Raw genomic sequence first — 115,343 nt, forward strand, 5'->3', positions numbered from 1 at the left:
ATACATGATCGGCGTTCGCTCCAGATCAACACCTCGTAAGTCAAGTACACCATTCACAGCGTGATGCTCATCCAACGCAGGGAAGAACTGCGACCAGACCCAACGCATGCCAACCAATGCCACTAACATAATCGACAGGATCAGAACATATTTGAAACGGCTTGCGGACTTTGGTTGTCGTAACCTCATTGGATACGCTGTCCTGACTTGATCAGTCCCAGCTTCCAGTCCCTGTACCATTCGCGGACCTCTTCACTAATCGGTATCTCCAAATCTTGCTCCATTCTGGTAGTTAAGAGACGATACTGCTCCTCCACACCGAGATCGTTGTGCATTTCATCATATAACTTCATTAGAATAAAATAACTTTCTTCTTCATCCGGAAGCATATGCTGGATGCGTCGTGTACTCTCAATCACTTTATCCGCCAGTCCATGCTGCTGGTAATACAGACTTAGTTGTCTCATATGATACAGCCACAGATAGCGTAATCTTTCCCGCTCAGGTTCAGCCCACATGTATTCATAATTACCAAGATAGGTACCCTTATATAGATGAAGCGCTTGCTCATAGGCATGAACGGTACTTGCGTCTACGGCCTTCCATTGCCTGATTTCCCGTTCCCACTGCTCACTATCCAACTGAGCCTCACCCAATTCAAGTCGATAACCTGCCTCCAGGTGTCCACTTTGAATCTTAATCATATCCATATTGCAAGTTTTCAGGGTTTGGCGGACATGATACATCGTAGTGTAGAGTTGGCGTGCCGTCTTCTCCTCTTCCATTCCCGGCCACAGAAGCTCCAGCAGAACACTGCGATGAATAACCTGGTTCCGATGGTGAAGCAGGTATGCAAACAGCTCCTGCGCCTTGCTTGTGCGCCATTTGGCAACCTGAATATCCTTGCCCGGAAGCTTAAACTGAATCTGATTAAAACAGCAAATCAAAGGTACGTTTGTATCCTTTGAACGTTGCTCGCGTTTTACACTCAGTTTCTCTCTTACACGACTCACCGTCTGCTTCAATCGATCTTTTTGGATAGGCTTCATGACATAGTCCAAGGCCTGAAGTTCGAAAGCATGTACCGCATATTGATCGTAACTGGTTACAAATATAATCTCGGTGCCGGATGATACCGCCTGAATCTGTCTTCCCAGATCCATCCCATCCATCTCTGGCATATGGATATCCAGAAATACAACATCAGGTCTGTGCTGCTCCACAATGCCTGCGATAGCCTCTGTTGGATTCATATATGTAGCAATAATTTCGATGTCGCTTACTTCTTTTTCTAGTGATTTTTGAAGGCCTATCAACGCTAGACGTTCGTCGTCAACCAATATCACTTTCACAGGAGCTTCCTCCTCGACCCTGAGGTCTTGAGATTTATTTTCACTATTATATCATAGGCATTTTAAGTATTATGGTTATCATTTCCCAATTTCAATTTCTAGCAATTTAATTGTATAATATTAAATAGAAGACAAGTTAACAATCCGGTCTGGAAGAAAGGAAGGTTTCATATGTCAGATGCGAATCAAAGCTTCGGGCAAGCCCTTGTTAAATCATTAGTGGGGGAACGCGGTCATATCCGCATCGCCCATGCTCTACCCGATATCGATGTCACACTTGCTGCTCGTACGCACGAGGCCATGCCTTATACGATCTATCAGTTGGTGAAACATATGCATTATTGGCAGCAATTCATGCTCGAACACTTGGAAGGACGCAAGCCACAGCCCCCTGCTAACGCGAGTGAGAGCTGGCCTGAGGGGAAAGGCCCTCAGGACGAAGCAACCTGGAAGGCAGATATTCAGGCATTCCTGGCTGGGGTTGATCAAGCGGTAACCATTGCAGAAACAGCACAATTAGATGAGCCACTACTTTATTTCCCGGGGGAAACCAAAGCAGGACTTCTGCGCAATATCGCCTCCCATAACTCGTACCATCTAGGGGAGATTGTTCTGCTACGTCGCTTCTACGGTGCGTGGCCGCCTCCAGGTGGCGGATATCCGGCGTAAACCATATTTACATCATATCTAGTGAACGAATATACAGACACATCTAAGCTGTGAAAGGATCGATTGTTCCTTTTACAGCTTCTTGTCGTTAGAGGCAAGTTACAAGTAACACCCATTGAACGTACAGGTTATAACGCTCGTATCCTGCTCCAGGCTCATATATTACTTCAAAGTACGTATATGACTTTGAGGTGCGTACTTCTCATCCTTCTTTTTCTGGCCCACAATATGAACAGAAGAAGAGAGGAGCATGTCCATTGCAAACCGAACCATCTGTTATCCGCTACACTGCCCTTGTTATCGGTGCTGGAGGCGTCATTGGAAGAAACCTTATTGATTATCTGATGACACTTCCCGAGTGGAATGTCATTGGTGTATCTCGCCGCGGAGGGGAAGATGCCCCCAGATTACGTTATATATCAGCTGATTTACTGAATGAAGCAGACACACAAGACAAACTAAGTCATTTAACGACCGTTACGCATATTTTCTACGCCGCGTATCAGGATCGCCCAACCTGGGCCGAATTGGTACAGCCCAACTTGGCCATGCTCGTTAATGTGGTGAATACGATTGAACCGATCGCTCCAAATCTCCAACATATTAGCCTAATGCAAGGTTATAAAGTATACGGTGCGCATCTGGGCCCATTCAAAACACCTGCCAAAGAAACGGATGCACATCATATGCCCCCCGAATTCAACGTCAATCAGCAGCAGTTTCTCGAGGAACGGCAACCCGGAAACAGCTGGACCTGGTCAGCCCTTCGCCCGTCTGTGGTGTGTGGATTTGCCCTGGGTAATCCAATGAATCTTGCCATGGTTATTGGCGTATATGCGGCTATCTCCAAGGAACTTGGCTTACCACTTCGATTCCCTGGAAAACCAGGAGCGTATCATTCGCTGCTTGAAATGACGGATGCCACATTGCTCGCTCATGCAACCGTATGGGCAGCAACCGATCCGCGATGTGCCAATCAGGCATTTAATATCACCAATGGCGATCTGTTTCGCTGGAATGAGCTTTGGCCCCGAATCGCTGCTTTTTTTGAAATGGAAACCGCACCTCCACTCACCCTCTCACTTGCAACTGTGATGGCAGATAAAGAAGATCTATGGAAGTCCATGATTGAAAAGTATGGTTTGGTGAACACCCTTTATGATGATGTCTCTTCCTGGGCATTTGGTGACTTTGTCTTCTCGTGGGATTACGATTTCTTCGCAGATGGTTCCAAGGCTCGCCGCTTCGGATTTCATGATTTCATTGACACTGAGGCTATGTTTATGGATATTTTTAGAAATCTACGTGATCGCAATATCCTTCCGTAACGTAAATAAAATGCAAAATAAGCCGATTCCTGAATTCCAGAATCGGCTCATAGCAGTCCCTCAACGGTCCGTAGTCGTTGGTGGCTTAAACAGAATTTTTCCTCGATCACCATAAACATTCTCCACGTGTATATCGCCCCACCTACACATCAGATGAAGAATCTCTTTAAGAGTCCACCCATATGCTGTTAACTCATACTCCACTTTAGGCGGGACCTGGTGATGGGAAATTCGGACAATGATCCCCGCCTCCGTTAGTTCACCAAGTTGTTGAGTCAACACTTTCTGGGTGATCGAAGGGATCAGTTTCATCAGTTCACCATTACGTTTCTTGCCAAAGGTAAGATGGAATAGAATAACGGGCTTCCACTTTCCCCCGATCACTTCAAGAAAAGCTTCAACTGCGGTGTTATATACTTTGAGCGGTTCCTCCATATCACCTTCGGTCTCCCTTCGAGTCTATTGCTTAATCTTCCCGATTCATCTTCTCAAAAATACGGACTAGTTGCGCTCGATCCTCTTCGTTTAATTTCTGGAATAAATTCTTACGCAGCTGCTGGCCCTCCAAGATTGCTCTTCCGAGGACTTCGGTCCCTTTATCCGTAATGTTCAAATAAATAATGCGACGGTCCGCTTCATCAACCATTCTAACGACTAGTTCCTTGGCTACCATCTTGTCCGATAAATAACTGAGTGTAGGCGGCGTGAATCCTAATTTTTTTGCAATATCCGAAGGTCGGCTTTTTCCATTCTGTTGGAGATGGCTGAGTACAAGCACATGAGAGACACCGAGGTCTTCATTGAATGCTTTGTTCCATTGTATGATCAACTTGTTGGTGAAATTATCCATGTTGTGTATAAGCTCGAAAATGTTCTGTTCTTCCATTAGATCCTCCTTGAAAAATAAAACAACAGCCCTCATTTAACTTAAGGGCTGTCATCATTTTACACGCTATTGGGCTGAGTAGCCACCATCGATCACCAGTTCAGATCCGGTAATGTACGAAGAATCATCCGACGCCAGGAACAACGCTGCTTTGGCTATATCTATTGCCTGGCCCAGACGCTGCAAAGGCGTTGCCTGAATTAACCGTTCAAGCAGTTCTTTCGATGTGTTCAAGGATTGGGTCATTGGTGTTTCGATGATCCCAGGAAAAAGTGCATTCACCCGAATGCCTTGACGACCAAAGGTGGTCGCAGCGGCTTTGGATAATGCACGTACCGCGCCTTTGGATGCCGAGTAATGGTTAAAGCCTTGTCCAATCATAGCCGTGTATGATGAGATATTGACGATGGAACCTTTTTTCTGGGCTGCCATATAGGGAGTGACATGTTTCATGCCAGCGAATGGGCCGTAACCGTTAATGGAGAGCATTTTCTCCCAATCCTGTGCATTGATTTCCTCAAATGGCTTCTCTGAAGAAATGCCTGCATTGTTGACCAGAATGTCAATTTTCCCAAATCGTTCATTCACTACTTTCGCCAGTGCCTGCCAATCTTCATCCGAAGATACATTCAACTTCATTCCGTACACATTCTCTTTTTGGCTTACTCTCTCCAGTGCTTCCTCATTAATATCTGCTGCAATGACGATGGCGCCTTCCTGCGCAAAAAGATCTACCATGCCCTCTCCGATTCCCGAGGCACCGCCAGTAATAATAGCTACTTTATGATCTAATTTTCCCATGTGGATCACTCCTAACGTATTGTCATTCATGCTTACGATGATGCTTAAGCTCCTTACGTGAAGAAACCAAGCTATTTAGACTTATTATATTTAGACATCTAAATATTGCATGTCTAAATATTATCAGAGTCACTTCCTTTATGCAACGAGCATACCCATATATCCTTATTTTGGATTTGTATAACAGATCTCATTCATCTATTCTCATTCTTTGACATATGCATAGCTCGGCAACATGGCCGTGTACACCAATAACCGGACAGCAAAAAGACTGCTCCCTTCGCTAGGGTGCAGCCTTTTCAATTTCAACGATTTGTATAAAGAGGAACTCCAGCTCTTCCTTACAGTACACCTTGAAGGTTTGCAGGTTGATTTTCTTCATTCACCAGACCTTGAATAAAGGTCTCAAAATTGGGCGCAAGCCAAGTGATCTTGTAGTTTTCATTTTTATCCACATGAACAACCTCGGGCTCACCAGCATTGCCGGATTCACGATAATCCAGCATCACGATCTCCGAATCGGAAGGGCACTCACATAACACAACACCAATCTCGGGGTACCCTCCCTGCTCGATGATGTACCGACTACCCGATTGACCACCTAACGAATGTGCTTTCTCACGTCCAATACCCAGTATTCCCTTGACCTCAACGCGGATTTTCTTGGCAGCTTCTGCTTGGCTAACAGGATAATACCGATAGTGGGGAACACCACCATTATGTAATTTCATCATGTTTATATAGGATGTTGGCAGCTTGAACACCAACTGCTCCTCCATTGACTCGATCTGTCCATCGGTAGGTGGGGCCAACACATATTGATCCACGGCTTCAGCACTGTCATTCCAAAAACCTGTTGGTTCCAGATGGCTAACACTAACAGGTTCATATGAGATTTCAGTAACAGATGGGACGGTATCCACCGATTCATCTACGGATTCCTCTAAGAGTTCCTCTGAGGGCTCCTCATCCATTTTACTTCGAATCCATTCCAGGAACTCCAGCGTATCTTCATCCTCAGGCTCCAATTCATCCGCTCTTTCGAACGCTTGCTGTGCATGCGCATACTGCTCCAGATAGTAATAAGCCAGTCCAATCCGATAATGCCAGAGTGGGTCACCTGTACCCTCTTCAGCAACCGTCAGGAATTGTTCAACCGCTTCATCGTACCGTTCCAGGTTATTCAGCGCTCGTCCCAGATGGTTAACCAGCTCATAATCCCTTTCTTCCACAGGAATCGCTTGAATTGCATCTACAATTTCCTGAAATTCATCTTCTTCATGCCACTCCTGCAATTGAACCAACAGATCGTCTCTCATTTCTTTTTCCTCCCCGTTCATTCACTCATGATTACGTATTGAAAATTATACCACTATCTAGATCACCTTCTCCAGCCAAGCCAGATCCTTGAGCCTGTCACGAATCAATATCTACTCATTCGCAATGCAAAGAATAAAAAGGTAACCTGGACCCAGTTAAGAAAACCAGGCAGGCTACCTCCTTCATTTCTTCCACGATATCGAATTCTTCATTCAATTCAGTAACTCCACACAATCGTAGACCCATCCTGCACTTAACCAATTCCCTAGATCACTGGAACCACTGATCGGTGTAATGGTGATCGTATTGGAACCATTCACGAAGTAAGATGCTGGGACATTCCAGCTAAACGTTGTGTTGTTGCCACGGTAGGTACCAATCGTGAAGCTACGAGAATTGGGCTGTGAAGACGCGGCAGGGTTGGTTAATGCATGTCCATTAACCGTTACGCTAGGTCTGCCATTATTGTAGGCTGCGGTAATCCCGATATTGAGCATATGGGAAGATGCCGCTTGAGATGCATTCAAGTTAAACGTTATTGTGGTTGGTGAATTCTGACCACGGAATTGGATGGCCGGGAATCGATTGGTCGCGCTGCCCGTAGCATAGGTGACAGGCCCCCAGCTTGGATTACGACTATCGGACGGGTGACGGATCGGAATGGTCTGTCCATTCAAGAACTCCCGTGGTGTACCATCCCAGTTACCGATTCGCCAGATGCTGGAGGCTTGACTCGGATCATTGTTGATCGTACGGGTATTCAGCGTCGTCGTTTGGCCTGCCGTGACATTAACCGTTTCTGTATATACCGCCAGTTCTCCCTTATAGGCTGTCATGGTGTATGTCCCTGGAATCATGCTATATTTGGCGGCTGCCCCACTTGAAGAGGTACCCACCCAATACTGAGCATTGCTATTGGCGAACCCAATCGTGTACGCGTACCCTGTATCCATCCCGGAGAGACCATTAAGCACCACGTTCCCCCGACTGGATACCCAGCCCTGCAGATTCAAACCAGACATCCAACTGAAATCAGGTACACTTGGCGTCCCCCCTGTGGTGAAGATCAGAGCGTATGGTCCGTGCAGACCCAGGCGCCAATTTTCCGTTTGTGCATGGCCCGAGTTCATATAATTATAGACTTCCGTCTCCGTTCCACTTTGGAACTGGATGTCACGGAAGAATGGGCCGCCAGAGCTTTTTTCCCGATTGCCGTAGGCCATAAATACACCAACGCCATTACCCGTCACTCCACGAACGGATAAGTCTTTGGCCTGATCATTACCATAATATTTGGAGGCAGACTGTCCATTGGCAAACCCGAACACATCCTGACTTTCAATCGCTCCAGTATTACCCCGGTTGTTAGAATTCGCCGGAACACCTGTCAACACACTACCATTACCGCGGAAAATGTACCGTAACTCTCCAATCGAAGGTTGAGCCGTGATATGCGTTGCCATGTATATGATGTTCTCGCCACCACGCGAAGCATAATAGTGAGTCAATGTGTTGGTGGAAACGGTAATTAACACCGTTGAACCCGAAGGTGACTTATTCCACGTTACATTTGCAGATGATCCCAACCCTGAGCCAATATGTGATCCCCTATTGCTGTTCAGCTCCGTGCCATTCATTTTGGCTGATATAATATCACCATTCGTTTTGTTCACTACATAGACTAATCCCGAACCGGTGTTCACTTCAATTCTGGAGCCGTTGTCTGTGACTTGGATGGTGGCTGCATGGCTTGTGGAGGCAGGGAAAACCAAAATCGTGGAAAACATGACGATGAGTAAAAACATACCTATTCCCTTTTTAACGAAACGTTGAGTCACGCAAATACTCCTCCTGTCAGATTAATTTGTGAAGCGCTTACAATATGATGTATAACAACTTAATTCCGTCTCATATCTATATGTCTGCATATGTGGGCATGTCCACAATCCATGGAATGTTATATCCGATTACGTATAGGTCACCACTTCATTTCAATTTATGCTCGCCCCCTTCTTAAAACACATTGCTGAATAAAAGAAATCTTACAATTTCAATAAAATAATACCATTATATTACATATAATCGCAATAAAAACGACGAATTGATCCGTTAGTAATTCTGAAAACGAAAAACGCAGCTTCAAAAGCTGCGTTCGCGGATACCCATCTAGAGAAGATATCATCTCTTCCGAACAGGTATCCAAATCTCGCTTTTATATTGCTCAACAGTAACATCCTTGTGCTCATTCCATAACATTTCAGGACCCTCACTCAGCTCATAGTCCGATGAAGGAAACCACTCTGCGTAGATCCGGCCCCAGACCTCCTGAAGCGTGTCAGGGAAAGGACCCACGACCGTAAATACGGCCCACGTCGAAGCAGGAACCTCAAGCTGTGTCAGACCTTCAGGCGTTTCTTTGGTCGTAGCTGCGCCAATGTAATGATCCAGTTCTCCCTGTTCCGTCATACGCCCCTCACTGAAATGGGCAGAAGCACTAATTAAGCCCAGAGGCTGGACGTTCGATGCCCCCTTAATTGTATCAATTAAATCCGGTGTAAGCTGCTGGTACATCGCAGCGATCTCCGGATTCACCCCATTGAATACGATCGGCACCCTTTTACGAATACCCACGATTCGAAAAGCCTCTTTGTCTTCAATACGGTAGTTCATTTCGTTTCCTCCTTGAATGGTCAGTTGAAATGTCATCCGCGGGAAGGCTTTAAGAGATGGGCCATGGTTCCGCGCTTCGGAGGGCGTAGTGCCATGCAAGCTTTGAAATGCCCTAGTGAAAGAATCGGGCGATGTATACCCGTATTTCAGCGCAATATCAATAATTTTGCTGTCACTTTGACTTAGCTCCATGGCCGCTAGCGTCAAGCGGCGACGTCGAATATATTCCGAGAGCGTTACACCACTTAGAAAAGAGAACATACGTGTAAAATGATACTCCGAGCAGCAGGCAATTCGGGAAATCTCCTTCATATTCAGGGCGTCCGTCAGATGTTCTTCCATGTAATTCAAGGCTTCATTTAACCGCCTCAGCGTATCCATATCATCCCTCCCACGTTAATTCAAGCTTAACAAAGTCTTTCTCTTTGCATCCGACATTACCTGCACCTTTCTGTAGGCTCTGTGCACACATACCAGAAAAAAAGAGCAGCATAAGCTACTCTTTTTTAATGTTGATACACACATATCGCGGTTTCAAGTCAAACAGGTCAGGCAAGATACTCCGCCATAATCTGCTCAATATCATACGGCGTCACGCCCTCATCGACCGCATAGATGGTATCGGCCTGATCCTTCGTGTCCACCAGTTCCCCTCTCGCTTTGGCGTGCAGCATGAACAAGTCATACAGGTCGGGTTTGCGTAATGTGGTCAGCGCCTTACCCATCAGCACGATACCTTTCTGATTCCCCTCTACGTTATTGTTGTAGTCCGGATATCTGGTCAGCGCCAGATCCGTCCAGATGATTGTTCGCTCAACCAGATCGAGAATTACAGGAATGGCTAGCTGGGTGTCCGCTGTGATATCGATTTTATTCTGGACAGTAGTTGGTTCATAGATCTCACCCGAGCCCGGCTTCTTGCGCATCATCCAGCCTGCAAAACATTCCGGCAAATTACAGTACGGATGGCTCGTGAAGGAGTGCAATGTCGTCACCACATAGCGTCCGCCATAATTCACGATTGAGGGGATATGCAGATCAATGAATTCACTTGCACCATGTGGTGCAGTCACAATATCCCCACTATGAGCCGCTTTGTATTTGACGGATCGCAGATTGGTGTAGGAGATATGTTCAACGTAATTCCAATTCTCGTCATACATGACCGCCGACAAGTCAATATCCACACGCCCCGTAGGTGTGCCGTCCACCTCGCCCTCTTTCCACCAGCTGAAGAAACGTATCGTGTCACCTTCACCCATCGGGATACGGCTTCCACGCACAATGGTTCGCAGAGCTTTGCTCGCGGATCGTTGTGAAAAAGGAACCAGATAATGCTGGAGACGTTCATCAATATACGTCTTTCCGAGTGCTGGGAAGTCAGCGAACCGTGTAATCAAGGCCTGCTCGCACAATTCCACGACTTCCTGACAGACCGCCTCGTCAAGCTCCGGCAGCTCATTCGGGATGCCAAAAGCCTTTGCTACATTGCCTTTCGGAAAAAAGACCCGCAAATCCGAGGCTTCATTCCGCTGTGCGAAATGCTGTCTCACCTGCAATAACACGGGTGTGGATACCTGTGCAGCCACTTCACCAAAGGCCAACAGTACATACGCTTCATCTTCAGTTATCCGCAGCATGTGATCCAGTTTTCTCGCAAATTCACCTGGACGCTGCGACAACAGATCGATTAGACTCCATACATTCCGATATTGGAAGGCAAGCTCCACACTTCCGTTGAAGGTCGAATAAGGCTTATTATTACGCAAAATATCAAAGGCTTCATCGCATCGTGGATACCGAAGCTTATATTCCGAAGGATGCAGAATTTCGCCAAGGCGAATCCAGCGATCCTTATAACGCAGCATATCCTCCGTGATGGAGCCACATTGCTCCAATAATCCGAGCAAAAGGCGTCTCTCACGGCGTTTGAATTTTCGGAAGGGAGAAGCCGCAGCGAGACTGACATCACCATTCGACCAAGCAACAGCCAGACGCAGGACATCACTTGCCGTTTTGAAATACATGCCGATTCGGTCGATGTTCGCCTTTTCATGCTTCAACAGCGAGGAGACCACGAAGCCTACATTTTCTTTGAACGGAATCTCGGCGGGCAGAATCGCATCCACTTCACTTGGATCTGCATGCTCCAACACGGTATCGATATCTTTCTTGTCTGTTTCCGAGATGGAACCTTTCGCTTCAATGATCTGACGAATGAGTGTCTGGAAGGCTTGTTTGTTTCCCAAACCAATGACTTTCAAGTCCGTCTTCTCCAGCAAAGGCATTCTCTCCACAGATGGTTGATCCGGGTAGACCACAGTCAGATTGGTCAGATAATGAATAATCGCATTGAGATATAACTCCGCTTCATCCGCTTGCATCACCTGCATCGGGAATCCTGCATACATCGGTGTGTACTTCACATGTGCGCCGACCATGACTCTCAGATCAGCCACAAGTTGAATATATACGGTTTCAAATTGTTCCTTGGACAGCTGCCGCATCGCCTGCATTAACTCATCCGAGAAGGTGTATCCGAGCGTTTCAATATTCTTGAGGGCAGTCGCCAGGTGTGTCTTCGGCAACTGTTGCTTCCCTTCGTTGGGTTCAATGATGAGTTTGTTCGCTCTGCGCAAATAGATCGTATTGTTCATGATAAAAGAGTCCAGGAAAGCCACATCCCTATATAACATGATAGGTTAGGGTTAGAAGGAAGGAATGTGATAGCCTGGACGCCTCCTCTCTGATAATGAGATCTTCAGGAGAGCTGCGACCCTATGATCTCCAATGATTGTAGAAGGAAGGATCGCAATAGCCTGAAGGCCAGCGATTCGAAGTTCGTCACCCGAATCTCTGGTGAACCCATCATCTCAGATTCCACGATATGCCAACAGGGTGAAAGTATTACGACACACCATTGAAATTCTTTTTTATATCCACCAAAAGATATATGTGGTTTATGATCTTTCCCAAATCCAGGGGGAGTGCTCAAAATTGTGTCGAATATAACAAAGAAGAACCCTAGAGAATGATGCAGAAACGAGGTTAGGACGATGGAACTTCAAAAATTATATTCTGATTATATACGGCTCAAATTCAATTGTGGAGTTAAGCCTGAGCCTTCGTGCACAGATTATATGGAGTATGGTTTGTATGAGGATAATAGTGCCGAACTGTTTATGGTATCCCACCCAGATGAGACATTTACAAACTGGATGTCGAGACTGCGTCCGAAAGATCCCTATTATGGATCAAGGCCAGACTGGAAGCCGACTCTCTCAGAACCATTTGAACAGCTCGATGTTTATGACGAAATGATTATGTATTATCTGTTATTTACCATCAACACCACGCTGTCGATCAACACGTATAACACCTACAGTGCCATGAATGAATTTATGAAAAGCTATAGCTTCTTCCAATTGTCTCAGCTAAGCGAAATTCCCCAATTCAGCGAGGAACAAAAGCATCTGTTACGTGACTTTTTCTTCTTTTTTTACCTCTATGCACACCCGGTTAATGAAGATACATTATATGCCTGCTCATTCAGCGAACAACACCTTGTACATACGAAGACCGACATTTCATTGGAGGATTATTTTTCGGCATACCATGATCACTACACCTTACTTCGAAATGAATACAGGGAACAAATCGTAATCACTGCTGAAGAGATCCAAGCCTGCAAACGCCTGACGCTGGAACTGCTATATACCATTGAAGGCCGATCTCCCAAGTTAAACATGCCTTCAGAGGAAGGTTTGGAACCAATCATCATGTTAATTAACAACGTGAGTCAGATGTTACAGTTGTATACAGAGGAACCGGAGGCATTATTCCAGATCATGCGGGATTTCCTTATTCAAGCTGAAGGTCACTCCAGTACATACGCTAACCACTGTTTCAAGACACTGCTTCAGAACTATGCTTCATATATCCTGTTTTTCCGATTTGATGAGGTTCAATTGCTGGTAGATGCTTTCAGGCATACCCCGGCTTGGTGCGAAATAATTGTTAGTAAACTGTTCAACGACTCCATCTTCCTTGAAAAGATCATGAGACTACAGCAGGTCAATCTTGACGCTTATCCAGACGTCACTATGTTCTTTAATGAAGAGGCACGAAAGATGATTTTGTAGCAACGATCTGGCCCTACAAAAAAATGCCTAAAAAAGCCTTTGCCGACCCCCAATGTCAGCAAAGGCTTTTCATTTTAAATTTTTTATTGATCAATCAAGTTGGTTACTTTCAACATTCTTGCAATCAATGCAGTGACCTCAGCACGGGTCATCGTAGTCTTCGGACTCAGAACCTCTGGTCCGTTCCCTTGGATGATTCCCGCTGCAATCAACTGGGCTACATCTTCTTTCGCCCAATTCGATACATCCGCTGCATCACTGTAACGTTCCAGTTCAGAGTTCATCTGATTCGGGCTGATTGCCGCATCCGGTTCAATCAGACGATAAGCACGAGCCACCATGGCAAATCCCTGCTCACGTGTGATTTCCTGATTACCGTAGAAGTTTCCATTATCGTAACCGCGAACGATACCGAATTCATTCGCAAGGGCTACCGCATTGCGGAACCATGCCGAATTGTTAACGTCAGGGAATAGATTCTGTGGTGCATCCTGACGCATTAAGCCCAGTCCAAGTACTACAATCTCGGCAAACTCAGAACGAGTAACCTGACGGTTCGGGGAGAACGTGTTATCTCCGTTACCTTTCAGATCTAATCTCGCAGCGATGTTGTTCACATCAATTTTGCCCCAATGGGATCTGGCATCTTCAAAATCCTGCGGATTCCAGATGACCGAGTAACTTCCGCTGCTGCGCAAGTCATTAATAAGCGCGTAGTAACGGCTATCGACTTTAGTAACAACCGTTGGTACATGGAAGATGCTACCGTCCGGGTTGATGATCACGCCTGTTGTAATCCGGTTCGGATCGATCCCTTCCGGCAGTGCAATATACTTCGGCGCATAGCCGTTCAGTTGCCCGGAACGAACCGTTTGTCCATCTTTTGAGAAGGTGAGATCCAGATCAACCGGTGTGACAAGTAGCTCGTATCCTTGGGATGCGGCTCTCGTTTCGGCGCTGTCAATCAACGTATCCGATGAACGTGTGATATCGATATGGACATCAATATCATTCAATGCTGCATTACCAAGCTGTCCAGATACACCATTCAAGTCCATTTTACCGCCAGGTACCGGATAGATTGCCAGCGGATTGCTGATGTTTAGTTTGGAACCTTGATCTACTAATTGTTTCAGTGTTTCAAGGGTTAATCCGTCCACCTTCATATCCCCATCATTCGGCGAATGAATGGCGAATTGCTGACCTGTGCCTTGTGACATGGCATCTTTCAGCTTGGCTGGATCAACTTGAACCAATGTTTCTTTGTTGTCAGATGGTTTGGATGTAGCAAATGGTTGATGACTGCCATCCCGGGTTGTTTCCAGATTATCCTTCACGGGTGCCGGAGTTGGCGTTGGTACTGGCGCAGGTGTAGGTGCTGGCGTACTTCCACTGTTGCCGCCCGTATTACCACCACCGCCATTATTGCCTCCACCGTTGTTACCATTGTCACTGGATGCTCTGTTTACGTTGATTTTGTACTCCGTAACATGGCCAAGTGAATCTGTGACTTTAACAACAATGGTATTTCCGCCAACTTGAAGCGATAAATTCTCACTGGCACTACCACTTGTAACCTCGTTCCATTCTCCATCTCCAACCGCTATTTCAATCTTCGCAAGTGGATCAAGTGCCGTTGGCGTTAACTGGAATTGATATACGCTATTCGGCACAGAGATGGTGTACGTGTCTTTAGCCGGATCAAAAGCCGGTGACAAGCTTCCTGTGGATGGGATCAACGTTTGCAGCGTTGATGTGTCATTACCAATCACTTTGGTCAGACCCGTTCTCGCATCAGTTAGATCTTGAAGCGCCTGATCTATCTGTGCTTGGGTTGCCGTTGGATCATTCAACACTCGCTCTGCTTCGTTCATCGCATTATCGAGTGCTACCCAGCTGCCTGGCGTATAGGCTGACTCTTCCAGGTTTTCATCTGTAATTTCAATTACTTTCGCTTGCAAAGCTGATTTATCTACAACGGGTACAGATGTTGTAGGGATTAGGCCGTTTCTTGCATCAGTCAAGTCTTGAAGCGCCTGATCTACCTGCGTTTGGGTCGCTGTCGGATCATTCAATACTCGCTCTGCTTCGTTCATCGCATCATCGAGTGCTACCCAACTCTCTTCCGTATAGGCTGACTCTTCTAGGGTCTCACCGATAACATCATTATATTTGCTGTGTAAAACTGACTTATTCACCACAACGATGTCCCTTGCTACTGGTCCGACAGAGACGCCATTTTTAGTCGCCGTAACTTTCAATGTATAGTCTCCGCCAATCACTTGAGAAGAAGGTTTAAATTCCCAACTTCCATCCTCGTGAACAATTGCTTCGCCCACAATGGAATTAGTCGGATCCAGGTGGTTGACAAGTGTTACAACTACTGTTGCACCCACTGTAACTGTACCGCTTAATGTTGGCTGAGCACCTACAATATCCCCTTCATTAGGTTCACTAATGTCCAAGTTAACCGGCATTCGGTAAGTCAAGACAACCTTATTGGCCACATCATCATATGCAACCGCTGCCGTCGTATTGATATCAGATACAAAGAATGTGTAATCTTCTGCCACTGCTTGATACGGGGCCCGACCTATCGCAATGTCGACCACCGGATTCGTACTTTCATCAGGCATGATCTTGGCATACACGCCAACCTTCGATCCCAATTGCATAGGACCAACCAAGGTCAGATAAGCACTACCGGTAGCTGTCGTATTCTTCAGGTACACATTACGTTGGTTCCCATCGGTATTAAAATTATCGTAGACGTAGGCTGTTCCTCCGAAATCAAAACGAGCATCGGCGGCACTTCCCCGCATATACACAGCAACATTCCCTATTGTTTCACCTTCGCTTAATTCGGTTCCCAACAGCTTGTTGCCCGTTATCTTGCCTCCGGTCATCCTAAAGTTAGGACTTTGATATAGTCCTACCCCAATAATGACTCCATTTCCATCTGAAATTTCATTATCCGTAATCAGGCCATCCTCAATGACCAGAGAGCCTCCTGAACCAGCACTTAGTACCGAAGGAGGGTTCTCTTTTACATTTCCCGATACCTTGTTGTCATGAATGATGGTGCCCTCTTGGATGACAACCATCGAACTCCCCCCGCTAGTGGATATAACGGTTGCAGGCTGACTAGCGCTCGCTTTCACGATGTGATTTTTAATCTCAGCCTCTCTAAAATTCACTGTTCCGCCCGCACTACTGATTCCATATATCTGGCCGTTGGTGCTTACGTGATTGCCATCTATAATGATTTTCTCAAAAGTTACACTATTCGCTCTATTCCCACCACTGATCTGAATCAAGTTTCCATTAACAAAACTCTCACCACGTATAATGGAGTAAGTATGGCCCTCAGCAGAGGTTATTGTCATATTCTTCCCGGCAGAAGAGATCGCCAATGTGGACTCCTGAATGATGTTAGTTTGCAGGATTATCGTTCCTGTAGCATCGACCTTCTCAAGTGCCTTTTCTATTGTTGCCACCGGCGCTTCTTCCGTGCCCGTGCCATCGATATCGCTTCCTGTCGACGATACGTAGATATTTCCATCAGCTGCGCTTGCTACCGGAGCAAACAGCGACGATATGGTTGACAATAGGACCACAAAAGCCAAAAATGATATTTTTATAGCCTTAAATACTTTCAAGTTCACTTAACCTCCTATGTGATTCGAATATTTTGGTCATCTACTGGGCAAACATTAACGCAATTCTGCTTCTTCTACGTCCCAGCTGTTATCTGACACATATCGTTTTCATTCTACACATAGCCTCTTACCAAACTCTTACCAAACCTTTCTCTAACAAACACAACCAAAAAACAGCCCTGCACATGAAGCTGCAAGGCTGTTGATATTCAATTACATATTTGATTGTTTCCATTGCTGGTACCACAACTCCACTTCCAACCCAGGACGGAGGCCCGCCTCTTGTTCTAATGCAGTAACCAACTGATTGTATTGTGCGATCACGGGATCTTTATTACCTAATTGATCATAAGTCTTCATTAACGCCAGTCCAACTTGTTCCAATGATGGCTCGAATTGCTGTACCCGATGATATAACGTGAGTGCTTCCGTGTGCTGTCCCATCTCAATATAGTATTGTGCAAGCTGCATGGCGTGGTTACGCCAAAGTGCATGCAGCCGCTGACGCTCCAGCTCGGCCCATACGTAATCGTCCTCGCCATAATATTTGCCTTCATACTGATCTGAGGTCTGCCGATGTTCGACTACTGTGGAAGAAGATAATAAAGGCATTAGGTGCAGCCGATTCTCCCATTCTTCCGCATCAATTCTGAATTCTCCTGTCTCCAGAAGATAACCGAACTGCTGATAGCGAATAAAAATTTTGTCTTCTCCCATGAATTCGTTCATCATGCTGCGTAAGCGATGGATGCCACTATGCAGATTGGATATGCCTCTCCGCTCATCCAACTCGGGCCACAATAGCTCAAGTAGCGTATCCCGTTTAATCGGTTTGTTCCGATGGTGGAGCAAATAGGCAAATAACTCTCTGATCTTGGTTGTTCTGAACTTCATAAGTTTGGGCGGCTCGTTCGGGTGCAGTTGGACCTGAAGCATTCCCAGACAGCGGATGACCATGGATGGCCCTTCTGCTGTATTCAGAGTTGCGGGCACCATTCGGCGTTGATACATCTTCATCGTTTTTTCCAAACGGTCACGCGTTACAGGCTTCATGATATAGTCCAGCACTTCAAGCCCGTAGGCCGTCAATGCATGTTCGTTATAAGCTGTTGTAAAAATAACCTCTGTTCCAGGAGAAACCTCATGAATCCGTTCGGTCGCCTCAATCCCGTTCATCCCCGGCATCTGTACGTCCATGAAGACGATTTCCGGCAGATGAATTCCGATCTGATCGATAGCTTCTTGTGCCGTCAGAAAAGAGCCGATCACTTCGCAATCCTCTCTCTCTTTCAACAGTTTGTTCAACCTGCTCAGAGCGAGATATTCATCATCTACCAAAATCACTCTCATATGCACAACTCCTCTGGCTCACTGATCATCCTTTAATCTATAATTTTACCATAAATCCTGATGTGGTACCGCTATCATTTGAATATAGAATCTATGTTCTGTATTCAAAAAAAATGTTCTTCAATACCAAAGGGCATGCAGGATTTTGAAGTAAACTGTCGAAAACTAAAGTCTGCCATGAAACTTATAACCTATAAAAAGATACCCCGATATGTATTGCTGTCGATTCTATTTCTCACTATTTTGCTTGGCTTTCGCTGGATATGGTCCGAGTCTTTCGCTATACCCGAACATCCTGAACCCACCAAAGGCGTATTGGACCTCCGAGGCTGGGACATCGCCAACGCTTCACCCATATCCCTCGATGGAGAATGGGAATTTTACCCCCATGCGTTAATCTCTAATCGTGATATTAAAGTAGCAGACTACTCATCCGTACCCATACAAGTTCCCGGTGACTGGCGGAATGTGTTACCCCAATCCTCATCATCATTTGGATATGGAACATACCGTCTTCGCATACTTGTAGATCCATCCGTGAAGGAAGTCTCTCTCTGGGCTCAGAAAATCCAGACTTCATCCATTATCGAGATGAACGGGACCGTTGTTGCCGAATTTGGTCAACCTGCCACCCATGCTGAAGCCTACCGACCAGAAAGGACTGCATTTGCGACTTCCTATGCGCTTGACGGTTCTTCCGAAATCAATCTCCTGGTGCAGACAGCTAACTTTGATGACCCATATAGCGGAGGGATCACGCGCTCTCTCTATTTTGGCTCTCCAGAAGCCATTGGAAGTGAACGGGGATTATCTATCGATCTGCAAAAGATTACATTTGCCATACTGGTCTTGCATAGCTTATACGCCTTTATTATGTTTCTGTTTATCCGCAAGGAACGAGCTCTGCTGACGTTCTCGATGCTAACACTAGTAGCTGCCCTAACGGTCACCTCTGACCATGACAATCTGTTATTGAGTTGGATTCCACTCAACTTCACTTGGATCGTTAAGGCCAAAGCGTTCTCCTATCCATTGTTCGCATTCTTTCTTGTACAGATGGCTCGAAGTTTCTCCCATAGTCTACAAGGCCGTAAACTATTTCGTATCTACGCCAGCGTGCTTGGTGTGTACTGTGTATTTTTGCTAATTGCACCGGTGACCTTGATCTACCATGTCCTTAAAATTGGACTATCTGATTTCCTGTACCTGTTTGCCATTGGCTGGTCTGTGTACCTGTTCTTCCGCATGGCAGCGGAGAAGCGAAGTGACGCAAGCTTTCTGCTCTTCGCGGCAACCAGCAGCTTATCCAGCGTATTGTGGGGAATCGTGAATTCGCGTAATGAAATTACCAACGTGTATTACCCCATTGATGTGATTGCAGCCATATTCGGCTTCTCTGCCTATTGGTTCCGAAAGTACTTCCGTAATTCAAGCGAAATCGAGAAGTTGTACGAACAGCTCAAAGAGGAGGATCGACAGAAAGATCAGTTCCTTGTGAATACAGCTCATGAACTGCGTACACCGCTGCATGGCATCATCAATATTGCGGAAAGCATCGCGGTCCGTGAACGGCGTAAATCAGGCGGACAGCAAGCAGAAGACATGAAGCTGTTGGTTACCATTGGCCGACGCATGTCCCAACTGGTTGATGATCTCCTTGACGTGATTCGCCTGAAGGAGAAGCGGATTACGCTTCAGAAGAAACCTTTGTCTCTTGCATCTGTCATTCCAGGCGTAATCGGCATGTTCCGATTCATGGCAGAGGGCAAGCCTGTCCATATGGAGGTGGACATTCCAGATACACTGCCACTTATTCAGGCCGATGAGAGAAGACTTGTTCAGGTGCTCTACAATTTGTTGCATAATGCACTCAAATTCACCGATCAAGGTACGATTACCGTATCTGTCCGGGAACATGGAGAAAGCATTGTAATTCAAGTCCTGGATACAGGTGTGGGCATAAGTGAGGAGATACAACAGCGAATATTCGAGGCCTATGAACAGGGAACCCCGGAGGCTCGTTTAAGTGGAGGAATCGGCCTCGGTCTTAATATCAGCAGACAACTCATCGAACTCCATGGGGGCCAGCTCACCGTGCAATCTGTACCTGGACAAGGTTCGAGCTTCCAAATCTCGCTTCCACGGGAAGATACCACATCGCAAACGGATCAGACTGAACAGCGATGGGAGGCTCACAGCTTTGACGAAATCGCGATTGCAGAGCCGCAGCAGCAGAACTTGTCCCATTCTCATGACAAGACTGTCGCCCGCATTCTTGCCGTTGATGATGATCCTGTAAACCTGCGAGTGCTAATCTCCATGCTGGCGAATGAACCCTATCATATTCAACCTGCGGCCTCGGCGCTTGAAGCACTTCAATTGCTGGATCAGGAGCCGTGGGACTTACTGATTGCCGATGTCATGATGCCTCATATGTCCGGTTATGAACTGACAGAGAACGTACGCAAACGTTATTCGGTATCAGAGCTACCCATCCTGTTGTTGACGGCTCGTAACGAACCAGCGGATGTTTACGCCGGATTCATGGCTGGTGCAACGGACTATGTTACCAAACCCGTGGATGCCGTTGAGTTAAGGCATCGCATCGGATCACTAATCGTGCTGAAACAATCTATCGATGAGCGACTGCGTATGGAAGCTGCCTACTTACAGGCACAGATTCAGCCCCATTTTCTTTTTAATACGCTCAATTCCATCATGGTGCTTAGTGAGATAGACACGGAGCGAATGCAGAAACTGGGTGATACGTTTATCGAATATCTTCAGACCAGCTTTCATTTTGTCAATTCGGAGAAAATGGTTGAGGTCACGCATGAGTTGGATCTCTCCCGTGCCTATCTCTACATTGAGAAAGAACGTTTCATGGATCGGCTGAATGTCATCTGGGATATTCCAGATGATCTTGATCTTTCGCTGCCGCCACTCACCATTCAACCGCTCATTGAAAATGCAGTACGACATGGCGTTCTAAGCAAAGTTGAGGGTGGAACCGTGCATATCCGGATCATCAACCAAACAGCGTCCACCCTCATTGAGATTGAGGATGATGGTGTGGGGATGCAGTCCGAGCAGATTGAACGCGCACTTGCGTGGCCTAAGAGAGGATCTGGGGGAACTGGAGGTATCGGATTAACCAATACACATCGCCGGTTGACTCAGATGTACGGACAGGGCTTAAGCATCGTCAGCTCACCAGGCCAAGGTACGAAAGTATCCTTTGTCATCCCTTTGGACCGCAGCACAGGAGTCTGAATGATAAGATAGTTCTGTAACGCTACAACAGGCATTCTGCACAGTCCGTATCCGTATGCTTCATGTAATGTCTAAGGTGAACGCGATAGTGAAGGACATATTCATGTTCTGGTTCAACTCCAAATTCAGTCATATCAAATAAAACGAAAAAAGAGCTAAGCACGGGCTTCATCCCGGTTTAGCTCTTCTTTCGCTTGATTATTATCTAACTCGATAAGCTAGATGTTATACATGCAGGGCTTGTTTTTCATCCGATAATCCCAGTGCCTTGGCAGTTGAAGAATGAACCTCTTTGAGAAGATCCAGATTCTCCACAAGGGAGATTCCATAGGATGGAATCATTTCCTTGATCTTCGGCTCCCATGCCTCCATATGCTGCGGGAAGCAACGCTGAAGAATCTCAAGCATGACCTGAACCGCAGTGGATGCACCCGGTGATGCACCCAGCAAAGCCGCGATTGTTCCATCAGCAGATGTGACTACTTCTGTACCGAATTGGAGCGTACCCTTGCCACCTTGAACGGTATCCTTGATGACCTGTACACGCTGCCCTGCCAGAACCATGTCCCAATCCTCACTCTTCGCACCCGGAACAAAGTCACGCAATTCTGCCATGCGTTGTTCTTTCGATAACATGAGTTGTTGAATGAGATATTTGGTCAAAGAGATTTCTTTGACACCTGCTGCGAGCATCGTAAGCAGATTGTGCATCTTAACCGACGTGATTAAATCGGCATTGGAGCCCGTCTTCAGGAACTTCGGCGAGAACCCGGCAAACGGTCCGAATAATAGCGACTTCTTATTGTCGATGAATCGAGTATCCAGATGCGGAACGGACATCGGCGGAGCCCCTACCGAAGCCTTGCCATATACCTTGGCGTGATGCTGTTCCACGACTTTTGGATTTTTGCACACCATAAAGATGCCACTGACCGGGAATCCGCCGATATGTTTACCTTCCGGAATGCCCGTCTTCTGGAGCAGATGCAGACTTCCGCCGCCTGCGCCAATAAAGACGAATTTCGCCTTATGGCGTTCGACTGCACCGCTCTTCAGATTTTTCACAGTTAATTCCCATTGTCCATCGTTGGTACGTTTCATATTCTTCACGCTATGTTGGTAGTGGATCGCCACGTTTTGTTCCTTCAGGTGTCCGATTAGCATACGCGTTAAAGCACCAAAGTTAACGTCCGTACCGGAGTCAATTTTGGTCGCCGCAACAGGCTCATTACTTGTACGATCTTTCATCATCAGCGGCATCCATTTCGCCAGCTCTTTCTTGTCATCCGAGAATTCCATGCCTGCGAACAGCGGATGATTCGATAAGGAGTCATAACGTCTTTTTAGAAACTGGACGTTGCTCTCTCCGTGTACATAACTCAAATGAGGAATCGGCATAATGAAGTCCCGCGGATTACGAATCAGACGGCTATTGACGAGATAGGACCAAAATTGCTTTGAGATCTGAAATTGTTCATTCACTTTAATCGCTTTGCTAATATCTACGGTTCCGTCTGGTCGTTCAACGGTATAGTTAAGTTCGCACAATGCAGCATGCCCGGTTCCGGCATTATTCCATTCGTTGGAGCTTTCCTCTCCTGCAGTGGCTAGCTTTTCGAAAACCTTAATATTCCAGTCTGGTGCCAATTCTTTTAGCAAAGTTCCCAAAGTTGCACTCATAATTCCGGCACCAATCAAGATAACATCTGTACTCGTTTGTCCCTGGCTCATGTCTACCGTCCTTATATCCTATATTTGCCAAAAGGATGTAAGCGTTATCGATTTGGCATTTGCAGCAAGCCCATTCTTGAACGGGGTCGCACCTTCTCTGAATGATTATAACCTTGATCTAGTGTATCAATAATATAGAGCAATTTAAATATGCAATTTCAAGATATTTGCTATTCCATCAGTATACGCTAGTTTACATCGGAACGTTAGCCCGGTTATAGGCCTGAAAGATATATTTGTTCAAAACAAAGAAAGGAGCCCGGTTTTAGTGGGACTTGGCATATCAAATGTTGTATAGCCTTACTTAACTCGTGAAAAGGGATGCACCAAAAGCCGCTTACGAATCGCTTCGCATGGCGGCTTTATATTAAAGATTACCCCTTACCACCCCCGGCGTTTCCGGAAGTACTCAGAAAATCGAAATCAGTTCCTTTGTATACGGATGGCGTTCTTCAGCGAACAACGCATCTGCGCCAAAGCGGTCAACGATCTGGCCTTCCCGCATGACAATGATGCGCTGACTCATCCGATGTACCGCGGCCAAATCATGCGAGATGAACACGTATGACAGACCAAGCGATGTCCGCAGGTCGGTGAGCAACTGCAAAACGGCCCCTTGAGAGATCACGTCCAGGCTGGCCGTCGGTTCATCCAGAACGACAACGTCCGGCTCAATGCCAATGGCACGTGCGATCGTGACCCGCTGACGCTGTCCACCACTTAGCTCGTGCGGATAACGTCCAGCTACATCGCGAGGAAGCTCGACCGCTTCAAGCAGCTTTTGCACGTAAGCCTCCTTCGATGTGTAGGTAAAGTGGGACAGTTCTGCATCCCGTCCAAGCTGTTCGTAAGGATCGATTAGCGAGTCGGATATCTTGAGCTTTGGATTCAGTGCAGCCATTGGGTTCTGAAATACAATCTGAATCTTTCGCCGATGAGGTCGCAACCGTCGGCCGCTCAGCCGCGCGATATCCTGTCCGCCCAGTGTAATCGAGCCTGTATCTGCATCTTCGATCCGAAGCAGACAGCGGGCGAGCGTACTCTTGCCACACCCGCTCTCGCCAACCAGACCAAGACACTCGCCACGGTTCAGGGTGAAGGAAATATCATCTACAGCTGGTCGGTCTGCACCTGCATACGTTCGGCTGAGATGTTCCACCTGAAGCACGGGATGATTTAGGATGCTGGGAGAGCAAGTAGTCTTTGCAACGGCGTTATCTATAACGGTATCTGTATCCGCATGATCTGAATCTGTAGCATTTATGACTGCCTGATCTGTATCTATAGTATCTATGACCACATGGTCTGTAACTGCATTGTCTATCTCTGTATGGTTTGCGCCTTTAGCACGGTCATAAACTCGCACATTGGATTCGTCAGACTGCACAAACCCTTGGCGTTCTTCATTTGAAGTCGTCTTCATTCTGTTCCCGCCTCCTTCAATCCCGACTTCAGTAAGCGGCTCAGAACGGGAGCTGCTTCGATTAACTGGCGTGTATATTCATGCTGAGGATGGTCAAGAATGCGATGCTTGCCGCCCGATTCGACGATCTGCCCTTCCTTCATAACAGCCAAGCGGCTGGCATAGCGACGTACATGACGCCAGTCGTGCGTGATAAACAGAATCGCACAGCCCGTCTCCGCTTGTTTGCGTGCCAGCAATTCCAATACGCGGTGCCCGGATACACTGTCCAGTGCCGTTGTCGCTTCGTCAGCGATCAGCAGACGAGGGGAGAGCATCAGCGATGTGGCAATAGAAGCCCGCTGAAGCTGTCCACCGCTCAACTGGAACGGATAGCGGCGCAGCAATTCAGCACCAAGGCCAACCGATTCCAATGCTTCCTCCGCCCGCTTCTTGCGGATGGCAGAAGACTTCTCCCCATGTACCTTCTGGTATTCATCAAAGTGCCCACCAATACTGCGAAATGGCGTAAACGCTCCCTGATAGTCTTGAAAAATATATGAGATGCGGCTTCCCCGCAGGGCTCGCATCTCCTTTGGCTTCCGTTCAAGTAGGTTGCTGCCCTCGAACATGACTCGCCCCGACGCATGCAGGTTGGGCGGCAGCAGACGACCAATGGCTTGCGAGAGCAAGCTTTTGCCACTACCGCTCTGTCCAACGAGTGCCATGAACTCACCTTCGCGAACAGCCAGAGAGACTCGATCTACAATAGTTCGATCCCGGCTAGAGATGCTTAGTTCCTCAATGGAGAGAATCATGGCTGCACCTCCTTCTTCACATCAAAGCGGTCTCGCAGATAGTCGCCCAGCATGTTGGCAAGCAGGACCACCGAGACAATAGCGAGACCCGGGTAGATCATCAGCTCCGGCCGAGACTGGAAGTAAGGCCGTGAGTCATTCAGCATCGCTCCCCATTCAGGTGTTGGCGGTTGTGCGCCAAGGCCGATGTAGGACAATGATGAGATAAGCAGGATGATTTTGCCCAGATCAAGACTGGCTAGCACGAGCACATGGCCTGCGATATGTGGAAGCAGATGTTTTCTCATGATACGACCATCCGATAGTCCATTGGTGCGGGCGATGCGAATGTAATCCTTCTGGGACTCCGATAAAACCGTACTTCGAACGAGACGTGCATAACTAACCCACTTCACGATCACGATCGCCAACACCAGATTGCCGATTCCGGCCCCTAGCAGACCACTGAGCACAATCGCCACGATGGTATCGGGAAAGGCAAGAAAGGCATCCGCGATCCGCATGAACAGCTTATCGACCCAGCCACGTTTGTAACCTGCGATCAAGCCAAACGGAATACCGATCAGCAGTGCAGCACCAAGTGCCAGTAAGCTATAACCCAGCGTTTGGCCGCCGCCAAGCAACAGACGTGTCATAACATCACGTCCCAGATGGTCGGTGCCGAACGGATGGAGAGCACTTGCCCCCTGCAATCGTCCACGCAGATCGGTTAACGTATGGTCATGTTTTAAGTATAAAAAGGCATATAAGGAGGCCCCGATGACCAGCAGTGCAAATAACAGACCGATGATCGCCTGCCAGCTATGTTTTTTAGATTTTGTCGTTGGAATGGGCAGGGGTATGGTTTTCATCAGTGGGCCTCCTTTTCCTTGAGTTTCATTTCAGGATTCAAATAACGATAAGACAGGTCAACCGCCGTATTCACAAGGAATACCACGACAGCCATGATCAGGATGTACCCCTGAATCAGTGGATAATCACGCTGGCGGATGGCGTCAACGACGAGCTTGCCGATCCCTGGATAAGCGAACAATACTTCAATCACGACAACTCCGCCAATTAGGCTGCCGAGACTGACGCCAAATACCGTAATCACAGGCGGCAGACTGTGCCGAAACGCATGAAGCATGAAGATCCGACCTTCGGATACCCCTCTTGTCCGGGCGGACCGTACGAACTCCTGACTTAGTGAATCTAGCAAGCTGGAACGCAAAAGACGCACATAAACGCTGGAGATGGCAAGTCCCAGCGTCAGAGAGGGCAGAATAAGCGATGTGAATCCATCCCGGCCCATGGTCGGCAGATTGCCAAAGCGTACGCCGAACATGTCGATCAGGATCAGACCCAGCCAGAAGCTCGGCACCGCCGCACCCACAATGGAGAGCATGCGGCTACCGCGGTCAATCCAACTGCCACGATGGAGCGCTGATAGCGAGCCGAGCGGGATAGCTATCACGAGCATGACCAGCAGCGCGCCAATCGTCAGTTCAGCCGTAGCTGGCAGTGCACGCATCAGAGTCTGCATGACGGGCTGGCCTGTCGAATACGACACGCCGAAGTCGAGACGAACAAAATCGAGCAACCAGTTGCCAAACTGGACAGGAAGGGAATCGTTGAAGCCCATCTCCTCACGTACAGCTTCGACCTGCTCCTGACTGACGGACAGTTCATCCACGTTCAGGATCGTCAGCACCGGATCACCCGGAGCCAGACGAATGAACAGAAAGCTCACAAACATAATGAACAACAGAAAAATAAATACCTCAAGGAACTTGCGAAGCAAAATGCGAAACATTACATCACATCCAGCTTATTGGTAATCATGTAATACTCACTGCGAGTGGTAACCCAGTTCTTGATCTTCTTGCCGTTATAGGCAACGATCGTACCCGGATGCAGCGCGAAGGAATTCAGCACATTATCATGCACGTAGTTGGCTGCCTTCTCGGCAAGCTCTGCGCGCTTTTCCGGTGCAACCGTGAGATTCAGTTCGTCGATGATTTTGGTCAGTTCCGGGTCTTCCGATCCGCTGAAGTTAAGAGCACCCTTGGGATGGTACGTAGCATTCAGATAATAACCGGCATCCCCACGAGGAGCGGTCAAATTACTGTACGTTGCAATATCCCAGTCGCGGTTGGACGCCATGTAATCTTCCGGTGTGTCGATCTGGCGAATCTGTACATCGATACCAATTTTCTTCGCATCCGACTGGAACACTTGGGCGATCAGCGGCAGATCGGCACGAGACGAATACGTCAGCAAGGTTAGCTGCAACGGTTTACCGTCCTTTGTCATCACGCCGTTTTGCAGTGTATATCCCGCTTCGCCAAGAAATTTTACAGCGACATCAGCTCCGGATTCCGTTGTGGTATCCGTATAGGTTGGCGCGAACGGCAACGATGGCAGGAACGGTCCGATGGCTCCTTCGCCGTAGCCGAGCAGGATCGTGTCGACGATACCCTGGCGGTCAATCAGCGCGTCTAGCGCACGACGGACATTGAGGTCCTTCATGCTCTCCCGCTGCATGTTCATCGTTAGCTGATGCACGCGGAACGTCGATGTAGACTCAACCGTCATGCCGTCTATCGCTTTGAGCGATTCGAGACTCTCGACCTCTGGACGGTATACGATATCTACCTGCCCAGATTTGAGCGCTAGTGTGCGAGCGTTGGCATCTTCATTGAATGAGAACGTGATGGAATCAAGCGGGGATGCTCCGTCCCAATATTCATCATAGCGATTCAGTTCCAACTTGCTGCCTGGGGTAAAAGAAGTCAGCTTGAACGGGCCCGTACCAATCGGCTTGTTCACAACGTCCGGCTCACTTACGTCGATGATCGCCGTGTTGGGGTTCACCAGTTCCGAAGCGAACTCCGGGAACGGCTGCGTTGTGGTGATCTCCAGCTTATCGCCCTCGGCTTCAATTGTATCGATCTTCAGCGCGTTCTGGATGGCTACATTCTCTTCCAGTGCACGTTCAAGGGATGCCTTAACGGATTCACCCGTCATTGGCTTGCCGTTCTGGAAGGTCACATCATCTCGCAAGTCGATCGTCCAGTGCTGTCCGTCTTCGCTCTCCCAGCTCTCGGCGAGCCATGGAGCAACCGTCAGATTCTCCTCATCGAGACGCACCAAAGTCTCTGTAATGCCCGCACGCAGCGGCACGTAGCTGGAATCCACATGTGGATCTAGTGAACTGGTGGAGAAGTTATATAGGAAGTGAACATTTTTATTATCGGTGGATGACTGCGCAGCGGGACTGGACTCAGATGATCCGCAGGCGCTCAACAGTCCAGCGCTTAAGGCCAAGGAGACCAGCGCTAACAGTGGCGTCTTTTTATTCAAGGTAATGCCCCTCTCTCTTAATCGTAATCATTATCATTTGAACAATGAGTATTATCATATCGTAATGATTACGTTTTGACAAGAGTTATGTTGGTGGTGAAACGAGAAAAAATCCGACTCTCGGATGAGAGCGGATTCTTCATGTTTTTTGTTACATATAGAATTCAATCTACTATAAATTTGGCTACCTATACTTCAAATGTGGTATGAACTATTTGTGCAGATTATCCTTCATAATCATCCTCTAGTGTAGGTATGAATGGGGAGAGAAACGGATCATCATTCTCCGTTACTTTACCTCGAATTAAAGTGTAGACCTTAAACTGGTTGGAGGATTCCACATCATCACTATCTCTTACATAAAGGACTCCATAAGAACCCTGAGCTATCTCACCTATCTTTTTCATTACTTCGGCGGGATCATACTTTGATAAAGGTTTGTGATTATCTAGGCCCGCTATCCATAGTTGAAAGTCACCATTAACTGCTCTCAAGTCCAAAACACCTGTAGGCCAATTTAGCTCCTTTACATATTCCCGCAGATGTTGAATAACTAAACCATATTTATACTCATCTTCTTCAAACGACGCACACTCTCTAATAGTTGCCCAGCCATGATATTCGTACATTACCTTTCACAGCTCCTTTATCCGTAAACTATGTAGACAGTGCTTCAAAACTATTTATCTTCTGTTAGTCGCGTGGAATGGAGCATGATCGATTTTAACATTTTTCAGTAAAGTCGTTCTCTATGAAGTCAATCGCTTTACATCGTTTAACTTTTCCTGAAGTATTTGAATACTCGTACTCTGCAGTATGTCAGGATTCAATTCAGTAACAAAATCCAGAAACTGATGTGCACTTTTCATAATTTCTTCTGTAAAGGATGCCGAACTTACATTAACACCATTCCAATTTGAGTATCTAAATTCCTCATTTGGTTCAGTAATAAATAAGTCCAGAATAACTTCCCGATCAATATCTTCTACTAAACTAACTTGTAGTTCCACTCCCTGCCGTTTAAACTCCAGCCACAAATTAGCACTATCAGGAATTCGATAAGCAACATATTGATGTATTCTAATCTTCTGGACTATAGTCAGTAAGTCCACAAACCATCTAATAAGTCTTTCATTACCAAATGGGCAATCGTCAAAGAACATACCGTACTTACTTCGGTTAAAGTCCAATTCAATAATTCCCTCGATATCTTGTTTCGTTAGATCAAACTGCTTTGCAGACATTTGTTTGATTTCATCAAAGTTATCAATTGCTTTAAATGAAATAGTGAACATATTTGACCCCCCTAATCTATTAAATCTCTAATTTTATATATATGTGTACCATAAACAGAATCAACATTATCATTTCTAATGAAAACTTTAATCTGTTCATCAAATACAGTAACAGTATGCAATCCATCCTTTATTCCCTGTTGTTTCAACTGATTAACGGCCTCGGTAGACGCATCAGTTATTTTACTATCAGACCACTCTTTATTAAAGAAAGACTTTCTACTTAGCATTTCATTGATTTGTTCATCGGACATTTTCTTTTGGAGATATGGAAGTTGTTGCTTCGTACTATTAACAGAATGCCTATTAATAACATGGTCAATCAGATTTTGGCTTAACTGAGATCTCTGCACTGTGGCTTTTGAAGTTCCCTCTAGTACATTTTTTTCTATACTCCCATTCCTAGCCTTAGCAGCCTCAATATGCTGCTTAATCTTCACCACAGCAGGATTAGAAGCAGGCAATCGAAACGGACCTTTGCCGCCCGGCATACTCCCACGAACCATCTGAATCCCCATGAAAATCTGACTGAACTTCAGAGACGCCACCATCATCTGAGCATATTTATCCGATACAGGCTCTCCCGTTGTAGGATGAATGCCCATCTCAAACGCCTTGATCTGTAACGCAAAAATATCTTCCCCAGGCGGTTCAACGTTCACAACTTGCATACGATTCAAGTCCAGATGTCCCTGATCCCTCTCATAAGCCTGAAGGGCAGCCTGATCCGTAACACCTTTCTCGTTCACAGGCATCATTTTACCAAGCATCGCGTTATACGCCATCCGATAGCCCTTGTCACCCGAACCGGAATTACCTGTTGATTTGGTCATCATAGCTGCGGCACCGACTGCTCCAAACGCACCACCCAGACTTCCCTTCTGAGCATCTGCATCTTGGAATCGCGTGGCGATATCCTTCAATTCCTTCGATGTATTGACCATACTCTCCAACGCTTTATCCAGTATAGGTCGTGACTGCTCGAACTCATAGTAAAATCGCTCCTGCGTCGCGCCCATCCACATCATCTGAACGAACATGATCTGTCTCGTCAGATCACTTCGTATACTCTCCAACTGTTGTCTTGCCTGATCTACCTGATTCGATACGTGATGTAGTTGCTCAGGGGTAACTTTAATTGTACTCATACGTTTCTCCGCTCATTCGAAATAGGATTATCCTATGTTAGCAGAAGTGTAATATGTAAACTATCCGGCTAACATCCTGATTTCACCATGATAAAAACACAAGCTGTGCTCCTCATCGGTGCTATGGTCCTATATGCATATACCCACTTCAAGGAATATCCTACCAGTTTCAGTAAATACCCTTCCTACTTCATCCCCTCCAACATCACCCGATACCGCCCGATCTGCTCCTCTGTCGCCTCTTCCCGCAATGATTCCAACAACCCTATGCACCTTATAAAATAACGATCCATCCCAAGCTTATCCGCTAACCTGATCGCCTGCAAAATGAACTCCACGGCCTCCTGTGGTCTTTCCATCCACTGTTCGTACAAAGCTCGCTGATAACAGTAATGGTACATATCATTGTTGTTTGAAGAATCTATTTCTCTGCCATCGCCCTGCATCTGATCCTCAAACACCTGTAAAACCCGATCAATCTGCCACCTATGCCGCACTGCTGCTTCCGTGATCACTTCCAGACCTGCCAATCCTTCCTCCGGATGCTCAAGCAAAAAGTTCATAAACTCCTCCAGCAGTTCCTCCTGACCGGCTTCAATCTCAAGAGCATACCGATTCACCTGTGCCTTATGCCTGAACTCCTGCACCACCTGCATACCTTCCTCATCCAGATCCTCCATCCTTCCCAGAAATCCATATTGATCGATACATGCTCGCGCCTGATCTACCTGTCCCATCTTCTGGTGAGCCATACCCCTCATCAAATGACTGAACCCGTAATAGTAGACCAAGGGCCGCTCGATGTGTATATGTGGTGCAGGCACTCCCTTTGACTGATAATCTTGCCGCTCTTCATGGATGGACTGCACACATTGATATAACATGTCCGCCCTCTCCATCACCTTGTTCCAATTTTCAAAAGCCACAGCCATGTCCAACATTTCAACAATGATGTCCGGTTTGAGTGATTTTAGGATAGATTTCCGCAAAGAGTTCTCCTCCTTTAATAGTATATAGGCGAACAGATTTTCTAATCACTCCTGTGAAGTAATGATATTCGTTCATTATACTACTTAAAATGCGTAAATAACACCATTATTGCTATATATTTTAACCTGACTTTTGTGATCCATCTTATCTAAGCTTATTATGAGGTGATTCAAATGTCAGAGTTACGCCAATTAATAGGCACACGAATTAGAGCAATGCGAAACACTAAGGGACTTACGCAACAAAAGTTGGCTGATATTGCTGGGCTGGACTATAGATATATCGGAGCATTAGAAAGAGGCGAAAGAAACTTTTCCATAGATACGTTGGAGAAGGTTCTACTCGCCTTGAATGTTTCAATTAGTGACTTAATGTATCTAGAGGAAACAGTTTTAGATAATGAATCTATAGTTCAAGAAGCTTTCGATGATTTCGTTAATTTAACAAGAAATTTAAGTAGAGAGCAAATTCAGATCATTAGAGAAATTAACAAGGAGTTGAAGAAAGCTTTTAAATAGAAAAGGAGTAAAACACATGGCTTTACTCCTCACAAATAAATATTTAAAATGAAGCACCCTCCATAACATCTTATAGTTGATATCTTTCTCTAAAAAGTAATTTATATTGAAATGACGACTGGTCATCAAATAATAACTTCTTAAAGAATACCTTGCAACTATTTAGGGTTATCAGTAATAATATATTAAGACAGATTAAAATCGCTTCTATGTTAGAATAATTTCACTTTTTACTTTGAAGCATTTGATTTAATGTAATTTCATCACTTCCAGAAAAAGGAATTATTGAAGCGTCGCCAACAATCTTACTCATCCGTTCTAATATATCATATTCATACCTATTAATCTTATCATGAGATATCAAAGTCATCTTACTCAGTATTTTTTCAAATAGGCTAAGTTCATCATATCTAAAATTTTCCATAAGAAGAATTTTATACTTTTCATTAAAAAACTCATAGTGTAAAACATCAATATACAATACATCTTCATACTGTTCCTCAAACTCTGCAAACAACCCCCACCCATCACTCTCATCTTGGAAATTTGCTAAGTTATACAAAGTCTCTTCCCAATTTTCAATCGGTGGTTTCAATTGTATTGTATTTTTGCTAACAACAGGTTTAGAAATATATTTTATTAACATATCTAAGATTGTGGTGAATAGATAATTCTCGTAATATCTTTTTTCATTACCATATTTATAGTAAGGGAGAAGAATTTCACCCTTTTTCCAAGCTAATAAATCAACAGGATTTATATCTCTCGCATATGCATGACAGTTAATGAAAATATTGAATAGCTTTAATGCGTTATAATTTTCTAGATACTTTCTACCTTCGACAGTCCGCTTTCGATAAATTATTGATGTTAATAAATCTATATGGATGTTTTCACTATTATTAATTAAGTAAGTAATGATTATGCGATTGATGCTATCTGAAATATTTCCCTTTTCAGCCAGTGAATTTCTCGCCAAATCCGTTCTAGGGTATCTCATATTATCACTTTTTCTCCAATCCAATGATATATGAGAGAACGAGTTATTTATTCCAAATATCTCTGATTCAGGCAAACCCGGAACTTGACCTATTTTGAATCCCCCCCGTATTAATCTACTGTTAGATTCATTGAACTCACTATATTCACTTCTTGTTACATCGTTCCAAAAACTCTCTTCATCGCTTAGTATAAAACCCTTTTTTTCAATATACTCGTTCACTTCATAATCTAAGTACGTAGGGTTAATTAATACAATTTCACCTTTAAGTCCTGTTTCCACATCATCAACTTCCATTTTCAAAGAATGCTTTAGAAGACTCTCAGGTATATCAATAACTTTCTTTATAGGCTCAATATACTCAACCGAAAGCTGGCCATCCTTGCTGACATATTGAAGTTCCAAAATATACGGTAAATCAACACATACATCACGCAAATATTTTTTCGCCGAGTTCCAAAATGTATCTTCCATATTTTCATAATCTTTAGTAAGATATAATGTTACACGAGTGCCCTTGTAGCGTCCCGGCCCTTCGTTAACTTGTTCACTATATTTAATCAATCGAGTTGGACCATCAATTTCCATTATTCTTTTTAGACTGTCTCCTCTAGGTGATTCCCACATTGCCGTTTCTATTTCAACTCTGTCAGAAAGCAAAAATGAAGATAAAAATCCAATTCCAAACTCCGATACAGGAGCAAAGTCTATATTCTTCTTACGCAGTTCATTACGAGTTTGATTAAAATCGAATGAATTATAGTACGATTTGCCTATCTTAAACAAATAATTTTCAATGATCCATTTGTCCATACCAATCCCTTTGTCAATGACACTTATTTTGGGAATTTCATTATCCACAGCTTCTTCAAATTTAATGATGATAGGATTGGTTTTTGTCGCTTCATCATATAGTTTAAGAATGCTCTCTCTCAAATTACACGCATCGACAGCGTTTTGAATTAGTTCCCTCAGTGCATCAATTGGTTCTGAGTATATAGATTTTCCCATAAATAATTCAAAGACCCTATCTGTGTCGGCTTCAAATGTGTACGGAGTATATTTATAACCATGCTCAATAATATTACAAATTACATTTTGTGAAAGAAAGAAAGGCCAATCTTCTTTTCTTTCAGTGAATGTCTTTCTCGTGGATTTAATTTCATTCGAAATATCTTCGCAGAACTGATTTAATGTATGGTGTACAACATGATCGTAACAATGACCGTTATACGTTATTGCTTCAGCATCAATGGTCCAGTTCGAAATTGATAGGTGCTTCCCCCATTCCAGATAAGATCTATTTAAACTGTTTAATGAAGTTTGAGGGAGCAAATAATGAAATAAAACACTCGGAGTCCTCTCTCTATCAAAATCTAATATATCTGATAAACGTAATGCTGCTGCAATTATATGTATGTTCACATTGCAACCACCCACTGGATAGTTTGATGGAAACCTAAGTCTTCCAGGAGTTAACATATTAAGTTGTAATAACGATTCAGCAGGCTCATTATGACTTATACAGATCTCAAGCAATACATCTAAAAAGGAATCTCCTTGATATTTAAGAACGCTATATATATTCGTGATATTAACAGGATCTTTTTGATGGAAACTTTGAAGCATAGTTATAAGTTCGTTGTATCTTTCTCTACTACCATGTCTTTCTCTCGTATCAATACATAGCATTGCTTCTTGAGCAGAAGTGAGTTTTTGTAATGCGATAAAATTTTCAGTAGAATCCTTTGTTTCAACAGCAGAATCCTCTATCATTTTTTGATATTTCTTTCTTGTACTTAACGCCATTGTATCCCATATAATTCTAAGTCTTTTTTCCCTTTCTTCTTTATTCAAAGCCATACCTAAATCATGGAAAAATGCAGAAAATACTAGCAAACCAATTTCTGGAGGACTCAAAATCTCCCTTTTTTCTGGCGTCAATATTCTCCACATTAACTGTGCTACCTTCATACCGTGATTCTTATCATGCATTGTAAATGACTCTAATTCTCTTGAAGTTGCACGATTAAGAATCGGGATAATGACATTGTTTATAAAGTTGATGATGTTACTATATAACAAGTTACTGGATTCTTTCTCAATTATTGTTAACTCGCTTCCTTTCCATGAACTTTTACCATCTGCATAATTTTTCAACATCTTTAATAACTCCAAATCTTCAATGTTATTTGGAAAATTTATAGTCATATTATTACCAACCACCTTTGCTATGTAATAAATCCTAAATTTCCTCTAGACTTAGAGTATAGATTTTTTTCCTATTTATGATAGAACTGTCTTAATATCTTGAAAAGAGAAAATTTTAGGGCGCCCTGGTTAAGAGGGGCCCTGAGTTCAATCAGTGGATTTAATTTTCAGCATCTCAGAGCAGTAAATCAATTAAATTTTACATATGGAAGCAAGAGACAATGAAACAACTAATTATTCTCTTTTAGAATATTTATCCTATTAATATCTGCAAATTCAAATAATATTTCACGTGTCGTTTCAAAAGCGAGCGAATCCCAGGGAATTTCATTCCACGCAAAGTACTTGGCTTCAAAACTCTCAATATTTGTTTTGAGATATGCATCTTTTGCAATAGCTTCAAATGCTAATTGAACTGTACCATATTGCGCTAATGAATGTGTTTTGATAATTTCCTTAAGTTGAACTTGAGCACCTGATTCCTCCCTTATTTCTCTTTCTACTGTTTCAAATAAATCTTCTCCCCGTTCTACATGCCCCCCCGGGAGGCCCCACAAACCTTTTCCTGGGTTTTCAGCTCTTTTTAAGAGCAATACTTTATTTTCAAATAATACAAGACCAACTACAACTAACTTAGGATCTAAATAGAAAATGAAACGACAATTGTCACATACAAGCTGTGGTTGGTCAGAAATGTGTAAATCTTGAAGAACGAAGTGTGACCCGCATCGGGGGCAAAATTTCAAGTCATCTTTGCTGTATTTCCAATCATACTGTAAATATTTATATTCATTATTCATAACTCCACCTCACTAGTCAAAGTTTCATTATCCCACAACTCAAAATATTTTTCATAAACTTGCGAATATAAAGATTCTTTATTTTCCGTTTTGTATATGGTAAACCTCGGCCTTTGTTCAGACGGTACATAATCAGTTATTTCAAAAACCATTTTACCATAATTAACTTTCTCATAACCTGTTACAATGTAAGGGAAAATAGTTTTATATGTTTTAATTGTGATTCTATCTGACAACTCGCCCAAGCTGTCTTTAATAGCTTTTAGTTTTTTTATAGAATTACGAATTTCAGAACTGAAATCTTCACTTCTTTCGAATTTGCTATGGAAGGACAAGATATTATGATACTGATCAACCCAGTCTGGATCAAGTAATAACAACTTCAAATGATTTTCCTTTGCCTTTTCTGCTAGCAATGATTTTGAGTCGCTAGAAAGGTGAATCATCGATGTCCCTGATATAAAGATTTGACCACTTGCTTCACTAAGACAGGTTTTGTAATCTTCAATACGCTGATCGTTTGTATTTATAATTTTAACAATACCATATGGGTTCTGTGCTTTAGCTACAAAGTTATCCAATGAAGATATATTAACTAGATACCCTAACCCTCGCAGGAAGTCACCTACAGTACGCTCCCATGTATACCCTTTTTTTAATAATTCATCTCTTAAAGTTTCCGCCTGTTTATTGAAAAATGCAGACCTACTAAATACTTCATTTATTTTGAAACGTAAACTCCCAATAAGAGTTTCCTTCTCTACCCTCGCATCTTCTGAATCATCAGAAAAGATATTCCTGTGCGGGGTTAAATTTAAATCCAAGAGATATATAGTGTCCACAAGATCCGAATCTCTAATAAAGGATTCCAGAAACTCAAATAGACCTGTATTCTGAGAAATAATTAAGGGAATCCCAGCAGATATGAATTCCCATCCCACTAATCCAAAACCGTCATGGGAAGATGGGAGAAATCCAATATTTGATCTAACAAGCTGATCATAAACATGATCTCGGTTTCTATAAGTATGAAATTGAACTGCAGTTGACCTCTTAATATCTTTTTCTTCAACTCCAATTACAGTTACTTTTGATTCTGGAGTCAAAGCTTCTCTATTTTGTGTAAAAAAATTCTCAAGTGCTTCAAGAGCAAGAGAGGATTGCTTTATTGCATCATCTTTTACATCTAATCGCCCTATAAGAGTAGCCGTAAAAGTTCTTTTAGTACCGGTCCCTGGTCTATGTTTCTTATTTAAGGAATGAAGTCCTGGAATTAATTCAATTACTGTTTGACTGGAATACTCACTTGCATGCCTGGTAAGTTTTGGTCCTATGCCGAAAACTACATCAGCTGTCTCCAGTAACCTTTTTTGTTTATCGAATTTTTGATTTTGCACTTCCTCAGAAATTGGCTTATCCTGTTTGTGACCGTAATAATCCTCGTAAACCATATGGTGTATTAAGGCGAAGCGCGAATTTTCCTTAAATAATACATTGTATTCTTTGCACAAAGCACTAGCATGTCCACCAGTGATAACGTCATGACCAATCCACCAGGAAAATTTAAATTTCCCTTGGATATCTTGAATAGACAGACTTAAAACACCTGATAACTCTTTTAAAATCGTAAAAAATTGCACTCCATTGTTAGAAGTACTGTACCCGTTAATCAGTATTACATTATCATTTGGTAATCTTTCTGTTTTATTAGTTACACAAATAACTTGGACACCTTCAAGAGTTACAGTAGGTAGATATGAATCAATAGCACTCACCAGATCAAGATTAAATGAGTTAATTCCACCTCCTTCTGTTCCCCAGTTATCTGCAAGAATAACTATACATTCTTTCATTTCTTTCACCTCTTAGAAAGTATTTGACTTAATTTTCAATTGTAATACTATCTTTAATTAGTAAAAATAATAGAACCTTAATTGTTGTTCTCATTTTAATCTCCTTTATTTTGTAAGCAGCGGAATACAAACTTCCTCTACACAACTTTATTAAGCAAATTTTTTTTTATATTTCAGGGATCTAAACTGCCCGGTCCTATTGTTGAAATGTCTCAATTTGTATAATTCAAACAACTCCCCGCTCAAACACCCCAAACTCCACCCGATTACGCCCATTCTGCTTTGCCTGATACAAGGCCTTATCCACCGCAGCGAACAGTTGAGTCAAATACCCCTCCGGATTGTCCGGCACATGCTCCACTTCAAAGTCCTCAAAGGACAGAATCCCAATACTAATCGTAATGGACACCTGCATAATCTCGTGATCCACCATAATGCGGTTGGACTCCACAGCGGTTCTCACGCGCTCCGCGATCTGGTTAGCCAAGTCATGCTCCGTGTGCGGAAGGTAGATCATGAATTCTTCCCCGCCATAACGCGTCAGAATATCGGTACTGCGTATGGATTGTTTGACGGCCTCTGCCGTGTGGACGAGCACTTCATCACCGATGACATGTCCATAGCGATCATTGATCGCTTTGAAGTAGTCAATATCAAGCAGCAGGAGTGAAAATGGTGTTTTATATTGAATATTGGTAATAACCTCATGATTCAGGTGTTGGGTCAGATAACGGCGGTTGTAACAGTTGGTTAAACTGTCCGTCAGCGCGAGTTCCTCCAGTTTGCGATTGGCCTCGGATAACTCCTGACGTATCAAGTCTAGCGCCTGATTGCGCTCCTGAAGTGTTACGTTCTGGCGATTCATCTCTTTCACATAGAAGCGCTCCTGCGAGACATCCTGGAACGTAAGAATATGACCAATCGGCACAAGAGCCGAATCCACAATCGGAGACGATTGCAGAATATAGTGCCGAATGTTGCTGTCCCGCTCCACAATCACTTCAATATGAGAGAGTGTATTTTCTTTTTTCTTATAGTGATTCACGAACTCCCGACAGCTACCCACAACTTGAACAGACTCCAGGAATACCTCCATATCAAAAGAATCCCCCACATGCAGATCCATAAAGGATCGTGAGGCTTTGTTCGCTTCAACAATGACTTCATTCTCATCCAGTACCAGAATGCCATATGGAATCGTATTGATCACGTCCTCATGCGCGATGGAGACCAGATCGAACACATTGTATCTTTTGATCACATAGACAAAGAACAGGTCTGACAGAAAGATCCCCAGCGAAGTCATGCCAGGAATGATTGGCAACCAGCGGGCTAGAACCACATTCAGGATCGCATCAATGGTTGCAAAGACAGCCAAGACCAAGATGCCCCATAGGGTGATCCGCACCTGTTTTTTGATCATGGCAGACGTCTGTGATGAATACACCGCCCGGAACAGAACGACGAGAGACGTCAAGAAATAGCTCACCAGAATAACCATCACAACCCAGAACCAAGGGCCGTAAGCCCGCTCGATGTACCCGCCCTCCAGGGGAATGACGAACTCGTTCCATGGATTTGCGACTACACCTATAGCCCCGATTACCGCAGGGACAAATAGCATAAAGGTTCCTTTTGCACTCAAACGTTCCGCGTAACCGGTAATAAAGATCGTCAGTAGAAGCCACCCGCTCCCAAGCAGAGAGACTGCAACGAAAGACAACGTAACATAGAACAACTGTAAGCCGGAATCATCCGTGAGCGTACTGGCAAATTGACAGAAAGGCCAGAGCATCATCAACCCGTGAAACAAAAAGTATACCTTATGTAAGTTCGTAATTCTAACCGTAGCAAACACATATACACCTACACCGAACAATAGGACGAATAAAAAGAGATCATACCATACTAATGGGTTCACGAATCTTCTCCTTCTTAGATGCTACAATGACAACGTGATTGCTCATAATTCTATGTGATACCTATATAAAACTTCAATAAACACCTATACAATACCGCTACGTCAAACATTGGTTAATTTAACCATATCTTATCACACCACTATAAGGGTGAGTAGCCCATACACTGGAAGTCTGACCAACCTCTGATCGAAATCCTGATCTATTTTGCGTTTTTGTGAAGGAATCTGACTGTTCCACAAAAAAAACCGCCCATATCCAAACGAGCGGCCGGCCAGCAATTGGTTTGATTCAAATGACCCATATCTTTAGCGGAGTTCATCTCTCCGGCAGTAGTACTTCACCTTCTGATCAGGAACATCTACTCTTCCCGTATCTTGGCTATGGCTTGTTCATGATCAAGTCAACGTTCGCCTTCAACGATCTGCTTCTCAGCGTTCAACAGCTCCAATTGTTGCTTATAACGTGCCTCGTTTCTGAGATATGCTTCATGACTCATTCCGACCAGATCAGCTTCATATTTAGGGGAATAAAAGGGTTCATTGTCTGAGAATAAGTCTGGATTTTCCTTCAGCAACTCCGTAATTACCTCTGACGTCTTAACCGCATCGCACACTCTAACAACGGCATCCCCAAGTTGTCCTTTATGCATCGCACCTTCGCGAACCAGTACCTCATCTATTTTCCAGAAATGCTCCGACCACGGCAACCCACTATGTCTGCGGGACGGTACTGAAATCTGACTCCCATCCGGTAAAACCGTATACAGCATCTCATGCTCGTCCGTCATTCTGCCAGGGATGTCCACCCACTCTTCTACGCCATGGATAAATGTATTCCGCTTCAAGTCAACGCCTACTAACAAGATCGTCGCTTTCCGATCCAGCAGTTTCCCCCATGCTGAACCTCTCGCACACGGTGTATCGAAGAGATGATCACCCCTCGTAAATGCCTCTGCATCCCTTCCCAGTGCCGCTACTGAGTGCGTAGGGTGCCACGAACGAACCACGCCCGGACGTTTACGGAAAAGTTCAGGTAGAATACCCACGAAGCATACAGAACTTTCCACGTGGAACATTGGGTTATCCGCATTAATGGTAGACCACGTATGGGTGGGAAGCACCAACAATCCGTCTTTCATATAGTCGCTACAGGCATCCAGCACCGTATCTGCTCCACCTTCAACCTCGCCCAAACTCTTCATTGAAGAGTGCATAAGCAACGTACCTTGGCGATCCAAACCAAGCTGCTCCAGTTGCTGCATCAAGCTTTCTTTTGTGTACATATCCTTTCCTTACCTCCTTCATTTGTTATCTCTTTTCGATGGAAAATTAAACCCATGCTCAGCTCATTATCATGCTTCTCAGCATAACAAACAAAGGGCCGAGGGTTAACCCCCGGCCACAGAGAAAAAATTGTATAAGTTCAGGGCAGTAGCTGCCAATCCACTTTTACTTAATAATAACGTACTCCAGATTCACCAGCTTCGCATATGTCACGATCTGATCTGTCGTCAGGTTCAAGGATACAACCGTATGGTGACCTCCACCATTTTCGATCCATGCTCTAACGCCATCCTGGAAGTTCGGCTTCACGCTCCACAATACACGCGCTACCGGCAGGTTAGGTGCTGGGACGGTAGGCTCGAATGCAGATACTTCATTGATCAGCAGTTTGTAGTGGGTACCGAAGTCTGCCATGGATACCACGACCCCTTCGCCTGCTTTGCCGTCGAATACAAGACGCGCCGGATCTTCGCGATCGCCAATGCCCAGTGGGGACACGATAATTCTTGGTTTCGTGCTAGCCAGTGTCGGATCTACTTCAAGCATGTGGGATTGCAGGATTGCTTCCTGTCCAGCAGCCATCTCGTAGGTGTAATCTTCCATGAAGCCCGTGTTCTCGTTATGGGCCATGATTTTCAGCAAACGATCCAGTGCAGCTGTTTTCCAGTCACCCTCACCGGCAAATCCATACCCTTGCGCCATCAGGCGTTGCACAGCCAGACCCGGAAGTTGTTTCATGCCATGCAGATCTTCGAAGTTCGTCGTGAAGGCACTGTAACCACCTTCGTCCAAGAAACGTTTGATCGCAATCTCATAGCTTGCTTGCACACGTACACTGGCTTCCCAAGCTTCCTTGCTGTTCGTACCATAATCGAATTCATAGAGGTCTTTATACTGAGCAATCAGATCATCGATTTCCTGCTCCGTTACGGCGTTCACGTATTGCACGAGGTCGCCAATGCCGAAGTAATCAACCGTCCATCCGAATTGGATCTGTGCTTCCACTTTATCGCCTTCGGTCACGCCAACGTTGCGCATGTTATCTCCGAAGCGAGCGACTTTGAGGTTGAAACCTTCGTTAAAGGCAACCGCTACGTCCATCCAGTCTGCAACCTGTTGTTGCACTTCCGGGCGCTCCCAGTAGCCAACAACGATTTTATTTTGTTTTTTCAAACGAGCATTAATGAAGCCATATTCGCGGTCACCATGTGCAGCTTGGTTCAGGTTCATGAAGTCCATATCGATGGTTGCCCACGGAATGCTTTCGTTGAATTGAGTCGCCAAGTGCAGCAAAGGTTTTTGCAGCAATTTTGTACCACGAATCCACATTTTCGCCGGGGAGAAGGTATGCATCCATGTGATGACACCTGCTACTTCGTCGCGATAGTTGACTTCTTTCATGATGCTCGTGATTTTATCTGCGGTTACCGCCAGATCCTGCAATACAAGCGGGTACGGCAGTACGCCGCTGGCATTAAGGGCATCCGTGATTTTCTGTGCGTTAGCTTTTACTTCTCCCAGTGCTTCTTCACCGTACAAGTGCTGTGAACCGACCACAAACCAGAATTCTTTTGCTGCTGACATATAATCATCCTCATTTCATTATTTTATAGTTGAACAATATGGGTTTACACTAGAACACTGCGAAGCCAGAATAATCTTCCGATCACTGTTATCCCCAGATTTTTTGATTCCCTTTTCTAAAGGGAAAATCCGGGGATAAAGGTGAACGCTCCGCTTCTCCAGCTTTCTTCTGTCTTCTCCGTTATTGTGTAAAAAGTATAGTTGAACAAGTCATTCGCACAACTAAACCTCTTGGAAGCCAGAGCATGCTTCCAGTCACTTATAACCGACTACTTCTGTCCGTAATACGCGTCTTTGCCGTGTTTGCGCAGATAGTGTTTATCCAAAATGCCTTGCGGCAGTTCTTTTGCGAAGTTGTTCAACTGCCGCGCGTACAGGTTCATTTTGCATACTTCCTCCAGTACAACGCTGTTCACCACCGCTGACTTGGCATCTTTCCCCCACGTAAATGGTGCGTGACCATGGAGCAACACTGCCGGAACCGCCATCACATCAATTCCACGTTGTTCGAACGTTTCAATAATGACACGTCCTGTCTCTGCTTCGTATCCGCGATCCACCTCGTCCTGATTCAGGAAACGTGCACAAGGCACAGCCCCATAGAACGTGTCCGCATGTGTGGTTCCCATTACAGGAACATCAAGTCCGGCTTGCGCCCAGATGGTCGCCCATGTGGAGTGTGTGTGCACGATGCCGCCAATCTCCGAGTAATGCTTATATAGTACGGCATGTGTTGCGGTGTCCGAGGAAGGTCTCATCTCACCCTCCACCACGTTACCGTCCAGATCAACCACAACCATGTCGCTTGCTTTCATCACATCGTAGCTAACGCCACTTGGTTTAATGACGAACAGACCGCTTTCCCGATCGATTGCGCTAACGTTACCCCAAGTGAATTTTACAAGTCCGTGCTTGGGCAGTTCCAGATTCGCCTGGAATACTTCTTCCTTCAGTTGTTCTAACATGTTATTCCCTCCCGTTCTCTACCAGATGGTTTACAGCTGCATGCTCAATTGCGAGCCCACTCCGGTAGCGTTCGATAAATGCTTCAAACCCTTTCACATCCGATGCATCTGGCGCCACTTCGACTCCCTCAACATCGTTGAAGACCTTCTGCTCCAGGAACACATCCAGGCTCTCCTCTTGATCCTTGTTAATCATGTACGAAGCCAGAAGTGCCATGCCCCATGCGCCGCCTTCACCAGCGGTAGACATTACCGAGACCGGTACGTTCATCGCAGCAGCTACAATCCGTTGTCCGACGACAGGGGTCTTGAACAGACCACCGTGAGCCAAAATACTATCAATGGCTACATTCTCTTCCTCTGTCAAAATGTCCATACCTAGCTTGAGTGCACCGAATGCACTGAACAGATGTGTCCGCATGAAGTTCGCCAGATTGAAGTTGCTTTCCGGCGAGCGGACGAATAATGGACGGCCTTTCTCAAGTCCCGTAATGTTCTCACCGGAGTAGTAACCGTAGCTGAGCAAGCCACCACCATCTGGGTCTGCCTCCAAGGCTTTGTTAAACAACACGCTGAACAACTTGCCGTTATCCACTTCGTATCCCATCGCTTGAGAAAACTCACGGAACAGTCCCACCCAGGCGTTGATATCACTGGAACAGTTGTTGGCATGTACCATCCCTACTGGACTGCCATCCGGCGTGGTGACCATATCGATCTCCGGATACACTTTGGATAGTTCCTTCTCCAGTACGATCATGGCAAATACCGAGGTGCCGACCGAGATGTTCCCCGTGCGTTTCTTCACGCTATTCGTTGCCACCATACCCGTTCCGGCATCGCCCTCTGGCGGGCAGAGCGGAATGCCTGACTGCAGATCTTGCGAAGGGTCAAGCAACTTGGCTCCCGCTTCTGTCAATGCACCTGCATTCTCACCAGCGAGATATACCTTCGGAAGCAGGTCCTCGACCTTCCACGGATAACCTTTGCCTGCGATCCGTTCATCGAACTGTTGGATCATGGATGGGTGGTAATTATGTGTAGCCTCGTCAATTGGGAAAATGCCTGAAGCATCGCCGATGCCAATCGCCTTATTGCCTGTCAGCAACCAATGGATGTACCCAGCCAAAGTAGTCAGATGATCGATCTGAGGTACGTGTACCTCTTCGTTTAAGATGGCTTGGTACAAGTGGGCAATGCTCCAGCGTTCAGGAATATTGAATTGCAGAAGTTCCGTCAGCTCCCTAGCAGCTGCTCCCGTCGTTGCGTTACGCCAGGTGCGGAAAGGTACCAGCAGTTCGCCCGCGCTATCCAATGCCACATATCCGTGCATCATGGCCGAGAACCCGATCGAACCGACCGTTCGCAGCGTAATTCCATATTTCTGTTCCACATCTTGCTTCATCTCACGATAAGCCGTCTGCAGACCTGTGATGATATCTTCCTGGTTGTACGTCCAATATCCGTCTTTCAGAAGGTTCTCCCATTCATAACTGCCTGACGCGATGGTCTCAAAACGCTCGTCAATCAACACCGCCTTAATCCGCGTGGATCCAAATTCAATTCCGAGCGAAGTAGCGCCATTAGTAATGGCTTCTTTCAAGTCCAATTGACTCATAATCACGTGTATCCCCTCTCCGGTTGTGATTTCACATCCCTAAGGATGCATATATAAGGTGAAGCTTCTACTTATGCAGTAACTACTCATGAATTTTGTATAAGAGGTTGTTCAAAAATCTGTGTTTTCAAAGAATGCGCTTTCCTTTTCTGACAGCCTTAGTATATTTTTTGTACGTACATTTGTCAATAATATATAATAGTTATACTTACAAAGGACACATATTGTACTCTAACTGACCATTCAAAGGTCTTATACAGATATAAAATGGCTATGCTGTAAGGTACACCTCTTTGCAAAAAGGCCGGATATGTACGGTTTACTTCGAAAAATATGCTGTTTTATATGCATTCAAACTGAATCATGCTAAAATATGTACGTACAACTATTTGAACAACAAGGTTGATATAGATGAGTAACGATGAAAGAAGTGGACTACGTGAAGCCAAAATACCAGGTCATCATTGATGATATAAAGAGTCATATCCTCTCGGGGGCATATAGCATAGGCGAACAGATTCCAACCGAGCTGGCATTACAGGAAAGCTACAATGTAAGTCGCCAGACGGTGCGGAAGGCCATTTTGGAGTTATCAAACGAAGGATTTTTACGAAGCGAAAAGGGTTCAGGAACTTACGTTAGTAATCAGTATCGATCACGATCAGGCGGCAATACGTCAAAGAAAACCATTGGCGTAATCACAACATACATCTCGGATTACATCTTTCCTTCCATTATCCGCGGTATTGAGAGTCGTCTGAATGAGGACAACTACTCGCTACTGCTCGCCAGCACCAATAATGATGTGTCACAGGAGAAAAAAGCACTCGAAATGATGCTCTCCTACGGTGTGGATGGCCTGATCGTCGAACCGACCAAAAGTAATCTGTATAATCCCAATATTGCATACTACCTGTCATTCAAGGAGCAGGATGTACCGTTTACGATGATTAATGCCTTTTATGAAGAGCTGGAGGTCCCTTTCTTCTGTCTAGATGACGTGCAATCCAGTTATCTCGCCACACGTGAATTGATCGCCAAAGGCCATACCCAGATCGGCATTATTGCGAAAATGGATGATTTGCAAGGTAAGTATAGGATGAAGGGGTATATCAAGGCACTTGGTGAAGCCAAGTTACGGTTCCATCCTGATCAAGTGCTTTCCTTTGATACCGCATCGAAACCGGAGTTATCCTCTAATGTAGCAGCGTATCTGGACGAAAACAGAGATTCGCTGACCGCAATCGTCTGTTACAACGATGAAGTAGGACTTGAAGTTGTGCACGCCTGTAGGCAACTAGGTATCTCAATCCCGGATGAGTTATCCATCATTGGACAGGACAATTCATATATCGCCAAGAACGCCAACATCCGGCTCACCACACTAACTCATCCGCAAGAGCAGATGGGCCGTGATGCTGCCGACTGGGTAATCAAGAATCTGCAAGGCAAAAAGGATCTGCCAACGAACACCTACTATCAGCCGGTGCTGGTTGAGGGGGAGACGGTGAAGGAGATCGAAGTGGAGTAATATTGGTGCGCAAACGGAAAAGCGAGAAAGTTGTTACCGAGCGTTCCTATCCAACATACCGAAAGAAGGCCGTCAGAATGATCTGTGGCCTTCTTTGTTTTTGTTCCATATAATGAGGGATTAACCTTTTCCGATATAAATAATTTAATCTGCTTTAGCCGAGAAAGAACTTACTGCGCCTGATCCGTATCATCGCTTACCAAACTTACAACGACGCCTTTCTTCTCCAGTTTCTCTACTACCTGCTCAGCACGATCATTTAACGGATTGTTCGCCAGATACACCTCTGTCAGATGTGGGATGGTTTCGAGCACTGCAATATCCTTAATGAGGTTATCTTCTACATATAGATACTCCAAGGTCGGATGATTTTTTAAAGGTGTCAGATCCTGAATTTTATTATCATTCATAATGACCCATTCCAACTTTAATTTCTGAAGAGGACTCAGATCAGTCACCTGATTACCACTGGCGAGTAGACTGGTCAGCTTACGCATATTTTTTAATGGAGCTAGACTTTTGATTTTGTTATCGTCCATAACCAGATTTTGCAGATTGGTCAGACCTGATAGTGGCGAGATATCTGTAATCTGATTGCCCTCAACCGCTAAGAACGTTAATTTCTTTAACTTGTTGAGAGGTTTGATATTTTTTATATTTTGGCCAGGCAAGAATAGATCTGTCATATTAACGGCATGTTCAAGACCTTGCAAATTAGAAATCTTGCTTTTCGTTTCCATAGCATATATGGATTTTAATTTCTTCAAATCGCCAGCCTTTATTTCCTTCTTAGCGGGCAGCTTCAAATCTGCTCGAATAACTTTGGCCAGGACCGGGTCCTTAATAAGCGACGACGCAGCCAATACACTCGTTGTTGGTAATAGAACTAACACCAAACATATCACGATCAAATTTCTGATGAATGAATTACGCATATAGAGTCTCCCTACATTTTATACTGGCAATACACCGTTATCTGGAATGAAATGAATGGATACTGCCTTTATCACGGGCAGGATTACAACACCTAGGATCTCAAGTACGTGTAAGAACGATCTGATCCCCGGAACGGGTTATTTTGTAAATACCCTCCTGCATGTCGATGCCATAGTGCTTTTTCAACAAATACTTGGCGTTGAGATCCGTCTCGACGACCACCAGATAATCGTAGCCGCTCAGAAGGTTGTCCATATTGTCCTCATAGAACAACACGATCCCGTCCACATGTGGAGCATACAAGAAATACTTTCCTACATATTGCATGTAATAGTTCGTGACCTGCTGGTTCCTGTCTGAGGCGTAGAAAAGATATCTATTCTCATCCTCCTGCCCGCCTGGGTACCACCGATCACCGGTAACCGCATGAACCTTGTAAGGGAGCGTTGTATCATAATTTTTGGCGATAGACAAGATACCATTGTATTCCGACAAAAGAATGGTGGCTGCAACCGCCATACAGCCGATAATGCCTTTTTGATAATGACCCTTCGTCTTGACCGTCTTAAAGGATTGATAATCAGGCACTTCACCGATCCGATAGTGGAATGAACGCTCCAGGTCGATCGCAGCGCACAACACCAGCCCACCGGCGAACAGCACCACGATACTCGATGCATAGCGCTCAAAGCCTGCCAGAACAATGGCCTCGTCGAGAGGCATGGAGAAGAGATATAACGCCAGAATACCTGCATAATACAGTAACACTACAACGTCCAATGCAATTAATGCTTTCCATAAGTTCCACTTCTTCTTGAGTACAACAACGGCAAATATCGAAGCACCGATCGCTACAATCTGGAAAAGTACAATGCCGAGCACAGGCCTGGACGTGATATCCATGCTTGATTTCAGGAAGAGCGTCAGAATCTCCCATTTCTGTTCTCCCGTCTTGCCCGCTTTGATCACCGCCGCTGTTCCCTCGAACTTGTTATCAATCCCTTGGAATACCGTCGCCATTCGCCAGCTCCAGCCGAAATACGGAAGTAATGAACCACCAAGGGTACCCAGCACAGTCAGTCCGACTTTCCAGTTCGAGCGCTGCCCATTTCTCAACCACGTATACACCAGGAAGATTAGGCCGATTGCGGCGAAAATAATCCCTGTGCTTTTGATAATGGTCAGCAATCCGGCAAGCGGAAGAACAACAATACATGCCTTTATGATCTCATTCCGATATTGGTATATCACCGCCAGGATCGCGAGCGCGTAAATCGGAAGCAAGAAATCCACGAGTAAATTGGTAATCCGAATCGTAAGGTTGAAAAAAGAAAGCGTAGATAACCCGAGTCCGAGAAACGCGTACAGGAGAAAGCGTTTCTTCTCCGAAACGATGCCGAACATGGCATAAAAACAGGAAAAGATCAGCAGACCCTGTGCCAAAAGCATCACGGACTGGGAATGCCCCATGAAGCGACAGACGTAATAAATAAATGACGAAGTCCCCAGCGGATAGTTTTTAAAATCAATCAGGCTAGAGTCTGGTGTCGGAAAGGCATTCGTACTCAGCATCTGCTTCACCACAATGGCCCAGTGCGAAAAGTTATCGTAGTGTGTCAATTCATTTTGGAACAGAATCAGCAAAAAGATGAACGTTCCGCCCAGAAAAGAAAACTGAAATAACGAGAACAATACATTCGGTTTGGTTTTGGTCCCTTGTCGGACAGCTCGAACCAGCGTACCTCTAACAAACACCAAGCCTAGTATCAACACAATGATACTTCCTATAAAGAGCTGACCTGCCAAGCCAGCGAAATATACGATGCAGGCAATCGAGGAAAACACAAATACAGGGATAAATTCCCACCGTAGTGCAAGTGTCTTCCGAACAAACTGCATATAACCAACAAAGGAGATTATCAATAAAACTCCCATCACAAAATGAAGCACAATGAGCATTGTTATCTCCCCTAACCTTCTCTGGTGGAACGATCGGAATGTGGCTCAATCAGATCCGTCAACAATTGGTCGATCAGGCCTTTCTCCACAATATCATCGATATTCTCTACCGAAAGAAGTACTTCGTGCTCACGGGCTGTCGTTTTCCCCGTATGTTGCAAAATGACTTCAATATTACTCTTCGTATAAAAAGTAACGACCGCTCCCGATGCAATATCACCATGAAATCCCTTCGCGGAGAAGAAGCGATAATTGAAGCTGCGCAGCGTACAGCTGGCACCATTGGTGAAATGCACTGGAAGCTGAAGGGAAAGCCGCGGCATTTTCCGCTGATCCGATCTGGGTTGTACAATCCGTTTTTTCACATTACGTAACATATCGTCATAAGCCGTATCCCACATGTTCATCTGCTCTGGCAACGAGTGTTTACGGTCATAGATGATCTGCATATATTGGCGGTTATCATGCTCATCCACAGGCTGAACCGTTGCGGAGTAACGCCAGCCCTCTCCATCCTGTTTTACATACACGATGACTGCATCGAGGTTCGCTTCATATCGCTCGGTTTTGACAATCAGAGAGATGGTCTTCTGCTCAGCCAAATAAATGGGATAAGGCACATAGAAGGCAATCCCTTGTTCGGATACATCCACCGTCTTGGCCTGATATCGCAGATTGTTGGCTTGGTCGTGAATCGTAACATCTTCCTGCGCCCGAATCCGTTCTGTCTCCCGATACGCACGACGGCCAATCATGAAGAACAGGGCGTAACATAGCGCGATCATGTTATGAACCAGCCAGAAAATAATAATACTGCTGAAGAACAGCGCGATCCCGTACTTGCCGTTGACATACCGAATCACGGCTGCAATGGAGAGCAACAGCAGGAAGATATGCGGAAGTGCATATAACAGAGAAGACATCCATTGTCGACCGTTCGCTCTGCTTTTGTTGGTAACCTTGAATTTTTTCTCGCGAATGCCCACCGTTTCCAGGAGAACAGGCCAGATCAGATAAGGCATAAATATCGTATCGATAACCTGGCTCCATCGCTGATTCCGAATATTGCTGGACAGATATCGCATGGATACACTGTAGAAGAAGTAGGATGGGAGCCAGAAAATTAAGATTTGCCAGAAGGTGGTATTCACAATCTGGAAGTCGAATAACGCAAACAAAATAGGCGCCAAAATGAAAATCAACCGGTTAAAGAAGGACCACCAGTATAAGAAACTACTTAAGTAAGTCACTCTTGTCCAGAAAGGAAGCTTCCCGGATACGGGTGCACGCGTATTCTGCAGGCTCTGAATAATGCCCCTTGCCCAGCGAATCCGTTGCTTGATCATGCTCTTGACTGTGGTTGTCGTCTGCCCGGCAGCCTGAACCTCTTGAGTCGCATAGGTAATATAACCTTCCTGCTGCAAGCGGATGCTTGTCTCAAAGTCCTCGGTGATTGTATTGAGCGGAAAACCTCCGATGTCTTCCATACCCTGCCGGGAAATGATCGTATTACTGCCTGTATAGGCTACCGCATTGGAGGCATTACGCAGGATGTTCACTTCCCTGGAGAAGAAATCCTGTTCATTCGGAATACCTTGCTCTGCATACAGATTAAACTGGAATAGATCCGGATTGTAGAAGCTCTGCGGCGTCTGTACCAGCCCGAGCTTGAACGTAGGGTCCATCTCATCCTCGCGGCGAAGACGCCATTCCTCATTCTCCTTAATAAAGGTGGAGAGCATAAAATAGGGGACCGTTTTCATCAAAAAGGTGTGCTGTGGAATCATATCGGCATCAAACGTTGCAATGAGCGGAGAAGAGCTTTTGCTCAGGGCGTTATTTAGATTACCAGACTTGGCATCCTTGTTACCGGGGAACCCCAGATATCCTACACCAAACTGTCTGGCAAGCTCCTCCACCTCAGGTCTTGCTCCATCGTCACAGATATATATATGAACCTTCTGCTTGTCGGGGTAATCCATGAACGTACAGGCATTAACGGTTTTATATAACAGATCAACGGGTTCATTATGGGTAGCGATAAATACATCCACATCCGGATAATACTCCGGCGGGACGATTGGAAAGTCGAGCTGTGTACGTTCTTTTTGCATCTTCTGAAAGAATAATTCAAAGGTTGTCAGTACGGTGACCGTTTCAGCCACAATCAGCAGCATACCGAAGATGACGTTCAGCACGCCTTCACCCCATGGTAATGTAAAGAACGTACGCCATACCAAATATATCGACATCAGGATCATCGTGATGATAAAAAAGATATTCTGCCTTTTTTCGTTTTGCACTACAACTGCTTCCTCCTTGCTGCAAATACCCATCTTCGCTGCAATTGGAAACTGAGCAGGAACAGCAAGGCATCACAGACGAATTTCGCCAATTTCTCATCTACGAAGAGAACGGTATGGAATAGATATACGCCGGTACTGGAAAGCAAGATCACCACTCCGCATAACGTTAGATAGCGCCATAGACTTCCCTGGCTATCTTCCTTGCGGAATACAAAATGTCTGTTCAGTACATAGTTGACGACAATAGAAATAATTCTCGCAATCACGGTTGCGAGCAGAATCCTTAGATAATGCTGTTCACCCAATACGGGCCGCAACGCATCGATCAAAAACCAGGCAATGCCCAAATCGACAACGGAACTGGCCACCGATGATGAAATGAACCGCAGGAAATTGGAGAACAACACCCCCATGACCCGAGCACTATCCTGAATTGCTTTAAAATGAGTTCCTGCATTGCCATTTTCATAAATAACTTGGATTGGCATGGTATGAATCGGTATGCCGGATTGAATGCACGAGATTAGCATCTGAAGCTCATATTCAAATCGAATACCGCGCACATCCTGCATAAACGCAAGCAGCCCTGGACCAAATGCGCGAAGTCCTGTCTGGGTATCGGATAGCTTCTTGCCATAGAGCATGGCAAAAATAAAGGAGGTCATCCGATTGCCGAACAAAGACTTTGGCGGTATGTCCCCCTCACTAAAGTTCCTTACACCAAGCACCAACGAGTCTGGATGAAGCCTGGCTTCTTGGGCTATACGGTATACATCTTCCGCTGCATGCTGCCCGTCCGAATCGGCAGTAACCACAAAAGAAGCCGCTCCATATTGTTGTGCAATATAACGGAAGCCTGTCTTGAGTGCAGCACCTTTTCCCTGATTGTCCGTATGTCTCAGCATCGTGCATCCGTTCTCTCCGAGTTCCTCGAAGATGTGCTGATATGCCTCACCCGATCCGTCGTCTACAATGACAATATTAATAAATCCATAGTCTCTCAATTGACGGACATAGGATAGAAGTCTCTCATCTGGTTCCAGCGATGGAATAAGGATGATTGTTCCGTCCTTTTGTTCAGTTGTAATCATCCTAATTAAGCCTCAATTCGACATATTTTCTCAAAAATCTGGTTTGAATATTGTGAGTATACCATCGTAGGGTTGGACAGTAAACGAACAAGTTCGCAATCTCGAATCTCCATGAAAGTTGTAAAGTATGCAGTGATATGCACTGACTCTCCGCTCCAATTTAGACCAATGACAGCTTATATGGATGACTTATATAAATTAGAATGAGTATAGACCCTTAAAAAGGCAGTGATTTCGATGTTATTTCAACGAGACAAATGGTTGCAGTATCGCGCGCTCAACAGTGTGCCCTTACTCGCCGAGCGGTTACCCGAGACACAGCTTCTTGAGAAGGAATCCTTAACAAATATGCTGCAACACTACCCAGGCTTAGTCCTGAAACCTTGCAATGGAAGCTATGGAAGGGACATCGTGTTCATTGAACGTCAGCGTTCCAATACCTATCGAATTCAGAATGAGAATCATACCATTACCCTGCTGAATACAGATCAGCTGCTCGAATGGCTCGACAAATCCTATAAAGATCGCACCTACATTGTTCAACAACGCCTGCACCTGGCTCGAATTCGCAACAAACCCTTTGATCTTCGAATCATGGTTCAACGCAAAAAGGAAGCTCCCTCGAAGTGGAAAGTAACTGGCGCTTATGCCAAGGTCGCATCACGAGGATATCTGGTCACGAATGTGGCCAGCCGTACCTTGCCTGCACTTAAGGCACTGCAACTCGCACGTGTCGGAGGCCGAACTTTGCTGGTCCAGGCAGAACGAACTGCACTCCTCGCTGCCAAACAACTGGCAGAACACAACCCTGATCTTAGACAAGTCGGCTTTGACATTGGAATCGACCAGAAAGCTCGGATTTGGATTATTGAAGGTAATTATCAACCAGACTTGCGCCCTTTCCGGCGCTTGAAAGATTCCTCCATGTATCGCCGCATATTATGGTATCAGAAGCATTGATTCGTTATGTCATGATAAGTAAACGACTCGCCCTTAGTAGACTGGGCGAGTCGTTGCTTTGGGTTGAATGGGGAATACTGCTCAGATTACGTCCGTATCCTGAATTCTTATTTCCGGCAACCTCGTCTCGGTGTACTTACTACACGAGTAACCTGGAAACGGTTTGGTCCTATCTGTATGATGGCAAACTGGCTGTAAGACGTGCCCGAGGACGTATACGGTTCAGCTTCGATGTTGCCACTCGGTGTTCTAACCGTTGCCGTAATTCTTGTCACCAAGCACGCTCCACGTGAAGAAGCCTGCCAAGTCTCATCACGCTGTACCGCATAGTTGTCATCGCTGCAAAATAGAGATGCATACTCTACTCTTCCTGTAGCAGTAAATGATGTGGAATTGTAAATTCGAACCGGGGGATAACTGCGAACTCTTCTATTTCCCATTCTCAAAACCTCCTTTAATTTGATAGTTTATTGAATGCAATAGATTGGGATTTGGTCAGGGATAGAAGTGGACAAGGCTGAAAAAGTGTGTTTGTCCGATGGTGGATAGGAAGCTGGTAGCTTGATGTCGTAACTCACGAAAAAGAACCACCCTTTACTGTACAAGGGTGGTTCGAGAATGATAGACCTACGGTTACTATCATTGTAATGAGCTAATTAGGTCGATATGGAATATCGTAGATGGTCGTAGTTCCCGAATACGGATGCTTCTATTCTGCCTCCTCCGCCAACCATGCTTGCATACCTATTTGCCATGAATCACAAGTCCATATTTATTGAACATCCAGGATTGGCTCAAGTCGCGCATGAGACTTAACCCATAAGTTTGCCATTTGGCAAGCTTATGCTTCCAAAAACTCATGGCAAACTTATGCTTCCAATGCATCCATCTACAAACACACATTCCTATTTCGCTTAGAATTAGTGTTTAAATTGCCCGTTTCAGGTCCTTTATGAATTACCGATTGCGGGAAGTAACTCCTTCATAATGAACAATTTGAGTTAGGAAGTTATAACTATGGTTTTAAATGAAATCATTAAAGTCAAAGAAGCCAACTACTACGATTGACTTCACATGAATTTATTGAGCTATCATTTCCCGTTAGCTTAATGAACTCTAGTCCACGTCAGTACTTACTTACAAATAAAAAAGCAAAAGACCCCGAGAAACGATTCTCGGTCTTTTGCTTTTTCCAATATCCATATATAGCTTGACGAGCTGTGCATCAGTGGGCTACTTTCACTTGATTGTCGGCCGACGGTTTAGCTTGTTTCAAAGCTAGGAAGGCAACTACGATGCCTAGTAGGGTCGTGGCAGCTGCGATAAAGAACGCCGTGTGGATTGCATGATTTAAATCAGCTGGAAGCATGTGTTCCAATGTTGCCCCTGTTCCTAGACTCGCTGAAATAATAGCCATAATGACCGCAAGTCCGATCGCTCCACCAATTTGCTGGCCGGTTGAGATTAATGCCGAAGCAACGCCCTGCTCTTTCGGTTCAATGCCTGCACTGCCTGCAATAAACATGGTCGTGAACACTAAAGCCTGACCAATACCAATGACGACTGTACCTGGGATGATTCCCCATGCCGATCCGGTTTCCGATAGCCCCGTCAGCATCAGGAATCCGATCACGCCTAGTCCCATCCCTGTTGCAATGGTACCCGCTACACCCACCTTGCTTAACATCCCGTTAATCAGCTTAGCCCCAACAAAAGCACTAAGTGTCAAAGGCAAGAAACTAAATCCGGATTGAATGGCTGAAAATCCAAGCACACCTTGGGTATACAAAGTCATGAAATAATACAATGAACCAAATGAAGCCGAGAAAAGAAATGCGATAAGTGCAGCTCCCGTCAGATTACGATTCCGGAACATCCGGAAGGAGATCAGCGGTTCTTTTGTACGTTTCTCGATCAAGACAAAAGCCAGTAACATCAGCACGCCAATCAAGGCAGCTGGAAGTGTGGTAACACTGCCCCAGCCTTCAACCGGTGCTTGGATTAGATAATAGACAACAAGTAACAAACCCGCAGTCACGGATACCGTTCCGGCTGCATCATAGTGTTTCGTGGTTACGGACACTTTGCTTTCTTTCAAAACAAACGGTGCAAGAATGACAACGAGAAGTGCGATCGGCACATTCACCAGGAAGGTCGCTTCCCATCCGATATAACTTGTCAGAACCCCTCCTAGCAGCAAACCAAGCGACATCCCCACTCCGCCCATCGCGGCCCAGATGCCCATGGCACGGTTTCGTTCAGGTCCTTCCTCAAAATTAGACATAATCAGAGACAACGTTGCTGGCGACAGTAATGCTCCACCCAAACCTTGCAGGGCTCTGGCTATGATCAACATCAGTTGGGACTCTGCCAGTCCCCCAAGCAGCGATCCTAATCCGAAAAGTCCGATGGCAATCATAAACATGCGTCTTCTGCCCATCAGGTCCGACAGTCTTCCTCCGATCAGCAGGAAACCACCGAAAGCGAGCGAATATGCACTAACCACCCACTGGAGGTGATTGGCGGAGAAGCCCAGCTCATTACCTAAGGACGGCATGGCTACAAATATAATCGTATAATCCAGTGCCAAAACCAACTGTGAAATGGCTAGAATGAATAAGGCTAAACCTTTAAATCGCGTTGAATTCATCTTCTTAATTCCTTTCATTTGCAGACAACAGTCTGCAACCTATAATAATTTTTGACCATTCGATCTATTTTGAGAAAAAAGGAATGAAGCACCGTATGACGCTTCATCCTTGTTCCAATACCGAAAGTGTAATGGTTGTAATCTGCTCAATCACGAGCGGATCGTCCGTTAATTTTGCGACTTGGGTGAGCCCATATCGTGAATGGTACAAGTATCTTGCCATTGCACGCATATCCTGCTCCGGACTGAACTCCCCCTGCTGCTGACCGCGTATCAACGCGTCGTACAATGCCTCTTCCAATCGAATTTTATCCTGTTCGAAAAGTTCAGCAATCTCTGGATCATGCGGCACCTGATCAATCGCACTATAGAGAATAAAGCACTCCTTGCGGCGCTGCTCGTCTCTTAATGTGTCCCCAATGACGGTAAATATATCCCTAATCGCTTGCTTCACGGGTGTCGTTTCTGCCAAATATGCGACCACTGCCGAGGACTTTTCGTCCACGTAATGTTTCGTTGCTTTCAAAAACAGATCCCGTTTCGTACCATACGTATCGTACAAGCTTTGACGTGCAATACCTAACCCATCGAGTAGAAGGTGCATGGAGGTGCCTTCATAGCCATAATGCCCGAACACCTCCATCGCCTTATGCAGCACGAGATTCGTGTCGAATTCTTTGCTTCTAGCCATATGGATAACCCCCTTTCTCATCCTCTATGCTAACGATATTAGATCGTTCAGTCAAGAAGAGGCGAGTGGTGATTTCCAGGATAGACCTCCCGTCGACCTGTCTTGGGTTAATCCGAGAAACGAACTGCATCATTTACACTGCCGACCGACTCAATGGCCACAAGTGGATTCCAAAAATCCCGGTAGCGTGTAATCAGCCCATCTTTGGTCTCCACCACGCTGATATAGGTCTGGTTGTACGGGTTACCCGTTTCCCGGTGCTTGCCAACTGACTTAAACTCAGCCACTACCAGCTCCGGATCAATCGTCAGATGGAAGTGAAGATCGGTAAACTGGACCTCAAAATGTTTCGGGAAGTTCTGCATGTAATCGTATAGCTCCGCTTTACCTTCCTTGCGATCCGGGAATCCGGCAGGTCCATACGGGAACTCCAGCACGCCATTCTCTTCCCACAGGTCTACCCATGCCTTAATGTCTCCGCCGGACAGGTGCTTCAGGTGGTTGCGGAAGGCTTGCTGTGCTCTTTCACGTACGATTTCTACTTCTTGCGTCATCATTTGGTTTGTCATGGTTATATTCCTCCAGTGAGTTGTTTTTAAAATAGATCATTCAGTCCAAAATATTCAAAAAAATTGTCTATCCTACTCTGACACTTCAGTACCCCCGACATTAGATAAAATCAATTGAAACGATTGGTTACTAATTCATTTTCTTAAACTTCTCTAAGGTGAATCGCAGGCTTTAGGAGCGGTGAACTAAAGTTGAACCAAAAATCCCGATAGTGCTTAATGAAGCCGTCTTTTGTCTCCACGACACTAACGTACGTCTGGTCATGTGGGCTGCCTGTCTCCCGATGCCATCCAACTGCCTTGAACTCCGCAATCACAAGCTCCGGATCAGTCATCGGATGAAAAACCAGCTCTGTAAAATTCACGTCAAATCGCTTCGGGAAATCCTTCATGTAATCATACAACTCAGATTTGCCGATCTTCTTTTCCTGAGATCTTTCTGGACCGTAAGGAAATTCGAAAATGCCATCTTCCTGCCACAACTCTACCCAAGCCTTTATATTGCCACCAGCTATATGCTTTGATGGTTGCGAAATGTGTCTTGCGCTCTTTCCCGAATGTGTTCCTGCGTCAAACTTGCTTCGCGAATCATCTTTGATTACGACCTCCTTTTATTTTTGACTATTCGATCTAGAATCATCATATCATTACCGGAACGATTGGTCAATAATTATTTTCGTCCTTTTTTATGACCAGATTTCCTTCACTGTTTCAGCCACAATCTCAAACGATCGCTTCCGAGCCTGATGATCATAAATGTGGCTCGTGATAATGAATTCGTCCGCTTCTGTTGCTGCATAAATAGCAGGCAGCTTCTCTCGAATAGTCGTCTGATTACCAATAATACCGAAGTCCAGTTGTTTGGAAATAAGCGCCTTCTCCTGCGGTTGCCATAATGCATTCATATTTTCCACCGGGGGCTGGAGTTTATCCGGTCGCCCGTGCAGAAGGCTTAAGACCTGCTGCGCTTCTGAAGTAGCAAGGTAGCGTGCTTCATCTACGGTGTCAGCTGCCATGACGGTCAATCCTACCATTACATAGGGATCTGCCAACATTTTTGAGGGGATGAAGGAACTACGATACGCATTCAGCGCATGATGCAATCCATCTGGGGCAAAATGGCTCGCGAATGCGAACGGCAAGCCGAGGCGTCCTGCCAACCGCGCACTGACATCACTGGAACCCAACAGCCATATTGGAATGTTCAGCCCTTCACCAGGAACTGCACGTACACCTGAATGATTCGATTGGTTTGAGGCATCTAGATAAGTACGTAATTCGTTCAGCAGCTCCGGAAATTCCGCTCCGTTAGCTCCTAATGTTCTCCGCAGCGCTTGAGTTGTTCGCATATCCGTGCCAGAGGCTCTACCCAATCCCAAATCAATGCGTCCTGGGAACAGCGATTCCAATGTTCCGAACTGTTCAGCGATGACTAGCGGCGCGTGATTGGGCAGCATTACACCGCCGGACCCCACTCGTATCTTCTCAGTACCGTTTGCGACATGCCCAATAAGGAGTGAAGTAGCCGAGCTAGCAATTCCCGGCATGTTATGGTGCTCAGCGAGCCAGAACCGATGGTAGCCTAGCTTCTCAGCGTGACGAGCGAGATCCAACGTACGTCCGTAAGCACCCTGGGCTGATCCGCCAGCCAATATCGGAGCCAGATCTAGCACAGAAAGTTTAGGTATCCATTTAGACATTTCAATTCAACCTCCATTATAATTTGACCATTCAGTCTAGAAAGAGCAAAAAAATAAATACTTTCACATTTCTTTGATGGCACGATGCTAATTAATCATTTATTGTTTGCCCTCTTTCTGATTTGAGTATATCAATTCCAGATCGAATGGTCAATAATAATTTTTATATTTTTATCATACTCGATAGGCTCAATAGATCCTGCCTAATTTGAAATCCAATCATCCATGAAATATATTAAAAAATATATGATTGAAGGGAAGGAACTTATGGCTAAAGAATTGTTCACGATCGGACACCTTGCTGAAAAATCGAATTTGTCTATTCATACCATACGATTTTATGAAAAAGAAGGATTAATTCCTTTTATTGAGCGGAGCCCCACCGGCTACAGACTGTATGAAGACGAACATATTGAATGGCTGCGCTTTATTAGCTATTTACGGGAAACCGGAATGTCCATATCGAAATTGAAGAGTTTTGTAGAACTTACTGTTGAGGGAGATGGAACTGCAGCTAAACGAATCACTATGTTGAAAGAACAGCGATTTTTTATCGAGAAACAAGTGGATACACTGCTCCAATATATATCAATGATTAATTGTTAAGGTTTAACTACAGAGAGAAGAGACTCATTTCCCTCAGAGATCACTGTTACATCTGGTGCAAACGTTGCATCACGTACATGTAGCGTTTCTCCAAGTTCCATCGCACTAATATCAAATTCGATCGACGTTGGCAAGTGTCTCGGCAAGGCCTCCACTTCAATAGAAGCTAATTGAACTTGCACGACTCCGCCCTGTTTTGTGCCGATCGGTGTGCCGTTGAACTTGACGGGAATTTTAGTGCGCATGATCTCATTCGTTTGCACCTGTTGAAAATCCACATGAAGCAAATCCCGTGTAACTGGATCACGTTGGAGGTCTTCCAACAATACGGTCAATGCGCCTTTCTCTTCAAACTGCAATTCAATAAAACCAGTTGCCCCTTGCTTCAACCATTTTTGAAAATCTATTGTTGGAATATGAACCATCTCATTCTCCGTATTTCTGCCAAAAACAATACCTGGCAAACGCCCGGATTTACGTAGATCCCTAAGTCGGGATGAATTTAATGGAATGCGGTTTTCCGCTTGAAAAGTAGTAGTCATGCTATGTTCGCTCCTCTTTATTAAATGATATTTTTACATTTTTCATACACATCCAACCATCCCCTGTTGGGGCTAAAGAGAGAAACATAGCATCACCACCTCCAAATACCATCCATTTGATTTTAAAATACATTTAATGTAAGCTCCCATGATATACATGAAGGCACTCTACTCGGAAGAGTAGAATGCCTTTGGGATGCCTCAACCCTATCATAGAAACACTTTTTTGTCGATTTAACCCCAAAATATGATCAAAAGTGTCTCCATCCAGTCCGCGTCGTTGATCAGCATAGAGACCACCCCAACGATGGAGTAGCCTTCATATCCTCATCTTGATTTATACTTCCTCAATACTCGTTGGATTCTTCAGAATTTATCGATCTTATACCAGAATATCGGGAGTGGAAACCACCCAATGGGCGCAGCAACTGCCATATAACGACCATGTTGTGTAAGCAGAAGCGCCTGAGCCTGCTGCTTATCAAGGACAATGGCATCGGTCTTAGCAGATCGCTCGACAGTCACACCACTCGCATCCACTCGCGCAGTAATCGGCTGACCGTCCATGACTGCTGAGAATTCTCCCTCTACTATTCCTGTGGTTTTGAATTTGAGTGTCAGATATGCCTCCAGTACATTGGCAAAGTCCAGAATATGATACATATCCGATGTTTCAATAACATAGTCCTCCGCAATGTTGCCAAGTGTCGTATTCAGCGGTATGTCATACTCCGGCGTAAATATAGATATACGATCCGATCTGCTATGTACCATATAAGCCTTAATCGTCCGCGAAATATCTGCCGCATTTTCCAACGCAAATTCAGATATTTCATCGCCTGTTTCGTTTACAATTAGATACCCAATAAGTTTACCTTGATCCAGAACGCCCAGCGCATTTTGATGGAGGCTGCCGAAAATAAGCGGCAATTGCTGCACCGTACGTTCAACATAAGCAAGCCGCGAGGTGTTGATGTTATGTGCAAAGGACTCTGCTCCTTCAATCTCGAAGAACGGCCTGAAGGATATTCCTGTGTCGTTCACATGTTTTAAGCCATGGCGCACATTGGCCTCTCCCACGATATACTTGAGCTTTACACCGCCAAGCGTGAAGCCAAAATACTCATATCTCTGCCGCTGGCCATATAATACAACCATATCACACGTATTGCGTAATTCCTCAAGCCACATGTCCATGAGCACCTTCATATGTCCTTCGCCACGCGCCCGTGGATGGACCGATACAGTACCTAAATAGCCGGTTCGCAGGGTATAGCCACATACCGTCAGGGGCTCTGGAAAAACAGCTACCTGCGCGCGCAGCCTACCTTTCTCATCTACAGCTACCTTATGCATGGCAGAAGAATCAACGTTCTTCCCATACCCTTTTGGCATCAGGGTTTCAAAATCCAAGTGAAAAGCATAGTTGGCTAAATCGATACATTCTTCACGCTCATCTGGAGTTGCCATTCTGTATTCAGTCATTTGCCCTATCCTTTCATAACATCAATATTGATAAACAGCCTTCCAAAACATAATTCTAGGGGCATATTCAATATCCTGCCCAGTAGCGTAGAAGAGATCGACCACATGTAAACATGAAAAAAACACATCCTTAATTGGGATATAGCCTTCTCCCAATCGGATGTGTTTTCCTGCTTTCATATAAGGTTTAAATAAGTTCTACATTATGAAGCTTTAGCTGCAACTGTTTTCTCAATTAATGCTTTGGCATCATTAGTAGTAAGGCCTTGTTTTGGTTGAAGTGATTTTTGATCTGTTCCACCCAGAATACCTTTACTAATCAGTTTTACCATAGGCTTCATTGCATAGGCAGACACGGATTTACCATCTTCGAAACTAGCAATAATCGTGGCAGTCTCTTTATCGGTCGCTTGACCTTTTACCAATTTAGCAAGAATTGTAGCAGCTTCCTCGCGTGTGATATCCCGATCAGGATAGAAGTTTCCACCGTAGCCCTGGATGAATCCAGCATGCGTAGCTTCAGCAATCGCATCTGCATAGGTCGCATCAGCCGCTACATCCTTGAATGCAGGTGCTGTAGTTACTTCATTTAATTTCAACATATCCACCAGCGCACTTACAAATTCAGCACGAGAAATGACTTCTGTAGTCGCAGGTGTTTCTGTTGGCTCAGTAGATGCAGCAACGTTAGTGATACGTCCTTCATTTTTGGCTTCAATGTTACCGCCTTTAAATGTTTTGACAATGTAATCGTAGAATACATCCAGATCGATCGGACCTGCCAAGGATGATTTGGCATCCATCAGCACTTTATAGTTGTCTCCGCCTGCAGCCATGAAGTTGTTAACGACAGCCGTATATGTTTTTGCAGGATCAATGGCTGTGCCGTCTTCCAGACTAAGACCCGTAATGCGCTCTGCAACAGGCTTGTTGAAATCTGCAGCGTATTTCAAACCCGAGATTTGTAGTGTCTTGGTGTTTGGTGTGCCGTCAGCATTGGTACCCCATTGCTGTTGCAACAAGGTTTTAACCTGTTCGCCAGTCAGCTCCAGTTTCACTAATGTATTACCGAATGGTTGAATTTTCGCAAGATCAGCAAAGGTTACATCGCCTTTTGGCAGATCGGCACGAATACCACCTGGATTCATAAATGCGAAGTCAGCAGCGCTTGCTTTATCCCCAAAGTCAGCATCACGCATTGCATCTGCAATCAGGTTGCCTAGAGGCGCTTCATTATTGTAGGCATCTGTACGCAAAACAGAACCATCTGTTGTGCCCACTGGCTTCGTCAGTTCAGGGTGCTTGTCCAATGATTTCTTGATAATTGCCAATGTTTCAGGGTCTTCTTTTACACCCTCTTGGAGAGTCGTAGTAACCGTAGCTGATTTTTCAGTTACATCCCCCGTCGCAGGATCAATCATCAGCTTGATATCTTCAAAAGCCGTACCATAAGAATACGCTTGAACGATCAGCTTTCCGTTCACTTCACCGTTAGCCAAAGCATGATTGTCACCTGCAACGATCACGTCAACAGGGGAATCTGCTGGTAAAGCTTTTGCCAGATCAGCTGCTTCTCCAGTCGTTACGCCTTCTTTGGTGGTTGCTGGATCATGTGCCAACACGATGATCGTTTCTACACCTTGATCTTGCAATTCTTTTGCATATTTATTAACGGCTTCAACTTCTTCTTCCGGACTTAAGAAACGCACACCAGCTGTACCCGATGGGGATACTTTGCCAGGTGTTGATTTGGTCACTAGTCCGATGAATCCAATTTTGACTCCGCCTACTTCTTTGATTACATAAGGCTTGATCAGTGTTTTTCCGGTAGCGGTTTCAATGACGTTTGCATTAACGTAATCAAATTTTGCACCAGCATGTGTTACCTTACCTTCTTTTGGATCCAGGCCACCAAAGATCTGTGCCTTCAAAGCAGCAACACCTTGGTCAAATTCATGATTCCCCAGAGACCCTACATCAAATCCCATCATATTCATCCATTCCATGGTAGGCTCGTCGCGATCCATAGATGAGACCGGAGCCGATGCACCAACAGAATCTCCATTATGGAAGAGTAGGGAGTTTTCATATTTGGCTTGAGCTTCTTTCAGGTAGGTTGCTAGAATTGGAGCCGATCCTGCCTTTTTATCACCAACGATCGATGTGGTATCTAACTGACCGTGAAAATCATTGATTCCAATCAAGTGTACTTCTACATCATTGCCTGCGGCAGAGACTGAACCTGCTGCCCCCAGTAGTTGTGTGAGTAATAGTGCAGTAGTAGCGATACGAATTGTGCTTTTGCCCAGAACGTTTTTCCAAGACATGAATTACATAACCCCTCTCCAATTATCGATCCTGAGATATTTTACCATAGTTCAATTCAGAAAAGTCATAGAAAATATCAAATGGTTGTAAAAATATTTGGGAGAATGATAGAGAAGAGGTGTGTTTACTACTGGCTAAACATAAAGGCACCCCGCAGGGTGCCCTTATTACCTTCATATAACGGCTCATAAAATATAGAGATCGAGATATTGCTCGGTTAACTATAATTCTTTATGCTCTAACATGTTCATTAATAGAACAACGGCCTCTGCTCTAGTGGTTGGTGATTTAGGTATGAAATTATTGTTTCCCATTCCTTCGACAAGGCCAAGTTCCTTCAGCGCGGCCACAGAGGTTTTTGCCCACACAGGAATAGATTTATCATCTGAAAAAAATGTTGTAGCATTGCCTGTTGTAGGTACCTTGAGCGCTTTCGCAACCATCATGGCCATCTCGACACGTGCGATATTGGCATTCGGCCGGAACGTGTCGTCGGGATAACCGCTAAGAATGCCCTCTTGCACTGCTTGCGAGACTGCCAATTTGGCCCATGATCCGATTTCCGTTGTATCTGAGAATACCAGTTCTGCCCCAGCTTTTTGTGAATTCAACGCGTTCATCAGCATGACTGAGAACTCAGCACGTGTAACGTTCTTCCCCGGACTAAACGTTCCATCGGGATATCCGGTGATTATACCGCTGCTTAACGCTTGTTGAATTCTTGCTTCAGCCCAATGTCCCGAGATGTCGCTAAAGTCCAATTCCGTCGCCGGTTCAACTGGAGTATTCAAGATGGGCTTTCCACTAGTTTGATCAACAACAAGGACAGCATACTTCGTGAAGTGATTGACCTCGACTGTGATTTGATTCCCTTGAATAATACCTCCATCTACTTTCTCCCATGTCTTGTTCACTTCATCAAAATAAAAAACAGCTGCCGAATGATGACGCTCAAGACCTGTTGAATCAAATGTAAATGTCAGTTTTATCGGTATGAGGAAGTTCTCCGTAAAATTCTTCATAAGTTCAAATACCGAGCTGACCAGAATTTCTTTATGTGTTAGCAAAGGTTCCGTATTGGAAACTTTATCAATGGATAATGTCAGCTCACGAGATGATGCCCCTGCTGGAATTGAGATTTCAATCTCTTTGCCCAGGCTAACCAACCCTGACTTACCAATCGGAACGGTTATTTTACCTGTTGTTGATTTGACTATATTGTCTATCGGGGCGATTGGTAAAGAAGGACTGCTCGGACTTGTTGTTTGTACTGGCTGTACAGTAAAAACAGAGTACGGATTCGACTCCGTTATTCCCTGTCCTGCGTTACCTGCACCATTGGACACTCCCGTATTTTGAAGGGTGATGACATTGACCGATTTGCTCACATTCGCATGCGGGGTTAACGTTGCTGTCCACGTTACTCCCCCATCGGTTGAACGGACAGTAGTCAGTGTACCGCTTGCAATCGTCAGATCTGTGTTATCAAAACCTGACACTGCCTCAGAGAATGTGATTGTTACCAAGGATGTTTTGCCAAGAGTCAGCGTTCCATCAGCTACAACAATCGTTGCCGTTGGTCGGGAGGTATAGACTGCGTAATTATTCGAAGTAGTCGTTCCTGTGCCTGCGTTGCCTGCCATATCGCTAATGCCCGAATTATCAAGCGTGATGAAATTGGTTCCATCATCAATTCCTACAGTTGGTATCAATGTCGCAGTCCATGTTATCCCCTCATCAGATGTATGCACAGTACTCAGCGTACCGTTTGCAACGGTCAGGTCCTCATTGGTAAAGCCTGTAATTGCTTCCGAAAACGTAAAGGTGACCTCTGATGTCTTGCCGGCAGTCAGGTTCATATCGGCGACGTTAATTGTTGCTGTCGGTCTGACCGTATCAATGGCGAAGTTATTGGAATCCGTTGTACCTATACCTGTTATGCCGCTTTGATTCACCACACCCGTATTATGGAGTGTAATCTTGTTCGTTCCCGCAGTGATGCCGGCGGTAGGGGTCAATTTTGCTGTATATGTAATATTGTCATTCGTAGCCAGATTGGTAATGGATCCATTCGTCACCACAAGGTCGGCAAGCGTAAAACCGGTCACTGCTTCAGAGAAGGTGAAGGTCACATCAGACGTCTTGCCAATATTCAACGTTGAATCTTCTACGACAATCGTTACCGTTGGCCGGGCGGTATAGATCTCATAATTATTCGAAGGCGTTGTCCCCGTACCCGTATTGCCCGCAATATCACGAATACCGGTATTATCAAGCGTGATAATGTTGGTCGCATTGGTGATACCAATATCTGGCGTTAATGTCGCGGTCCATGTTATACCTCCATCGGAGGAACTAAGGCCACTCACCGTACTATTCTCTACTATTAGGTCGTCAACGCTAAAGCCGGTCACTGCTTCGGAAAATGCGATGGTGATCAGTGATGTCTTCCCAGCGGTTAGAGCCGTATCGGCTACAACAATGGTTGCTGTCGGTCTTAATGTATCAATAGTATAATTACTCGAAGAGGACGTGCCCACACCTACAATACCGCCTAGACTCATCACACCTTCGTTGTTCAGGGTTATGACGTTGGTCGCATCTGTAATATCTGGTTTAGGTGTGAGAGTTGCCGTCCACGTATAACCTCCATCCGAAGAGACCGGTGCGGTCAGTGTGCCGCTTTCCGGAACCGTTAAGTCTCCATTGTCCAACCCTTGTACCGGTTCTGAGAACGTAAAGAATACCTTTGCGGTGCTGCCAATTCCCAGCAGCGCATATTCCATCGAAATTGTTGATGTTGGAGCCGCAGCATACACCTTATCTGATGCTTTGAGACACAACAATCCTGCCATTAGGGATACCACCAGAACAATAATTCCAATCTTCTTCCTTAAATACATATGCTCCTCCTCTTAACGCTCTCTGGACTACTCAATAAAATCAATTCCCTCTTAAATACTTCAAATTTAATCTAATCAATTCGACACATACGTTCGAATTCCTATACCCACAAATAAAAATAAATCATTTCCCAAGCAGATGTCTTCCTCTATTGAAAAGATAGATTTTAATAGAAAATAATGTATTTTATCTTTTTAGTTGCTATAATGGAATAAAAAGTAATATGTTTTAAGCGTTCACATACATAGTCCACTGAATACAAGTTTCCATCGAGCTCTCACCCCTCCACTCTAGGTAACACATCCATTTACATATAGCTCATTGATGCAACTAATTTTGTCTATTAAAGGAGGTGAACCGGAGAGCGCTGTATATTTGATTTCCCTTTAATTATCATTGGGGGATGTGTTGATTGCTCTTTCACCACTCCTGACCGAACACTGCGTCGCCATATGCATGATCTGTAAGGGTTTATGGTATTACGTATGAAGTCTCAACCATTCTAAGGAATATAGGAGTGTGTCCAATGAATCATTTATTTTCCCCCAAATCTTTTCGAGTTTTTTTGGCTTGCTTGTTGATTCTTGCATTTGCCGTACCAGCGACCGCTTCTGCCGGCTATCTTGGAGATAAGCTCACGATCGGCCAAAGTATGGCTAAGGGAGACTATCTCACTTCGCAGGATGGCAGATTTTCAGCCATTTGGCAGAATGACGGGAATTTTGTCATCTATCAGAATGGTTCTTCTCTTTGGAGTAGCGGTACCAGTAACAGTGGGGCTCTTTCGTTCAAGTTTGAACCACAATACGGAAAACCTGTCATGTATAAATATGGCATGAAATATCAAGATGTGTACCAATATGGTTATCGTTATGGTTTCAACCCGGCTACAGGTAAATACGAATATTACACTGGTTGGGGATGGGATAAAGTTTTGGTGATTGATACTTCTGTACAGGTAGCTGCTTGGTCTCCCAACACCACCTCATGGATTCCAGGTCATCATGGGGGCAGCTTACCATCTAACACAACAGGTGACACACTAGTCATGCAAAGTGATGGTAATCTAGTTCTCTATAACACAACTCTGACCAATGACTATTATCCAAATAGTTGGATTCCTGTCTGGGCTTCGAATACGGGCGGTCGCTAAAAGGTAAATGGACGGGCACGGAATAACTAAAGTACAATGAGCCGCATACTTTGCGGCTCTTTTCTGGTATCTAACGTTTTCCGATCCACTCACCAACTCGTATGCCTCACCGGATAGTAAAAAAAATCTGAGGAATCTATTCGATTCCTCAGATTAGCTCAAGATAGCGTGCACATTCTATTAAGTTCAAGTATGTTCACGATGCAAGATTACCACAGATCTTCCGGGATATACTTCAGCATCGTTTCGGTGCCATCTTCATTGATCTTAAACGTATGGGTTCTCGTTGCTTCCTCAACATGTCCAAATGACCATTTGTCCAAACGGTTGTCCGGATATGAAGGTTCCGCTCCAGTCAGAGGGCCTCTATACAGCATTCCGTTAATCATCTTAACGGCTTCCTCTCGGGTAATCTGACTTCCAGGTTGGAAGGAAGCATCGTTATAGCCTGATACGATACCGAAACGGAAAACTTCATCAATGGACTGTTCCGCCCAGTTCCCCTCAATATCTGTAAACGAACTGATTCTCAAGATATGGTCCATCTTCAGCTCTTTGGCAACACCAAGATAACGCGCAATGGCTGTTGCCAGCTCTGCTCTTGTAATGGGCTGATCCGGTCTGAATGTATGATCCGCATACCCTTTAAATATTCCCTTATTCGCAACAGCTTCGATATAATCGGCACCCCAGTAATCTGTAGCAACATCGCTGTACAGCTCGATGTGTCGAACCTCATCTTGCAAATGAAGCGTCCGGGCAAAAATAGCTGCAATCTCTGCACGAGTGATGAGCTTTTCCGGTTTCACCTTACCGTCTGGGTACCCCATAATATATCGGTCATGTTTGTGCTCATAACGATTAGAGTACAACATCACTTTAATCAAGGATGTATCGTCTTGTGTATTTATCAGCGTAAGCTTATGATCTGAGCCGACCTCTGCCGTAACAGAAGCATAGATCTCGCCTTCTGTCATTTCGTTAACCTTTAATTTAAACGTCAGTTGGCCACGCGTGTCTCCCGCCAGCTTACCAACATTCCATTTTATTTCTTGGCCTGTAACGATGCCACCGTTTGCATCAACTAAACTCATTCCCGCCGGAATCGTAGATTTAACATACAATCCATCAGCCTCAGTTAACGATTTATTGCCGTAAATCACCGTAAAGGTTAGAATATCGCCTTCTCTGCCCTTCATTTTGTCCGCAAGAATGGCTGTGGCAAAGTCGATTGGCTTGGTCGTTATGGTTGTCGGAGGCTCCGTCGTTGTGACTGGCGGCTTGACGGGATCAGGCGTTACCACCGGAGAGCCCCCTCCGTTGGATGTCGGCAGTGGCGTCATGCTAAAGTCGTACAGCACAATTTCCGTACCTACATGAATTAGCGGCTGGTTCGTATCGACAACTCTGCTATCAAAGTCCTTATAACCTGCTTTGGTCGCGGTTAAGTAGTAATCTGTATGCGGAAACACCATGAACGCATACTGCCCAGTCGCATCGCTCGTCTGTGGGTTCGCGTTATCCGCTGGTGGGAAATTGACCACAGGTGGCAAGTTGACCACCGTTCCGTTACTGTAATGAAGCGTAACGATTGCACCGGATATTGGACGACCGGTTACGGAATCGGTAATTGTACCGTATGGGTCAATGAGTACCTCACTAATACTGATTTGTCCGTCTGAACTGATTTCAATATCAGCATGGCCGACAACAACAGGTTGTGTTCCACCGCCCGGAAGCGGAATGTTATAGATGACATTAGCAATGTAGCTGCCCTTAAGCACACTGTCGATATTGAATATTCCATCAGAGTCAACTTGGCCTGAATGAGCCCCATTGCCGTCATTGATTATAACCGTGTAACCGCCGCCCACTGTTCCGTTGAGTGCCAGGGATCCACCCTGCGATGTTTCCACCAAGACAACACCAGAGACTGTTTTATTCCCCTCAAAGGATCGGCCATCCACACTAGCGTTTACTGGAACACTCTGATTAAACGTGACGGATTTTTTCTGTCCGCCAATATCTACTTGCTTCGTAATGGATACATCGTACGTCACATTACCCTGCGGTACAGCCAGGGTGTATACTCCATCATCCGCTGTAACTGCAACAGCATGAAAATCAGCAATGCCGTCACCGTCAAAATCTTTGCTTACTTTGATTAAAGCCCCTTTTACAGGGTGACCTACCTGGTCTGTGACGACGCCCGTAATAACACCAGGGGTAATGGTAATATAGATGGTGTCACTCACATGGAGACCTCTAGGTTTATCGTCAACCGTTGCTGTCAGCGGTATGGACGCAGACCCCGTACCACCAAGAACTGCCGCGGTGAAGGTTGTAGTTGCGATGCCATCGGTATCCGTTAAGACACTTACTGTGTTGGAGTTTCCAACAAAATGACCATAAGTTGTATCTGGCACATCAAATACGACTTCAATCCCTGCCTGAGGACGACCTTCTTTATCAGTCACTACCGACTTAAAGATGGATGTAGATGTGCCGTTACCAAGTATCGACGATGGGTTGGCTGTCAACGTTATTTCGAACTCCACAAGCTCGAAGTCCTGAATAACAACCCCGTTCCCATTGCCGTTGACCGTAGATACGGAAACTTCTCTATGAGCGTGGCTATACTTGTCGCTAATCACTTCTAACATATATTTATTGATCACAACATCTTCAAAGGTGTACTTGCCATCTGAATCCGATGTGACCCGTCCCTTCTCTTTACCTGCAAGGTCACGTAGAATTACTGTTGCGCCTAAGATCGGATTCCCGGTTTCTTTATCCATGACCGTTCCGGCAATGCTCGGGTTGGTCATTGTGATTGTCACCGTGGCTATATTGGACTGACCTGTTCCGTCAGAGGCTTGATAGGTGAACGTTACACTGCCGGAAGCTTCTTCTTTTGCCTCGAACGTGAAGGAGCCGTCGGAACTGGCAGTCAGCGTACCTTTGCTTGCGTCGCTAATTGAACTGATATTCACTGCAATGAGGGTATCATTCCCTGCGCTAGTATCGTTGGATAAGATTCCGTTTTCTACCGGGACAGTCAACGTATTTCCTCTGACAACCTGATAGCTGTCATTCTTGGCAACAGGTACCGCTCTGAATTTTGCATAATAGTCTCCAGCTGCATGAACAGTAAAGGTATACGCCGCAGCTGTACTTACTGGACTGCCTGTACCTTCTTCATTGTCATACCAACCTGTGAATGAATAGCCTACAGCCGGATTAGCCGTAATTATAGCTGTTTCGCCTAATCCATAAGTATCATCACCCGAAGTCGTGCCGCCATCATTCCCAATGACATGCGTAGTGATTGGCATCGTAATTGTGATCGTCACCGTCGCTACACTCGAATGAACAGTTCCGTCAAATGCTTGGTACGTAAACGTCACCTTACCGAATGTGTTCTCCTCCGCACTGAACGTGAACGATCCGTCTGGGTCCACATTCAGCGTGCCCATACTTGGATCGCTGATGGAGCTGATATTCATTACGGTGAGCGGATGATCCTCATCATCCTTATCATTCGAGAGCAAACCTGTCTCGACTGGAACGGTGAGTGTATCCCCACTCTTTATGCGATAATTATCATTTTCTGCCACAGGCTCATGTGTAGAAACGGGTAGCGTAATCGTGATTGTCACCGTAGCTTCATTCGAAAGGGCAATTCCATTATCAGCTTGGTAGGTGAACGTCACAGTACCAGACGCTTCGCTATCCGCCACGAACGTAAATGAGCCATCTGAATTCACATTAAGATCGCCTTTGCTCGGATCACTGATTGAGCCGATATTCACCGCCGTAAGTGGACGATTACCCGCATCTGTATCGTTCAGTAAGATACCCTCTGCCACCGGAACGGTGAGCGTATCTCCCCGCAAGACACTATAAGTGTCATTTTCAGCGAAAGGCAGTGTATCAAATTTAGCATAATAGTCTTCATCCGTCTGAACGGTAAACGTATAGGCTGAATCCATACTTACTGGAGTACCTGTGCCTGCTGTGTTGTCATACCATCCCACGAATATATAGCCTTGATCCGGGCTAGCTGTAAGTGTCGCTGAATCACCGATATTATAGGTGTTATCCCCTGCAGTCGTCCCACCAACAGTTCCGATGACATGTGTAGTGATTACTGCTGTTGTTACATCCGTTACATTGGTAGTTACTGTATTGGAACCCAGGTTCAATCCCGTTATTACAGCATTATCGCTGACTAATGTCTGCTGCGTGCTTGGTGCCGTTATAGTAAACGTGAGCACTTTGCTTCCGTTCGCGGGAACATCAATTCCCGTTTGAGTTTGACCGTCACTGGTGACGCTGAGTCCTGTTTTTGCCGTATTGGTATAGTTATAAATGGTGACTGTATAGTCCATAGAACCGTTCGTTTGAACTGTAGCTGGACCTTTCTTGTCGATTCCTATCATCAGATCAAGTCTACCATTGTTTCCAAGTTTCATCGTCGCCTTGCCCTGGTTCAGAGACTCCTCGGTTACGTACGATGCACCGATTCCATCTGTTTTGGAGATCGTCTGCTTATTCGTTAAAGCAAGATAATAAGGGCTGTCCGTAGGCGGGAAGAAATAAGCTGCTGTCTTGGCCCCATCGATAGCATTACCCGAGTTGAGATAGCGGGATATTTCCCCGACTTGATTTGGTGATACCTGAAAAGTCGGTTTTACTTTATAGCTGAGCTTAAAAGAACCTTCTGTTGGTGGACTATACTCCCCAGACTGTGGGTTGGTCCGGTTTTTGAACCGGTAAATATGCTTCTGCATATCTTCAGCGTCAATATACCAGGTCAGACTGCTCATGCCTGCTACCGTCTTGATGACAGCTCTGCTCCCGTAGCCAGCAAACTGGTAGGCTGTTCCTCCGGTTATGGTCGTAGTTGTATCCACCGCTGCAACAGCATCCCCGATTCTCAAGGTGGACAGATCCACGCTAAAGTCCTCGCTGATTTCGTCTGTGACCACGATGGCACTGGCTATATCAGCCGTCTCTGAGCCAAGATCGGTAGTCTCCGGTATATTCAGAAGTGGAAGTATGGTTGTAGTAGCTTCTACATCATTGGCCAATCCAGCAAAAGCTGAGCTGACGATGTCATAGGTCGGAGCAAATGTATAATAATTGCTGTAGACAAAGGAGTCTGCGTAGTTAAAACCATTTGGCCCTTGGGCCGCATACGTTTTCAACCTTTCATACGTGTTCTTTGCCGTACCATAGTTATAATCACTATCTTCTTTATGATCGTTAACTCTTTTCGGGTCAAGACCCGCCCATGCGTAGACTGGCTGGCTACCACTATATGGTCCATTAATTGCCGTAGTGGAACCCAGTCCAACCGTATACACTTTGGCCTGAGTGGATTCTCCTCCATTATAGGCAGTGTACTGACTATCCAGGAGACCCTTCATATAAGCGCCGGTGAGTATAGTCAGCGCTGCGATCTCCGGATCGCCTGTATTGGCCAGACTGGTACCTGCAGCAGCTGGCACATATTTTGTACCATCAGTGCCACTCTGATTATAGTTTGTGATCGTTGTAGCTTCGGTTAATGCATTGTTATAATCCGTTTCAAATGATTTGCCTTTTGGCGAAGAATACCATGCCTTCTTGGCATGAATCGCCGCCCCGTCCGATAGAAGGAACAAATACGGCTGGCGCTTAGGTCCTGCACCCTTGGTTCCCACATTTCTCATCGTCTTCGAAACGCCATACATGATGCCATCCTGTGTTGGTGTTCCTGCCCCCAACGAAACTGCCGATTGTGTTCCAACAGCACCGCCATCCTTGGTCAGATTACTGTTCACCGTGATGGTTTGGTTCGTTGCATATTTCAAATAATCTTCCGCTCCATGTCCTGAACTAAAATTGTAATGTCCTAGTTCCATAAACGTGCCGAGGTGGTTGGCGTTAGCCGATCCTCCAAACCAATAAACGGCAACGCGGTTATTGGGATTGGCATCCATGACTGTGCGGATTGCATCATTGGCAGCCTTGGCCATCGCCTCGACACGATAGTATACACCGGGTCCACCTGCTGTTTCCGCTATTTCTCTGCCATTCATATTGCCCATAGACGAACTCATGTCCAATATGAAGGTTACATCTGCCGCAGGACCGTCAGCACTGCCGCTCCCTCCGACACCTGGATTGGTCGAATTTGCCGTCATATATTCTTGTGCTAGCGCTGACAATTTCACATTGAAACTGCCATCACCCTCTGCTGTGACGCTCTTGTCCGTCCAGATACGCCCGTCTGATGCAGCTGAACCAAAACCGCTAGGCGGCGTATCCGTCACCGGGTCAGCAGTTAACTTGACCTGGTATTGACCGTAATTCGTCTCCGCCATAGTTGGCGCGATTGCCGCATTGGCCACTGAGCCGTCCAAAGGGGCCAAACCACTAACCCCAAACATTAGACACACCGTAAGCAGAATTGAAATACATTTTTTAATACCGTTGTTCATCCTTATTTCCTCCGTACAAAAATGAAATGTAAAATATACTGCATCCTAATACAGCAAAGTCCTTGTGCTTCTTCGTCTACAACCCACACTGTTCAAAAACGATCTATTGCAACGTTTATTACCTTCTTCCCGTCTCCAGATTTATTGCGATTTTTAGTATAATCATTTACTCTAAACAAAAACTGAACAAGAACGTGATGACAGTTGTTTTTACGTGATGGAATTACAAAAATTGAAGTGGTAATAGTAGAATTGGAAGAATAGAGGATGTATGATTGCGAGAATTTATTCTTACATAGCATGAAGAGGAATTAATTAGTGAATTGAAAATATAAAACGCCATAGCTCTGCTTTCTTAAAATTTAAAATTGTACAACATGACGAAAACGCAAACGGGACAAAGCAGGATGAATCTCTGCTTTGTCCCGTTTGAACGTATCGGTGTTCATTCTTTTCACCGATGTATATTTTTAAGGGCTTTTGAGACAGCCCCGCAATTATATAAAATTTCAAGGAGGAAATGTAGAATTAGCTTAATGCTTTTACCAAAGCTTCTCCAAATTCTTTAGCGCCATCTGGACCATCACCAGTGATAATATCATCATGAGCAACAACATGTTTTTCAACATATGTTACTTTATTGGCTTTTAATTGATCTTTTTGTACATCTACTGGATAACAAGTAGCCTCTCTTCCGGTAAGTAAACCGGTTTTAGCTACAGTAACCGCACCTGCACAGATTCCTGTTACAAGAACTTTATCCGTGTACGCTTGTTTCAAGTAATCTTGTAATTCTTGATTCCCCCATAGATGATCGTTCGTGCCAGATCCACCAATAACGGATACAACATCATAATCAGAAGCAATAACGTCTGAGAAAATGACCTCAGCAGTTGCTTTACCTTCATAATCCCCTATGATTTCACCTGTTTTTGTACTTGCAATGGTCACATCAATTCCGTTGCTTTCCAATTCGGCTTTTGGTTGAAATAATTCGTCCTCATTGAAACGTTCTGGTGGTATAATTAAGAGTGCTTTTTTACTCATTTGTAGTTCCTCCTAGGTAGTGAAAAAGATTTGCCGGTAAGACGACTATTTCATTCTACTGCTTGTTTTCTTCACTGTGAAGAATGCACTTTTGTGTAAGAAGGTTACCTACAGGTTACAATTGATAGGAATAAGGGGGTACGAGCTTATGCCAGATACTTTTAGAGATGAAGTTAAAGAAAAGATCATAAATGGTGATTATAATTGTGAAAAAGAACTTACCTTATCCATTCTAAGTGGTAAATGGAAAATTGTTATTTTATGGCATTTAGGTGTGGAAGGACCCTATCGTTTTAGTGATCTGCAAAGGCTTTTCCCAAAAATATCTCATAAAATTTTAACGAATCAATTAAGAGAACTGATGGAAGATGGAATAGTTCATCGCGAGGTTTATCCAGAAGTTCCACCCAAAGTGGAATATTCCATGACTGAATTGGGAATGACTCTACTTCCTATCGTTGAAATGATGTATGAATGGGGAAAAAATCGGATAGCAGAAATCATAAAAGAAATAGATATTCCGGAATCAAACAATTAAGCCTCCACTCATCGTTCCTTCCTTTATATGATCTCCCTTGCGTTACTTTTCAAATCAATTCGTTTAATTGGCCTTCACCTCTGTATTCAACTAAAATTCATTTATGCTTAAGACCTTAAGACTAATAGTGATCATTTCAATATAGTACTAATAAAGGGCATACTAATAAGGAAAGGATGTGGTTCATCATGACTACAATGAAGGCGGTAGGATTAACTCGTTACCTTCCAATTGACGATCCCCAAAGCCTGGTGGACGTAGTTGTAGAAAAACCAAAAGCAACGGGTCGTGACATTTTGGTCAAAGTTGCCGCCGTATCGGTCAATCCTGTTGATACAAAAGTACGAGCTCCTAAGGAAAGAATAGAGGAAAACCCTAAAATTCTAGGTTGGGATGTAGCAGGAGTCGTTGAAGAGACAGGACCAGACTGTTCATTGTTTCGTCCGGGAGATGAAGTTTTTTATGCTGGCAGTATTGCACGACAAGGCGGAAACAGTGAATACCATCTGGTCGATGAACGAATCGTTGGGCGCAAACCTGTTTCCTTAAGTTTTGTGGAAGCCGCAGCTCTTCCCCTAACCTCCATTACAGCTTGGGAAGCGTTATTCACCCGAATGTCTATTTCCCAAGATCCGGGCCTCAACAAAGGAAAGGCTCTGCTGATCATTGGTGCAGCCGGGGGCGTAGGTTCCATTGCCATTCAGCTTGCAAAACAAGCGGGGCTTACTGTAGTCGGAACTGCTTCCCGATCGGAAACGGTTAGCTGGGTTAAATCGATGGGCGCGGACTATACCATTAATCACCATGAACCGCTCCTTCCACAACTTCAAGCAATTGGATTTACAAACGTTCCGTACATTTTTTGCCTGAATGCTCTGGAAAAACACTGGGCCGGTATTAGCGAAGTTATCTCTCCGCAAGGCGTTGTATGCGCAATTGATGATCCAACCTCTCCGCTGGACCTCAAATTGATTAAGCAAAAAAGCGTCACCTTCGTATGGGAGTTTATGTTTACTCGCGCTATTTACGAAACAGATGACATGATTGAGCAGCATCTATTGCTTAATCGTATTGCTGATGCTGTGGACCATCAAAAATTAAAGACTACACTGACCGAGGTTCTTGGACCCATCTCAGCAGAGAATCTCCGTCAAGCCCACAAATTTTTGGAGAGCAATAGGACGATCGGTAAAATTGTATTAGAAGGTTTTATTTGAAAACCTGTTTGAAGAAAGTATTAAAAAAATGAGGTTTCTCAATAAATCTGTGATTCGATAATTGCAATTAGAGATAAATATAAAGGCCATCCCTTTGTGGGATGGCCCTTTCTTTTCTGGTTTTTGCTAAAGTAACGTACCCGAAGCGTCTGGCTTGCCTTAATTAATAAATATTGATCTCCGGACAGAACCCCACGAAATAGGGATTTCATCAAATAATGGAGTAGCAATATCAGAAAAAACATCGAATGCATAATCCTCACTCTCCAATTCCATAATAGATCCATTCGTGCAGAATTCAAAGCATGTTATTACAGGAGGGCGATTATGAAGGCTGTAACATTCGGTGGAATGAAGAACATGCAAGTGAAGCAGGTCCCGGATCCAACGATTCAGAAAAACGACGGAATTATCGTCAGGGTCACCTCGACCGCCATATGCGGTTCCGATCTTCATATATACCAGGGGGCGATTCAAGCGCAACCCGGATACGTGGTTGGACATGAACCGATGGGCATTGTCGAAGAAGTGGGCCCCGAGGTGACAAAAGTCAAAAAAGGGGACCGGGTTGTGCTGCCGTTCAATATCTCGTGTGGGAGCTGTCATTACTGCCAGCATGAAATGGAGAGCCAATGCGACAACTCCAACCCCAATCCCCAAGTGGATACGGGAGCTTACTTTGGGTTTACCGAACGTTACGGGAATTATTCGGGCGGACAAGCCGAATTGCTATACGTGCCGTACGGCAACTTCATGCCCTTCGTTATTCCGGAGTCATGCGAATTGGAGGATGAGAATCTCCTCTTCCTATCCGACGTACTGCCGACAGCCTATTGGAGCGTGGACAATGGCGGCGTGAAGAAGGGAGATACGGTGGTGGTACTCGGCTGCGGCCCTGTGGGCTTGATGGCACAAAAATTCGCCTGGATGAAAGGGGCTAAACGGGTCATTGCGGTCGACAATCTTCCGTACCGACTGAACCATGCCAAAAAAATGAATAATGTCGAAATCTTCAACTTTGAAGATTTCGAAGACATGGGGCTACATATAAAAGAAATAACGAGCGGGGGTGCGGATGTCGTCATCGATTGCGTTGGAATGGACGGCAAGAAGACCCCCTTGGAGGAGGAAGAGCAGAAGGCCAAGCTGGTTGGCGGAACGCTCAGCCCGATCAACATCGCGATGAATGCGGTACGGAAATTCGGCACGATTCAGATTACGGGGGTATACGGTTCTAAATACAACCAGTTTATGTTCGGAAACATTTGGGAACGAAACGTAAAGTTGACCATGGGACAGGCGCCCGTGATTCATTACATGCCGATGCTGTATCAAAAAATTGTGGCAGGCGAGTTCGATCCCACGGAGATCATCACGCATAAAGTGCCGCTCGATCAGGCGCATAATGCGTATAACACTTTCTATAACCATGCGGATGAGTGCATTAAATTCATCCTGAAGCCTTAGATGATGGCATGAAAAGAGGGGCTGTTCCACGGGGCATTGTACCCTGATGGACAGCTCTCCATGTTAACTTGTACTCATAACGGGTATGTACCTTTCTTTATTGCTTGCCAAGAACGGCTCTTTGGAGACCGTTCTTTTTTTCTGTCTCTAGATATCGCTGGACAACAACAATAGCATGTTCGTTTTTTTTAATTTAAGAAGATCGTAAACTGCTTTATACGCCATCAAACCTGAAACGTAATGCGGTTTGAAATGCAAATTAACGGTTGTATAATTTTTCCGATTACAGAGCAAGATAACACGACATGATTTTGATTACTTTAAGGAAGGAGAAACAGACTATGGCGGAAGAATATGATCCTCAAATGAAAAATCATTACATGTCCACATGGCTTGATGAATTAAAAGAGAAATTAAACCATATGGATGATGCCGAAGTTGTTGAGCACAGCATGGGTCCCAGTGCTTCAGTCCATCTTTTGTACATAAATACGTTAATCAATCAAGAACGTTTAAACGAGGTGATTATTCAGCCACTTCATCGATCTGACGGCAATTCGCTTTCTTCCTGCTTAACCAACTCCAAACTTTCAGAAGTTATATCGATCGAAGATGCAGAGCAAAAAATAATGCAAGGATTCATTCTTCTATATGATTCAGTCAACAATCAATGGTTAAGTGTGCAACTGGAAAACCCTCTTGGTCGTGCAGTAGAACCTTCCGAAACGGAAACGGTTATATATGGAGCGAAAGACAGCTTCAGTGAACAAATCGATAAAAACATTACCATGTTGCGCAGGCGTTTACCTATAACGACATTAAAAACGGAAAGCTTCACTATCGGTTCATTAAGTAAAACGAAGGTCGTGTTAATGTACATAGACGGATTAACTAATCCAGAATTTGTTTCCCTCGCAAGAGATAAAATTAATAGTGTGGATTTTGATCAATTTTTAGACTCCTCTCAGCTTGCAGCTTTTATTGAAGATCATAATCATACGGTCTTTCCACAGTTTCTACAAACGGATCGGCCGGATGCATGCGCCTACGCATTAGGTGAGGGAAAGTTGACAATATTAGTCTCCAATTCACCGTTTGCCCTAGTGTGTCCTATTACTTTATTTCATCTATTCCAATCACCAGAAGACTACTTTCTTCGTTGGCCGATAGCCAGTTTTTTACGTTTAATCCGGTATGGGAGTTTTATTGTTTCTTTGACGATGATTCCTTTTTATGTTGCGTTAACGACATTTCATTACCAAATGGTTCCACTTCCGATTCTTTTCGTATTATTGGAATCGAGAAGCAAATTGCCCTTTACTCCGTTTGTGGAAGGATTATTCATGATCGTAACGCTGGAAATCATCAAAGAAGCGAGCTTGCGAATGCCGACCAAAACCAGTCAAACGCTAGGGGTTATCGGTGGTATCGTCATTGGACAAGCGGCTGTCGAAGCAGGCTTTGCAAGTAAGGTGTTAATTGTATTGATGGGTATATCGGCTATTGCTTTCTTTTTAGTTCCCAATTATCAAATGACAAAATCCATGGTGCTGTTGCAAGTTGTTCTTCTTATCCTTGCTTCGTTTCTTGGGTTGCCGGGAATCGTAATCGGGCTGATTGGGATTCTTGCACATCTCCATGGATTAACGTCATTAGGTCAACCTTATTTAGCCCCGATTTCTCCTTTTCATGGGAAGGATTGGATCGATCTCTTTATCCGCGGCCCTTTAATTTGGATGAAAACACGTCCGAAATATCTAAAACCACTGCGGAAATCGCGGAAGGAGATGAAGAAGTGAGAAGTTTATTCTTATACAATCGAACTTCCCCTATTGGTGGAATTTATTTTCTTTTTTTGGTCAATCGCATGCAAATGCATTATTTTATTTTAATCATGCCCGTTTATTTGGTCCATTCGTATATGGTTTGGGGAATTGTCGTGATGGGACTGCTGTCCCAACTTAACTTGATGATGATGTCCAAATGGTTTAATTCCAGTTATGCAGCGAAGGGCTATCAAGGATTTTTGCAGCTTTTTGGCAAACGGGCAGTTCAGGTTTTCGCGATACTTGGTTTTTTGATCATATTGTTCAAAATTTCAATCATCACACTGGGATACGTTGAAATGCTCCATAGTTTTATATATCCATCAATGAATAAAAAATGGTTGATCCTAATGATTCTTTTGATCAGTTTATTTGTGGCTTCACATGGAATGGAAAAAACATTGCGTTTTGTCATCATCGCCTTTCTTTGCGGGGCTTGGATCGTAATCATGTTTATTCCTTTTTTCTTTCCGCCGATTGCAAATTACCGCGATTTGTATCCTCTTATCCCCACTGAATGGTCGGGACAATCATGGCAGGGTTTGCTGTTTATTTGGTCGGCCTTTTCCGGTCCAGTATATCTGGTCTTTATGGTTCCATGGTTAAGCTCCAATAAAAAAATATCGAAATATCTGGTGATTGGAAACATGCTGACGATCATAGAATTTTCATTATTGTTCATTGCTTCGGTATTGTTTTACGGTTCCAACTTCTTAAGCAAGATCAATTTTCCAATAGGATATATGGGAAGTTACATTCAAACGAGCGGTTTAGAACGAATCGATCACATCCTTATCTCCTTCCATATGTTTAATTATGTGTTTGACATTTCAATTCTTCTGTTGTGTTTATATGGAGCCGGAAGAGTCTTTATGAGAAAAATGAACAAAGGCGCGACTCGGATCGGATTTTTGTCGAGTTGGTTCATCATTTTGATAAGCATCATCTTAATGGATCAATGGTTATGGGAAACGATTCCGGGTCAAAAGATGTTACTGAACATTCAAATCTGGCTCGGCGCATTCATTTATTTACTTGTTCCTGCGATCCTTTTCACTGCAGTTAAACGAAAGGAGAGTATGTAGCTATGCTACCGTACAAGCACTATGGTTTATTAGCGAGTGTATGTCTTATGTGGATGGCGGGCTGTTCTTCTCCTTATGTCGAGAACAACTTAATAGAGGAGATCGCTCCGGTGGTGTTCTGGTCGATTGGCGAGGGAACAGAAGGAAAGTTGAAAATCAGCACTTTAGTTCCACCACTCATTCAAGAAAAAAAGCGTCTTCTCTCCAAGGAAGTTGATCTGTTAAAGCAGGGAGGCAGGGAATTTAATTTAATTTATTATCAGGAATTGAAGCAGGGGCAGCTACGAATGTTATTAATCAATGAGGAGCTGGCAAAAAAGGGAGGCATTGAAAAGATGATCAATACGATATTGGTTGATCCCGATATTTCAACGCGTGTCTACTTGTTGATTGTCAGAGGCGATTTTGATGAATACATAAAAAATCAATTGACGAAGCAAGAAAACCAAGATTATTTTCTTTATCGGATGTTAAAACATTACGAGAAACATAACCAAGGTGAAATGAGCATCGTCGATATTCATCAATTTATGAAGATGTTATACTCCCCTCTTAAGGATCCGATCCTGCCCGTTTTTCATTCCGATAAGAACAATTTCGATTACCTAGGAACAGCCTTATTCCAAAACGATAAAGAAGTCATGGTCATTCAAGACTTGGACGACAACATTTTTCAACTTCTGGATAATGATCATTTCCTAAAAGTCTTGGCCATTCCAAAGTTATCTATCAGTTTAGGACGTGTTCGATCCAATGTTCGCATGAAATTATCAGAGGACTATTCAACCTTGTCCTTGCATGTGGGATTGCAAGGAAGAATGGAGGAATATCAGGGAGAATTGGATATTCAAAGTGAGAAACAATTGGAACAGTTAATTCATGAAGTTAAGGTCTACCTTGAGGAACAAACGTCAGATTTAATAAAAAGAATGCAACGGTGGAAAGTGGATCCCTTAGAAGTCGGAACCCATTCGCTTAAGCCATTTTCTAAAGAAATAACGGAAGAGCAATGGTTGAAGTATTGGGAAAATATGAAAATTAATGTTGACTACGAAATCAAAGTACATCCTTTAATTAATGGATCGGTTCAAGTGAGGTAGCGGCCGATGCTACTAACCTTCTCCCCGTTACTTCGCAGTGTCTGGGAGGAAAGAAGCTTCCACTGCTACACGGAATCTTAACCGCTACAAAGACTGCATTCTTCTGGAATGCAGTCAACACCTCCTGGTGCTCTATTCGTCAAACACTGATTATAAGGATGAGGCGCTTAGAGTCTTATTTTTACGCAATAGGAGTACCATTAGGTATTGTTGCCTCCTCCACTAAAGTCTTTAACCGCTCACGAAAATATCTGTCACGCTTTCCAGACAGAACTTAATAAGTTCCGTGCGGTGTTGCATTTTACTGCGCTGGGCGGAACGGTTGCAGGAGTCGAATTCCTTGCTCAATGGATCCCTCCATCAGCTCTAAGAGCTGAGGCACCAGTTCCTGCATCCGGGGGGCGCTTAGGTGCCGATCGAGGGCATCCCGGTTTACCCAGCGCTCGTAGATGATGAATGTGCCCGGCTGACCTTCTACCTCGTGAGCCTCATAGTCAATGTTGCCCAGGTCGTTGCGTGACGGAGTGACAGCAGCAGCCATGAATGCCTTCATCTCGGCTTCTCTCCCTGCCTTGGCTCTCGCCTCCCAGAGTACAGTAACGTAACGGTTCTTTGTATCGTTCATGCTAATTCCTCCTAATGTATAAACACTTCGTATAGCTTTTTGTCCAAGAGGGTATGTGAAAATGCCCATTACTGCAGTTTCATCTGGCTGCGGAGCATCCGGTCGAGAAGTTTGTCTGGGAGAATACGGACCAGTCGAGTCAGCAGTGCCGAATCGGAACCGACCGTATAGCGGGTGCGGGGCTTTCTTTCGTGGATTGCGCGTGAAATCACTGCTGCCACTTTCTCAGGGCGAATACCGTCCTTTGCCCACGTTTCAGCCTGAGCCTTCACGGCGTCAAAGAGACGATCATGACGATGGTGCTGGTCCGGTGTCATCAACTTGGCCAGCCGGTCCGCTGTCGTAATCCCTTGTTCCGACAGGCCAGTGCTAACACCACCCGGAGTGATCATAATCACCTTGAGACCAAAAGAGGACATCTCCCTGCGAAGACTGTCATTGATCGCTTCCATAGCATACTTTGCAGCCGAATAAATTCCGAAACCAGGCATGGAGATCTTGCCTCCAACCGAACCAATATTGACCACGCGACCGCCGCTGTTCAGCAAGGCCGGGGTAAGTGCCTGAATAACCGCCACCTGTCCGATCACACTGACTTCAAACTGGCGACGAAATTCATCAAGCGGAACCATTTCAAGAGGTGCATTAACGGCGATGCCGGCATTGTTGACCACTGCCCGCAAAGGGCGACCAAGCGGATCTTGCTCCACCCGTTCAGCCAGCGCCTTTAGTGAGTCGATATTGGTAACATCGACGATCACCGGCTCGATATTTTTGCGTTTGATTTTGTCGGCGTCTTCCTGACGACGAACCCCCGCCAAAACGTGAAATCCTTCAGCGGCCAGCTGCTCCGCGGTAGCCCTACCGATGCCGCTGGACGTACCTGTGACCATGACCAGTTCTTGCGTTTTGAATGACATGATAACCCTCCTAGGTTTGATAAGATATGGATCATGGTATAGCGGTGCTATACGAACATTATAGCGGCGCTATACAAAAATGTCTATAGCAGTGCTATATTTTTTTGAAGTGTTGTCCTGCTGCCCGAACATCGTTTTGACGGGCTTGGCGTGATGCACTCGAAGCTCACGAAGTACTATGGCGGGAGGGGTTGAGATTTATCGTTGCGTTGAACTTATGGAAATGGGGGTGCGTTTAATGTCGCATTATCCAAACATAAAAAAGATCGCCATCCTCCTGGAAGTCCAGGTTGGATAAGCGATCTTTCTTTTACTTCTTCTAAATTAGGGCTTTGCCTGAAGTCCCCAGGCTCTGTCATCGAATCCCTCATTTTGAATCGGCGTCCGGCCTTTGGATCAATATGATCTGCATTACGCTTTCCCGAATGAGATCAACGACATCGGGTTGGGGTGGGGATGCCTTACGAATCTGGGCCGTCACATACAGCCAAGAGGCCGTATTGGCGGAAGCCCAGACCAGATCTGCCGCAGCCTGGGCTGACACAGCCAATTTGCCTTCAACGGCGACTCTCTGAACATTGTGCACTAGTGCTTGGTACGAGTGATCTGCCGCCTCAATATGGGCGCCCTCGAGCAACCTCCCCATCATCGCCGCATAAATCCGAGGACGGGTTGCCGCGAATCGCACATAGTCATCCCATCCTTGACGAAGAGCCATCTCTGGAATGGGGGACTCCACTGCGGCAATCTTGCTATCAAATAACTGTTTGAACGCTTCCACTATAGCTGCACTCAGGAGACCATCGGCATTGCCGAAATGGTGGTAGAGTGTAGGAGCCGTAACCTGAGCGATTGCAGTTACGGCTCGCGTCGTAAATTGGGCTCCGCCATCCTCCTCGAGTACCTTAAGAGCTGCTGCCAATATTTTGTCATATGTGTTCATATGTCCATTATAGCAGTGCTATACTCGTATGTCCATGACGAAGGTTGTACACCTGTGACCAAAGTCTTCGGGTGTTATCAGGCTTAATAAGATAAGCTTATGTTCATACTTCGAAAAATAAATGTGATAGACTACTAGAAGGAGAATTGCCGTTTTATACTAAAGAAACGCTACATAACTGAATGCAGGCAGGTCTTACGATAAACATAGTCAGAAAGGAAATCCCATGAATAGTTCCTTGAAGCAACTCATAAAATCACCCGCATTTCCCGGTGGAATCATAACCATTCTGATATTTTCTCTGGATCACTTTCAATTCGAACTTGTTGATAAATTTCTGCTTTTTGCGGCTTTAGTCATTGTGCCTCTTGTGATTTTACTTTTGAACAATGACGCAAAGAATACATATCAACGAGTGATTTATACTGCTATGAAATGGCTTCAATTTCCCGCTGCGCTACTTACTCTAGCTTCGATAATGAGTAGTACGATGTGGGGGTTAGAAAGTACGACAATCCCAGGGATTCTGTCCCTTGGGTGGCTACTGTTCACCCTGTTGCTTGGCATCTATGGCTTGACCACGATTGTGATCTCTAAAGGAAAAGCGGCGGAAGTAGCGATTGGCGCGGGGCTCGTTTATTTTTTTATCGGGGGCATTTGGTTTACCTTATATCAATTTCAATTGGACCTCTTCCAAGCTAATCCGGCAACGCACGCGTTAAGCTCGGTTCACTTTCATTTTTCATCTGCTATTGTTCCCATTTTTATTGGTGTACTGGGACGCATCATGACGAAGAAAAGCTGGTATCCCTGGGTCGTTGCCATTGATATCATCGGACCAGTCTTGATTGCTATGGGTATGATTTTCTCCAAGCCGATTGAATACATTGGTGTCGGTTTGTTCGCCTGCAATATTGTAGTTTACACCGCTTATCTCCTTGCTTACTTGAGGAAAAATACTTTGGATATTAAGGCAGCCTTCTTCTTAGGCCTTTCTTGCCTAGCCTTTTACACGGTTGTTGTCATTTCCATCTTCTATCCGTTACTGAAAAATATGTACTCCTTAACCATACTCGATTTTATTCCTATCTATGGATCTCTGCATGCGTTTGGTTTTGTCTTATGTGGACTAATTGGTTGGGTGTTTATGGTAGACTCCATTAAGGAAAAGACTAACCAATCGGCTTCATAGGAGTAGTTTAGTCAGGTTCGTGCTATAATAGTGATCACATAAATAACATTCATCATTCTGCCGAGATGGCGATGATTAAGGAGATTGAATTTTGACGAACAACCATGATATTGGAGCAGTGAATGAATTACCGGAGAACTTTGAAGAGCTCAAACGAGCGGCTAATCGGACTTCAAGCTGGAGAGACAGACTGAATGCGGTGAACGAATTGGGAAACTGGGATACAGCCCCTACCATTAAGTTGCTTCAGCATGTTTTGAAAAATGATCAAGTGTTCCAGGTGCGTGAAGCCGCATATTCCAAGCTGAAACAGTTGGATGAAGATGTACAAATGCCCGCCAAAAACAAAGGTGAGCTGTTTAAAGGTACTAACAAAATTTTGCTGCGGATCAAAAAAAGCCTTCCTGAAGGTCACACATTTGAGGAATTTAAGGAAAAACTGCAAAAGACACGTCTGGATCTCTATGATACTTACGAGGGCGACAAAGATGCTGAGTTCGACGCCTGGCTCCATGGGATTTGGGAGACACTAGGTAGAAGATAGCCGCTGTGTTCACCGTATAATAGCTAGGTACGTACAAAGCCACTCCATCAATGGAGTGGCTTCTTTATTTTTTCAGCGTCACCTCCATCAGATATGGGTTATTTTTTTCTCTAAAAGTCACCACTGTCAAACTGACCTGACAAAAAACCGCCCCGTCTACTGATTCTTAAAATCAGTAAACAAAGCGCAAAGTTAGAGCCTTTTTGAACAACTTCTATACGATTTATTCTGGGATATAAGGAAGATCCAGTGTCTTCGGAACGTTGATGACATGCTTTTCTGTATACGTGCGGATACCTTCCGTGCCGTATTCACGGCCAATACCCGATTGCTTGAAGCCACCGAAAGGGAATCGAACATCCAGACCCTGCACAGCAGCGGTATTGATCATGGTCGTTCCAGCTTCGAGTTGACGTGCGACAGAGATGGCATCTTCTTCTTTGCCCCACACCGAACTCGTCAATCCATATATGCTCTCATTGTGCAGTTGAATAACCTGCTCTTCATCGTCAAATGGCAGAATCGGAACCGTAGGACCAAACTGTTCTTCCACGACAATCGGATCATGAACATCGCAACCCAAAACAAGCGTAGGCTGTAGGTAGTAACCTTGGTCAAACAGCTTCTGATCCAAAATTTGGCCGAGAGGAATGACCGTAGCGCCGCGCTTTTGCGCATCTTCTACCAAACCAAGCACGACATTCTTCTGCTTCAGGTTATTCACCGGACCTACCGTTGTATTTGAATCAAAAGGATCGCCAATGCGAATCCAACGATTCGCCGCCTCTATATATTTTTCCACAAATTCATCATATATCGAACGGTGTACATACACACGTTTGGCGATCATACAGATCTGTCCTGTTGTTAAGAAATTAGAAATGACAATCCGGCGCATGGCTCGTTCATCATGAACATCAAAACTTGCCAAGAAGATCGCCGCATCATTACCACCAAGCTCAAGTGTCATATCCTTAATCGTTTCCGAAGCTGCTCTGATAATATGCTTAGCGGTTGCGGTTCCACCTGTGAAGGCGATCTTTGTGACATGAGGATTGGTAGTCAGTTCAACGCCCACATCCGCATCACCATGAACGACATTGATTACACCAGCCGGGAACTCACTCGCAATAATCTCTGCCACCTTCGCAGCCGCCAGCGGCGCAAATGGGCTTGGTTTAAGCACAATCGTGTTGCCCGCAAGTAAGGCAGGAGCGATCTTAATCGTAGATAAAGCAATGGGATAGTTCCATGGACTAATCGCTGCTACCACACCAATTGGATCGTAGGAAAGAATCGTTTTACCATTCTCATGCGTTTGGATCTCTTCCTGTAGAGCCGATGTAACTTCATTACAAGCAAACTCCATCCACATTAACGAAACATATATCTCACCATGTGCATCATACAGGGGCTTGCCATGCTCTCTAGACAGCAAATGCACAATTTCATTCTCAGCTGCTCTAATCTTCTCGATCGCCTTGCGCATCATCATAATGCGTTCATCAACGGAGGTCTGCTTCCATGTTTTAAAAGCCCCTGCTGCCGCTTCAATCGCTTCAACCGCTTGTTCTCTCGTAGTGACAGGGAAATAGCCTACAATCTCGGATGGGTTTGTCGGATTCTCTTTTGCTAACTGCGAAAGGGATTTTACATTTTGACCATTAATGAACGCTTCAACTATAATTTTCTCTTGGTCTGCTTGTGTCGTCATTTTGTATCCCCTCCGTTATTTAGATGGATTAATTCCAAACTTCTTCTGCAATTTCCTTCACATAACGAAGTTTACGCCATTGTTGTTCTTCCGTTAGAATGTTGCCTTCTTCTGTAGATGAGAAACCACATTGTGGGCTCAAACATAGTTGCTCAAGGGGTACATAGGTTGCCGCCTCTGCAATCCGAGCTTTAATTTGTTCTTTATCCTCCAACTCGCCTGTTTTCGATGTGAGTAAACCTAGTACGATTTTCAAATCTTTTCGATTCACATATTGTAATGGTTCAAAACCACCCGAGCGTTCATCATCAAATTCTAAGAATAATCCATCTACGTTTAAGCCTCCAAAGATAACTTCAGAAGCGTACTCGTAACCACCCGTTGAGAAATAATTTGATTTATAGTTACCGCGACAAATATGCATCGTCACAACTAAATCTGCCGGTTTATGAGCCAAAGTCTCGTTAATCATTCGCTGCATCGTTTTCAACTCTTCCGCCGGTTCCAGACCTTTGGCACGCAGCTTATCGTGACCAGCTTCTGAGAATAGATCTGCCCAAGCGGTATCATCTAATTGCAGGTATCGACATCCCGCATCATAGAAAGCTTGAATGGCTTTTTGATACGCCGCAATCGTATCCTGAAGGAATTGCTCCCGGTCCGTATAGATATTGGCGCCATTCTCCAATCGATATAGAAGCATGTTGGGACTTGGAATGGTCTGTTTCGCGACAGCGTCACCTGCATGCTTTTTCAAAAATTCAAAATCCTTAACAAAAGGATGACTCGAAAAATCTACTTTACCAACAACACGAATCCCGCCCTTGCGAGTCTGCATGTTATGGAATTTTGGTCCGTCTATTTGCTCATACAACTCTACGCCATCCAAGCCACCCAGAAAATCGAAATGCCACCAGCTTCTACGGAATTCGCCATCCGTAACGGCCAATACGCCATTTTCCTTCTGCTTTTCAATGATTCGAATAATCTCTTGATCTTCCACAGCTCTTAATTCTTCATATGTGATGTTGCCTGATTTATATTGTTCACGTGCCTGACTTAAGCTTGCAGGACGTAGAAAGCTACCTACATGATCATTACGAAATGGTATCATAGTTATTACTCCTTCTAACTTTTTATTCTAATGAGTATAGCATGGTCGAAGGGAATGCTTGTTATATGAAAAATGCATGACTGGTCATAGCTTTTAACAATAGCCAAAAGACTTTAATACGCAAAAATCCACAACCTTCTATGGTAGTGGATTTATAGGTTGGAGCGAAGTGCAGTGGTCATTCGTTTCACTTGAATCTTACTAGGAGGCTGTAACATGACGACAGAGCGCAACCAACGAGGATGGAACAAACTAATGGAAGTAGGCGGAGGCGGAAAGCAGTCTTAGGCATATTTAAATAAATCAACAAAGCTTATGACTGAGACAAAATTCCTTTAACAAACAATGAGACACTGTGCTTGTAGAACTCTTCCTCGGTGACGAGTTGGAACTGATAGTGCTGGTGAATCAGCTCGCTCATCTGAAATCCGTAACACATCGAGAGAAAAGACATAGCGGTAAGACGCTCATCCTGTCTAGCTATAACTTTTTTCTTTTGCAGGCGTTCAAAATATTCAACCAGCAAGGAGTGCAGCTTCACTGGCGGATCGGCCAGCACTCTGTCCAATTCGGGAAGCATTCCTTTGTCACGGATGCCAATCAAAATGATGTCCGCATTTTTATGGAAAAACAAACGGTACTGCTGGCTTACATTCAGTAGATCGACTTCCGGATTATCGGTCGCGTCCTCTTTTAACAGCTTCTCAAATTGCGGGATATCTGCATGTCTTTCAACGATGGCTTCCAATATGCCTTGCTTGCTTCCAAATTGCCGAAAAATCGTAGATTCATTGACTTTAGCTTCCGTTGCAATGGCTTTGGTGCTTACTCCCCGATAGCCCTTCTTTTTGATGAGCCGTGTCGCGGCTTCAATGATTCTGTCTGAAGTATTCATTGTATTTCTCCTTTTGCATATGTTAAACCTATTCTACTACAAGTTTTGCATATGCAGCAGGGTCGGGGTTCGTCTTTCAAAGTCGTTTATTTAAGGGAAATCGCTTCTTTTTTTCCAGCGGCTTGGTTCCGTAATCTTGACATATTTAGGCACTAATTGCGTGAGCGTTCCTAATTTATCGAATGTAATCTGGATTCGGTCAGAGGGCAACAACCATTGTTCGGTCTCGATTGCGCAGCAATCTGGTATCGTCCCCATACCTATAATCGTGCCCGGGAGCGGCGTGAAAACTTTGAGAACCTCCTCCATCACTTTCCCAGGGTGTGCAGAATACTCGGAAGTGCTTCCCTTCCAGTGCAGTCTCTCTCCGATGCGTACATCCACATCTAGTGCCAGCGGGTTGTCGATTTCATCCGGCGTAACCAGAAATGGCCCTATTCCTTTGCTGCGATCAAAATCTTTGCAGCGCGTCGGTCCGGTCAACGCCTGGAAATCCGGCCACTGCACATCACGGACAGTACTGTCGTTAAAAATAACATAACCTGCGATGCAATTCCCCTTCCCTGTCACAAAGGCCAGTTCCGGCTCGATATCCAGGTATGAAGAGTATGATGGCCAATGAATGGTATCGCCATCGCCAATTAAAGCATTATGGTTACACTTGTAATAACTGAAATTCACTTTATTCGGACCTTGCTGGAATTTTTCGGCGATTTTTTGTTTAAGCTCTTCTCTTTCCGGCCCTGTATATTCTCTTTGCAGCAGATTTACGCCAGCATTTCTTAGATGTCTTGGCGTCAGCCCGAAATCGATAAGCGCAGCCGGATTCGAAACCGGCGGCAGCAGTTTTACCGCTGCGATCGGACAGATTTCATTTTCATTGAATTGATTCGACTCTTCGACAGCATATTGCATCAATTCCTTAGCGGCAGCATAACTTGCAGGCAAATAATGAAGATAGCTGTCCATACTTTCAAGACTGTCAGAGAATGTTCCCTGCTTTTTCATGATTGCAGCAAATGACACGACAAAGTGCTCGTTAATTACAAGCCCAAACAATGGTACCTGGGATGTCTTGGTTTGAAAGGTTACTAGCTTCATGTTGCAGTGCCTCCATCCATGTAGTGTGATGTTGTTCTGTTACAATCATAAATCACAAAGTAAATGCATGCAAGTACTCGCTTGCATTTATGTTTTTCATTCTCTATACTACAGACATAGTCAGTATGCCTTATCCCAAAAACATATACGTAAAGGAGAATTTTCATGAAGTATGGACGTATTATCCAAAAACCTCGCGTTAAATTTTTTGAAGTCGCAGAAGGCGTCTTTGCCGGTATTTCGCCGTATCGCGGCATCAGTTGGGCCAATGCCGGGTTCATCAACAAGGGTGAAGGGCTGGTGTATGACACGTTTTTCGATTTGTTCCATGCGCGGGAAATGCGGGAGGCTTTTAAGGAAGTAAGCAACGGCGGCTCTCCCGCATATGTGGTGAACTCGCACTATAACAGCGACCATGCCTGGGGAAACAAAGTGTTTGAAGATGCTTGCATTATTATGCACAAGGAGGCATCCAGAGAGCGTCTCACCGAAAATATCACCTGGATGGACAACGTCATCAGAAGAGGAAAGGATTCTGTGGAATCGACTTCGGGCGAGCGGTTTTTTGCAGCGGAATTTGAAGGATTCAATCTGGAAGGCGTAGAATGGGTACACCCGAATATTGAGATAAAGGACGATATCAGCATCCGTCTAGACGATACGGAAGTCATGATTTACAACGTAGCTCCGGCCCACTCCGACAGTGACTTGCTGCTGTGGATGCCAAAAGAAAAAGTACTGTTCGCCGGCGATGTCGTGTTTAACGGTTGTACGGCGTACAGCGAGGAGGGAACCCTCAATTGGGTTAAAGTGCTTGACCGCATTATTGATGAAATTAAACCCGAAATCGTCATTCCTGGACATGGCGCCATATGCGGCCTAGACTTCGTGAAGGAGCAGAGGGACTACCTTCTGAACCTGATCAGCGAGTTCAATAAGCATTACAATGACGAAATTGATTCCTTGTCCCTGACCAAGCAAATTGATATTTTCCGCTTCCTTCATTGGATTCAGCCAGAACGCTTGTATGTTACAGTGGATATCCTATTGAAAAGCAAACGAGGGTTACCACCCCTTCCAATTTGGAACGAGGTGCCTGCTAAGCTGGAAGACATGAAAGCTTTTTTGACCGAAAAATATGGCAATCAGATCAAGCCATGGGACCCTATAAGCGTTTGGCAAGAATAGCAATTCGAAGCTAGCTAGCGTACGAACAACGAAAAACGGCCCTGTCGCAAACGATGCGAACAGCGGCCGTTTTTTTTCAATTGTTTCCACGAAAAGAATTAGGCTTTGCATGATTAGCAGATGCACACCTTACTTGCGTCAAATTTATACGAATGGATGTGGAATATACAGTTCTTCTAAACGGGTAATTTCTTCAGAAGTCAATTTAACCGACAACGCCAAAACCGCATCTTCCAGATGGCTGATTTTGGTTGAACCCATAATCGGCGCTGTGACTTCTTCCTTTTGTAGCAACCATGCAAGTGCAATTTGTGCACGCGAAACTCCCCGGTTAGCTGCGATTTCTACCACTCTTTCCGCGACTTTGCGATCAGCCTCTTCCGTTTTATTAAACAATGCCTTTGCTACCTGGTCCTTCTCTGATCGTGCGGTCTGCTCATTCCAATCCCGAGTTAACCGGCCTGCAGCCAAAGGCAGGTAAGGAGTGACGCCAACTCCCTCATCTCTGCAAAGGGGGAGCATTTCTCGTTCTTCTTCCCGATAGAGCAGGTTTAATCTATTCTCCATGGAAACGAACCGCGTCCAGCCGTTGCGCTCTGCGACATGCTGAGCTTTCGCAAACTGCCATGCCAACATGGAGGATGCTCCGATGTATCTGACCTTGCCCGCCTTAACTAAATCGTGAAGAGCCTCCATGGTCTCCTCAATTGGCGTATTAGGATCCCACCGATGAATCTGGTACAAATCGACATAGTCTGTTCCGAGTCGTCTTAGACTGTTATCAATTTCGGTCATGATAGCTTTACGAGAAAGTCCCAAAGCATTCGGACCTTTGCGCATCGGAACAAATACCTTTGTTGCTATGACGACTTCGTCACGATGAGCAAAGTCCTTTAGAGCACGCCCGAGAATTTCTTCGCTTGTTCCGTCGGAATACATGTTGGCGGTACTAAAAAAGTTGATGCCCGATTCAAGTGCCTTCTTAATTATCGGTCTGCTTTGCTCCTCATCCAGAGACCATGGTGTATTGCCGCGTTCAGGTACTCCGAAACTCATGGTTCCAAGACTTAACTTTGAAACCTCTAACCCGCTGCGTCCAAGTTTTACATATTCCATTTGGTTGCACACTCCTTAAGGATATTGGGAAGGCATACACGCCTTCAGGTTGTATACACATAATTCGGTGAGCCCGTGCTACTCGAGACTACGTCACCACGGGAGTTGGCGTCTTTCGTTTGAGAATGTGCCCGTCGGACCGTCCTCGTTGAGGAGTGCAAGGCGCACGGGATGTCGCGCGGCTTGCTCGACGGTGCCCGTGCCCTCAAAGTTGTTGAGATCCGTCGCGGTGAAGCCTGGGCATACTGCATTGACCTTAATGCCTGTCGACTCGAGTTCAATGGCAAAGGCGAGCGTAATTGCATTGAGAGCCGTCTTGGAAGGGCTGTAAACGGCTCCGAACATCTCGCGTTGTGAATTAGTCGGATTCGCGTTCAACGTCAGTGAGCCCGAACCACTTGATACGTTGACGATACGCGCTGTCGGCGCTTCACGAAGGAGCGGCAGCATCGCTTGCGTGACGGCGATGACGCCGAACACGTTCGTCTCGAACACGGCTCGCACCTCTTCTAGAGATGCAACGCTTGGGCGTCCCGACTTCCCAACCTCCTCAAGAGGCCTGCCCGTCGGACCATGGTGCGATATGCCCGCATTATTCACGAGCACATCGAGACGACCGAGTTCACTTCTGATGCGCTCTGCCGCGGCGGAGATAGAATACTGATTTGTAACGTCGAGTTGGAGGGCATGGGCATCCGCTCCAACACTCTTCGCGGCTGTCTCCCCTTTCTCGAAATTGCGGGAGCCGATGAGCACCGTGAAGCCGCGAGCCGTGAGATCTTTGGCAATTTGAAGACCGATTCCTTTATTGGCTCCGGTGACCAAGGCCACGGGTTTATCCTGCATAAGAAACAACTCCTTTAGTGGGGATTTACTGTTCAATACAGGTTAATACATCAACTCGGTACTCGAGAGTTTTCTCATAGGTTGACATATCAACTTGAGTATAGGCTAACACCTTGTGGTTGACGTGTCAACTATGATATTATACTCGCATGGATATCAACAAAGTAAACGAAGATGAAATGCAAATATGGAATATGTGGAAAGGCTCCTTTAAAAGAATCTTCGGTCGCGTTGTTAAGGAGCTTTCTGAACATACAGGACTATCAGAAGGAGACTTTGGAGTACTAGATCGGTTAATTCAATTCGGAGATGGCAAGCTTCGTCAACAGGAACTAGCCGACTCGATGAACTGGGATAAGAGCAGATTATCCCATCATTTGACGCGGATGGAAAAACGTGGCCTTGTTAAAAGGGGGCCATTAGACGCAGATCGTGGTGTCCAGGTCATCATTACTTCTGCCGGAAAAGCAGCTTTGGATGAGGCCCTGCCCATCGTCTCAATGGCAATACGCAAGTATTTTCTGGATCAATTAACCGATCAAGACATTGAATCGATTACGAAGCTTGCGGAAAGAACAAAAAGCGACCCTAGCCTCTAGTAAAGCCTCGTTAACTTGTTCGTTTCTCTGGGCACTGTTCATGCTGTATATTCAAAAACGACAAGGGACTGAACCGGTCTTTCCCTTTATCTGTACCTCCAAGAAATGCAGCAGCCCGTTTAATTCGTCTTTTCCGCCAGTCGTGGGTAGCTCACCCCCTTTTCACCCTATTTGTGGTACGGTTCCCCCCGATTTATCTTCACTGCGCGATAAATCTGCTCCACCAACACCAGCCGCATAAGCTGATGCGGCAGGGTCATGCGCCCGAAGCTCAAACGCTGCTTCGCGCGGCGCAACACCTCATCGGAGAGCCCATGGCTTCCTCCGATGACAAACACGACATGGCTCGTCCCATACGTGCCGAGCTTGTCGATCTCCAATGCCAGCTCCTCGGAACTCCAGAGCTGGCCATCCAATGCGAGCGCGACAACATGCGCTTCGCTCTTCACATGCGCGAGGATGCGTTCGCCCTCGCGCTCTTTTACCGCCCGAACCTCAGCTTCGCTCAGGGTATCGGGCGCCTTTTCGTCTGCGACCTCGATCATCTGAAACTTGATGTACGGGGCGAGCCGCTTGGCATATTCCTGAATGCCCAGCGTCAGATATTTTTCCTTCAATTTGCCTACGCCAATAATCTGAATAAACATAAAATCCATTCCTCCTAAATTATCTTGCTTGCGCAATATTCTATAAGTAAGATGCATCATCGCATCGTTCGTTCCAACGGTATTATACCTATCCTACACATTTCTCCAAATTCTAACGAACTCCACACACCTTAATTAGCCTCATTTTAGCTCCTTTAAAATCTAACGAATCCAAAACACGCTATTTAGCACCAAACGAGCACTCCCCAACACTTTCAAGGCCATTTCATCAATATAACGTGTCTACGATTCGTTAGATTTCAACCAAGCGGTATTTACCACGAATAAGGTCCGTCAGGTTCGTTAGCGGCGCTACTCCACCGGCATCCCTTACAACCCTCGCCCAACTCCAAGCTGCCTACCAACACCCCCACCAATTCCCGCACAAACACAAAAAGAGCGCTCATCACGCTCTCCTTGGCTTCTTGCTGTGATGTTCATACCGGATGGAAAGTCAGCCTGAAGCGCCACCTTAAGTCACGCCTCCAGCCGTCTAAGTCCTACAGTACGCTAAACGACGAGGAATTCCGCGTGCTGTTCGCACTCAGCGCACTTCGCAGGCGGGTCCCAATCGGCAAATTCCGTCTCCTTCAGATCAACGATATCTGGAGCGTCCTCATACTCATCGACAAACATGTCGATGGCAATGTCCACGTGTTCTTTGCATACAACGTACATCCGTTAAGCATCCTTTCTGTAACCAGCTATGTTCCCGATTCACAACCGCGTATCCCATTACAGGATAGCCACTTCTCAGTTCTATCACACCTGCCGCCGAAAAGAAACCCCTGCATGTCGAATGAACGCAAAAAACATCCCTCCTGCACAGCAGGATAAGGATGTTTTCTCTTCATATACGCGATATTATAAGCTCTTATATATTCTTCCGCAAGCCTATCTTAAGACTTACGGCCAGGAGATATCGCCTTTAATTACTTTTGCGCCTGTCTCCAGATCACCTGTATTCGTAAAGTCAGGGTATGCTTCTTCCATTGCAGCGATCAACGCTGCAGAATCCTTAGCTTTCTCTGCTTCCGCTTCAAACTTGGCGATATAATCGCGGGTAAAGTTCACGCTCGAAATATCACCCGCACTTGTACCTACATAGTGACCCGGAATAACATGCTCTGGGTTCAAGGCCGTAATTTTGTCCAGCAGCTCACGCCAGTTATCGCGGCTCTCAGGGGTTTGGTTATCGGCCATCCAGACATGTTGGTTCTCGTATACAGGAACCCCGCCCAGAACTGTTTTGATGGATGGAACCCACAGAACAGTATGTGATGGATCTGGTCCATCCAATCCAATAATCTGTACAGCCTCACCATCTACAGTGAATTGATCGCCATCAAATGCATCAGGCACAACTTGTGCAGTTGGGGCATTTTCCTTCAAGATCGGGTTCCAGTAATCATTTTTTACTTGAATCGTCGATTTGATTCCTTCAACCGTAGCCGGTGTAGCTACAATTTTCACATCAGGATATGCCTCACGAATCACGGACAGACCGAAATAATAGTCCGGATCTTGATGACTGATAAATACGGTTGTCAATTTTTTGCCTGTAGCTTGGATCAGTTTGACCACTTCTTCTGCATCATTCTTCTGGAACTGCGCATCCACGAGAGCTACTTCAGTTGGGCCTTCAATTAGGTTGGAAGATACACCGAAGATGCTTTTTTTACCGGGGTTGAATGTTGTAACTTTAAGCTCTGCCGCTTCCGGAGTTTTTGTGTTTTCCGTTGCTGTATTCGTTGTTTCTGCGGCATTCGATGCCGTATTATCTGCTGTTCCGGCATTATTCGTTGCGCTCGCACCACAAGCACTCAAAACTAACATGAGACTCAGGAGCAAAATTGCTCCAGTTGTTGATTTTTTGTTAAACATCGTATAAATCTTCCTCTCTAATGTCTACGATCATATGCATATGTGCTAACAATCGGAATTTAACTGGGTTGTTATTTGGATTCAATTGCGCTTTGCACCAGGTAACTATCTACATACTGTTTGAACTTGATAATTTTTTGATCTTGAAGCTTCCAGATATGCACGAAGTCTGCTTCAAAATATTTTCCTGTTTTTCGATACGTTCCAGAATACACACCCACTGCAATAATCGTATCGCCATCTTCATAGAACTCGCTGACTTCCGCCTTATAGCCATCCCATTCCGTGCCCAAACGGTAGAACACATTCTGAGAAATATCATCATATCCGATGTATGTTCCCGCATAAGGAAAACCTGCTGCTTCTGTCCACTCCGCTTGTTCCGCTAAATAGGTCTGATACTTCACACCGTTTTCCTTCGAATCACCTTGGTATGTGCTTTGAATGATCTCCAGATTACTCGGCATGGTTCACCCCGACAGCCTTAGCGGCAAGAATTAATCCAATCTCAAGCGTATCCAGTCCGGGGAACCGTGATTTCATATTGGCTATAATTTGATCTGTTGTTGGTGATACACTCAATACTTCATCATAAGCAATCAGGTAACGCCGTGTATTGGCGATCGCCCCCGGTGTATTCTCTGTATGGTAAGCCTGATGCCCTGCAATAACGATCTCAGGTTGCAATGCTTCCAACTCATCCAGTGTACGATGCCATGCCTGACGGGATTCAGCATTCGTTTCCAACGTCCACACAAACGTTTCGTTATATACAATGTCGCCAGTAATGAGAGCTTTAATGGATGGAATCCATACGTAACTGTTATTGGGTGTGTCTCCCTGCAGACGACCTTTGATTCTCAGTTCATGACCTTCCAGTTCAATGACATCCTGATTCAATGCTTCTGGAATTACCGGTTCGTCTGGGACGTTATTGCCAACCGTTGGTTTCCATTGATCGATTTTTTTGGCAAACGTATTTTTGATATCCTCAACCGTCTCTGGAAGAGCAACTACTTTGGCTTGCGGATAAGTCGACTTAATGACTTCAAGACCGAAATAATGATCTGGGTGGAAATGCGTGATATAGATGTGAGTTAGATTTTTACCCAGCTCCAGCAGTCTTGCAGTCAGGCGATGGGCATCACTAAGCAGGAATTGAGCATCGACCAGAACCGCATCATTCTCTCCGTAGATGATTGCTGAGTTAACGTTAAAGGCTTGAACAGAACCTGTGAAAGCTTCAATCGATAATTTAGACATGTGCATCGTCCCCTTTTAATAATGAATTTATGATCCAGCTAAAGTATTGGTCTCGCGCAAAATGCAAATTATACTTACTTCACGCTGCATGTACCATCCACGCATTGATCAGCTGATCCAGAACCCATCTGGTTGTCATTCAAAATAGTCAATGGACGAGATTCCTTCCATGCTGCATCCAGTACTTCGAGAAATTTCTTGCTGGACTGTGCTCCCGAAAGAGCATATTTACGGTCAATGACGAAGAATGGAACACCTGTTGCGCCCACTCGTTGCGCTTCCGCTTCATCAGCACGAACTTCGCTGGCATAGTCATCCCCCTTAAGGATTTGGCGGACCCTTGCTTCTTCCAAGCCAGCATCTACCGCCATCTCAATCAGTGTTTGATGATCACCCAAGCGCCGACCTTCTGTAAAATAACCCTGGAATAAATCTTGTAATATTATTTCTTTTCCTTGCTCTGAAGCATATTTTGCTAAGCGATGGGCATCGAACGTATTCGTCAGCTGAATGGAGTCAAACTGAAAATCAATTCCAGCCGCTCTTCCTTCTGATCCAATATTATCGTTCATGGCAATCGCCTGTTCGCGGCTCATTCCATACTTGCCAACCAACATGTCATGCACATCATGATCTGCACTTTGCGGAGCATGAGGGTCAAGTTCAAAACTTTTAAAAACAAGCTCTACGTCGTCTTTATTGGAAAATTGCTCTAAGGCCGTTTCGAATCTTTGTTTTCCAATAAAACAAAAAGGACATGCAAAGTCTGACCAAACCTCTACTTTCATATAAAAAAACTCCTTTTTTAATCCTTGTTGTAACTATAATGATTACAACTCGTTTATGTAACTATTATAGTTACAACTAATTTCCTTTGTCAAGCATCACGTTTAAAATGAATACAAAAAAACGAGCCCGCTAAGGCTCGCTTGATGTATTTAGGTAACTTTATGTCCCTTATCATTTTGTTTTGTCTATAATCTGCTCGTCAGCTCTGATGGTTACTTCAATCCCGATTGCGCCTTCGTCAAAAGCTTGCCACTTTGAAAGGCAATAACTGCATTGGCACCATTGCCAGCAGTACCTTTATAGTTGTAGACCACCATATTCTCCGCTTCACTCAGCGCTTCACCTTCGCCACCAAGGATCTCGATAACCTCTTCCACAGACATACCAACCTCAAGCTTCTCATACTGGGCAAACGTAATCAGCACCCCGTCCCCTTTCCCGGCCGATCCGTTGTTTCCGGATGCAGCAGGCGTTTGACCACTAGCCCCACCTACTGCAATCACATTTGTACTCAGCTCATTCAACTTGGTCTCAAGTGCTGCGATCTTTTGCTCCTGCTCAACGCTCTTGGCTCCCTGTTCCACCAATTTCTTCTCAAGCCCAGCAATTTTCTCTTGCAGAGCACTTGTATCCACCGATGCTCCTGTCGTAGCAACCTCAGATCCACAGGCAGACAACATCAACAGGGACAGCATCAAGCTTGTTCCCCCAAGTATCTTTTTCTTCAATCGTTCCATTAGAAATACCCCTTCCATTTTGAAATAAAAATAAGATCGACAAACAGATGTTATTTGCATCAGCGACCGTTTGAACATATAGACAACAGTTTACCACAGCCCAAGTCTGATGTATCTGCTACTTTGGCTCCGGGTCTAACTGATCATGAGTACATATTACAAATGGTTGATCTACTCATTTACTGTCGAACGAACACGTCCACTCATAATAACTAAAAAAGAGTGGTCAGTAGATCTGATCACTCTTCTAGCTTTCCCTATTTCAATCCGCCCAACAGTATAGGCTTCGTTGAACTTCCTTTACTCCGGTTTATCTGTCAGCTTCACCGATACTTTCTCCGCTTTGCCATCCCGGTAGAAGGTCACTTCAATCGTATCCCCAATCTTCTTCTGATCGTACAGATACTTCCGTAGATCTAGCGTGGAGGTAATTTTTTGCCCGTCAAATTCCGTAATGACATCATTCAGCTTCATGCCCGCATCAGATGCCGGACCCGATGCCTCCAGTACAACCACACCGCTATCCACGTGAGATGGCAGCTTCAGATCCTTGCGCTGCTCGTCATCCAGTGGTGCATATGGGTTGCTCAGATCGACCGTGTATACGCCCAGGTATGGACGAGATACTTTGCCGTTCAATAGCAGGGAATCTACGGTTTTCATCACTTCGTTCATCGGAATCGCGAAGCCGAGACCTTCCACACCCGTATCCGAGATCTTCATCGTGTTGATTCCTACAACTTTGCCGTTCAGATCGACGAGTGCACCGCCACTATTACCCTCATTAATTGCCGCATCCGTCTGGATCACGTTTTGCTCCCAGTCGTACACGCCGTCCTGATTAATCGATACAGGCAGAATACGATCCGTGTAACTGACAATACCAGATGTCAGCGTACCGCCCAGACCGAGCGGGTTTCCAATCGCCAGCACGGTTTGACCGCGCTGAAGTTTGCTGGAATCACCGATCTCCGCCACTGCACCCAGCCCTTTATCTTCTGCGGATAATACAGCAATGTCGCTCACACGGTCCTTACCGACCAGCTTCGCTTTATGTGTCTCCCCGTCCACAGTCACGATCTCCAGGTCACTCGCACCTTCCACGACGTGGTGGTTGGTCATAATGTAGGCCTTGCCATCTTCCTTCTTGAAAATGACCCCTGATCCCAACGCGGAATCTTCCATCGACAGGCTACTGCCCGTTTTATGGTTCACGATGCTTACCACGGAAGGACGTACCTTCGCCGCTGCCTGAATAATCCGATCGTATGGATCAGCTACCTGTGCTGTCTGAGCACCGCCTCCACCACCATTACCTGTAGCATTCGCCAGCGGTAACGAAGCGGGCTGTGTGATGAAGCTAAACAGCATGACAGTCACGATGGAGCTGATCACCGAGCTAATTACAGCTACCTTCACTGTGGAACTGATTCCCGTACGCGATCTGCGCGGATTGCTCCAGCGGTCACGTCCACGTCCCCTGCCTCCAGGGCGGATAATCAGAAGTTTGCCTTTCTGTTCAGGTTCGGCGCGTCTTGATACTTTGGTTGAATAAAAATCGTCTCCAAACAATCCCATCGTGATCCTCTCCCCTTCGTTGTCACGCATCAAGACCCTGACTGCCGCCTAAGTTTTCGCATGGATCAACGATGGAGTTCTCACATACACCACTCCGCCAACAGACGAACCTTCCGATCGCTGTTACTCACAAATTTTTTTGATTCCCTCTTCCAAGGTAAAAATTTGTTCCTAAAGGCGAACACTCTGTTTCTTCAGGTTTCTTCTGTCGTCTTCGTTACGTGAAGACTCCAACGGTTTCCCATGCTTTTTTGCATTTTATAAAATGGTCTTGCATATCGCCGCATCCCGGCATCAAATCAAGATACAGCGTCTATGTACAACAGAACGGACACGCCATTCTGTCAGTGACTCTATCAATCATGCTCTCGCATTCATTCTATGACATGCCATTTCACACGCAAAACAGCCAAAATCACAATGCTCCTCATATACTAAACACGCCAAATCCAAAAAAGTTGCATATTAACGAAAATTACCGCACATTTCTGCTATAACGCGCTTAACAATAAAGGTCCATAGTATCTATCACCACAAAATTCGGTTCGCTAAGCGCCGTTTTGGCCATTTTGAAGAACTTTTTTACCCCTGCATGGTCACAGGTTCAGCATACACGCCTTATCACTGAAATGTTAGCGGCAAAAAGAGGAATGTTTTCCATCAAGCCTGACTACAATAATAGTAAAAGACAATTCGAAGCTTCATAGAGGAGGAAGTATACATGGATCGCACGCGTACACTCACAGCCATGGACGAAGTTCATATGGCGGCCAAGCTGGCCGATCTCAAGGAAGAACACTATCGCAATACCCTTGCACTGAGTACCATCATCGAACTGCTTATTGATAAAGGCATCCTAACCCGCGAGGAAGTCGAGCGCAAAGCCGCCGAACTGGACAGCTTTATGGCTCACCCACCCTATCCCATGGCGTAGGCCGGTCGTAATACGTATCACAGAGTTTGAACTCATGATCCCGATAAAAGCATCCACGGCTCTCCATCGCGTCGCGCACCGACATTTTCGCCAAGTCCATCATATTATGGTCCCGGCTAAGATGTGCCAGATACGTGCGCTTGATGCGTCCGTTCATCAATTCACTAAGCGCTGCCCCTGCTGCTTCGTTCGACAAATGCCCAATGTCGCTCAGAATCCGGCGCTTGGTGTTCCACGGATAACGCCCCATACGCAGTAATTCGACATCATGATTCGCTTCCAGCACCAGCACGTCGGAATCAGAGATCGCATCGCGAACCTTGTCGCTCATATATCCCAGATCTGTTGCAACAGACAGCTTCTCACTGCCGTCATCGAACGTATACCCTACTGGCTCGGCCGCATCATGTGAGATGCCGAAGGATTCCACGCGCAGTGACCCAAAATCATGCTTTTCACCCGTCTCAAAAATCCTCCGGTTTTCCTCTGGAATCGCCCCAACCGACTTTTCCAGCGCCGCCCACGTATTCAGATTCGCGTAGATTGGTAAATTATATTTCCGAGACATCGCGCCTAGTCCTTTAATGTGATCGGAATGTTCATGTGTAACCAGAATCCCGTCCAGTTCTGCCCCAGAAATCTCCCTTTCCTGAAACAGTGCATCCAATCGCTTCGCACTAAGACCCGCATCAATCATGAGAGAGGTCCCCCCATGCTGTATGACCGTGGCATTACCTGTCGAACCGCTGGATAACACGGTAAAATATATCCCCATAACGCATTACTCCCCTGGTTTGTCTGTCTTGGGACTAAATACATCCCCACTGATGCCCTGCACGTACAACACTTCGCCACTTTCCAGCACGAACCGCCATGCCGGCATCGCTACCTGTATATCTGAATTGAACAACTGGCCGTAATAGCCCAGCTGAATATCTTTGACAATCGCATCATTTGGCAAAAAGTTCTCGATCAGCGTTCCCAGCGCCTTCGACGCCGGAAGCACCTGCTGATCGCTCTCCTCGGCGGTCGTAATCCGCACCGGAGTCTGACGATAACCCTTTATTTTCTGGTCGCTGTAGAACAGCTCCAGACTCACATTGAAGAGCGGCCATTTGCCATCCACCAGTGGGTGAAGCACAAAAGCCCCATCCTCGGCCATCAGCTGATCCAGCCGGTATGTGCCGATCTGTGGAATCTCACGCTGTAATGCATCTTCCAGCTCACTCTGTGAGAAAATCAACTTGCTATCTACCGGCTGTTCCAGCTCCATATCAACACCTGCCTTGTCCTCTTCAATGAACTCATAGGACAACTTCGGCAACTTCGGCGTTTCATTCGGAATCGGAGCAAGCACCTGAATGCCCTTCTCTTCCATCGCCTGCTGTGTATTGTCAGCCAGTGAGGTGAAGTCCAGATTGGCTCCGGCCGTCTCCCGCGCATCCATCCAGATCTGGTAACCCAGCACCAGATTGAGCAGCAGAAAGGCATAGATCAACACATTTTTCGCCCGTCCCCAATCCATAACATCCACCTCCTCACTTAACTGACTGAAATACAAATACTTTTAACCCCTCTTGGAAAATGGGTCCCACTCCGCTTGTAGCACTACACTCCTCTGCTCGCTAACGAACTCCACGCGGCTTATTAGCTCCATTTCCCGCAAGTTTGTAATCTAACGAATCGAAGAGAAGTTATTTATAGCATTTATAGGCTTTCTAACGGTTTTCACCCGTTTTCAGCCGGAATAACGTCGCTAAAGTTCGTTAGATTTTGCGTTATAGGCTAATCCGGCATTTAAGGCGTCTCAAATTCGTTAGCCGTTAGCCCTCTGCCCGAGGATAACCATCATCTCCCTTGGGCAGTTCACATCTATTGATCAGGAGGTTATTCTGCACGCGTAGTGATAAAGTACAGCTACTCTTTGGTTTAAAGACTATAACCCATCAAGATACGGTAGTCTCCTCCCCGTTTCCAAAGCGAATAACCCATACCGGAATCAGCCTTAGTCCATCCTCAGTTGTAGAAGGACGATACGCTGGATATACATCCACAACCTGGCGATTCTCACCTGCGACCTTTTTAATCAGAGCCTTCAGCTTGTCTCCGCCAGGCAATTTGACCGATTTCTTGGTCTCTGCACCTTCGTTCAGGTACTCCAGCGATCGTTCATAACTGGATACCGTCTCCTGCTGCATCTCCATGCTAATCGTGCCGAAGCGGAACTGCATGGAATCCATAATCGGATAACTGCCGTAATACTGCTGGAATTCAAGCCGTGTTTTGCTGTCCGTGGTCCCCAGCATCATGCGCGACCGGCCTTTCCAGCCCCCATGCTGATTTACAAAATCAACCGCAGACAACGCATCCTTCGCAGGATCAATCTGTCCCGCAGGTGGTGCCGCCGGATCGGTGTAACTGATCCAGCGCTGTTCCTGTTTTACTTGTAAACTACGTTTACTGTCCGTATAGATCTCTGATCCATCTTTTTCCCGGATATTCCGGGTCATGCTTGGATCGAAGAACAGACTGCGCTGCATCTGCTCAACCGTGAATTGCCCTGTCGGCACATCCGCCTCAATTGTCTCCAGAGGTTCCGCCGGGATATAATAACCGCCATCCATTAAGGTATATGGCGTCCAGTTCGCACCGAAGTCAACATGCTGCTGCACGTCTTGTACTGTCAGGTCCGCCTGCGTTGCTTCATATACCACGTCTCCCTTGGCGCTGAAGAACAGCGCATGGGCCTTCGTTTCATTTTTAGCCGTATAGATCGAGATTCGGTTAATCGTCTCCCCCTGGAATAAGGAATCCGTCCCGAGCCTCATCACCCGCTGCAACAATGCTACCGGAATCCCTTCTTTGAACGATAGCTCAAACCCGGGGTTCTCCTTGCGAATCTGATCCCAGTTCACCGATTGCACGCTGCGGCGCTGAAAATCATCGAACGTCCGCCCCTGTAACCTTGAATAGATCAACTGATAGAACGTATTGCCAGGGTAAAACACCGTATGTTTATCTTCACCCAGATGAATAATCATCTGATCAGGGAAGATCAATTCTTCAATATTGCGTTCCTGACCCATATTTTCCGTCTTCACATAGTTCGTCTCTGACGTCACAATGGAATCGCCGCCGCCGGGCAGACGGTAGATTAGAAAATAACTCTGAACCAGACTGGCTACAACAAGGGCAGCAAGCACCAATGATTTAATCCGTTCCTTCACGGTGCTCACCCCCTTCCTCACGCATCGGCAGTGTGAACGTTACTGTCGTGCCTACGTCCACTTCAGACTCCAGAGAGATGCTGCCATCATGCGCCTTCACAATTTCCCGGGCAATGGACAGTCCTAATCCTGTACCTCCCATACTGCGAGAACGAGCCTTGTCCACCCGGTAAAACCGCTCAAAAATGCGATCCAGATCGCGCTGTGGAATACCCATTCCGGTATCTGATACCGAGATGGCAAGGGCGTGTCCATCACTGCGTCTAGCAGCAATCGTAATGGTGCCGCCTTCCAACGTATATTTCAGCGCATTGGATACGACATTATCCAGCACCTGATCAATCTGGTCTCGATCCAGTGGAACAGCCGGAATATCATTCTCCACAGACAGCACTGGCTGAATATCCTTCTGATGCATCTGGAACGAGAAGCGATCGGTCACTTCCTCCAGCATTTCCAGAATGTCGGTTGGTTGTTTCCTCAGCAAAGCCTCTTTGGAATCCAGCCGCGACAGGTGCAGCAGATCCGTAACCAGCCTGATCATTCGCTCCGTCTCGTTCTGAATAACACCAACAAAACGACCGGCAAGCTGCGGGTCTTCCAGTGCACCGTCATCCAACGCTTCCGCGTAACTCTTGATCGTAGTCAGTGGTGTACGCAGTTCATGGGATACATTCGCCACGAATTCACGCCGGGATGCCTCAAGCTCTTCCTGTTCGGTAACATCCTGAAGTACGGCAATGGTTCCCGTGATCCCCCGTTCACGCCGATGAACCGGTGTGAACGTCATCCGAATGACCACAGGCTCTTCTTGTCCTGCGGGTGCAATTTGCAGCAGCGTAGAACCTGTGAACCCACTCGCGAGAGCTTCCGCATCCTCCGGATCAATGCCGAGTAATATGGCAAAATGTCTTCCTTCAATATCCGCAGGATGCATACCCAGTATGTTGCTGGCACGACGATTTACGAGAATGACTTTCCCGTACTCATCCGTAGCTACCACACCATCACTCATATTGGTCAGAATGGAGGTCAACTTCTCCTTCTCCTCTTCATTCTGCGAGAGTGCATCCCGAAGCCTGCTGGTCATATAGTTAAAAGCCCGACTGAGCTGACCAATCTCATCCGTGCCAAATACAGGTGTCTGCTGATCAAAGTTACCTTCTGCGACCGCTGTCGCCCTCCGAGTCACTTCCTTAATCGGCTGCGTAATCGTATGGGACAGGATCACGCCAAGTACCGCGGTTAACACCAAGGCAATCAGGATACCGGAGATGAAGATTTTGTTGATTCCCTCCATCGTGGAATACAGCTCGTTCATGGATGCTGCGATGTAGACCGCACCAATGATTTTGCCGCCGGACAGCACAGGCTTGGCGACGACTTTTTTGCGAACATTATCCTCGTCCACGATATATTCCTCATTATCCCGAATGCCTTGCAGCGCACGGCTGACGACGGTCTGGGTGTTTTTGCGCCCCACATAGTCTGAATGTGAACTTAGCGAGGTCGTCAGTACTTTTCCACTGGCATCCAGCACCTGAATCTCGGCACCGTTAATGTTGAACAGGTTGTTTACCAGCACACGCAGATTTTCCGTTTTGTCCTCGCCAGCCTCTGCTTCTCCACCCGCCATCGTCTCCCCCACGAGAACCGACAGCATCTCCGCACGGGCCTGCAAGTCTTCCGTAAAGTTGCTCGTTAGCGAGTTCTTCATCGCGCTCACAAAATAAACGCCGATCAATTGCATTGCAATCAGAATCAGCAGTACATAGATAATAATCAATTTCGCCTGAATCGTTCGAAAGAACGAGAATCGCGCGAATCGGCCCATTATATCCCCACGCTTTTGGCACTGCGCACGAGATAACCGAGCCCGCGGCGTGTCAGAATCGTTTCCGGTTTGCTCGGATTCTCCTCAATCTTCTCACGCAGACGACGGATCGTGACATCCACAGTACGTACATCGCCGAAATATTCATATCCCCATACCGCTTGCAGCAGATGTTCCCGAGTCATAACCTTGCCGGAGTGCTTCGCCATATAATAGAGAAGTTCGTACTCACGGTGGGTCAGATCGAGCGGCTCCCCGCCTTTGTAAGCCGTATACATGTCCATATCAAATGCCAGATCAAATAGCCGCATGACCTGCTTTTCCTCATCTTCCGGCGCTTCTGCCGTAATCGCGAGCTTTTGCCGTCTGCGCATCTGTGCCTTCACCCGTGCAAGCAACTCACGCGTACTGAAAGGCTTCGTCACGTAATCATCCGCACCCAATTCCAACCCGAGTACCTTGTCGATCTCGCCATCCTTGGCGGTAAGCATAATGATCGGCATCTCCAGATGAGCGCGCACCTCACGACATACATCCATACCGTCCTTACCCGGCAGCATCAGATCCAGCAGCATCAGATCCGGTTTTTCGGATAACGCCAGTTCAACCGCACGAATGCCATCAAATGCACAGATGACCTCGTACCCCTCTTTTTCCAAATTAAACTTCAGAATGTCTGCGATGGGCTGTTCATCGTCCACCACCAAAATCTTCCCCTGCATCGGCTGAATTCACCCCTATATCCTGCTTAATCCGCATTAGCGTCTATATCTATCTTCTATGTTCAGCTTGTACCAAAGCCTCGTTGATTGTTGTATATACTCTATAGTTTAACATACCTGAAGCACCGTCACATCCCGATCAGAGGCTTGAAAGGTCTTTCATTTGAAAATTTTTTACAGCAGCAAAAAACAAGGCCGGCATCATTGCCAACCTTGCTCTCCTTAAGCTCTGTATTAGTTCAGATACGTTAACGGATTTTCTACCGTTCCATTCTTAATAATCTCAAAATGCAGATGTGTTCCGGTCGAACGACCCGTGTTGCCCATAACACCAATACTCTCGCCTTTTTCAACCACTTGTCCAACCTTAACGCCAATGCTGTTCAGATGTCCATACAGTGTTTCGTATCCGTTACGGTGGTTAATAATGATGACATTACCATAACCGCTTTTCTGTCCAGCAAAAGTAATTACACCCTCGTCAGACGCTTTCACATCGCGGTTACCTACCAGATCGACACCTTTGTGCTGGCGCCCCCACCGTTGTCCGAAGCTGCTGCTCATCGTGGCATTGGATACCGGCCAAGCAAATTCACCTGTGCCCTCGCCAACGACTTTGGTTCCGCTAAGGACCACTTCAGTTACAGCTGCTTTAATCACTTCCTGACCAAGCCACTCTTCCTGAACAACTTCACCATTTTCTTTGGTTATACGGTACTGCATGCTTTTCAATCCGCTTTGTCCTGGACGCACGACTTTTGTGGTACCTGCTTTCAACTCAGCACTTTTGCGTACTTCCACTTGCGGTTTAATCTCAATCTGCTCAACAACCTGCTCCACCGATTTAACGGTTATCGCCGGTTTCGGAACGGTCAGGGTCAGTTCGTCTCCAATTTGAAGCGACGTTTCCTTGATGCCCGGATTATGCTGGCGAATCTCACTTTGTGTAATTTCATACTTGGCAGCGATCGACGAGATTGTATCTCCTTCATGAACCACATAAGTTACAGGCGCGTCTTTACCGACGGTTAATGCTTTAACCGCCTCGGACACATCCCATATTTTGTTTGGGTCAGCCTTCACCAAATCCGTCGCTACATCTTCCTTGATGCCTACCGACTTCAGGGTTGTACTTGGTCCCTCGTTTTTCTTCGAGGAATTAGCCGATACCGACTTCGTCTTCAGCGAACTTCGCACAGTCGATGCCGATATGTATTTGCTCTGCACCTGTTCCAGGATTGCATCCGCTGTAGCCTGATCTTTCACAATACCAATGACTTCACCGTCTACCTTGAGCTCCACGCCTTTGGCGTAGGCTGTTAGCATGTCACCCAGTTTGTCCAGCGTCTCGTCACTGTTCACTTCAGGTTTGTATGCTCTTACCGTTTCGGTTGTGATACCATCCGTGTTCAGCACCATCTCTGCATCCGGATATTTATGTTGATATTCCTCGGTTTTGTCTGTAAATAGTTGTTGTAATTGTGCTTCATCTGCAATGGTACCAATCTCGCTACCTTTAACCATTACTTTATAATACGGCACGGTATTTGCAGTAACATATTGTTTGCCTGCGAACCCGAGCGATGCTGCGATGAATACACCACAAGCTGCTGTAATGATCCATTTGCGCGAGGCCAGAACGCGCTTCTTATTCACACTGAAGGTGGACATGCTCATGTTGTTTTTGTCTTCGGCCGTCCGGTGTTCCCCGGATTGTTCGTGTACCCGGTCTTTGCCCGGTTGGCGTATGCCTCTGAAACCTTTCATGATTCTCTCCTTTTCAGCACTTCTCAGTTCGCATTTCTGTCAAGACATCACCCATCGTGTCTGTCCCATGCTCGTTGATACTTGTATTGGGTGTCCGCAAAATCAGGACTTTAGCTGCGCTCATAAAAGTGTCAAAATTTTAACCTTTTATCACACCCGTATACTTTAACACAGGTTTTACACTTATTTCAACTCTACACATCACACCGCAAAGCCACGCCACGCTTGGTTTTCCTGAATTATCCATAAGTTCTTATGACCGATCCATCACCCATTATGCCTCAACATCCGCTGTACTATGTACTTTTACTCACAATTTAAGACTAGGTTCTAAGACCCAGTGAAATATGCTTTATTTTTCATAAAAATACAAATAAAATCCCTCACCAGATCAACTCTGATAAGGGATAAGGTAAACAACCTGTTTGTAGGTTTCTCTTAAATTGGATTTCATTTCATGGCAATTTCGAATTTAATTTGTATGTCTTTACTCTTTCGCTGCAAGAATTACAAATCGCTTCTGCTGCACTTCCCAAAATCCATGTTGCTCCATCTCCATATGAATCTCCATTAATTGCTCACGGAAATGTTGTACCTTAAAATCAGGTACTTGCCACGGGATGGTCTTCAGATAATAGACCAGTGCGCCTATATCATAGAAACGCTGCGCGGGAGCTGCTTCACGTGCCTCTAGAATCCGGAATCCACACTGCTCCAACTGAACAACAGCACGCTCCAGCTCCCATCCAGCATAATCCGCTGGCATAGGAATGCCGAGCCGATCATTAATCTCCCTGCAATCTGACCAACCTACCTGTTGAGTTAGGAACAGTCCCCCTGCCGATAGAATCCGCCTAACTTCCTGCTCTTCATACGACTCATGCCGGTTAAGAATCAGATCGAATTCCTCGTCTTCGAAAGGAAGTTGCGAATCATCAGTCACCGGAAGCACCTTCACACCTAACGGCTGTAAACATTCCTCTGCAATCGGTATATTCGGGAGATAGCCTTCGGTAGCACACGTGTATGGAGGAAGTGGAAGGAGTCTGGACAGCATTTCTCCCCCACCAGTCCCCATGTCGAGCATTCGTTCAGTCTGATTCAATAATCGGCGCGCCATCGTTCCGTAGGACCAAGGCAGCATCCCACTCTGGAGTCGACTACTCCCTGTTACATAGCTAAAATCCCAGCCACTAAAAGGCTGATCTGCCTCTTGTAGTCCTTGCTCAAATACCTCTTTCGTCGCCTCTTTAAACTTTTCTACTGACATTTCTGAATGAGTATGATAAAAGTTCATCTTCAATAAAACCTCCAATTCGTGTATTCATAAACACAAGTCCATCTTATCTCTTGAATATGAAAGGAGGTCCACGAATTGGACTGAAGGTTTCTGTAATGTTGCAAAACCGTTTTTATATGTCGTGCTCTTTACCTTTATATTTCATACAATCTTCCCTCCTACATAGGCTAATAAAATTAACGTAAGCACCATTTGCTTTAAAACTAGCATGCTTGAATATCTAATTCTCTTTATATAATTTCCAGTATTTATTTAATTAAATTATATTCAATCGCCATCAACAAGTCCATTACAATCTGAATCAGGCGATGCCCAACTAGAGCACGCCTGCTTATTTTATTCTGTTTGCAGGACTTCCATCAGGTTGTCGTACTCTTCACTGGTCAGGTACTTTGAGATCACCTGTTCAATCTCACGTAATTCCTGTTCGGTTAGGCCACCTTCCATGGCGCCTGAGATCTGCTGCATTTCTTTCTGTGGCAGCTTATTCATGAGCAAGCTGAAGATTTTTTCTTTCTCCTCTGCGGGCAGCTTGTCCTTCGCTCCTGTGATGTCATCCGGTGATACAACAATCGCATCATTTCCTGAGGAAGCACCACCGCTAGCCGCTCCGGTTCCGTTCCCCGAAGCTGAACCGCTTCCCTGGGCTGTTCCTGATTCACTACCTGTGCCTGTATCCGTCCCATTGTTACTTGCGCCTGAGTTTGAGCCTACGGTCGTATCTGTACCTGAACCTTCACCTGCGCCCTCGCCTGAGCCATTCCCTTGAGACGCCTCGCTGCTTGTATCTACGCCAGATTGACCGCTCTCCGTACCATTTCCCATAACTGAAACAGCATCTTCCGGAACCCGCTCTTCGTCCGCTCCGGTCGGCTGATCTGTCGTCCCATTTCCCGATTTATTCCCCTCACTGGTTTTACCACCCAAGGCACCCTGGAACATGGCGGTTAAGCCCATGGGTTGACCTTCCCACTGAATATTGAAACTTGCGAGTAGCGACTTCGCATATGACTGTACAATTAATCCGGTCGTAAGCAGGGTCAGTGAACTGACCAGCAACACGGTTAGCACGATTTTGACAAACCAGACAAGCAACTTCATTCCGTTCTCTCCCTCCGATTATCCCACCCGTTCTAGCATGCGCATGTCGGGATCTGTGACTCTACTGTTAACCAGTATTGACGGAAATCTCGGGATTATATCCGATAAACATACAAAAAACCTCCAGTCATCGCTATAGAAGCAACAACTGGAGGTTTCACTGCCTGAATCGACATAGTAATCTATTTGATTAATTCAATAAATAATCTCTCTTTTTCTGCAATTACTCGTAGATTGGAAGAACTTGATTCGTTTGCTCACGGTTACGACCAACGGAGAAGATCGCAATTGGAATGCCCGTCAGTTCGGAAACACGTTTTACATAATTCTGTGTGTTCACTGGCAGGTCTTCAAGTTTCTTCGCTCCAGTGATATCTTCGCTCCAGCCTGGCATCTCTTCGTATACCGCTTCACATTCAGCCAGCATTTTGAGGCTTGCCGGATAGTGTGTGATAACCTCGCCGCGGAATTTGTATCCTGTGCAGATTTTTACGGTTTCCAGACCCGTCATTACGTCCAGAGAGTTCAGGGACAGACCTGTAATACCACTAACACGACGCGCATGGCGAACAACAACACTATCGAACCAACCCACACGACGTGGACGTCCAGTTACCGTACCATACTCATGTCCCGTCTCACGGATTTGGT

General features: G+C 45.4%; 92 protein-coding genes (2 of these 92 cut by a window edge). 20 read left to right on the plus strand and 72 right to left on the minus strand.

What is annotated here, in order from left to right:
* Positions 1 to 240, minus strand: the 5' portion of a protein-coding gene (locus tag MKZ12_RS29440) for an ATP-binding protein (protein WP_339258006.1). Its footprint begins 2,955 nt before the window's first position; the window shows 240 of its 3,195 coding nt (coding positions 1–240); it begins with the start codon at positions 238 to 240; the stop codon falls past the left edge of the window.
* A complete protein-coding gene (locus MKZ12_RS29445) occupies positions 186 to 1,352 on the minus strand; it encodes a response regulator (protein ID WP_339258007.1) in 1,167 nt (388 codons plus the stop codon). Before MKZ12_RS29445 ends, MKZ12_RS29440 begins: the two co-directional genes overlap by 55 nt.
* 171 nt (positions 1,353 to 1,523) lie before the next feature.
* On the opposite strand from MKZ12_RS29445, the gene MKZ12_RS29450 reads away from it, so the two are divergent.
* Positions 1,524 to 2,021: a DinB family protein gene (locus MKZ12_RS29450; RefSeq protein WP_339258008.1), complete on the plus strand. Its 498-nt coding sequence runs from the start codon at positions 1,524 to 1,526 to the stop codon at positions 2,019 to 2,021.
* A gap of 257 nt (positions 2,022 to 2,278) precedes the next feature.
* Complete coding sequence (locus tag MKZ12_RS29455; RefSeq protein WP_339258009.1) at positions 2,279 to 3,349, plus strand: SDR family oxidoreductase; 1,071 nt, start codon at positions 2,279 to 2,281, stop codon at positions 3,347 to 3,349.
* 60 nt (positions 3,350 to 3,409) lie between these two features.
* Here MKZ12_RS29455 and MKZ12_RS29460 read toward each other — a convergent pair whose 3' ends face one another.
* From MKZ12_RS29460 to MKZ12_RS29490, 7 genes are all read right to left on the minus strand, one after another.
* Positions 3,410 to 3,784, minus strand: coding sequence for a helix-turn-helix domain-containing protein (locus MKZ12_RS29460; RefSeq protein WP_339258010.1), 375 nt, complete (start codon positions 3,782 to 3,784; stop codon positions 3,410 to 3,412).
* Positions 3,785 to 3,815: 31 nt separating this feature from the next.
* Positions 3,816 to 4,235 carry a MarR family transcriptional regulator gene (locus MKZ12_RS29465; RefSeq protein ID WP_339258011.1) on the minus strand — a complete coding sequence of 140 codons (420 nt, stop codon included), beginning with the start codon at positions 4,233 to 4,235 and terminating at the stop codon, positions 3,816 to 3,818.
* Positions 4,236 to 4,301: 66 nt separating this feature from the next.
* The gene (locus MKZ12_RS29470) at positions 4,302 to 5,036 is read right to left on the minus strand and encodes an SDR family oxidoreductase (protein ID WP_339238801.1); all 735 of its coding nucleotides are present in this window, start codon (positions 5,034 to 5,036) and stop codon (positions 4,302 to 4,304) included.
* A 341-nt stretch (positions 5,037 to 5,377) separates the two neighbouring features.
* Positions 5,378 to 6,355, minus strand: coding sequence for an SMI1/KNR4 family protein (locus MKZ12_RS29475; RefSeq protein ID WP_339258012.1), 978 nt, complete (start codon positions 6,353 to 6,355; stop codon positions 5,378 to 5,380).
* 213 nt (positions 6,356 to 6,568) lie between these two features.
* A complete protein-coding gene (locus tag MKZ12_RS29480; protein ID WP_339258013.1) occupies positions 6,569 to 8,194 on the minus strand; it encodes a rhamnogalacturonan lyase B N-terminal domain-containing protein in 1,626 nt (541 codons plus the stop codon).
* A 340-nt stretch (positions 8,195 to 8,534) separates the two neighbouring features.
* Positions 8,535 to 9,407 (minus strand): AraC family transcriptional regulator, encoded by an 873-nt coding sequence (locus MKZ12_RS29485; protein WP_339258015.1) that lies wholly within the window; start codon positions 9,405 to 9,407, stop codon positions 8,535 to 8,537.
* A 167-nt stretch (positions 9,408 to 9,574) separates the two neighbouring features.
* A complete protein-coding gene (locus tag MKZ12_RS29490) occupies positions 9,575 to 11,683 on the minus strand; it encodes a TerD family protein (RefSeq protein WP_339258017.1) in 2,109 nt (702 codons plus the stop codon).
* A 399-nt stretch (positions 11,684 to 12,082) separates the two neighbouring features.
* On the opposite strand from MKZ12_RS29490, the gene MKZ12_RS29495 reads away from it, so the two are divergent.
* Positions 12,083 to 13,168, plus strand: coding sequence for a hypothetical protein (locus tag MKZ12_RS29495; RefSeq protein WP_339238811.1), 1,086 nt, complete (start codon positions 12,083 to 12,085; stop codon positions 13,166 to 13,168).
* A gap of 83 nt (positions 13,169 to 13,251) precedes the next feature.
* Here the strand turns inward: MKZ12_RS29495 and MKZ12_RS29500 are convergent, their stop codons facing one another.
* Positions 13,252 to 16,827: an S-layer homology domain-containing protein gene (locus MKZ12_RS29500; RefSeq protein WP_339258019.1), complete on the minus strand. Its 3,576-nt coding sequence runs from the start codon at positions 16,825 to 16,827 to the stop codon at positions 13,252 to 13,254.
* A gap of 213 nt (positions 16,828 to 17,040) precedes the next feature.
* Complete coding sequence (locus tag MKZ12_RS29505) at positions 17,041 to 18,177, minus strand: response regulator (protein WP_339258021.1); 1,137 nt, start codon at positions 18,175 to 18,177, stop codon at positions 17,041 to 17,043.
* 177 nt (positions 18,178 to 18,354) lie between these two features.
* On the opposite strand from MKZ12_RS29505, the gene MKZ12_RS29510 reads away from it, so the two are divergent.
* Positions 18,355 to 21,450, plus strand: a complete 3,096-nt coding sequence (locus tag MKZ12_RS29510) for an ATP-binding protein (RefSeq protein ID WP_339258022.1) — start codon at positions 18,355 to 18,357, stop codon at positions 21,448 to 21,450.
* 225 nt (positions 21,451 to 21,675) lie between these two features.
* Here MKZ12_RS29510 and MKZ12_RS29515 read toward each other — a convergent pair whose 3' ends face one another.
* The 10 genes from MKZ12_RS29515 to MKZ12_RS29560 form a co-directional block, all read right to left on the minus strand.
* Positions 21,676 to 23,181, minus strand: coding sequence for a malate:quinone oxidoreductase (locus MKZ12_RS29515; protein ID WP_339258024.1), 1,506 nt, complete (start codon positions 23,179 to 23,181; stop codon positions 21,676 to 21,678).
* A 409-nt stretch (positions 23,182 to 23,590) separates the two neighbouring features.
* Positions 23,591 to 24,604: a dipeptide/oligopeptide/nickel ABC transporter ATP-binding protein gene (locus tag MKZ12_RS29520; RefSeq protein ID WP_339258025.1), complete on the minus strand. Its 1,014-nt coding sequence runs from the start codon at positions 24,602 to 24,604 to the stop codon at positions 23,591 to 23,593.
* Complete coding sequence (locus MKZ12_RS29525) at positions 24,601 to 25,401, minus strand: ABC transporter ATP-binding protein (protein WP_339258026.1); 801 nt, start codon at positions 25,399 to 25,401, stop codon at positions 24,601 to 24,603. The genes MKZ12_RS29520 and MKZ12_RS29525 overlap by 4 nt, the downstream gene beginning before the upstream one ends.
* A complete protein-coding gene (gene nikC / locus MKZ12_RS29530; RefSeq protein ID WP_339258027.1) occupies positions 25,398 to 26,252 on the minus strand; it encodes a nickel transporter permease in 855 nt (284 codons plus the stop codon). Before nikC ends, MKZ12_RS29525 begins: the two co-directional genes overlap by 4 nt.
* Positions 26,252 to 27,196 (minus strand): nickel ABC transporter permease, encoded by a 945-nt coding sequence (nikB, locus tag MKZ12_RS29535; protein ID WP_339258029.1) that lies wholly within the window; start codon positions 27,194 to 27,196, stop codon positions 26,252 to 26,254. The genes nikC and nikB overlap by 1 nt, the downstream gene beginning before the upstream one ends.
* Positions 27,196 to 28,746 carry a nickel ABC transporter substrate-binding protein gene (gene nikA / locus MKZ12_RS29540; protein ID WP_339258031.1) on the minus strand — a complete coding sequence of 517 codons (1,551 nt, stop codon included), beginning with the start codon at positions 28,744 to 28,746 and terminating at the stop codon, positions 27,196 to 27,198. The genes nikB and nikA overlap by 1 nt, the downstream gene beginning before the upstream one ends.
* 224 nt (positions 28,747 to 28,970) lie before the next feature.
* Positions 28,971 to 29,375, minus strand: coding sequence for an Imm7 family immunity protein (locus MKZ12_RS29545; RefSeq protein WP_339258033.1), 405 nt, complete (start codon positions 29,373 to 29,375; stop codon positions 28,971 to 28,973).
* A 120-nt stretch (positions 29,376 to 29,495) separates the two neighbouring features.
* Entirely contained in the window at positions 29,496 to 30,041 is a 546-nt protein-coding gene (locus MKZ12_RS29550; RefSeq protein ID WP_339258035.1) for a hypothetical protein, read from the minus strand.
* Between the two features lie 11 nt (positions 30,042 to 30,052).
* The gene (locus MKZ12_RS29555) at positions 30,053 to 31,189 is read right to left on the minus strand and encodes a WXG100 family type VII secretion target (protein ID WP_339258036.1); all 1,137 of its coding nucleotides are present in this window, start codon (positions 31,187 to 31,189) and stop codon (positions 30,053 to 30,055) included.
* Between the two features lie 185 nt (positions 31,190 to 31,374).
* A complete protein-coding gene (locus tag MKZ12_RS29560; protein WP_339258038.1) occupies positions 31,375 to 32,178 on the minus strand; it encodes a DNA-binding protein in 804 nt (267 codons plus the stop codon).
* 174 nt (positions 32,179 to 32,352) lie between these two features.
* Between MKZ12_RS29560 and MKZ12_RS29565 the strand changes: the two genes are divergently transcribed.
* Positions 32,353 to 32,697 carry a helix-turn-helix transcriptional regulator gene (locus MKZ12_RS29565; protein WP_339258040.1) on the plus strand — a complete coding sequence of 115 codons (345 nt, stop codon included), beginning with the start codon at positions 32,353 to 32,355 and terminating at the stop codon, positions 32,695 to 32,697.
* Positions 32,698 to 32,920: 223 nt separating this feature from the next.
* On the opposite strand, the gene MKZ12_RS29570 is transcribed toward MKZ12_RS29565, so the two are convergent.
* The 8 genes from MKZ12_RS29570 to MKZ12_RS29605 form a co-directional block, all read right to left on the minus strand.
* Positions 32,921 to 35,908: a hypothetical protein gene (locus tag MKZ12_RS29570; protein ID WP_339258041.1), complete on the minus strand. Its 2,988-nt coding sequence runs from the start codon at positions 35,906 to 35,908 to the stop codon at positions 32,921 to 32,923.
* 230 nt (positions 35,909 to 36,138) lie between these two features.
* Positions 36,139 to 36,708 carry an NUDIX hydrolase gene (locus MKZ12_RS29575; protein WP_339258042.1) on the minus strand — a complete coding sequence of 190 codons (570 nt, stop codon included), beginning with the start codon at positions 36,706 to 36,708 and terminating at the stop codon, positions 36,139 to 36,141.
* Positions 36,705 to 38,561: a glycosyltransferase gene (locus MKZ12_RS29580; protein WP_339258044.1), complete on the minus strand. Its 1,857-nt coding sequence runs from the start codon at positions 38,559 to 38,561 to the stop codon at positions 36,705 to 36,707. The genes MKZ12_RS29575 and MKZ12_RS29580 overlap by 4 nt, the downstream gene beginning before the upstream one ends.
* A gap of 226 nt (positions 38,562 to 38,787) precedes the next feature.
* The gene (locus MKZ12_RS29585) at positions 38,788 to 40,482 is read right to left on the minus strand and encodes a diguanylate cyclase (protein ID WP_339258046.1); all 1,695 of its coding nucleotides are present in this window, start codon (positions 40,480 to 40,482) and stop codon (positions 38,788 to 38,790) included.
* Between the two features lie 401 nt (positions 40,483 to 40,883).
* A complete protein-coding gene (locus MKZ12_RS29590; RefSeq protein WP_339258048.1) occupies positions 40,884 to 41,765 on the minus strand; it encodes an AAC(3) family N-acetyltransferase in 882 nt (293 codons plus the stop codon).
* Positions 41,766 to 41,931: 166 nt separating this feature from the next.
* Positions 41,932 to 43,350 (minus strand): L-arabinose isomerase, encoded by a 1,419-nt coding sequence (gene araA, locus MKZ12_RS29595; RefSeq protein WP_339238829.1) that lies wholly within the window; start codon positions 43,348 to 43,350, stop codon positions 41,932 to 41,934.
* A 269-nt stretch (positions 43,351 to 43,619) separates the two neighbouring features.
* Complete coding sequence (locus tag MKZ12_RS29600; RefSeq protein ID WP_047840995.1) at positions 43,620 to 44,315, minus strand: L-ribulose-5-phosphate 4-epimerase; 696 nt, start codon at positions 44,313 to 44,315, stop codon at positions 43,620 to 43,622.
* 1 nt (position 44,316) lies between these two features.
* Positions 44,317 to 45,933 (minus strand): FGGY-family carbohydrate kinase, encoded by a 1,617-nt coding sequence (locus MKZ12_RS29605; RefSeq protein ID WP_339258050.1) that lies wholly within the window; start codon positions 45,931 to 45,933, stop codon positions 44,317 to 44,319.
* A gap of 439 nt (positions 45,934 to 46,372) precedes the next feature.
* Here MKZ12_RS29605 and MKZ12_RS29610 point away from each other — a divergent pair, with 439 nt between their 5' ends.
* The gene (locus MKZ12_RS29610) at positions 46,373 to 47,464 is read left to right on the plus strand and encodes a GntR family transcriptional regulator (protein WP_339261568.1); all 1,092 of its coding nucleotides are present in this window, start codon (positions 46,373 to 46,375) and stop codon (positions 47,462 to 47,464) included.
* Between the two features lie 170 nt (positions 47,465 to 47,634).
* On the opposite strand, the gene MKZ12_RS29615 is transcribed toward MKZ12_RS29610, so the two are convergent.
* From MKZ12_RS29615 to MKZ12_RS29630, 4 genes are all read right to left on the minus strand, one after another.
* Positions 47,635 to 48,399 (minus strand): leucine-rich repeat domain-containing protein, encoded by a 765-nt coding sequence (locus MKZ12_RS29615; RefSeq protein WP_339258052.1) that lies wholly within the window; start codon positions 48,397 to 48,399, stop codon positions 47,635 to 47,637.
* Positions 48,400 to 48,499: 100 nt separating this feature from the next.
* On the minus strand, positions 48,500 to 50,359 hold the full coding sequence (locus tag MKZ12_RS29620; protein WP_339258054.1) for a hypothetical protein: 1,860 nt from the start codon (positions 50,357 to 50,359) through the stop codon (positions 48,500 to 48,502).
* Between the two features lie 11 nt (positions 50,360 to 50,370).
* Positions 50,371 to 52,662, minus strand: coding sequence for a glycosyltransferase family 2 protein (locus tag MKZ12_RS29625; protein WP_339258056.1), 2,292 nt, complete (start codon positions 52,660 to 52,662; stop codon positions 50,371 to 50,373).
* The gene (locus MKZ12_RS29630; protein ID WP_339258058.1) at positions 52,662 to 53,756 is read right to left on the minus strand and encodes a bifunctional glycosyltransferase family 2/GtrA family protein; all 1,095 of its coding nucleotides are present in this window, start codon (positions 53,754 to 53,756) and stop codon (positions 52,662 to 52,664) included. Before MKZ12_RS29630 ends, MKZ12_RS29625 begins: the two co-directional genes overlap by 1 nt.
* 237 nt (positions 53,757 to 53,993) lie before the next feature.
* Between MKZ12_RS29630 and MKZ12_RS29635 the strand changes: the two genes are divergently transcribed.
* A complete protein-coding gene (locus tag MKZ12_RS29635) occupies positions 53,994 to 54,716 on the plus strand; it encodes a YheC/YheD family protein (protein WP_339258060.1) in 723 nt (240 codons plus the stop codon).
* A 107-nt stretch (positions 54,717 to 54,823) separates the two neighbouring features.
* On the opposite strand, the gene MKZ12_RS29640 is transcribed toward MKZ12_RS29635, so the two are convergent.
* The 6 genes from MKZ12_RS29640 to MKZ12_RS29665 form a co-directional block, all read right to left on the minus strand.
* Positions 54,824 to 55,156: a hypothetical protein gene (locus MKZ12_RS29640; protein ID WP_339258062.1), complete on the minus strand. Its 333-nt coding sequence runs from the start codon at positions 55,154 to 55,156 to the stop codon at positions 54,824 to 54,826.
* 785 nt (positions 55,157 to 55,941) lie between these two features.
* Positions 55,942 to 57,366, minus strand: a complete 1,425-nt coding sequence (locus MKZ12_RS29645; protein WP_339258064.1) for an MFS transporter — start codon at positions 57,364 to 57,366, stop codon at positions 55,942 to 55,944.
* A gap of 103 nt (positions 57,367 to 57,469) precedes the next feature.
* Entirely contained in the window at positions 57,470 to 58,057 is a 588-nt protein-coding gene (locus MKZ12_RS29650) for a TetR/AcrR family transcriptional regulator (protein ID WP_339258065.1), read from the minus strand.
* A 107-nt stretch (positions 58,058 to 58,164) separates the two neighbouring features.
* Entirely contained in the window at positions 58,165 to 58,626 is a 462-nt protein-coding gene (locus MKZ12_RS29655) for a nuclear transport factor 2 family protein (RefSeq protein WP_339258066.1), read from the minus strand.
* 143 nt (positions 58,627 to 58,769) lie between these two features.
* A complete protein-coding gene (locus MKZ12_RS29660; RefSeq protein ID WP_339258067.1) occupies positions 58,770 to 59,108 on the minus strand; it encodes a hypothetical protein in 339 nt (112 codons plus the stop codon).
* Positions 59,109 to 59,312: 204 nt separating this feature from the next.
* Positions 59,313 to 60,326 (minus strand): LLM class flavin-dependent oxidoreductase, encoded by a 1,014-nt coding sequence (locus MKZ12_RS29665; RefSeq protein WP_339258069.1) that lies wholly within the window; start codon positions 60,324 to 60,326, stop codon positions 59,313 to 59,315.
* A gap of 267 nt (positions 60,327 to 60,593) precedes the next feature.
* On the opposite strand from MKZ12_RS29665, the gene MKZ12_RS29670 reads away from it, so the two are divergent.
* Positions 60,594 to 60,932, plus strand: coding sequence for a MerR family transcriptional regulator (locus tag MKZ12_RS29670; RefSeq protein WP_339258071.1), 339 nt, complete (start codon positions 60,594 to 60,596; stop codon positions 60,930 to 60,932).
* On the opposite strand, the gene MKZ12_RS29675 is transcribed toward MKZ12_RS29670, so the two are convergent.
* The 5 genes from MKZ12_RS29675 to MKZ12_RS29695 form a co-directional block, all read right to left on the minus strand.
* Positions 60,929 to 61,474, minus strand: a complete 546-nt coding sequence (locus tag MKZ12_RS29675; protein WP_339258073.1) for a 50S ribosomal protein L25 — start codon at positions 61,472 to 61,474, stop codon at positions 60,929 to 60,931. The two genes, MKZ12_RS29670 and MKZ12_RS29675, sit on opposite strands and share 4 nt — an antisense overlap.
* A 1-nt stretch (position 61,475) precedes the next feature.
* The gene (locus MKZ12_RS29680) at positions 61,476 to 61,607 is read right to left on the minus strand and encodes a hypothetical protein (RefSeq protein WP_339258074.1); all 132 of its coding nucleotides are present in this window, start codon (positions 61,605 to 61,607) and stop codon (positions 61,476 to 61,478) included.
* Positions 61,608 to 61,840: 233 nt separating this feature from the next.
* The gene (locus MKZ12_RS29685) at positions 61,841 to 62,959 is read right to left on the minus strand and encodes a GNAT family N-acetyltransferase (protein ID WP_339258075.1); all 1,119 of its coding nucleotides are present in this window, start codon (positions 62,957 to 62,959) and stop codon (positions 61,841 to 61,843) included.
* 203 nt (positions 62,960 to 63,162) lie between these two features.
* Positions 63,163 to 65,286 carry a 5'-nucleotidase C-terminal domain-containing protein gene (locus tag MKZ12_RS29690; RefSeq protein WP_339258076.1) on the minus strand — a complete coding sequence of 708 codons (2,124 nt, stop codon included), beginning with the start codon at positions 65,284 to 65,286 and terminating at the stop codon, positions 63,163 to 63,165.
* Between the two features lie 222 nt (positions 65,287 to 65,508).
* Positions 65,509 to 68,190 carry an Ig-like domain-containing protein gene (locus MKZ12_RS29695; protein ID WP_339258077.1) on the minus strand — a complete coding sequence of 894 codons (2,682 nt, stop codon included), beginning with the start codon at positions 68,188 to 68,190 and terminating at the stop codon, positions 65,509 to 65,511.
* Positions 68,191 to 68,717: 527 nt separating this feature from the next.
* Here MKZ12_RS29695 and MKZ12_RS29700 point away from each other — a divergent pair.
* A complete protein-coding gene (locus MKZ12_RS29700; RefSeq protein ID WP_339258079.1) occupies positions 68,718 to 69,344 on the plus strand; it encodes a hypothetical protein in 627 nt (208 codons plus the stop codon).
* A gap of 209 nt (positions 69,345 to 69,553) precedes the next feature.
* On the opposite strand, the gene MKZ12_RS29705 is transcribed toward MKZ12_RS29700, so the two are convergent.
* Together MKZ12_RS29705 and MKZ12_RS29710 are read right to left on the minus strand one after the other, a co-directional pair.
* Positions 69,554 to 75,832, minus strand: coding sequence for an Ig-like domain-containing protein (locus MKZ12_RS29705; RefSeq protein ID WP_339258081.1), 6,279 nt, complete (start codon positions 75,830 to 75,832; stop codon positions 69,554 to 69,556).
* Between the two features lie 528 nt (positions 75,833 to 76,360).
* Positions 76,361 to 76,879, minus strand: a complete 519-nt coding sequence (locus MKZ12_RS29710; protein ID WP_339258083.1) for a DJ-1/PfpI family protein — start codon at positions 76,877 to 76,879, stop codon at positions 76,361 to 76,363.
* A gap of 148 nt (positions 76,880 to 77,027) precedes the next feature.
* On the opposite strand from MKZ12_RS29710, the gene MKZ12_RS29715 reads away from it, so the two are divergent.
* The 6 genes from MKZ12_RS29715 to MKZ12_RS29740 all read left to right on the plus strand — a co-directional run bounded on the left by MKZ12_RS29715 (position 77,028) and on the right by MKZ12_RS29740 (position 84,112).
* Positions 77,028 to 77,417, plus strand: a complete 390-nt coding sequence (locus tag MKZ12_RS29715; protein ID WP_253442200.1) for a helix-turn-helix domain-containing protein — start codon at positions 77,028 to 77,030, stop codon at positions 77,415 to 77,417.
* A gap of 188 nt (positions 77,418 to 77,605) precedes the next feature.
* Positions 77,606 to 78,634, plus strand: coding sequence for a zinc-binding alcohol dehydrogenase family protein (locus MKZ12_RS29720; RefSeq protein ID WP_339258085.1), 1,029 nt, complete (start codon positions 77,606 to 77,608; stop codon positions 78,632 to 78,634).
* Between the two features lie 327 nt (positions 78,635 to 78,961).
* Positions 78,962 to 80,101, plus strand: coding sequence for a zinc-dependent alcohol dehydrogenase (locus MKZ12_RS29725; RefSeq protein ID WP_253442204.1), 1,140 nt, complete (start codon positions 78,962 to 78,964; stop codon positions 80,099 to 80,101).
* 341 nt (positions 80,102 to 80,442) lie between these two features.
* Positions 80,443 to 81,900 (plus strand): spore germination protein, encoded by a 1,458-nt coding sequence (locus MKZ12_RS29730; RefSeq protein ID WP_339238845.1) that lies wholly within the window; start codon positions 80,443 to 80,445, stop codon positions 81,898 to 81,900.
* Positions 81,897 to 83,012: a GerAB/ArcD/ProY family transporter gene (locus tag MKZ12_RS29735; RefSeq protein WP_339238846.1), complete on the plus strand. Its 1,116-nt coding sequence runs from the start codon at positions 81,897 to 81,899 to the stop codon at positions 83,010 to 83,012. The genes MKZ12_RS29730 and MKZ12_RS29735 overlap by 4 nt, the downstream gene beginning before the upstream one ends.
* Before the next feature lie 2 nt (positions 83,013 to 83,014).
* Positions 83,015 to 84,112, plus strand: a complete 1,098-nt coding sequence (locus MKZ12_RS29740) for a Ger(x)C family spore germination C-terminal domain-containing protein (protein WP_339238848.1) — start codon at positions 83,015 to 83,017, stop codon at positions 84,110 to 84,112.
* A 301-nt stretch (positions 84,113 to 84,413) separates the two neighbouring features.
* Here MKZ12_RS29740 and MKZ12_RS29745 read toward each other — a convergent pair whose 3' ends face one another.
* The 3 genes from MKZ12_RS29745 to MKZ12_RS29755 form a co-directional block, all read right to left on the minus strand.
* The gene (locus tag MKZ12_RS29745) at positions 84,414 to 84,806 is read right to left on the minus strand and encodes a putative quinol monooxygenase (protein ID WP_339258088.1); all 393 of its coding nucleotides are present in this window, start codon (positions 84,804 to 84,806) and stop codon (positions 84,414 to 84,416) included.
* Positions 84,806 to 85,657, minus strand: a complete 852-nt coding sequence (locus MKZ12_RS29750; protein WP_253442214.1) for an SDR family oxidoreductase — start codon at positions 85,655 to 85,657, stop codon at positions 84,806 to 84,808. Before MKZ12_RS29750 ends, MKZ12_RS29745 begins: the two co-directional genes overlap by 1 nt.
* Before the next feature lie 367 nt (positions 85,658 to 86,024).
* Complete coding sequence (locus MKZ12_RS29755; protein WP_339258092.1) at positions 86,025 to 86,600, minus strand: TetR/AcrR family transcriptional regulator; 576 nt, start codon at positions 86,598 to 86,600, stop codon at positions 86,025 to 86,027.
* Between the two features lie 226 nt (positions 86,601 to 86,826).
* Here MKZ12_RS29755 and MKZ12_RS29760 point away from each other — a divergent pair, with 226 nt between their 5' ends.
* Positions 86,827 to 87,792 carry a YndJ family transporter gene (locus MKZ12_RS29760; RefSeq protein WP_339258094.1) on the plus strand — a complete coding sequence of 322 codons (966 nt, stop codon included), beginning with the start codon at positions 86,827 to 86,829 and terminating at the stop codon, positions 87,790 to 87,792.
* 91 nt (positions 87,793 to 87,883) lie between these two features.
* Positions 87,884 to 88,336 carry a HEAT repeat domain-containing protein gene (locus MKZ12_RS29765; RefSeq protein WP_339258096.1) on the plus strand — a complete coding sequence of 151 codons (453 nt, stop codon included), beginning with the start codon at positions 87,884 to 87,886 and terminating at the stop codon, positions 88,334 to 88,336.
* Between the two features lie 223 nt (positions 88,337 to 88,559).
* Here MKZ12_RS29765 and MKZ12_RS29770 read toward each other — a convergent pair whose 3' ends face one another.
* From MKZ12_RS29770 to MKZ12_RS29785, 4 genes are all read right to left on the minus strand, one after another.
* Positions 88,560 to 90,050: an aldehyde dehydrogenase family protein gene (locus tag MKZ12_RS29770; RefSeq protein WP_339258098.1), complete on the minus strand. Its 1,491-nt coding sequence runs from the start codon at positions 90,048 to 90,050 to the stop codon at positions 88,560 to 88,562.
* 28 nt (positions 90,051 to 90,078) lie between these two features.
* Positions 90,079 to 91,164 (minus strand): 5-methyltetrahydropteroyltriglutamate--homocysteine S-methyltransferase, encoded by a 1,086-nt coding sequence (locus MKZ12_RS29775; protein WP_339258100.1) that lies wholly within the window; start codon positions 91,162 to 91,164, stop codon positions 90,079 to 90,081.
* Between the two features lie 313 nt (positions 91,165 to 91,477).
* The gene (locus MKZ12_RS29780; RefSeq protein ID WP_339258102.1) at positions 91,478 to 92,059 is read right to left on the minus strand and encodes a TetR/AcrR family transcriptional regulator; all 582 of its coding nucleotides are present in this window, start codon (positions 92,057 to 92,059) and stop codon (positions 91,478 to 91,480) included.
* Positions 92,060 to 92,149: 90 nt separating this feature from the next.
* Positions 92,150 to 93,160 (minus strand): fumarylacetoacetate hydrolase family protein, encoded by a 1,011-nt coding sequence (locus tag MKZ12_RS29785; protein WP_339258104.1) that lies wholly within the window; start codon positions 93,158 to 93,160, stop codon positions 92,150 to 92,152.
* A 165-nt stretch (positions 93,161 to 93,325) separates the two neighbouring features.
* Between MKZ12_RS29785 and MKZ12_RS29790 the strand changes: the two genes are divergently transcribed.
* Complete coding sequence (locus tag MKZ12_RS29790; RefSeq protein ID WP_339258105.1) at positions 93,326 to 94,348, plus strand: MBL fold metallo-hydrolase; 1,023 nt, start codon at positions 93,326 to 93,328, stop codon at positions 94,346 to 94,348.
* A gap of 144 nt (positions 94,349 to 94,492) precedes the next feature.
* Here the strand turns inward: MKZ12_RS29790 and MKZ12_RS29795 are convergent, their stop codons facing one another.
* On the minus strand, positions 94,493 to 95,464 hold the full coding sequence (locus MKZ12_RS29795; protein WP_339258106.1) for an aldo/keto reductase: 972 nt from the start codon (positions 95,462 to 95,464) through the stop codon (positions 94,493 to 94,495).
* A gap of 93 nt (positions 95,465 to 95,557) precedes the next feature.
* The gene (locus MKZ12_RS29800) at positions 95,558 to 96,310 is read right to left on the minus strand and encodes an SDR family oxidoreductase (RefSeq protein WP_339258108.1); all 753 of its coding nucleotides are present in this window, start codon (positions 96,308 to 96,310) and stop codon (positions 95,558 to 95,560) included.
* Positions 96,311 to 96,459: 149 nt separating this feature from the next.
* Here MKZ12_RS29800 and MKZ12_RS29805 point away from each other — a divergent pair, with 149 nt between their 5' ends.
* Complete coding sequence (locus tag MKZ12_RS29805; protein ID WP_301246303.1) at positions 96,460 to 96,909, plus strand: MarR family transcriptional regulator; 450 nt, start codon at positions 96,460 to 96,462, stop codon at positions 96,907 to 96,909.
* 167 nt (positions 96,910 to 97,076) lie between these two features.
* On the opposite strand, the gene rlmH is transcribed toward MKZ12_RS29805, so the two are convergent.
* From rlmH to MKZ12_RS29845, 8 genes are all read right to left on the minus strand, one after another.
* The gene (gene rlmH / locus MKZ12_RS29810) at positions 97,077 to 97,556 is read right to left on the minus strand and encodes a 23S rRNA (pseudouridine(1915)-N(3))-methyltransferase RlmH (RefSeq protein ID WP_017691463.1); all 480 of its coding nucleotides are present in this window, start codon (positions 97,554 to 97,556) and stop codon (positions 97,077 to 97,079) included.
* Positions 97,557 to 98,066: 510 nt separating this feature from the next.
* Positions 98,067 to 98,234 carry a CxxH/CxxC protein gene (locus MKZ12_RS29815; RefSeq protein ID WP_017691462.1) on the minus strand — a complete coding sequence of 56 codons (168 nt, stop codon included), beginning with the start codon at positions 98,232 to 98,234 and terminating at the stop codon, positions 98,067 to 98,069.
* Positions 98,235 to 98,462: 228 nt separating this feature from the next.
* Positions 98,463 to 99,440, minus strand: coding sequence for an MBL fold metallo-hydrolase (locus MKZ12_RS29820; RefSeq protein WP_339258109.1), 978 nt, complete (start codon positions 99,438 to 99,440; stop codon positions 98,463 to 98,465).
* 71 nt (positions 99,441 to 99,511) lie between these two features.
* Positions 99,512 to 99,907 (minus strand): nuclear transport factor 2 family protein, encoded by a 396-nt coding sequence (locus tag MKZ12_RS29825; protein ID WP_339258110.1) that lies wholly within the window; start codon positions 99,905 to 99,907, stop codon positions 99,512 to 99,514.
* Positions 99,897 to 100,703, minus strand: a complete 807-nt coding sequence (locus MKZ12_RS29830; RefSeq protein WP_339258112.1) for an MBL fold metallo-hydrolase — start codon at positions 100,701 to 100,703, stop codon at positions 99,897 to 99,899. Before MKZ12_RS29830 ends, MKZ12_RS29825 begins: the two co-directional genes overlap by 11 nt.
* A 74-nt stretch (positions 100,704 to 100,777) precedes the next feature.
* Positions 100,778 to 101,491 (minus strand): DsbA family oxidoreductase, encoded by a 714-nt coding sequence (locus MKZ12_RS29835; protein WP_339258114.1) that lies wholly within the window; start codon positions 101,489 to 101,491, stop codon positions 100,778 to 100,780.
* A 213-nt stretch (positions 101,492 to 101,704) separates the two neighbouring features.
* The gene (locus MKZ12_RS29840) at positions 101,705 to 102,229 is read right to left on the minus strand and encodes a hypothetical protein (RefSeq protein ID WP_339238867.1); all 525 of its coding nucleotides are present in this window, start codon (positions 102,227 to 102,229) and stop codon (positions 101,705 to 101,707) included.
* A 300-nt stretch (positions 102,230 to 102,529) separates the two neighbouring features.
* Complete coding sequence (locus MKZ12_RS29845) at positions 102,530 to 103,807, minus strand: trypsin-like peptidase domain-containing protein (RefSeq protein WP_339258116.1); 1,278 nt, start codon at positions 103,805 to 103,807, stop codon at positions 102,530 to 102,532.
* A 721-nt stretch (positions 103,808 to 104,528) separates the two neighbouring features.
* Between MKZ12_RS29845 and MKZ12_RS29850 the strand changes: the two genes are divergently transcribed.
* Positions 104,529 to 104,741, plus strand: a complete 213-nt coding sequence (locus MKZ12_RS29850) for a hypothetical protein (RefSeq protein ID WP_036611899.1) — start codon at positions 104,529 to 104,531, stop codon at positions 104,739 to 104,741.
* Here MKZ12_RS29850 and MKZ12_RS29855 read toward each other — a convergent pair.
* From MKZ12_RS29855 to MKZ12_RS29895, 9 genes are all read right to left on the minus strand, one after another.
* Positions 104,710 to 105,516 carry an MBL fold metallo-hydrolase gene (locus MKZ12_RS29855; protein WP_339258117.1) on the minus strand — a complete coding sequence of 269 codons (807 nt, stop codon included), beginning with the start codon at positions 105,514 to 105,516 and terminating at the stop codon, positions 104,710 to 104,712. The genes MKZ12_RS29850 and MKZ12_RS29855 overlap by 32 nt on opposite strands.
* A gap of 6 nt (positions 105,517 to 105,522) precedes the next feature.
* On the minus strand, positions 105,523 to 106,266 hold the full coding sequence (gene yycI / locus MKZ12_RS29860; RefSeq protein ID WP_253442245.1) for a two-component system regulatory protein YycI: 744 nt from the start codon (positions 106,264 to 106,266) through the stop codon (positions 105,523 to 105,525).
* Between the two features lie 421 nt (positions 106,267 to 106,687).
* Positions 106,688 to 107,968, minus strand: a complete 1,281-nt coding sequence (gene yycH, locus MKZ12_RS29865) for a two-component system activity regulator YycH (protein WP_339258120.1) — start codon at positions 107,966 to 107,968, stop codon at positions 106,688 to 106,690.
* Positions 107,952 to 109,802, minus strand: coding sequence for a cell wall metabolism sensor histidine kinase WalK (walK, locus tag MKZ12_RS29870; protein ID WP_339258122.1), 1,851 nt, complete (start codon positions 109,800 to 109,802; stop codon positions 107,952 to 107,954). Before walK ends, yycH begins: the two co-directional genes overlap by 17 nt.
* Positions 109,802 to 110,524: a response regulator YycF gene (yycF, locus tag MKZ12_RS29875; protein ID WP_074092884.1), complete on the minus strand. Its 723-nt coding sequence runs from the start codon at positions 110,522 to 110,524 to the stop codon at positions 109,802 to 109,804. The genes walK and yycF overlap by 1 nt, the downstream gene beginning before the upstream one ends.
* Positions 110,525 to 110,758: 234 nt before the next feature.
* On the minus strand, positions 110,759 to 112,291 hold the full coding sequence (locus tag MKZ12_RS29880) for a peptidoglycan DD-metalloendopeptidase family protein (protein ID WP_339258125.1): 1,533 nt from the start codon (positions 112,289 to 112,291) through the stop codon (positions 110,759 to 110,761).
* Between the two features lie 487 nt (positions 112,292 to 112,778).
* Positions 112,779 to 113,561, minus strand: a complete 783-nt coding sequence (locus MKZ12_RS29885) for a class I SAM-dependent methyltransferase (RefSeq protein WP_339261570.1) — start codon at positions 113,559 to 113,561, stop codon at positions 112,779 to 112,781.
* Between the two features lie 366 nt (positions 113,562 to 113,927).
* Entirely contained in the window at positions 113,928 to 114,692 is a 765-nt protein-coding gene (locus MKZ12_RS29890) for a hypothetical protein (RefSeq protein ID WP_339258127.1), read from the minus strand.
* Between the two features lie 223 nt (positions 114,693 to 114,915).
* A protein-coding gene (locus tag MKZ12_RS29895) for an adenylosuccinate synthase (RefSeq protein WP_339238880.1) crosses the window boundary here: on the minus strand, positions 114,916 to 115,343 show its 3' portion. 859 nt of this gene lie beyond the right edge of the window; 428 of the gene's 1,287 nt are visible here — the last part of the coding sequence; the start codon falls outside the window, past its right edge — the gene reads right to left on this strand; it ends in the stop codon at positions 114,916 to 114,918.

Source organism: Paenibacillus sp. FSL R5-0713 (genome assembly GCF_037973325.1).
Taxonomy (GTDB): domain Bacteria; phylum Bacillota; class Bacilli; order Paenibacillales; family Paenibacillaceae; genus Paenibacillus.

What these genes read in the sequence shown, in the direction of transcription:
- MKZ12_RS29695 (WP_339258077.1), bottom strand. Translation starts at nt 68,190, where the DNA reads ATGTATTTAAGGAAGAAGATTGGAATTATTGTTCTGGTGGTATCCCTA.
- MKZ12_RS29605 (WP_339258050.1), bottom strand. Translation starts at nt 45,933, where the DNA reads ATGAGTCAATTGGACTTGAAAGAAGCCATTACTAATGGCGCTACTTCG.
- MKZ12_RS29815 (WP_017691462.1), bottom strand. Translation starts at nt 98,234, where the DNA reads ATGTACGTTGTATGCAAAGAACACGTGGACATTGCCATCGACATGTTT.
- MKZ12_RS29795 (WP_339258106.1), bottom strand. Translation starts at nt 95,464, where the DNA reads ATGGAATATGTAAAACTTGGACGCAGCGGGTTAGAGGTTTCAAAGTTA.
- MKZ12_RS29525 (WP_339258026.1), bottom strand. Translation starts at nt 25,401, where the DNA reads ATGATTCTCTCCATTGAGGAACTAAGCATCTCTAGCCGGGATCGAACT.
- MKZ12_RS29850 (WP_036611899.1), top strand. Translation starts at nt 104,529, where the DNA reads ATGGATCGCACGCGTACACTCACAGCCATGGACGAAGTTCATATGGCG.
- MKZ12_RS29620 (WP_339258054.1), bottom strand. Translation starts at nt 50,359, where the DNA reads ATGCTCATTGTGCTTCATTTTGTGATGGGAGTTTTATTGATAATCTCC.
- nikC (WP_339258027.1), bottom strand. Translation starts at nt 26,252, where the DNA reads ATGAAAACCATACCCCTGCCCATTCCAACGACAAAATCTAAAAAACAT.
- MKZ12_RS29545 (WP_339258033.1), bottom strand. Translation starts at nt 29,375, where the DNA reads ATGTACGAATATCATGGCTGGGCAACTATTAGAGAGTGTGCGTCGTTT.
- MKZ12_RS29820 (WP_339258109.1), bottom strand. Translation starts at nt 99,440, where the DNA reads ATGTTTAACAAAAAATCAACAACTGGAGCAATTTTGCTCCTGAGTCTC.
- MKZ12_RS29760 (WP_339258094.1), top strand. Translation starts at nt 86,827, where the DNA reads ATGAATAGTTCCTTGAAGCAACTCATAAAATCACCCGCATTTCCCGGT.
- MKZ12_RS29565 (WP_339258040.1), top strand. Translation starts at nt 32,353, where the DNA reads ATGTCAGAGTTACGCCAATTAATAGGCACACGAATTAGAGCAATGCGA.
- MKZ12_RS29470 (WP_339238801.1), bottom strand. Translation starts at nt 5,036, where the DNA reads ATGGGAAAATTAGATCATAAAGTAGCTATTATTACTGGCGGTGCCTCG.
- MKZ12_RS29740 (WP_339238848.1), top strand. Translation starts at nt 83,015, where the DNA reads ATGCTACCGTACAAGCACTATGGTTTATTAGCGAGTGTATGTCTTATG.
- MKZ12_RS29485 (WP_339258015.1), bottom strand. Translation starts at nt 9,407, where the DNA reads ATGGATACGCTGAGGCGGTTAAATGAAGCCTTGAATTACATGGAAGAA.
- MKZ12_RS29680 (WP_339258074.1), bottom strand. Translation starts at nt 61,607, where the DNA reads ATGTATTTTAAAATCAAATGGATGGTATTTGGAGGTGGTGATGCTATG.
- MKZ12_RS29700 (WP_339258079.1), top strand. Translation starts at nt 68,718, where the DNA reads ATGAATCATTTATTTTCCCCCAAATCTTTTCGAGTTTTTTTGGCTTGC.
- MKZ12_RS29715 (WP_253442200.1), top strand. Translation starts at nt 77,028, where the DNA reads ATGCCAGATACTTTTAGAGATGAAGTTAAAGAAAAGATCATAAATGGT.
- MKZ12_RS29550 (WP_339258035.1), bottom strand. Translation starts at nt 30,041, where the DNA reads ATGTTCACTATTTCATTTAAAGCAATTGATAACTTTGATGAAATCAAA.
- MKZ12_RS29670 (WP_339258071.1), top strand. Translation starts at nt 60,594, where the DNA reads ATGGCTAAAGAATTGTTCACGATCGGACACCTTGCTGAAAAATCGAAT.
- MKZ12_RS29505 (WP_339258021.1), bottom strand. Translation starts at nt 18,177, where the DNA reads ATGAGAGTGATTTTGGTAGATGATGAATATCTCGCTCTGAGCAGGTTG.
- yycI (WP_253442245.1), bottom strand. Translation starts at nt 106,266, where the DNA reads ATGGATTGGGGACGGGCGAAAAATGTGTTGATCTATGCCTTTCTGCTG.
- MKZ12_RS29800 (WP_339258108.1), bottom strand. Translation starts at nt 96,310, where the DNA reads ATGCAGGATAAACCCGTGGCCTTGGTCACCGGAGCCAATAAAGGAATC.
- MKZ12_RS29655 (WP_339258066.1), bottom strand. Translation starts at nt 58,626, where the DNA reads ATGACAAACCAAATGATGACGCAAGAAGTAGAAATCGTACGTGAAAGA.
- MKZ12_RS29515 (WP_339258024.1), bottom strand. Translation starts at nt 23,181, where the DNA reads ATGAGCCAGGGACAAACGAGTACAGATGTTATCTTGATTGGTGCCGGA.
- MKZ12_RS29630 (WP_339258058.1), bottom strand. Translation starts at nt 53,756, where the DNA reads ATGATTACAACTGAACAAAAGGACGGAACAATCATCCTTATTCCATCG.
- nikB (WP_339258029.1), bottom strand. Translation starts at nt 27,196, where the DNA reads ATGTTTCGCATTTTGCTTCGCAAGTTCCTTGAGGTATTTATTTTTCTG.
- MKZ12_RS29745 (WP_339258088.1), bottom strand. Translation starts at nt 84,806, where the DNA reads ATGGGCATTTTCACATACCCTCTTGGACAAAAAGCTATACGAAGTGTT.
- MKZ12_RS29690 (WP_339258076.1), bottom strand. Translation starts at nt 65,286, where the DNA reads ATGTCTTGGAAAAACGTTCTGGGCAAAAGCACAATTCGTATCGCTACT.
- MKZ12_RS29490 (WP_339258017.1), bottom strand. Translation starts at nt 11,683, where the DNA reads ATGAACAATACGATCTATTTGCGCAGAGCGAACAAACTCATCATTGAA.
- MKZ12_RS29825 (WP_339258110.1), bottom strand. Translation starts at nt 99,907, where the DNA reads ATGCCGAGTAATCTGGAGATCATTCAAAGCACATACCAAGGTGATTCG.
- MKZ12_RS29890 (WP_339258127.1), bottom strand. Translation starts at nt 114,692, where the DNA reads ATGAAGTTGCTTGTCTGGTTTGTCAAAATCGTGCTAACCGTGTTGCTG.
- MKZ12_RS29830 (WP_339258112.1), bottom strand. Translation starts at nt 100,703, where the DNA reads ATGTCTAAATTATCGATTGAAGCTTTCACAGGTTCTGTTCAAGCCTTT.
- MKZ12_RS29720 (WP_339258085.1), top strand. Translation starts at nt 77,606, where the DNA reads ATGACTACAATGAAGGCGGTAGGATTAACTCGTTACCTTCCAATTGAC.
- MKZ12_RS29790 (WP_339258105.1), top strand. Translation starts at nt 93,326, where the DNA reads ATGAAGTATGGACGTATTATCCAAAAACCTCGCGTTAAATTTTTTGAA.
- MKZ12_RS29725 (WP_253442204.1), top strand. Translation starts at nt 78,962, where the DNA reads ATGAAGGCTGTAACATTCGGTGGAATGAAGAACATGCAAGTGAAGCAG.
- rlmH (WP_017691463.1), bottom strand. Translation starts at nt 97,556, where the DNA reads ATGTTTATTCAGATTATTGGCGTAGGCAAATTGAAGGAAAAATATCTG.
- MKZ12_RS29685 (WP_339258075.1), bottom strand. Translation starts at nt 62,959, where the DNA reads ATGACTGAATACAGAATGGCAACTCCAGATGAGCGTGAAGAATGTATC.
- MKZ12_RS29885 (WP_339261570.1), bottom strand. Translation starts at nt 113,561, where the DNA reads ATGTCAGTAGAAAAGTTTAAAGAGGCGACGAAAGAGGTATTTGAGCAA.
- MKZ12_RS29835 (WP_339258114.1), bottom strand. Translation starts at nt 101,491, where the DNA reads ATGAAAGTAGAGGTTTGGTCAGACTTTGCATGTCCTTTTTGTTTTATT.
- MKZ12_RS29460 (WP_339258010.1), bottom strand. Translation starts at nt 3,784, where the DNA reads ATGGAGGAACCGCTCAAAGTATATAACACCGCAGTTGAAGCTTTTCTT.
- yycF (WP_074092884.1), bottom strand. Translation starts at nt 110,524, where the DNA reads ATGCAGGGGAAGATTTTGGTGGTGGACGATGAACAGCCCATCGCAGAC.
- MKZ12_RS29600 (WP_047840995.1), bottom strand. Translation starts at nt 44,315, where the DNA reads ATGTTAGAACAACTGAAGGAAGAAGTATTCCAGGCGAATCTGGAACTG.
- MKZ12_RS29730 (WP_339238845.1), top strand. Translation starts at nt 80,443, where the DNA reads ATGGCGGAAGAATATGATCCTCAAATGAAAAATCATTACATGTCCACA.
- MKZ12_RS29770 (WP_339258098.1), bottom strand. Translation starts at nt 90,050, where the DNA reads ATGACGACACAAGCAGACCAAGAGAAAATTATAGTTGAAGCGTTCATT.
- MKZ12_RS29450 (WP_339258008.1), top strand. Translation starts at nt 1,524, where the DNA reads ATGTCAGATGCGAATCAAAGCTTCGGGCAAGCCCTTGTTAAATCATTA.
- MKZ12_RS29705 (WP_339258081.1), bottom strand. Translation starts at nt 75,832, where the DNA reads ATGAACAACGGTATTAAAAAATGTATTTCAATTCTGCTTACGGTGTGT.
- MKZ12_RS29775 (WP_339258100.1), bottom strand. Translation starts at nt 91,164, where the DNA reads ATGATACCATTTCGTAATGATCATGTAGGTAGCTTTCTACGTCCTGCA.
- MKZ12_RS29880 (WP_339258125.1), bottom strand. Translation starts at nt 112,291, where the DNA reads ATGAAAGGTTTCAGAGGCATACGCCAACCGGGCAAAGACCGGGTACAC.
- MKZ12_RS29465 (WP_339258011.1), bottom strand. Translation starts at nt 4,235, where the DNA reads ATGGAAGAACAGAACATTTTCGAGCTTATACACAACATGGATAATTTC.
- MKZ12_RS29710 (WP_339258083.1), bottom strand. Translation starts at nt 76,879, where the DNA reads ATGAGTAAAAAAGCACTCTTAATTATACCACCAGAACGTTTCAATGAG.
- MKZ12_RS29510 (WP_339258022.1), top strand. Translation starts at nt 18,355, where the DNA reads ATGAAACTTATAACCTATAAAAAGATACCCCGATATGTATTGCTGTCG.
- MKZ12_RS29805 (WP_301246303.1), top strand. Translation starts at nt 96,460, where the DNA reads ATGGATATCAACAAAGTAAACGAAGATGAAATGCAAATATGGAATATG.
- MKZ12_RS29755 (WP_339258092.1), bottom strand. Translation starts at nt 86,600, where the DNA reads ATGAACACATATGACAAAATATTGGCAGCAGCTCTTAAGGTACTCGAG.
- MKZ12_RS29645 (WP_339258064.1), bottom strand. Translation starts at nt 57,366, where the DNA reads ATGAATTCAACGCGATTTAAAGGTTTAGCCTTATTCATTCTAGCCATT.
- MKZ12_RS29675 (WP_339258073.1), bottom strand. Translation starts at nt 61,474, where the DNA reads ATGACTACTACTTTTCAAGCGGAAAACCGCATTCCATTAAATTCATCC.
- MKZ12_RS29495 (WP_339238811.1), top strand. Translation starts at nt 12,083, where the DNA reads ATGGAACTTCAAAAATTATATTCTGATTATATACGGCTCAAATTCAAT.
- MKZ12_RS29750 (WP_253442214.1), bottom strand. Translation starts at nt 85,657, where the DNA reads ATGTCATTCAAAACGCAAGAACTGGTCATGGTCACAGGTACGTCCAGC.
- MKZ12_RS29635 (WP_339258060.1), top strand. Translation starts at nt 53,994, where the DNA reads ATGTTATTTCAACGAGACAAATGGTTGCAGTATCGCGCGCTCAACAGT.
- MKZ12_RS29840 (WP_339238867.1), bottom strand. Translation starts at nt 102,229, where the DNA reads ATGGAACGATTGAAGAAAAAGATACTTGGGGGAACAAGCTTGATGCTG.
- MKZ12_RS29555 (WP_339258036.1), bottom strand. Translation starts at nt 31,189, where the DNA reads ATGAGTACAATTAAAGTTACCCCTGAGCAACTACATCACGTATCGAAT.
- MKZ12_RS29780 (WP_339258102.1), bottom strand. Translation starts at nt 92,059, where the DNA reads ATGAATACTTCAGACAGAATCATTGAAGCCGCGACACGGCTCATCAAA.
- MKZ12_RS29845 (WP_339258116.1), bottom strand. Translation starts at nt 103,807, where the DNA reads ATGGGATTGTTTGGAGACGATTTTTATTCAACCAAAGTATCAAGACGC.
- MKZ12_RS29475 (WP_339258012.1), bottom strand. Translation starts at nt 6,355, where the DNA reads ATGAGAGACGATCTGTTGGTTCAATTGCAGGAGTGGCATGAAGAAGAT.
- MKZ12_RS29785 (WP_339258104.1), bottom strand. Translation starts at nt 93,160, where the DNA reads ATGAAGCTAGTAACCTTTCAAACCAAGACATCCCAGGTACCATTGTTT.
- MKZ12_RS29640 (WP_339258062.1), bottom strand. Translation starts at nt 55,156, where the DNA reads ATGGGAAATAGAAGAGTTCGCAGTTATCCCCCGGTTCGAATTTACAAT.
- MKZ12_RS29580 (WP_339258044.1), bottom strand. Translation starts at nt 38,561, where the DNA reads ATGAAAGAATGTATAGTTATTCTTGCAGATAACTGGGGAACAGAAGGA.
- MKZ12_RS29650 (WP_339258065.1), bottom strand. Translation starts at nt 58,057, where the DNA reads ATGGCTAGAAGCAAAGAATTCGACACGAATCTCGTGCTGCATAAGGCG.
- MKZ12_RS29615 (WP_339258052.1), bottom strand. Translation starts at nt 48,399, where the DNA reads ATGCGTAATTCATTCATCAGAAATTTGATCGTGATATGTTTGGTGTTA.
- araA (WP_339238829.1), bottom strand. Translation starts at nt 43,350, where the DNA reads ATGTCAGCAGCAAAAGAATTCTGGTTTGTGGTCGGTTCACAGCACTTG.
- walK (WP_339258122.1), bottom strand. Translation starts at nt 109,802, where the DNA reads ATGGGCCGATTCGCGCGATTCTCGTTCTTTCGAACGATTCAGGCGAAA.
- MKZ12_RS29665 (WP_339258069.1), bottom strand. Translation starts at nt 60,326, where the DNA reads ATGTCTAAATGGATACCTAAACTTTCTGTGCTAGATCTGGCTCCGATA.
- MKZ12_RS29590 (WP_339258048.1), bottom strand. Translation starts at nt 41,765, where the DNA reads ATGTACACAAAAGAAAGCTTGATGCAGCAACTGGAGCAGCTTGGTTTG.
- MKZ12_RS29520 (WP_339258025.1), bottom strand. Translation starts at nt 24,604, where the DNA reads ATGAAGACGACTTCAAATGAAGAACGCCAAGGGTTTGTGCAGTCTGAC.
- MKZ12_RS29855 (WP_339258117.1), bottom strand. Translation starts at nt 105,516, where the DNA reads ATGGGGATATATTTTACCGTGTTATCCAGCGGTTCGACAGGTAATGCC.
- MKZ12_RS29575 (WP_339258042.1), bottom strand. Translation starts at nt 36,708, where the DNA reads ATGAATAATGAATATAAATATTTACAGTATGATTGGAAATACAGCAAA.
- MKZ12_RS29570 (WP_339258041.1), bottom strand. Translation starts at nt 35,908, where the DNA reads ATGACTATAAATTTTCCAAATAACATTGAAGATTTGGAGTTATTAAAG.